General features: G+C 72.6%; 109 protein-coding genes and 1 pseudogene (2 of these 110 cut by a window edge). 41 read left to right on the top strand and 69 right to left on the bottom strand.

Annotated elements, in window-relative coordinates; genetic code table 11:
- The 7 genes from gyrA to dnaA all read right to left on the bottom strand — a co-directional run.
- Positions 1–335, bottom strand: partial view of an intein-containing DNA gyrase subunit A gene (gene gyrA / locus JOF41_RS30590; RefSeq protein WP_209623457.1) — the 5' end (the start) only. Its footprint begins 3,451 nt before the window's first position; only the first 335 of its 3,786 coding nucleotides appear in the window; the start codon lies at positions 333–335; its stop codon lies off the left edge, out of view.
- A 43-nt stretch (positions 336–378) separates the two neighbouring features.
- Positions 379–2,352, bottom strand: coding sequence for a DNA topoisomerase (ATP-hydrolyzing) subunit B (gene gyrB / locus JOF41_RS30585; protein WP_209623456.1), 1,974 nt, complete (start codon positions 2,350–2,352; stop codon positions 379–381).
- A gap of 237 nt (positions 2,353–2,589) precedes the next feature.
- Entirely contained in the window at positions 2,590–3,150 is a 561-nt protein-coding gene (locus JOF41_RS30580) for a DciA family protein (protein ID WP_372448536.1), read from the bottom strand.
- Between the two features lie 61 nt (positions 3,151–3,211).
- A complete protein-coding gene (gene recF, locus JOF41_RS30575) occupies positions 3,212–4,327 on the bottom strand; it encodes a DNA replication/repair protein RecF (protein ID WP_189221539.1) in 1,116 nt (371 codons plus the stop codon).
- A 7-nt stretch (positions 4,328–4,334) separates the two neighbouring features.
- Complete coding sequence (gene gnd / locus JOF41_RS30570) at positions 4,335–5,249, bottom strand: phosphogluconate dehydrogenase (NAD(+)-dependent, decarboxylating) (RefSeq protein ID WP_209623455.1); 915 nt, start codon at positions 5,247–5,249, stop codon at positions 4,335–4,337.
- A gap of 29 nt (positions 5,250–5,278) precedes the next feature.
- A complete protein-coding gene (gene dnaN, locus JOF41_RS30565) occupies positions 5,279–6,415 on the bottom strand; it encodes a DNA polymerase III subunit beta (protein WP_189221541.1) in 1,137 nt (378 codons plus the stop codon).
- Between the two features lie 709 nt (positions 6,416–7,124).
- The gene (gene dnaA, locus JOF41_RS30560; protein WP_209623454.1) at positions 7,125–8,789 is read right to left on the bottom strand and encodes a chromosomal replication initiator protein DnaA; all 1,665 of its coding nucleotides are present in this window, start codon (positions 8,787–8,789) and stop codon (positions 7,125–7,127) included.
- A 350-nt stretch (positions 8,790–9,139) separates the two neighbouring features.
- On the opposite strand from dnaA, the gene rpmH reads away from it, so the two are divergent.
- The 9 genes from rpmH (at position 9,140) to JOF41_RS30515 (ending at position 14,972) form a co-directional block, all read left to right on the top strand.
- A complete protein-coding gene (rpmH, locus tag JOF41_RS30555) occupies positions 9,140–9,283 on the top strand; it encodes a 50S ribosomal protein L34 (protein WP_015105868.1) in 144 nt (47 codons plus the stop codon).
- Between the two features lie 13 nt (positions 9,284–9,296).
- Positions 9,297–9,638: a ribonuclease P protein component gene (rnpA, locus tag JOF41_RS30550; RefSeq protein ID WP_209623453.1), complete on the top strand. Its 342-nt coding sequence runs from the start codon at positions 9,297–9,299 to the stop codon at positions 9,636–9,638.
- Positions 9,635–9,916 carry a membrane protein insertion efficiency factor YidD gene (gene yidD, locus JOF41_RS30545; protein ID WP_209623452.1) on the top strand — a complete coding sequence of 94 codons (282 nt, stop codon included), beginning with the start codon at positions 9,635–9,637 and terminating at the stop codon, positions 9,914–9,916. The genes rnpA and yidD overlap by 4 nt, the downstream gene beginning before the upstream one ends.
- A 3-nt stretch (positions 9,917–9,919) precedes the next feature.
- Positions 9,920–10,942, top strand: a complete 1,023-nt coding sequence (gene yidC / locus JOF41_RS30540) for a membrane protein insertase YidC (protein WP_189221545.1) — start codon at positions 9,920–9,922, stop codon at positions 10,940–10,942.
- 35 nt (positions 10,943–10,977) lie between these two features.
- Entirely contained in the window at positions 10,978–11,523 is a 546-nt protein-coding gene (locus JOF41_RS30535; RefSeq protein WP_209623451.1) for a Jag family protein, read from the top strand.
- A 133-nt stretch (positions 11,524–11,656) separates the two neighbouring features.
- A complete protein-coding gene (locus JOF41_RS30530; RefSeq protein ID WP_189221547.1) occupies positions 11,657–12,115 on the top strand; it encodes an NUDIX hydrolase in 459 nt (152 codons plus the stop codon).
- A gap of 177 nt (positions 12,116–12,292) precedes the next feature.
- Positions 12,293–12,970 (top strand): 16S rRNA (guanine(527)-N(7))-methyltransferase RsmG, encoded by a 678-nt coding sequence (gene rsmG / locus JOF41_RS30525; RefSeq protein ID WP_189221548.1) that lies wholly within the window; start codon positions 12,293–12,295, stop codon positions 12,968–12,970.
- Between the two features lie 116 nt (positions 12,971–13,086).
- A complete protein-coding gene (locus JOF41_RS30520) occupies positions 13,087–14,001 on the top strand; it encodes a ParA family protein (protein WP_307867732.1) in 915 nt (304 codons plus the stop codon).
- Positions 13,998–14,972 carry a ParB/RepB/Spo0J family partition protein gene (locus tag JOF41_RS30515; protein WP_189221549.1) on the top strand — a complete coding sequence of 325 codons (975 nt, stop codon included), beginning with the start codon at positions 13,998–14,000 and terminating at the stop codon, positions 14,970–14,972. The genes JOF41_RS30520 and JOF41_RS30515 overlap by 4 nt, the downstream gene beginning before the upstream one ends.
- An 83-nt stretch (positions 14,973–15,055) precedes the next feature.
- Here JOF41_RS30515 and JOF41_RS30510 read toward each other — a convergent pair whose 3' ends face one another.
- Positions 15,056–16,000: a D-alanine--D-alanine ligase family protein gene (locus tag JOF41_RS30510; RefSeq protein ID WP_189221550.1), complete on the bottom strand. Its 945-nt coding sequence runs from the start codon at positions 15,998–16,000 to the stop codon at positions 15,056–15,058.
- 17 nt (positions 16,001–16,017) lie between these two features.
- Entirely contained in the window at positions 16,018–17,334 is a 1,317-nt protein-coding gene (locus tag JOF41_RS30505) for an aminotransferase-like domain-containing protein (RefSeq protein WP_209623450.1), read from the bottom strand.
- A 140-nt stretch (positions 17,335–17,474) separates the two neighbouring features.
- Between JOF41_RS30505 and JOF41_RS30500 the strand changes: the two genes are divergently transcribed.
- Together JOF41_RS30500 and JOF41_RS30495 are read left to right on the top strand one after the other, a co-directional pair.
- Positions 17,475–18,107, top strand: coding sequence for a GNAT family N-acetyltransferase (locus JOF41_RS30500; protein ID WP_189221552.1), 633 nt, complete (start codon positions 17,475–17,477; stop codon positions 18,105–18,107).
- A 69-nt stretch (positions 18,108–18,176) separates the two neighbouring features.
- A complete protein-coding gene (locus JOF41_RS30495) occupies positions 18,177–18,929 on the top strand; it encodes an ArsR/SmtB family transcription factor (RefSeq protein WP_209623449.1) in 753 nt (250 codons plus the stop codon).
- A gap of 104 nt (positions 18,930–19,033) precedes the next feature.
- Here the strand turns inward: JOF41_RS30495 and JOF41_RS30490 are convergent, their stop codons facing one another.
- The 15 genes from JOF41_RS30490 to JOF41_RS30420 form a co-directional block, all read right to left on the bottom strand.
- Positions 19,034–20,005 carry an aldo/keto reductase gene (locus tag JOF41_RS30490; RefSeq protein WP_209623448.1) on the bottom strand — a complete coding sequence of 324 codons (972 nt, stop codon included), beginning with the start codon at positions 20,003–20,005 and terminating at the stop codon, positions 19,034–19,036.
- A gap of 280 nt (positions 20,006–20,285) precedes the next feature.
- Positions 20,286–20,639 carry a hypothetical protein gene (locus JOF41_RS37470; RefSeq protein WP_244989732.1) on the bottom strand — a complete coding sequence of 118 codons (354 nt, stop codon included), beginning with the start codon at positions 20,637–20,639 and terminating at the stop codon, positions 20,286–20,288.
- Between the two features lie 2 nt (positions 20,640–20,641).
- Positions 20,642–21,100 carry a hypothetical protein gene (locus JOF41_RS30480; protein ID WP_189221556.1) on the bottom strand — a complete coding sequence of 153 codons (459 nt, stop codon included), beginning with the start codon at positions 21,098–21,100 and terminating at the stop codon, positions 20,642–20,644.
- 39 nt (positions 21,101–21,139) lie between these two features.
- Positions 21,140–21,562 carry a hypothetical protein gene (locus JOF41_RS30475; RefSeq protein WP_189221557.1) on the bottom strand — a complete coding sequence of 141 codons (423 nt, stop codon included), beginning with the start codon at positions 21,560–21,562 and terminating at the stop codon, positions 21,140–21,142.
- Entirely contained in the window at positions 21,559–21,738 is a 180-nt protein-coding gene (locus JOF41_RS30470) for a DUF397 domain-containing protein (protein WP_189221558.1), read from the bottom strand. Before JOF41_RS30470 ends, JOF41_RS30475 begins: the two co-directional genes overlap by 4 nt.
- On the bottom strand, positions 21,713–22,603 hold the full coding sequence (locus JOF41_RS30465; RefSeq protein ID WP_209623447.1) for a DUF5753 domain-containing protein: 891 nt from the start codon (positions 22,601–22,603) through the stop codon (positions 21,713–21,715). The genes JOF41_RS30470 and JOF41_RS30465 overlap by 26 nt, the downstream gene beginning before the upstream one ends.
- A gap of 74 nt (positions 22,604–22,677) precedes the next feature.
- On the bottom strand, positions 22,678–23,820 hold the full coding sequence (locus JOF41_RS30460; protein WP_189221560.1) for an N-acetylmuramoyl-L-alanine amidase: 1,143 nt from the start codon (positions 23,818–23,820) through the stop codon (positions 22,678–22,680).
- 181 nt (positions 23,821–24,001) lie between these two features.
- Positions 24,002–24,328 (bottom strand): thioredoxin, encoded by a 327-nt coding sequence (gene trxA, locus JOF41_RS30455; RefSeq protein ID WP_189221561.1) that lies wholly within the window; start codon positions 24,326–24,328, stop codon positions 24,002–24,004.
- Between the two features lie 27 nt (positions 24,329–24,355).
- Positions 24,356–25,348, bottom strand: a complete 993-nt coding sequence (gene trxB, locus JOF41_RS30450; RefSeq protein ID WP_189221562.1) for a thioredoxin-disulfide reductase — start codon at positions 25,346–25,348, stop codon at positions 24,356–24,358.
- 105 nt (positions 25,349–25,453) lie between these two features.
- Entirely contained in the window at positions 25,454–26,221 is a 768-nt protein-coding gene (locus tag JOF41_RS30445; RefSeq protein WP_189221563.1) for an anti-sigma factor family protein, read from the bottom strand.
- The gene (sigM, locus tag JOF41_RS30440) at positions 26,218–26,835 is read right to left on the bottom strand and encodes an RNA polymerase sigma factor SigM (protein ID WP_189221564.1); all 618 of its coding nucleotides are present in this window, start codon (positions 26,833–26,835) and stop codon (positions 26,218–26,220) included. Before sigM ends, JOF41_RS30445 begins: the two co-directional genes overlap by 4 nt.
- Positions 26,836–26,886: 51 nt before the next feature.
- Positions 26,887–28,413 carry a protein kinase family protein gene (locus JOF41_RS30435; RefSeq protein WP_209623446.1) on the bottom strand — a complete coding sequence of 509 codons (1,527 nt, stop codon included), beginning with the start codon at positions 28,411–28,413 and terminating at the stop codon, positions 26,887–26,889.
- Positions 28,414–28,450: 37 nt separating this feature from the next.
- Positions 28,451–30,106 (bottom strand): murein biosynthesis integral membrane protein MurJ, encoded by a 1,656-nt coding sequence (gene murJ, locus JOF41_RS30430; protein ID WP_307867574.1) that lies wholly within the window; start codon positions 30,104–30,106, stop codon positions 28,451–28,453.
- 17 nt (positions 30,107–30,123) lie between these two features.
- Positions 30,124–32,451 carry a DUF6049 family protein gene (locus JOF41_RS30425; RefSeq protein ID WP_209623445.1) on the bottom strand — a complete coding sequence of 776 codons (2,328 nt, stop codon included), beginning with the start codon at positions 32,449–32,451 and terminating at the stop codon, positions 30,124–30,126.
- Positions 32,448–32,972: an NUDIX hydrolase gene (locus tag JOF41_RS30420; protein WP_189221567.1), complete on the bottom strand. Its 525-nt coding sequence runs from the start codon at positions 32,970–32,972 to the stop codon at positions 32,448–32,450. The genes JOF41_RS30425 and JOF41_RS30420 overlap by 4 nt, the downstream gene beginning before the upstream one ends.
- A 91-nt stretch (positions 32,973–33,063) precedes the next feature.
- Between JOF41_RS30420 and JOF41_RS30415 the strand changes: the two genes are divergently transcribed.
- Both JOF41_RS30415 and JOF41_RS30410 read left to right on the top strand, forming a co-directional pair.
- Complete coding sequence (locus JOF41_RS30415) at positions 33,064–34,515, top strand: CCA tRNA nucleotidyltransferase (RefSeq protein ID WP_307867573.1); 1,452 nt, start codon at positions 33,064–33,066, stop codon at positions 34,513–34,515.
- A gap of 87 nt (positions 34,516–34,602) precedes the next feature.
- Positions 34,603–34,863, top strand: a complete 261-nt coding sequence (locus JOF41_RS30410; protein WP_189221568.1) for a response regulator transcription factor — start codon at positions 34,603–34,605, stop codon at positions 34,861–34,863.
- A 149-nt stretch (positions 34,864–35,012) separates the two neighbouring features.
- Here JOF41_RS30410 and JOF41_RS30405 read toward each other — a convergent pair whose 3' ends face one another.
- On the bottom strand, positions 35,013–36,302 hold the full coding sequence (locus tag JOF41_RS30405; RefSeq protein WP_209623444.1) for an MFS transporter: 1,290 nt from the start codon (positions 36,300–36,302) through the stop codon (positions 35,013–35,015).
- A gap of 245 nt (positions 36,303–36,547) precedes the next feature.
- Between JOF41_RS30405 and JOF41_RS30400 the strand changes: the two genes are divergently transcribed.
- A complete protein-coding gene (locus JOF41_RS30400; protein WP_189221570.1) occupies positions 36,548–37,129 on the top strand; it encodes a YqgE/AlgH family protein in 582 nt (193 codons plus the stop codon).
- 130 nt (positions 37,130–37,259) lie between these two features.
- Here the strand turns inward: JOF41_RS30400 and JOF41_RS30395 are convergent, their stop codons facing one another.
- On the bottom strand, positions 37,260–37,658 hold the full coding sequence (locus JOF41_RS30395) for an SdpI family protein (RefSeq protein ID WP_229794988.1): 399 nt from the start codon (positions 37,656–37,658) through the stop codon (positions 37,260–37,262).
- 233 nt (positions 37,659–37,891) lie between these two features.
- Here JOF41_RS30395 and leuS point away from each other — a divergent pair, with 233 nt between their 5' ends.
- Entirely contained in the window at positions 37,892–40,675 is a 2,784-nt protein-coding gene (gene leuS, locus JOF41_RS30390) for a leucine--tRNA ligase (RefSeq protein WP_209623443.1), read from the top strand.
- Here the strand turns inward: leuS and JOF41_RS30385 are convergent.
- Both JOF41_RS30385 and JOF41_RS30380 read right to left on the bottom strand, forming a co-directional pair.
- Positions 40,659–41,144, bottom strand: a complete 486-nt coding sequence (locus JOF41_RS30385) for a hypothetical protein (RefSeq protein WP_209623442.1) — start codon at positions 41,142–41,144, stop codon at positions 40,659–40,661. The two genes, leuS and JOF41_RS30385, sit on opposite strands and share 17 nt — an antisense overlap.
- A 187-nt stretch (positions 41,145–41,331) precedes the next feature.
- Complete coding sequence (locus JOF41_RS30380; protein ID WP_209623441.1) at positions 41,332–41,991, bottom strand: hypothetical protein; 660 nt, start codon at positions 41,989–41,991, stop codon at positions 41,332–41,334.
- A 236-nt stretch (positions 41,992–42,227) separates the two neighbouring features.
- Here JOF41_RS30380 and JOF41_RS30375 point away from each other — a divergent pair, with 236 nt between their 5' ends.
- Positions 42,228–42,626: a hypothetical protein gene (locus JOF41_RS30375; RefSeq protein WP_189221577.1), complete on the top strand. Its 399-nt coding sequence runs from the start codon at positions 42,228–42,230 to the stop codon at positions 42,624–42,626.
- On the opposite strand, the gene JOF41_RS30370 is transcribed toward JOF41_RS30375, so the two are convergent.
- Positions 42,616–43,347, bottom strand: coding sequence for a TetR/AcrR family transcriptional regulator (locus JOF41_RS30370; protein ID WP_189221578.1), 732 nt, complete (start codon positions 43,345–43,347; stop codon positions 42,616–42,618). The two genes, JOF41_RS30375 and JOF41_RS30370, sit on opposite strands and share 11 nt — an antisense overlap.
- 121 nt (positions 43,348–43,468) lie before the next feature.
- On the opposite strand from JOF41_RS30370, the gene JOF41_RS30365 reads away from it, so the two are divergent.
- Positions 43,469–45,571, top strand: coding sequence for an MMPL family transporter (locus JOF41_RS30365; RefSeq protein ID WP_209623440.1), 2,103 nt, complete (start codon positions 43,469–43,471; stop codon positions 45,569–45,571).
- Between the two features lie 195 nt (positions 45,572–45,766).
- Here the strand turns inward: JOF41_RS30365 and JOF41_RS30360 are convergent, their stop codons facing one another.
- Entirely contained in the window at positions 45,767–47,584 is a 1,818-nt protein-coding gene (locus JOF41_RS30360; protein WP_209623439.1) for a DUF2339 domain-containing protein, read from the bottom strand.
- Positions 47,585–47,657: 73 nt separating this feature from the next.
- On the opposite strand from JOF41_RS30360, the gene JOF41_RS30355 reads away from it, so the two are divergent.
- A complete protein-coding gene (locus tag JOF41_RS30355) occupies positions 47,658–48,506 on the top strand; it encodes a ribokinase (RefSeq protein WP_209623438.1) in 849 nt (282 codons plus the stop codon).
- 171 nt (positions 48,507–48,677) lie between these two features.
- Positions 48,678–50,310: pseudogene (gene ptsP / locus JOF41_RS30350) on the top strand (phosphoenolpyruvate--protein phosphotransferase).
- A gap of 206 nt (positions 50,311–50,516) precedes the next feature.
- Here ptsP and JOF41_RS30345 read toward each other — a convergent pair.
- Positions 50,517–51,404 (bottom strand): LysR family transcriptional regulator, encoded by an 888-nt coding sequence (locus tag JOF41_RS30345; RefSeq protein WP_189221582.1) that lies wholly within the window; start codon positions 51,402–51,404, stop codon positions 50,517–50,519.
- A gap of 41 nt (positions 51,405–51,445) precedes the next feature.
- On the opposite strand from JOF41_RS30345, the gene JOF41_RS30340 reads away from it, so the two are divergent.
- Positions 51,446–51,850 carry a hypothetical protein gene (locus tag JOF41_RS30340; RefSeq protein ID WP_209623437.1) on the top strand — a complete coding sequence of 135 codons (405 nt, stop codon included), beginning with the start codon at positions 51,446–51,448 and terminating at the stop codon, positions 51,848–51,850.
- Here the strand turns inward: JOF41_RS30340 and JOF41_RS30335 are convergent.
- Genes JOF41_RS30335 through macS form a run of 6 tightly spaced genes read right to left on the bottom strand, consistent with a single transcriptional unit; the run spans position 51,825 to position 57,964 of the window.
- The gene (locus tag JOF41_RS30335; protein ID WP_189221584.1) at positions 51,825–53,006 is read right to left on the bottom strand and encodes a glycine C-acetyltransferase; all 1,182 of its coding nucleotides are present in this window, start codon (positions 53,004–53,006) and stop codon (positions 51,825–51,827) included. The two genes, JOF41_RS30340 and JOF41_RS30335, sit on opposite strands and share 26 nt — an antisense overlap.
- Complete coding sequence (tdh, locus tag JOF41_RS30330) at positions 53,006–54,040, bottom strand: L-threonine 3-dehydrogenase (RefSeq protein ID WP_209623436.1); 1,035 nt, start codon at positions 54,038–54,040, stop codon at positions 53,006–53,008. The genes JOF41_RS30335 and tdh overlap by 1 nt, the downstream gene beginning before the upstream one ends.
- Before the next feature lie 36 nt (positions 54,041–54,076).
- The gene (locus JOF41_RS30325; protein WP_209623435.1) at positions 54,077–55,540 is read right to left on the bottom strand and encodes an SDR family oxidoreductase; all 1,464 of its coding nucleotides are present in this window, start codon (positions 55,538–55,540) and stop codon (positions 54,077–54,079) included.
- 27 nt (positions 55,541–55,567) lie between these two features.
- Positions 55,568–56,167, bottom strand: coding sequence for a DUF1707 SHOCT-like domain-containing protein (locus JOF41_RS30320; protein ID WP_209623434.1), 600 nt, complete (start codon positions 56,165–56,167; stop codon positions 55,568–55,570).
- Between the two features lie 4 nt (positions 56,168–56,171).
- Positions 56,172–56,825, bottom strand: coding sequence for a response regulator (locus JOF41_RS30315; protein WP_189221587.1), 654 nt, complete (start codon positions 56,823–56,825; stop codon positions 56,172–56,174).
- Positions 56,822–57,964, bottom strand: coding sequence for a MacS family sensor histidine kinase (gene macS, locus JOF41_RS30310; RefSeq protein WP_189221588.1), 1,143 nt, complete (start codon positions 57,962–57,964; stop codon positions 56,822–56,824). Before macS ends, JOF41_RS30315 begins: the two co-directional genes overlap by 4 nt.
- Before the next feature lie 162 nt (positions 57,965–58,126).
- Between macS and JOF41_RS30305 the strand changes: the two genes are divergently transcribed.
- Positions 58,127–59,323, top strand: coding sequence for a diguanylate cyclase (locus JOF41_RS30305; protein ID WP_189221589.1), 1,197 nt, complete (start codon positions 58,127–58,129; stop codon positions 59,321–59,323).
- A gap of 121 nt (positions 59,324–59,444) precedes the next feature.
- On the opposite strand, the gene JOF41_RS30300 is transcribed toward JOF41_RS30305, so the two are convergent.
- Complete coding sequence (locus JOF41_RS30300; RefSeq protein ID WP_372448501.1) at positions 59,445–60,617, bottom strand: AI-2E family transporter; 1,173 nt, start codon at positions 60,615–60,617, stop codon at positions 59,445–59,447.
- A gap of 53 nt (positions 60,618–60,670) precedes the next feature.
- On the opposite strand from JOF41_RS30300, the gene JOF41_RS30295 reads away from it, so the two are divergent.
- From JOF41_RS30295 to JOF41_RS30285, 3 genes are all read left to right on the top strand, one after another.
- A complete protein-coding gene (locus JOF41_RS30295) occupies positions 60,671–62,851 on the top strand; it encodes a translocation/assembly module TamB domain-containing protein (RefSeq protein ID WP_209623433.1) in 2,181 nt (726 codons plus the stop codon).
- Between the two features lie 171 nt (positions 62,852–63,022).
- Positions 63,023–63,868 carry a hypothetical protein gene (locus tag JOF41_RS30290; RefSeq protein ID WP_209623432.1) on the top strand — a complete coding sequence of 282 codons (846 nt, stop codon included), beginning with the start codon at positions 63,023–63,025 and terminating at the stop codon, positions 63,866–63,868.
- A gap of 198 nt (positions 63,869–64,066) precedes the next feature.
- A complete protein-coding gene (locus tag JOF41_RS30285; protein WP_209623431.1) occupies positions 64,067–66,973 on the top strand; it encodes a beta strand repeat-containing protein in 2,907 nt (968 codons plus the stop codon).
- A 56-nt stretch (positions 66,974–67,029) separates the two neighbouring features.
- Here JOF41_RS30285 and JOF41_RS30280 read toward each other — a convergent pair whose 3' ends face one another.
- The 9 genes from JOF41_RS30280 to JOF41_RS30240 form a co-directional block, all read right to left on the bottom strand.
- Positions 67,030–67,833 (bottom strand): GGDEF domain-containing protein, encoded by an 804-nt coding sequence (locus JOF41_RS30280; protein ID WP_209623430.1) that lies wholly within the window; start codon positions 67,831–67,833, stop codon positions 67,030–67,032.
- Positions 67,834–67,899: 66 nt separating this feature from the next.
- Positions 67,900–68,793: an exonuclease domain-containing protein gene (locus JOF41_RS30275; RefSeq protein ID WP_209623429.1), complete on the bottom strand. Its 894-nt coding sequence runs from the start codon at positions 68,791–68,793 to the stop codon at positions 67,900–67,902.
- Between the two features lie 19 nt (positions 68,794–68,812).
- Positions 68,813–69,376: a TetR/AcrR family transcriptional regulator gene (locus JOF41_RS30270; protein WP_209623428.1), complete on the bottom strand. Its 564-nt coding sequence runs from the start codon at positions 69,374–69,376 to the stop codon at positions 68,813–68,815.
- A 68-nt stretch (positions 69,377–69,444) separates the two neighbouring features.
- Positions 69,445–70,806, bottom strand: coding sequence for a replicative DNA helicase (dnaB, locus tag JOF41_RS30265; RefSeq protein ID WP_372448500.1), 1,362 nt, complete (start codon positions 70,804–70,806; stop codon positions 69,445–69,447).
- 430 nt (positions 70,807–71,236) lie between these two features.
- Entirely contained in the window at positions 71,237–71,692 is a 456-nt protein-coding gene (gene rplI / locus JOF41_RS30260) for a 50S ribosomal protein L9 (protein WP_189221597.1), read from the bottom strand.
- 15 nt (positions 71,693–71,707) lie between these two features.
- A complete protein-coding gene (gene rpsR / locus JOF41_RS30255; protein WP_189221598.1) occupies positions 71,708–71,947 on the bottom strand; it encodes a 30S ribosomal protein S18 in 240 nt (79 codons plus the stop codon).
- A gap of 51 nt (positions 71,948–71,998) precedes the next feature.
- A complete protein-coding gene (locus tag JOF41_RS30250; RefSeq protein WP_189221599.1) occupies positions 71,999–72,487 on the bottom strand; it encodes a single-stranded DNA-binding protein in 489 nt (162 codons plus the stop codon).
- 7 nt (positions 72,488–72,494) lie between these two features.
- Entirely contained in the window at positions 72,495–72,791 is a 297-nt protein-coding gene (gene rpsF, locus JOF41_RS30245; RefSeq protein ID WP_189221600.1) for a 30S ribosomal protein S6, read from the bottom strand.
- A 118-nt stretch (positions 72,792–72,909) separates the two neighbouring features.
- Positions 72,910–73,902, bottom strand: a complete 993-nt coding sequence (locus JOF41_RS30240; protein WP_209623427.1) for a hypothetical protein — start codon at positions 73,900–73,902, stop codon at positions 72,910–72,912.
- Positions 73,903–74,076: 174 nt separating this feature from the next.
- Here JOF41_RS30240 and JOF41_RS30235 point away from each other — a divergent pair, with 174 nt between their 5' ends.
- The gene (locus JOF41_RS30235) at positions 74,077–74,847 is read left to right on the top strand and encodes a deoxyribonuclease IV (RefSeq protein WP_189221602.1); all 771 of its coding nucleotides are present in this window, start codon (positions 74,077–74,079) and stop codon (positions 74,845–74,847) included.
- Positions 74,848–74,873: 26 nt separating this feature from the next.
- Positions 74,874–76,241: a glycosyltransferase family 87 protein gene (locus JOF41_RS30230; RefSeq protein ID WP_209624541.1), complete on the top strand. Its 1,368-nt coding sequence runs from the start codon at positions 74,874–74,876 to the stop codon at positions 76,239–76,241.
- A 31-nt stretch (positions 76,242–76,272) separates the two neighbouring features.
- Here JOF41_RS30230 and JOF41_RS30225 read toward each other — a convergent pair whose 3' ends face one another.
- The 3 genes from JOF41_RS30225 to JOF41_RS30215 form a co-directional block, all read right to left on the bottom strand.
- Complete coding sequence (locus JOF41_RS30225; RefSeq protein ID WP_307867571.1) at positions 76,273–77,835, bottom strand: glycosyltransferase family 87 protein; 1,563 nt, start codon at positions 77,833–77,835, stop codon at positions 76,273–76,275.
- Between the two features lie 95 nt (positions 77,836–77,930).
- Entirely contained in the window at positions 77,931–80,774 is a 2,844-nt protein-coding gene (locus JOF41_RS30220) for a transglycosylase domain-containing protein (protein WP_307867570.1), read from the bottom strand.
- 94 nt (positions 80,775–80,868) lie between these two features.
- Positions 80,869–81,273 carry a DUF5318 domain-containing protein gene (locus tag JOF41_RS30215; RefSeq protein ID WP_189221605.1) on the bottom strand — a complete coding sequence of 135 codons (405 nt, stop codon included), beginning with the start codon at positions 81,271–81,273 and terminating at the stop codon, positions 80,869–80,871.
- 162 nt (positions 81,274–81,435) lie between these two features.
- On the opposite strand from JOF41_RS30215, the gene JOF41_RS30210 reads away from it, so the two are divergent.
- Both JOF41_RS30210 and JOF41_RS30205 read left to right on the top strand, forming a co-directional pair.
- Positions 81,436–81,981, top strand: a complete 546-nt coding sequence (locus tag JOF41_RS30210) for a PadR family transcriptional regulator (RefSeq protein ID WP_189221606.1) — start codon at positions 81,436–81,438, stop codon at positions 81,979–81,981.
- Positions 81,982–82,035: 54 nt separating this feature from the next.
- A complete protein-coding gene (locus JOF41_RS30205; RefSeq protein WP_209623424.1) occupies positions 82,036–83,127 on the top strand; it encodes an inositol-3-phosphate synthase in 1,092 nt (363 codons plus the stop codon).
- Positions 83,128–83,181: 54 nt separating this feature from the next.
- On the opposite strand, the gene JOF41_RS30200 is transcribed toward JOF41_RS30205, so the two are convergent.
- Positions 83,182–83,769 (bottom strand): DUF4232 domain-containing protein, encoded by a 588-nt coding sequence (locus tag JOF41_RS30200; protein ID WP_209623423.1) that lies wholly within the window; start codon positions 83,767–83,769, stop codon positions 83,182–83,184.
- A 148-nt stretch (positions 83,770–83,917) separates the two neighbouring features.
- Positions 83,918–84,565: an HAD family hydrolase gene (locus JOF41_RS30195; protein WP_209623422.1), complete on the bottom strand. Its 648-nt coding sequence runs from the start codon at positions 84,563–84,565 to the stop codon at positions 83,918–83,920.
- A 92-nt stretch (positions 84,566–84,657) separates the two neighbouring features.
- On the opposite strand from JOF41_RS30195, the gene JOF41_RS30190 reads away from it, so the two are divergent.
- The 3 genes from JOF41_RS30190 to JOF41_RS30180 all read left to right on the top strand — a co-directional run bounded on the left by JOF41_RS30190 (position 84,658) and on the right by JOF41_RS30180 (position 89,639).
- Positions 84,658–86,667: a PhoX family protein gene (locus JOF41_RS30190; RefSeq protein WP_244989730.1), complete on the top strand. Its 2,010-nt coding sequence runs from the start codon at positions 84,658–84,660 to the stop codon at positions 86,665–86,667.
- A gap of 206 nt (positions 86,668–86,873) precedes the next feature.
- Positions 86,874–88,895: a PhoX family protein gene (locus tag JOF41_RS30185; RefSeq protein ID WP_244992356.1), complete on the top strand. Its 2,022-nt coding sequence runs from the start codon at positions 86,874–86,876 to the stop codon at positions 88,893–88,895.
- 63 nt (positions 88,896–88,958) lie between these two features.
- A complete protein-coding gene (locus tag JOF41_RS30180; protein WP_209623420.1) occupies positions 88,959–89,639 on the top strand; it encodes an SDR family oxidoreductase in 681 nt (226 codons plus the stop codon).
- A 47-nt stretch (positions 89,640–89,686) separates the two neighbouring features.
- Here the strand turns inward: JOF41_RS30180 and tgmC are convergent, their stop codons facing one another.
- The 7 genes from tgmC to JOF41_RS30145 all read right to left on the bottom strand — a co-directional run bounded on the left by tgmC (position 89,687) and on the right by JOF41_RS30145 (position 96,761).
- A complete protein-coding gene (gene tgmC / locus JOF41_RS30175; RefSeq protein WP_209623419.1) occupies positions 89,687–90,895 on the bottom strand; it encodes an ATP-grasp peptide maturase system methyltransferase in 1,209 nt (402 codons plus the stop codon).
- Complete coding sequence (tgmB, locus tag JOF41_RS30170) at positions 90,892–91,848, bottom strand: ATP-grasp ribosomal peptide maturase (RefSeq protein WP_209623418.1); 957 nt, start codon at positions 91,846–91,848, stop codon at positions 90,892–90,894. The genes tgmC and tgmB overlap by 4 nt, the downstream gene beginning before the upstream one ends.
- Positions 91,848–92,177, bottom strand: a complete 330-nt coding sequence (gene tgmA / locus JOF41_RS30165) for a putative ATP-grasp-modified RiPP (RefSeq protein WP_209623417.1) — start codon at positions 92,175–92,177, stop codon at positions 91,848–91,850. The genes tgmB and tgmA overlap by 1 nt, the downstream gene beginning before the upstream one ends.
- A 221-nt stretch (positions 92,178–92,398) precedes the next feature.
- The gene (locus tag JOF41_RS30160) at positions 92,399–93,706 is read right to left on the bottom strand and encodes an amidohydrolase family protein (RefSeq protein ID WP_209623416.1); all 1,308 of its coding nucleotides are present in this window, start codon (positions 93,704–93,706) and stop codon (positions 92,399–92,401) included.
- Positions 93,707–93,733: 27 nt separating this feature from the next.
- Positions 93,734–94,915, bottom strand: a complete 1,182-nt coding sequence (locus JOF41_RS30155) for a sensor histidine kinase (protein ID WP_209623415.1) — start codon at positions 94,913–94,915, stop codon at positions 93,734–93,736.
- Between the two features lie 366 nt (positions 94,916–95,281).
- On the bottom strand, positions 95,282–96,004 hold the full coding sequence (gene trmB / locus JOF41_RS30150; protein ID WP_189221782.1) for a tRNA (guanosine(46)-N7)-methyltransferase TrmB: 723 nt from the start codon (positions 96,002–96,004) through the stop codon (positions 95,282–95,284).
- Positions 96,005–96,170: 166 nt separating this feature from the next.
- Complete coding sequence (locus JOF41_RS30145; RefSeq protein ID WP_209623414.1) at positions 96,171–96,761, bottom strand: hypothetical protein; 591 nt, start codon at positions 96,759–96,761, stop codon at positions 96,171–96,173.
- A gap of 228 nt (positions 96,762–96,989) precedes the next feature.
- Between JOF41_RS30145 and JOF41_RS30140 the strand changes: the two genes are divergently transcribed.
- Positions 96,990–98,195, top strand: coding sequence for a S8 family serine peptidase (locus tag JOF41_RS30140; protein ID WP_307867569.1), 1,206 nt, complete (start codon positions 96,990–96,992; stop codon positions 98,193–98,195).
- Positions 98,196–98,217: 22 nt separating this feature from the next.
- Here the strand turns inward: JOF41_RS30140 and JOF41_RS30135 are convergent, their stop codons facing one another.
- The 4 genes from JOF41_RS30135 to JOF41_RS30120 form a co-directional block, all read right to left on the bottom strand.
- A complete protein-coding gene (locus tag JOF41_RS30135; RefSeq protein ID WP_209623413.1) occupies positions 98,218–99,120 on the bottom strand; it encodes an ABC transporter ATP-binding protein in 903 nt (300 codons plus the stop codon).
- A gap of 167 nt (positions 99,121–99,287) precedes the next feature.
- Entirely contained in the window at positions 99,288–100,049 is a 762-nt protein-coding gene (locus JOF41_RS30130; RefSeq protein ID WP_209623412.1) for a hypothetical protein, read from the bottom strand.
- A 5-nt stretch (positions 100,050–100,054) separates the two neighbouring features.
- On the bottom strand, positions 100,055–100,966 hold the full coding sequence (locus tag JOF41_RS30125; RefSeq protein ID WP_189221620.1) for an ABC transporter ATP-binding protein: 912 nt from the start codon (positions 100,964–100,966) through the stop codon (positions 100,055–100,057).
- Positions 100,967–101,184: 218 nt separating this feature from the next.
- Positions 101,185–101,979, bottom strand: coding sequence for an HAD family hydrolase (locus tag JOF41_RS30120; RefSeq protein WP_209623411.1), 795 nt, complete (start codon positions 101,977–101,979; stop codon positions 101,185–101,187).
- Between the two features lie 50 nt (positions 101,980–102,029).
- On the opposite strand from JOF41_RS30120, the gene JOF41_RS30115 reads away from it, so the two are divergent.
- Positions 102,030–102,599: a TetR/AcrR family transcriptional regulator gene (locus JOF41_RS30115; protein WP_209623410.1), complete on the top strand. Its 570-nt coding sequence runs from the start codon at positions 102,030–102,032 to the stop codon at positions 102,597–102,599.
- Positions 102,599–103,510, top strand: coding sequence for an SDR family oxidoreductase (locus tag JOF41_RS30110; RefSeq protein WP_189221623.1), 912 nt, complete (start codon positions 102,599–102,601; stop codon positions 103,508–103,510). The genes JOF41_RS30115 and JOF41_RS30110 overlap by 1 nt, the downstream gene beginning before the upstream one ends.
- Before the next feature lie 73 nt (positions 103,511–103,583).
- Here the strand turns inward: JOF41_RS30110 and JOF41_RS30105 are convergent, their stop codons facing one another.
- From JOF41_RS30105 to JOF41_RS30095, 3 genes are all read right to left on the bottom strand, one after another.
- Positions 103,584–104,240: a response regulator gene (locus JOF41_RS30105; protein WP_189221784.1), complete on the bottom strand. Its 657-nt coding sequence runs from the start codon at positions 104,238–104,240 to the stop codon at positions 103,584–103,586.
- Between the two features lie 24 nt (positions 104,241–104,264).
- Positions 104,265–105,458: a sensor histidine kinase gene (locus JOF41_RS30100; RefSeq protein ID WP_443705753.1), complete on the bottom strand. Its 1,194-nt coding sequence runs from the start codon at positions 105,456–105,458 to the stop codon at positions 104,265–104,267.
- 83 nt (positions 105,459–105,541) lie between these two features.
- Entirely contained in the window at positions 105,542–105,982 is a 441-nt protein-coding gene (locus JOF41_RS30095) for a hypothetical protein (protein WP_189221624.1), read from the bottom strand.
- A 95-nt stretch (positions 105,983–106,077) separates the two neighbouring features.
- Between JOF41_RS30095 and JOF41_RS30090 the strand changes: the two genes are divergently transcribed.
- The 4 genes from JOF41_RS30090 to JOF41_RS30075 all read left to right on the top strand — a co-directional run bounded on the left by JOF41_RS30090 (position 106,078) and on the right by JOF41_RS30075 (position 110,556).
- Positions 106,078–107,601 (top strand): dynamin family protein, encoded by a 1,524-nt coding sequence (locus JOF41_RS30090; protein WP_209623409.1) that lies wholly within the window; start codon positions 106,078–106,080, stop codon positions 107,599–107,601.
- Entirely contained in the window at positions 107,598–107,966 is a 369-nt protein-coding gene (grpE, locus tag JOF41_RS30085; protein WP_189221626.1) for a nucleotide exchange factor GrpE, read from the top strand. The genes JOF41_RS30090 and grpE overlap by 4 nt, the downstream gene beginning before the upstream one ends.
- Positions 107,963–109,780, top strand: coding sequence for a dynamin family protein (locus tag JOF41_RS30080; RefSeq protein WP_209623408.1), 1,818 nt, complete (start codon positions 107,963–107,965; stop codon positions 109,778–109,780). Before grpE ends, JOF41_RS30080 begins: the two co-directional genes overlap by 4 nt.
- A gap of 83 nt (positions 109,781–109,863) precedes the next feature.
- The gene (locus JOF41_RS30075; RefSeq protein ID WP_209623407.1) at positions 109,864–110,556 is read left to right on the top strand and encodes a DUF6802 family protein; all 693 of its coding nucleotides are present in this window, start codon (positions 109,864–109,866) and stop codon (positions 110,554–110,556) included.
- A 110-nt stretch (positions 110,557–110,666) separates the two neighbouring features.
- On the opposite strand, the gene JOF41_RS30070 is transcribed toward JOF41_RS30075, so the two are convergent.
- Genes JOF41_RS30070 through JOF41_RS30060 form a run of 3 tightly spaced genes read right to left on the bottom strand, consistent with a single transcriptional unit; the run spans position 110,667 to position 111,920 of the window.
- Positions 110,667–110,849 carry a DUF397 domain-containing protein gene (locus JOF41_RS30070; RefSeq protein ID WP_209623406.1) on the bottom strand — a complete coding sequence of 61 codons (183 nt, stop codon included), beginning with the start codon at positions 110,847–110,849 and terminating at the stop codon, positions 110,667–110,669.
- Between the two features lie 10 nt (positions 110,850–110,859).
- Positions 110,860–111,042, bottom strand: a complete 183-nt coding sequence (locus tag JOF41_RS30065; protein WP_209623405.1) for a DUF397 domain-containing protein — start codon at positions 111,040–111,042, stop codon at positions 110,860–110,862.
- Positions 111,039–111,920 (bottom strand): helix-turn-helix domain-containing protein, encoded by an 882-nt coding sequence (locus JOF41_RS30060; RefSeq protein ID WP_244989729.1) that lies wholly within the window; start codon positions 111,918–111,920, stop codon positions 111,039–111,041. Before JOF41_RS30060 ends, JOF41_RS30065 begins: the two co-directional genes overlap by 4 nt.
- An 87-nt stretch (positions 111,921–112,007) precedes the next feature.
- Here JOF41_RS30060 and JOF41_RS30055 point away from each other — a divergent pair, with 87 nt between their 5' ends.
- From JOF41_RS30055 to JOF41_RS30045, 3 genes are all read left to right on the top strand, one after another.
- Entirely contained in the window at positions 112,008–112,235 is a 228-nt protein-coding gene (locus JOF41_RS30055) for a hypothetical protein (RefSeq protein WP_209623404.1), read from the top strand.
- Between the two features lie 146 nt (positions 112,236–112,381).
- Positions 112,382–112,789: a VOC family protein gene (locus JOF41_RS30050; protein ID WP_189221635.1), complete on the top strand. Its 408-nt coding sequence runs from the start codon at positions 112,382–112,384 to the stop codon at positions 112,787–112,789.
- 371 nt (positions 112,790–113,160) lie between these two features.
- On the top strand, positions 113,161–113,289 hold the 5' portion of the coding sequence (locus tag JOF41_RS30045; protein WP_209623403.1) for a phosphoenolpyruvate carboxykinase (GTP). It continues 1,686 nt past the right edge of the window; the window shows 129 of its 1,815 coding nt (coding positions 1–129); its start codon is at positions 113,161–113,163; the stop codon falls past the right edge of the window.

The raw sequence follows: 113,289 nt of genomic DNA, 5'->3' as shown, positions 1-113,289 counted from the left end.
CCGTCGATCAGCGGGTAGCGCATCGCCCACGGCTGGGCCAGCCGCACGAGGGCGTCGTAGATCGCCGAGTCGCCGTGCGGGTGGTAGTTGCCCATCACGTCGCCGACCACGCGGGCGCACTTGTTGTAGCTGCGTTCGGGGCGGAAGCCGGAGTCGAACATCGAGTACAGCACGCGGATGTGCACCGGCTTGAGGCCGTCGCGGACGTCGGGCAGCGCGCGGCCCACGATCACGCTCATGGCGTAGTCGATGTAGGAGCGCTGCATCTCGTGCTGGATGTCGACCGGCTCGGTGCGGTCGCCGCCGCCCCCTGGGGGCAGGGTCGTCTCGGTCACTGTTCTTCTTTCCTTCTGGGCGGCTGCTCGGGGAGGGCGGTGCTCACACGTCCAGGAAGCGGACGTCCTTGGCGTTGCGGGTGATGAACGAGCGCCGGGCTTCGACGTCTTCGCCCATCAGGACGCTGAACAGCTCGTCGGCGGTGGCCGCGTCGTCCATGGTCACCTGGAGCAGGACCCGGTTGGCGGGGTCCATGGTGGTCTCCCACAGCTCGTCGGCGTTCATCTCGCCGAGGCCCTTGTAGCGCTGGATGTTGTCGTCCTTGCCGATGCGCTTGCCCGCGGCGAGCCCGCGTTCGATGAGGCCGTCGCGCTCGCGGTCGGAGTAGGCGTACTCGGGTTCGGCGCGCTGCCACTTGATCTTGTAGAGGGGTGGCTGGGCGATGTAGACGTGGCCGTGCTCGATGAGCGGGCGCATGAAGCGGAAGAGCAGGGTGAGCAGCAGGGTGCGGATGTGCTGGCCGTCGACGTCGGCGTCGGCCATGAGCACGATCTTGTGGTAGCGCAGCTTGCTGAGGTCGAAGTCCTCGTGGATGCCGGTGCCCAGGGCCGTGATGAGGGACTGGACCTCGTTGTTCTTGAGGACGCGGTCGATGCGCGCCTTCTCCACGTTGATGATCTTGCCGCGGATGGGCAGGATCGCCTGGAACAGCGAGTCGCGGCCCTCCTTGGCGGAGCCGCCCGCGGAGTCGCCCTCCACGACGTAGATCTCGCACTCCTCCGGGTTGGTGGAGCGGCAGTCCTTGAGCTTGCCGGGCAGGCCGCCGATCTCCAGGGCGCCCTTGCGGCGGACCAGTTCGCGGGCCTTGCGGGCGGCGATGCGGGCCTGGGCGGAGGAGACCGCCTTGGTGACGATGGTCTTGGCCTCGTTGGGGTGGCGCTCGAACCAGTCGGCGAGGTGCTCGTTGGTGGACTTCTGGACGAAGGACTTGGCCTCGCTGTTGCCCAGCTTGGTCTTGGTCTGGCCTTCGAACTGGGGTTCCTTGAGCTTGACCGAGATGATCGCGGCCAGGCCCTCGCGGATGTCGTCGCCGGTGAGGTTGGAGTCCTTCTCCTTGAGCAGCTTCTTGTCGCGGGCGTACTCGTTGACCACGCGGGTCAGCGCGGCGCGGAAGCCCTCCTCGTGGGTGCCGCCCTCGTGGGTGTTGATGGTGTTGGCGAAGGTGTAGACCGAGGGGGTGTAGCCGGTGTTCCACTGCATGGCGACCTCGACTTCGAGGTCCTCGCCCTTGGCCTCGAAGTAGATGACCTTCTGGTGGACGGCTTCGCGCGTGTGGTTGATGTGGCGGACGAAGTCCTCCAGGCCGTTGGGGTAGTGGAAGGTGCGCTCGCGCACCCGCGCCACGTGCCCCTCGGCGTCGGCCTCGTCGCCCTCGGCCTCGTCCACCCGCTCGTCGCGCAGGACGATGGTCAGCCCCTTGTTGAGGAAGGCCATCTCCTGGAGCCTGCGGGAGATCGTCTCGATGTTGTACTCGGTGGTCTCGAAGATCTGGGGGTCGGCCCAGAAGGTGATGGTGGTGCCGGTGTCGCCGGTCGGGGCGCCCTTGCGCAGCTCGTGCGCGGGCTTGGACGCCTCGAAGCGCTGGTTCCACGTGAAACCCTGGCGCTTGACCTCGACGTCGACGGCGGTGGACAGCGCGTTGACCACGGAGATGCCCACGCCGTGCAGGCCGCCGGAGACCGCGTAGGAGTCGCTGTCGAACTTGCCGCCCGCGTGCAGGGTGGTGAGCACGACCTCCAGGGTGGGTCGCTGCTCCACGGGGTGGATGTCGATGGGGATGCCGCGACCGTCGTCGACCACCCGGACGCCGCCGTTGGCCAGCAGGGTCACCTCGACCATGGTGGCGTAGCCCGCCATCGCCTCGTCAACGGAGTTGTCCACGACCTCCTGGATGAGGTGGTGCAGACCCCGCTCGCCGGTGGAGCCGATGTACATGCCGGGGCGCTTGCGAACCGCCTCCAGGCCCTCCAGGACGGTGATCGAAGACGCGCTGTATTCATTCTTCTTGGCTGCCACGGGCCTGGTGTCTCCTCAGACTGAAGCGACAGGGACGCCGTCACGTGCGACGACGGTGTAACGCTGCCCTTCGATTCTACTGGGCAGCACCGACAGAAGCGCATCGAGGACAGCCCTGATTCGCTCGCAGAGCGCCCGAATCGGAAGCGGTCGAGTGCGGACCGCTGGTCGGGGGCTCGGAATCGGCTCACGCGCGCTCACCGCGCCACAGGATCGACGCTGCGGCACCGGCGGAGCTCACCCGTAGGTGTCGCGTGGTCCGCGTCCCGGAACGTGCCTGGGGCCGTAGCGCCAGCTGGGGGCGGCGGGGCCCTGCACCTTGAGCCTGGTCACGACGCCGTCGCCGACGCCCGCGGCGATCCGCTTGAGCAGCTCGCGCTGCAGCAGCCGCAGCTGGGTGGCCCAGGCCGTGGAGTCGGCCTGGACGGTCAGCTCGCCGCCTTCGAAGGCGACCGGCCGGGCGTGCTCGGCGACGTCCTCGCCGACCAGCTTGGCCCAGCGGCCGAACACCTGTCCGCCCGCCAGCCGCTCGGCCCAGCCCCGGTCGGCGGCCAGGCGCGAGGCCAGCCGTCCCAGCGGTTGCGGGTCGCGGTCGTCGGGGCCGGGGCCGGACCAGCCGCGCCTGCGCCTGCGCCCGGCGACGCCCTTGGCGGTGCCGCGGCGGACCCGCCCGCCGCGCTGCTGGGCCGAGGCGCGGGCCGCTTCCAGCGCGGCGCGGGCGAGGTCGGAACCGCGCAAACCGCCCTCGGCGGGGTCCGCGCCTGTGGATGCGGGCGCTTGCGGGGCCGAGTTATCCACACCATCCACAGGGTTGTCCCCAGGTGTGCCGCCTGTCACACCCGATTGGGGTAGTCGGTCATCAGGCACGGCGCACCTCCCCGTCCCGGACTTCGAACCGCACACCCACCAGCTCCTCCGGCACGTCCTCCGCGACCGCCGCGGTGATCAGCACCTGCTCGGCGGCGCTCGCGACCTTCGCCAGCTGCCGCCTGCGCCCCCGGTCCAGCTCGGCGAACACGTCGTCGAGCACCAGCACCGGCTCGCCGCCCTCGGCGCGCAGCAGCTCGTAGCCGCCCAGCCGCAGCGCGAGCGCGAACGACCAGGACTCGCCGTGGCTGGCGTAGCCCTTCGCGGGCAGCTCCCCCAGGAACAGCTCCAGGTCGTCGCGGTGCGGCCCGACCAGGCACACCCCGCGCTCGATCTCCTGCCTGCGCAGCCTGCCCAGCTCGGCCAGCAGCGCCTCCTCCAGCGCCTGCCGGTCGGGCGTGCCGGGGAACGCCTCGCCCAGGCTGGACCGGTAGGAGATGCGGGCGGGCCGCGACTCCGGCGCCACCTCGGCGTAGGCCGCCGCCACGTGCGGGGCCAGGTCGGCCACCAGCGCCAGCCGCGCGGCCAGCAGCTCCGCGCCGTGCCTTGCCAGGTGGCCGTCCCACACGTCCAGCGTGCCCAGCTCCGCCGACCGCGCCGAGCGCACCGTCTTCAGCAGCGCGCCGCGCTGCTTGAGCACCCGCTCGTAGTCCGCGCGCACCCCGGCGAAGCGCGGCGCGCGGGTGGTGACCACCTCGTCGAGGAACCGGCGGCGCTCGCCGGGGTCGCCGCGCACCAGCGCCAGGTCCTCCGGCGCGAACAGCACGGTGCGCAGGATGCCCAGCACGTCGCGCGGGCGCGGCACCGGGCCGCGGTTGACCCGCGCCCGGTTCGCCCTGCCCGCGGTGATCTCCAGCTCGACCAGCAGCTCGCGCCCCTCGTTGACCACCGCGGCGCGCACCACCGCGCGGGACGCGCCGTGCCGGATCAGCGGCGCGTCCGTGGCCACCCGGTGCGAGCCGAGGGTGGCCACGTAGCCCAGCGCCTCGACCAGGTTGGTCTTGCCCTGGCCGTTGCGCCCGACCAGGACGCTCACCCCCGGCTCGAAGGCCAGGTCCGCGTGCTCCCACGAGCGGAAATCCGCGACCTGCAGGTGCCGGACGTACAACGCGGGCTCAGCCCTGGGTGCTGCCGGACCCCGAGGAGGGCCCGGCGGCCTGCACGGCGTGCCCGCCGAACTGGTTGCGCAGAGCCGCGACGGCGCGCATCGCGGGCGAGTCCTCCTGCCGCGAGGCGAACCGGGCGAACAGCGCCGCGGAGATCACCGGCGCGGGCACCGCGTGCTTGATCGCCTCCTCGACGGTCCACCGGCCCTCGCCGGAGTCCTCGACGTGGCCGCGCAGGTCGTCCAGCTCCGGGTCGGACTCCAGCGCGCGCACCAGCAGGTCCAGCAGCCAGGACCGGACGACCGTGCCGCGCTGCCACGCCTTGATGGTGGCGGGCACGTCCTCCACGATGTCGGAGGCCTCCAGCAGCTCGAAGCCCTCGGCGTAGGCCTGCATCAGGCCGTACTCGATGCCGTTGTGCACCATCTTGGCGAAGTGGCCCGCGCCGACCCGGCCCGCGTGCGCGAAGCCCTCCTCGCGGGGGCCCTCCGGGCGCAGCGCGTCGAAGATCGGCATGGCCCGCTCGACCAGCTCGGGCTCGCCGCCGACCATCAGCCCGTAGCCGTTCTCCAGGCCCCACACGCCGCCGGACACGCCGCAGTCGAGGTAGCCGATGCCCTTGGCGCCCAGCGCCTCGGCGTTGCGGGTGTCGTCGGTGAAGCGGGAGTTGCCGCCGTCGATGACCAGGTCGCCGGGCGAGAGCAGCTCGCCCAGCTCGGCGATGGTCTGCCGGGTGATCTCACCGGCGGGCACCATCACCCACACCACGCGCGGCGCGTCCAGCTTGCCCACCATGTCGGCGAGCGAGTCCGCGTCGGTCACTTCGGGATTGCGGTCGTAGCCGACCACCTCGTGCCCCGCGCGGCGGATCCGCTCGCGCATGTTGAAGCCCATCTTGCCGAGGCCGACGAGTCCGAGCTGCACGGTCTTGTTCTCCCTGTCGGGTTGGTGGATCAGCCGGGCAGGCGCACGGGCATCAGCAGGTACAGGTAGCCCGGCGCCACCTCACCATCCTCGTTCACCGGCTTGAGCAGTGCCGGACGGCTGGGTGTGGTGAACGACAAGTGCGCCCTGGGGGTGCGCACCGCCTGCAGACCCTCCAGCAGGTAGGTCGGGTTGAACGCGATGGTCACCGGGTCGCCGGTGTAGTCCACCGGCAGCTCCTCCTCCGCGCTGCCCTCGTCGTCGCCGCCCGCGGACAGCCGCAGCGCGGTGTCGACGAACTCCAGCCGCACCTGGGTGCCGCGCTCGGCCACCAGCGACACCCGCTTGATCGCCTGCACCAGGGAGTCGACCCCGATGATCGCGGCCGCGGAGTGCTCGCTGGGCAGCAGCTGGCGGTACTTGGGGAAGTCCGCGTCCAGCAGCCGGGTGGTGGTGCGGCGGCCGGTGCCGGACAGGCCGAGCAGCCCGTCGTTGGCGGCCAGCGACAGCTCGACCTTCGCGCCGGACGCGCCGAGGGTCTTGGCGGCGTCGTTGAGGGTGCGCGCCGGGACCAGCACGGCGACCTCGCCCAGCGACTCGTCGGGCTGCCACGGGAACTCGCGCATGGCCAGCCGGAACCGGTCGGTGGCCACCAGGGTCAGCTTGCCATCGCCGATCTCCAGCCGGACGCCGGTCAGCATCGGCAGCGTGTCGTCCTTGCCCGCGGCGACCGCGACCTGGGCGACCGCCTCGCCGAAGACCTCGCCGGGCAGCTCGCCCGCCAGCTGCGGCATCGACGGCAGCGCCGGGTAGTCCTCCACCGGCATGGTCGGCAGGCTGAACCGGGCGCTGCCGCAGGTGATGGTCATCCGCGCGCCGTCGACCGCGATCTCCACCGGGTGGTTGGGCAGCGCCTTGGTGATGTCGGCGAGCAGCCGCCCGGACACCAGCGCCCGACCCCCGTCGGCGATGGTGGCGGGCACGCCGCACTGGGCGGACACCTCGTAGTCGAAGCCGGAGACGGTCAGCGCCTCGCCGGACCCGTCCTCCGCCCCGGCATCGAGCAGGACTCCACCGAGCACCGGGACCGGCGGCCTGGACGGCAGGCTGCGCGCGACCCAGGCGACGGCGTCGGCCAAGCCGTCGCGCTCGACGCGGATCTTCATGGGGCGTCCTTTCCTGAAGTCGGCATGACCGGCAACAGCGGGCGTTGCGGTGGGGGTGGGAGCCGTTGGCCTCGCCGGGTCGTCGCGACCTCCGGCTCGGGGGCTCCACCGTAGAGCTTCCCTCGGCCGCTCGTCACCTCGGGGCCGTTGCCCGGGGCGGACCCCCGGAGCCCGCTTGTCCCCGGGAACCGCCCCCGCCTGTTTTTTCTTTGTTCATCTCTTCAAGGGAAGACAACAGCAACAGCAGTAAGGGCTGTGGATTGTGTGGACAACCGGCGTTGTGCCTGGTAGTCGCCCACTTGGAGGTGTGGACGAACACGGGGGGTTGCCCGGGGACAGATCGGCTGCCCCGGGGAGAACTGCCGGGCTGCTCCGTTCGGTCCACAGGACGGCCGAGTTGTCCCCGGGTTCATCCCCGGGTGTTGGCCGACCTGTCCCCGGGTGCTGCACAGGGTGATCGTGGCCCGGATCTCCCCAAAACGGAGTTGTCCACAGGCCAGGAGGCGGTTCGTGGCCTGGAGTTCACCCATCCGGGCACCCCGACGACCGGGTACCCGGTGATCCACTTCCCCAATCCCGGCCGCCGCGGAGCCGTCCGCCCCGGGGTCGGCGGCCCCTGGAACGACGAAGGGCGCCTGCCCGCGTCGCCCCGGGTGGCGGGGCGAGCACCGGCAGGCGCCCTTCACGGACGCCGAGGCGGTTCGGTCTTCTACAGGGTGTGGCGCGCGCGCTGCTTGATGCGGGAGGTCAGCTCCTGCACCTGGTCGTAGATGCGCCTGCGCTCGGCCATCTCCTTGCGGATCTTCTTGTCCGCGTACATGACGGTGGTGTGGTCGCGGCCGCCGAAGGTCTGCCCGATCTTGGGCAGCGACAGGTCGGTCAGCTCCCGGCACAGGTACATGGAGATCTGCCGCGCCTGGGCCAGCACCTTGGTCTTGCCCGGCCCGCACAGGTCGTCGATGCTCACCCCGAAGAACTCGGCGGTGACCGCCATGATCGTCGGCGCGGTGATCTCCGGCGCGTGCGAGTCCGGGATCAGGTCGCGCAGCACTATCTCGGCCAGCTGCACGTCCACCGGCTGCCGGTTCAGCGACGCGAACGCGGTCACCCGGATCAGCGCGCCCTCCAGCTCGCGGATGTTGCGCTCGATGCGGGCGGCGATGAACTCCAGCACCTCGGCGGGCGCGGCCAGCCGGTCCTGCGCGGCCTTCTTGCGCAGGATGGCGATGCGGGTCTCCAGCTCGGGCGGCTGGATGTCGGTGATCAGGCCCCACTCGAACCGGGTGCGCAGCCGGTCCTCCAGGGTCTCCAGCCGCTTGGGCGGCCGGTCGGAGGACACCACGATCTGCTTGTTGGAGTTGTGCAGCGTGTTGAACGTGTGGAAGAACTCCTCCTGCGTGCCTTCCTTGCCCTCCAGGAACTGGATGTCGTCGACGAGCAGCACGTCGATGTCCCGGTAGCGGCGCTGGAAGGCGACCTTGCGGTCGTCGCGCAGGGAGTTGATGAAGTCGTTGGTGAACTCCTCGGTCGACACGTAGCGCACCCGCATGCCGGGGAACAGGCGCTGGGCGTAGTGCCCGACCGCGTGCAGCAGGTGCGTCTTGCCCAGCCCGGACTCGCCCCAGATGAACAGGGGGTTGTACGCGCGGGCGGGCGCCTCGGCCACGGCGACCGCCGCGGCGTGGGCGAACCGGTTGGACGCGCCGATGACGAAGGTGTCGAAGTTGTACTTCTCGTTGAGCCGGGTCTGCGAGGAGGCGGGGTTGGCGGGCCGGGTGAACGGGGTGCCGTTGGGCGACTTGGCGCCGCCGTAGGTGGGCCAGATGTCCTGGACGGTGGCCAGCGCCTCGCGCTCCTCGTCCACCTCGTCGCCGTCGGACTCGCCCTCGCCCTCCGCCTCGGACGAGCCGGGGACACCCGCGCCGGGCACCCCGTGGCCCGCCATCACCGGACCGCCCATGCCGGGGCCGCTCATCCCGTGACCGCTCATGCCGTGCCCCGGCATGCCGGGACCTGCCATGCCGGGACCTGCCATGCCGGGACCGGGCGGGACCGGGGGCTGCGCCACCTGCGGCACCTGCAGCGGCGTGGTCGGCGGGCCGCCGACCGGCTCCGGCGAGTCGACCTTCACCGCCAGCGACACCGCGCGGCCCAGCCTGCGCGACAGCGCGGCGGTGATCGGCTCGCGCAGCGCCCGCTCGATCGCCTCCTTGGCGAAGTCGCTGGGCGCGGCCAGCAGGGCGGTGCCGTCGAGCAGGCCGATCGGCCTGGTCACCCGCATCCACGCGCGCTGCTGGGGGGACAGGGTGCTGGCGGCCAGCTCCTGCACCACCTGCTCCCACACGAGACCCAAGTCGGTCTGGTGGTCGGACACCTCCGCGCTCCCCTCCCCTCGGCTGACCCCGTGGTCTCCCCCGGGGGAAATCCACGACGTGGACACGGAGGATAGAGGCATCCACAGAGTTATCCACAACTGTGCACTAATGCGGGCGGTCGTGACGCGGCGGTCCACAGGCCGCCGCCGCTGCTCGCGCGGGGTGCTCGCGCGGGGCCGGACGTGCTGGCGCGCGTCGTGTGACCACCCCGATTTGAGCGGGCGGCACCCGGGTGCGTACCCTCGTGGAGTCCCTCGCTTGCGCGAGGCGCGTTTGGTGCGCCCACAACCGCAGTTCGGCCTGGGACGACCACAGACCTGCTTCGCAGTTAAGCACCGGGAGTCCGACCGTGAGCAAGGGTAAGCGCACTTTCCAGCCCAACAACCGCCGCCGTGCCAAGACGCACGGTTTCCGGCTGCGGATGCGTACCCGTGCCGGTCGCGCCATCCTGGCCGCGCGCCGCAGCAAGGGCCGCCAGCAGCTGTCCGCCTGATCGCCGCAGGTCCGTGCTACCCGCGGCCGCCCGGCTGACCCGCAGCCAGGACTTCGGCCTGGTGGTCCGCCGGGGCCGCCGGGCAGGCAGGCCCCGGTTGGTCGTGCACGTCCTGACATCGGCGCAGCCCACCTTGGACACCACCAAGGTGGGCTTCGTCGTGAGCAAGGCAGTGGGCAACTCCGTCGTCCGGCACCGGGTGACCCGCCGTCTGCGGCACCTGGTGCGCGACCGGCTCGACGCGCTGCCCGCGGGCACGTCCCTGGTGGTGCGCGCGCTGCCCCCCGCCGCGCGGGCGGACAGCGCCGAGCTGGCCCAGGACCTCGACGCCGCCTTGCGCAGGCTGCTGAGATGACCACCACGCCCCGGAGAGCCGCGGGCACCGGCCCGGTGACCAAGGCGCTGCTGCTGCCGATCCGGTTCTACCGCCGGTTCATCTCCCCCGCGCTGCCCCCCACCTGCCGCTTCCACCCGACCTGCAGCGCCTACGCGGTGGAGGCGCTGACCGTCCACGGTCCCCTGCGCGGCTCCTGGCTCACCTTGCGCAGGCTGAGCCGCTGCGGACCCTGGCACCCTGGTGGCCTGGACCCCGTTCCTCCGCGCCGGGTCCCCGACCTTCCTGCCGAGGAGTAGCTAGTGCTCAACTTCATCTACTACCCGGTGTCCTTCATCCTGTGGTGTTGGCACTGGGTGTTCGGCCACATCTTCGGCGAGTCGAGCGGGTTCGCCTGGGCCCTGGCCGTGGTCTTCCTGGTCTTCACGCTGCGCGCCCTGCTGTTCAAGCCGTTCGTCGGCCAGGTCCGCTCCATGCGCAAGATGCAGGAGTTCGCGCCCGAGCTGCAGAAGATCAAGAAGAAGTACGCCAACGACCGCCAGCGCCAGGCCCAGGAGATGCAGAAGCTCCAGGCCGAGCACGGGGTGAACCCGCTGGGCGGCTGCCTGCCGATGCTGGTGCAGATCCCGGTGTTCATCGGCCTGTTCCACGTGCTGCGCTCGTTCAAGCCCGGCTGGGGCGAGGTCTACTTCTTCGACGCCAAGGGCGTGGAGTCGTTCGTCAACGCCAAGCTGTTCGGCGCGAACCTGTCGACGTTCATCACCATGCCCGCCGACCAGCTCCAGCAGTTCGCCACCTCGCGCAACGCGGTGCTGTTCGTCGCCATCCCCCTGATGATCGTGGCCAGCATCGCCACGCACTTCACCGCGCGGCACTCGGTGGGCCGCCAGACGCAGGCCGCTGCGGACAACCCGCAGACCGCGATCATGAACAAGCTGACGCTCTACATCTTCCCGCTGGGCGTGCTGGTCGGCGGCTTCTTCTTCCCGATCGCGATCCTGCTCTACTGGCTGAGCAACAACGCGTGGACGCTGGGCCAGCAGTACGTGGTCTACCACCGCATCGACCGCGAGGAAGAGGCCAAGAAGGTCGCCGCGACGACCCAGCGCCAGGCGCTGGCGCCCAAGCCCGGCCAGAAGCCCGCGCCGAAGACGGCGCAGAAGAAGCGGCCCGCCGCCACCGGCCAGCCCTCCGCCGAGGACGCCAAGCCCGCCGCCACCGAGGACACCGGGGCGAGCGCGAACGGCAAGCCGTCCACCGAGGTTCCCGGTCTGAGCCCAGACCGATCCCCTGGCAAGAAGCAGGGCAACAAGAAGCGCCGCTGACCACCTGGGCGCTGCTGCCCTGGAGAGGAGACATCGTGTCGGAGACGTTGCAGGCGGCCGACGTGGACGCGCCGGAGGCTCCCGAGGAAGCCGCCGAGACCCGCTCGGGCAGCTCGGAGGACCTGCTCGTCCAGGAGGGCGACATCGCGGGCGACTACCTGGAGCGGCTGCTCGACCTGCTCGACTACGACGGTGACATCGACCTGGACGTCGAGGCCGGTCGCGCGATCGTGAGCATCGACGGCGGCGACGACCTGGAGAAGCTGGTCGGCCCGAGGGGCACCGTCCTGGAGTCGCTGCAGGAGCTGACCAGGCTCGCCGTGCAGCAGGAGACGGGCGTGCGCAGCAGGCTCATGCTGGACATCGCGGGCTGGCGGGCGGGTCGCCGGGCCGAGCTGGCCGAGCTGGGCCGCACCACCGCGCAGAAGGTGCTGGCCACCGGTGAGAAGGTGCGGCTGCACCCGATGACGCCGTTCGAGCGCAAGGTCGTGCACGACGCCGTGGCCGCGGTCGACGGCGTGCACAGCGAGAGCGAGGGCGAGGAGCCGCAGCGCCGGGTCGTGGTGCTGCCCAAGCCCTGAGGTGTTGTCGCGGCGGCGGCCCCGGTTCCCCAGCGGAACCGGGGCCGCCGCTTTTTCGCCGTCCGAGGCCCGCGATCGACTCGGCGACGCTCGGCTCTTCCCCTGCCCCTGTTTCACGTGAAACGGTCCGAGCATGAGTGAGCTCAACCGGAAGTTCCGCGTCGCCGCCTACGCCGTCGTGATCGACGACGGCCGCCTCCTGCTGTCGCGGTGGATCGGCGCGGACCGGCCGAGGTGGATCCTGCCGGGCGGCGGGCTGGAGCACGGCGAGGACCCGTACGACGCGGTGATCCGCGAGGTGTTCGAGGAGACCGGCTACCACGTCGAGGTGGACCGGCTGCTGGGGATGCAGAACGTGCACGGGCCGGTGGCCATCAAGGGCGTCGACACGGACTACCACCGGCTGCGCATCCTCTACGAGGCGCGGGTGGTCGGCGGCGAGCTGACCCACGAGGTGGGCGGTTCGACCGACCAGGCGGCGTGGTTCCCGCTCGACGAGGTGCCCGCGCTGGACCGCGTCGAGTCGGTCGACGTCGGGTTGGAACTCCTCCGGACCCGCCCGCTGGACGGTCGGGCCGCCCGTTTCACGTGAAACACGGTGGATCTCCGCACGGCGTTTGGCGTGTCGCGGGGGTGATCCGCCATAGTGGTGCGGGCACCTCTTCGAGGCCGCGATCGCGGGACGCTCACCGTCCCGGCGGACGCCCACCCCACCCACCGGCCGCCGTGCGCGCCGTGTGGTTTCACGTGGAACATCACGGACGGAGACATGGCCGCAGATGTGGAAGCCCGCGCGGAGCGGGTCTTCGGTGACCACCTGGATCGCGCGGTCGCCTTCGCGGGACTCCTCACCGAGCACGGCGTCGAGCGCGGGCTCATCGGTCCGCGCGAGGTGGACCGGCTCTGGGAACGGCACCTGCTGAACTCCGCGGTCGTCGCGGAAGTGCTCCCCCAGGGCGCGCGGGTGGTCGACGTGGGCTCCGGCGCGGGCCTGCCGGGCGTCCCGCTGGCGATCGCGCGACCGGACCTCCGGCTGACGCTGCTGGAGCCGATGGCTCGCCGGGTGGCGTGGCTGACCGAGGTGGTCGACGCGCTCGGCCTGTCGGTCGAGGTGGTCCGGGGCCGCGCCGAGGAGGGGCCGGTGCTGGAGCGGCTGTCCGGCAGCGACGCCGTGACCGCCCGCGCGGTGGCGCCGCTGGAGCGGCTGGCCCGGTGGTGCCTGCCGCTGCTGCGACCCGGCGGCGTGCTGGTGGCTCTCAAGGGCGAGAGCGCGGAGGAGGAACTGCGGCGTGACGCGGAGGCGGTGCGCCGGGCCGGGGGCACCCGGTCGCGGGTGACCTCCTGCGGTGACGACGTGCTCGAAGTGCCGACGACCGTCGTGCTGGTGGAGCGCGACGAGCCCGCGAGCCACCGCGGCGGCGGGCAGCGCAGAAGGAAGGATCGGTGAACGTGTACCCCGACCCGCTGCAACCGGTGTTCCGCGAGGCCGGTGTTCCACGTGAAACCGACCCGAGGACCGAAGGCGGGGGTGGGCAGGCAGACGTGCTCCACCCGTTGAACAACGTGAACACGGCAACCAACGTGGACCCGGCAGGAGACAGCACCGTGTGGACCCCGATCGCGGAGGAAGCAGCTCGCGCTACCCGCGTCCTGCACCCCGACTCCCACCAACTCCCCAAGCCCGCTCGTCGCCGGGTCTTCACGGTCGCCAACCAGAAGGGCGGCGTCGGCAAGACCACGAGCACGGTGAACCTGGCCGCGGCGCTGGCGATCCACGGGCTCAAGGTGCTCGTGATCGACCTCGACCCGCAGGGCAACGCCAGCACCGCCCTCGCCGTCGAGCACCGCTCGGGCACGCCCTCGGTGTACGAGGTGCTGATCGGTGAGCTGTCGGTGGCCGAGGCGGCCCAGGTCAGCAACCAGTCCCCCAACCTCTACTGCGTGCCCGCGACGATCGACCTGGCGGGCGCGGAGATCGAGCTGGTGTCGATGGTGGCCCGCGAGTCGCGGCTGAAGGAGGCGCTCAGCCCCGAGGCGCTGGACCCGATCCAGCCGGACTACGTGTTCATCGACTGCCCGCCGTCGCTCGGCCTGCTGACCGTCAACGCGATGGTCGCCGCGCAGGAGGTGCTCATCCCGATCCAGTGCGAGTACTACGCGCTGGAGGGCCTGGGGCAGCTGCTGCGCAACATCGAGCTGGTGCAGGCGCACCTGAACCCCCACCTCAACGTCTCCACCATCCTGCTGACGATGTACGACGGCCGCACCAAGCTGGCCGACCAGGTGACCAGCGAGGTGCGCGGCCACTTCGGCGACACCGTGCTCAAGACGGTCATCCCCCGCAGCGTGAAGGTGTCCGAGGCCCCTGGTTACGGTCAGACGGTGCTCACCTACGACCCCGGTTCGCGGGGCGCGATGAGCTACCTCGACGCGGCACGTGAGATCGCCGAGTACGGCGCGGAGATGAGGTCGGCATGACGGAGCAGCGCAAGGGTGGCCTGGGTCGTGGGCTCGCGGCCCTGATCCCCAGCGGTCCCCCGCCGGGGGCACCGGCTCCGGTGCGCGCGGTGCCCAACGGCACCGCCGCCGCCCCTGCGCCTCCCGCTCCGGCGAGCGGGGAGGTGGCCGGCGCGGTGTACCGGGAGCTGCCGGTCACCTCGATCAGGACCAACCCGAAGCAGCCGAGGCAGGTCTTCGACGAGGAGGCGCTGCGCGAGCTGGAGCACTCCATCCGCGAGTTCGGCCTGATGCAGCCGATCGTGGTGCGGGAGGTCGGGCGGGACTCCTACGAGCTGGTGATGGGCGAGCGGCGGTGGCGCGCCACCCAGCTCGCCGGGCTGAAGACGATCCCGGCGATCGTCCGCAGGACCGCCGACGACGTGATGCTGCGGGACGCCCTGCTGGAGAACATCCACCGCGTCCAGCTCAACCCGCTGGAGGAGGCGGCGGCCTACCAGCAGCTGCTCCAGGAGTTCGGGGTCACCCACGAGGAGCTGGCGGACCGGATCGGCCGCAGCAGGCCGGTGGTCACCAACACCATCCGGCTGCTCAAGCTCCCCCTCCCCGTGCAGCGGCGGGTGGCGGCGGGCGTGCTGTCGGCGGGGCACGCACGCGCGTTGCTCGGTCTGGACGACCCCGGTGTGCAGGAGGAGCTGGCGACCCGGATCGTCGCGGAGGGCATGTCGGTCCGGGCGACCGAGGAGGCGGTGACGCTGGCGAAGGGCGCCGAGCCCGCGAAGGCGAAGCAGGCGCGTCGCAAGCCGATCCAAGCGCCGGGGTTGCAGGATCTGGCCGAGCGGCTGTCGGACAGCTTCGACACCCGCGTGAAGGTCGAGCTCGGGCAGCGCAAGGGGCGGATCGTGGTCGAGTTCGGCTCCGTGGACGATCTTGAGCGGATCGTCCAGCTCATGTCGCCGGAAGCGGCAAATCGGACACAAGATCCTCGCTAGGGATCACCCCAGGGACTTATGTCACGGTGATGATTACGGCCCGCACCGATTTCGGTGCGGGCCGTAATTGTCGATAAAGCTGCTTATCGGGAGACCGCGCGCTCGACCAACCCGGCGTAGATCTCCCCCAGCGAACCGCCCGCCGCCTCGACCGCCATCGGCAGCAACGAGGTCTCGGTCAACCCCGGCGAGACGTTCACCTCCAGGAAGTGCACCGTGCCGTCCGGAGCCACCACCGCGTCGGTGCGCGACACGTCCCGCAACCCGAGCAGCCGGTGCGCCGCCACCGCCAGCTCCCCCACCGCCTGCGCCGACTTCTCGTCCAACCGCGCGGGCGCGTGGAAGTCGGTCAGCCCGGCGGTGTAGCGGGCCGTGTAGTCGTAGACGCCGCTCTCCGGCACGATCTCCACCGGCGGCAGCGCCCGAGGCCCGTCCGGGCCGTCGACGACCGCCACGGCCACCTCCACGCCCTCGACGTACCGCTCGGCCAGCACCGTGTCGCCGTAGGCCAGGCAGCCCACCATCGCCGCCGGCAGCTCGGCGGCGTCGCGCACCACCCTGGCCCCCAGCGCCGAGCCACCCTGGTCCGGCTTGAGCATCAGCGGCAGCCCCAGCCGCTCCACCATCGCGTCCAGCACCGGCTGCGCGCCCAGCTCCCGGAACGTCGCGTGCGGCAGCGCCACCCACTCCGGGGTGGCCAGCCCGGCGCGGGACAGCTCCGCCTTGGCCGTCGGCTTGTCCCACGCCCGGCGGCAGGCCCGCGAGTCGGTGCCCACGAACGGCACGTCCAGCAGCTCCAGGATGGTCTGCACGGACCCGTTCTCGCCCTCGCCGCCGTGCAGCGCCACCACCACGGCGTCCGGCCGGTGCTCCTTGAGCCGGGTGAGCAGGTTCGCGTCGGCGTCCCACTCCTCCACGACCAGGCCGGTCGAACGCAGCGCGGCGGAGAGCCTGCGGCCGGACCGCAGGCTCACCTCCCGCTCGTGCGACAGGCCACCGGACAGCACAGCGACCCAGCGGTCAGCCACTTCCCTCTCCCTGGATGTCAGGCGGTGTCGGGCGAGGGGTTCTGCGGTCCGGAGACGGCGCGGCCCACCGTGGGGCCGAACGTCTCGTGCAGTTCCATCTCGTCCTTGATGACGTTCGCGAGCCGTCGGACACCCTCGCGGATGCGCTCCGGCGTCGGGTAGCAGTACGAGATGCGCAGCTGGCGGCTGCCGAGGCCGTCGGAGTAGAAGCCGGTGCCCGAGGCGTAGGCCACCCGCTGGGTGATCGCGCGCGGCAGCATCGCCTTGGTGTCCACGCCTTCCGGCACGGTGACCCACACGTAGAACCCGCCTTCGGGCTTGTTCCACGTGGAACCAACCGGCATGTGCTGCTCCAGCGCCGAGATCGCCGCGTCGCGCCGGTCCCGGTACGCCTCGCGGTAGGTCTTGATCTGGCCCTTCCAGTCGTGCGTGGCCAGGTAGCGCGACACGACCATCTGGTTCAGCGTGGGCGGGCACAGCGTGGCCGACTCGGCGGCCAGCACCAGCTTCTCGCGCACCGCGTGCGGGGCCAGCACCCAGCCCACCCGCAGGCCCGCCGCGAAGGTCTTGGAGAACGAGCCCAGGTAGACCACGTTGTCCGGGTCGGTCGAGCGCAGCGCCGGGTAGGTCTGGCCGTCGAACCCGAGCAGGCCGTACGGGTTGTCCTCCACCACCAGGATGCCGTGCGCCCGGCAGATCTCCAGCACCTCGGCCCGCCGCTGGACCGCCAGCGTCACGCCCGCCGGGTTGTGGAAGTTCGGGATCGTGTAGAGGAACTTGATCCGCCGCCCGGCGCGCTCCACCGCGGCGATGGCCTCCCGCAGCGCCTCGGGCACCAGCCCGTCGGCGTCCATGCCCACGTGCACCACCTGGGCCTGGTAGGCGGCGAACGAGCCCAGCGCGCCCACGTACGAGGGGCCCTCGGCGAGCACCACGTCACCGGGGTCGCAGAAGATCCGGGTGACCATGTCCAGGCCCATCTGGGAGCCCACGGTCACCACCACGTCGTCCGGGTGGCCGTGGATGCCCTCCAGGGCCATCACCTCGCAGATCTGCTCGCGCAGCTCGGGCACGCCGTGCGCGGAGCCGTACTGCAGCGCGACCAGGCCGTCGGTGGCGATCAGGTCGCCGATCTCGGCGCTGAGCGACTCCAGCGGCAGCGCGGCCAGGTGCGGCATCCCGCCCGCCAGCGACACCACCTCGGGGCGGCTCGCCACCGCGAACAGCGCCCGGATCTCCGATGCCGTCATGCCCGCCGTGCGTGCCGCGTAACGGCGCAGGTGCGGGTCGAGGCTGCGGGCGCCCTGCTTGGCGGGCTGTCCGGGTGCGTTCATGGGGCACTCCGTGGGATCGTGCCGAGGATTCGGTCCCGGCCGAGTGTAACCGCCGTCCCGTTAGGGGCATTCGGCTTCCGGGTGGGGGTCACATCCGCCTATCCTCGTAGGGGCTTGGGTGTCGGGTACGGGAGGTCGGAGTGTCGCGACGCGTTGTGGGCGTCACTCTGGACAACCTGGAGCACCTGTCCAAGCACAGCCGGACCTGTGTCTTCTGGGAACTGGCGCCGCACCTCAAGGAGCAGGCCGAGGAGTTCGGCGACACCGAGTTCGAGAAGGAAGCCTGGGTTTCCAGCGTGCTGCTGGAGTGGGGCTCCTGCGGGCGCATCATCTACTGCGACGGGATTCCCGCCGGGTCGGTGTTCTACGCGCCGCCCGCCGCGGTGCCCCGCTCGCTGGCCTTCCCCACCTCCCCGGTCAGCCCGGACGCCGTGCTGATGACCGGCCTGGAGGTGCTGCCGGAGTTCCGCGGTGGCGGCCTGGGCCGGGTGCTGGTGCAGACCGTGGCCAAGGACCTGACCCGGCGCGGCGTGAAGGCGATCGAGGCGTTCGGCGAGAACCAGCCCGACCCGGACAAGCCCAGCTGCGTCACCCCCGCCGACTTCCTGCTCCAGGTGGGCTTCAAGACCGTGCGGCCGCACCCCCGCTGGCCCCGGCTGCGGCTGGAGCTGCGCAGCGCGTCGTCCTGGAAGGAAGACGTCGAGGCGGCGCTGGAGCGCCTGCTCAACAGCGTCACGGTGTCCACCGCGGAACCGAGCTTCCGCCCCGCGTAATCAGCGTTCTGACCTGCGAGTTCTTCCGCACGCGTTGACATGCAGGTAAATGCCTGCATATTGTTCGGCGTGGACGAGGTGTTCAAAGCACTGGCCGACCGGACCCGCAGGCACCTGCTGGACCGGCTGCACGAGCAGAACGGGCAGACCCTGGGCGAGCTGTGCGCCCGCCTGGGCATGACCCGGCAGTCCGCCACCCAGCACCTGGCCGTGCTGGAAGCGGCGAACCTGATCAGCACCACCCGCCGTGGGCGGGAGAAGCTGCACTACCTCAACCCCGTGCCGCTCCACGAGATCCAGGAGCGGTGGATCGACAAGTTCGAGCGCCCCAGGTTGCGGGCGCTCAGCGCGGTCAAACGACGAGCGGAGGACGCGGTGAAGCGGGAGTTCGTGTACGTCACCTACATCGAGAGCACGCCCGAGCGGGTCTGGGAGGCGCTGACGGACCCGGAGCTGACCGCGGCCTACTGGGGGCACAGCAACGTGTCGGACTGGCAGGTGGGCTCGTCGTGGTCGCACCGGCGGACGGACGGCTCGGGCGTGGACGACATCGTGGGCACGGTCGTGGAGAGCGACCCGCCGCGCCGCCTGGTGACCACCTGGGAGGACCGGGACGACGCCTCCCGCACGTCCACCGTGACCTTCGCGATCGACCCGCACGGGGCGACCGTGCGGCTCACCGTGACCCACGTCGACCTGGCCGACGAGCAGGACCACCGGGACGTCGCCGAGGGCTGGCCCGCCGTGCTGTCCAACCTAAAGTCGCTGCTGGAGACCGGCCACGTGCTGCCCACCACCCCGTGGGAGCCGGTAGCGGGGTGACCGGTCGGGCCGCACCGCCACTCGCGAGTTCGGTGCCGTGATGGGAAATGCGGCACTCTGCGCCCGGATGCCAGCCCGCGGCGTGCGTGGTGGCCGGTCTTCCCTCAGCGGTCGATGGCGGCCATGTTGTCCGCGTCGTAGCGCTCGCCGGAGGCCGGGGGCAGGTTGTTCAGGCGGGCGAGGTGGTCGGCGGTGAGCTCGATGCGGTCGGCGGCGGCGTTCTCCTCCAGCCTGGCGACTCGCTTGGTGCCGGGGATGGGGGCGATGTCGTCGCCCTGGGCGAGCAGCCAGGCCAGGGCGACCTGGGCGGGCGTGGCGCCGATCTCGGCGGCGACGGCCCGGACCTCGTCGACGATGCGCAGGTTGCGCTCCAGGTTGCCGTCGGCGAAGCGGTGGTTGGTGCGGCGCCAGTCGTCGGCGTCGAGATCGTTCAGGGAGCGGATGTCGCCGGTCAGGAAGCCGCGGCCGAGCGGGGAGTACGGCACGAAGCCGATGCCCAGTTCGCGCAGGGCGGGCAGGACCTCGACCTCCGGGTCGCGGGTCCACAGCGAGTACTCGGACTGGACCGCGGTGATCGGGTGCACGGCGTGAGCGCGGCGGATCGTGGCGGGGCCTGCCTCCGACAGGCCGATGTGCCGGATCTTGCCCTCGGCGACCAGGTCGGCCAGCGCCCCCGCGACCTCCTCGATGGGCGTGCCGGGGTCCACCCGGTGCTGGTAGTAGAGGTCGAGGTAGTCGGTGCGCAGGCGCTTCAGCGATCCCTCCACGGCCAGGCGGATGTTGGCCGGGGTGCTGTCCGGGGCCGAGCCACCGGTGTGCGAGATCAGTCCGAACTTGGTCGCCAGCACGACCTCGTCCCGGTGCCCCCGCACGGCCCGGCCGACCAGCTCCTCGTTGATGAAGGGGCCGTACCCCTCAGCGGTGTCGATGTGGGTGACCCCGAGGTCCAGGGCGCGGTGGATCGTGCGGACCGACTCGTCGTCGAACCGGCCTGCGCCGCTGTAGAACGCCGACATCCCCATGGCTCCCAGGCCGATGCGCGAGACCGTGAGGCCGCCGAGCGAAGTGGTCTTCATGGCGCGGACTTCCTTCCCATAGTTCAGTACCGATCGGTGCATAACTGTACCACGTCAAGACCGATCGGTACTGAATTGTGGTCGGCGTGAAACCGCTGGTCGGCGTAGACCTGCACCGAGAGGTGCGCTTGTAGTACGGGTGACTCCCGAGAGGCGGGCTGCCCGTGTTGAAGGCGGGAGTGCCGGTTGACCGCCGAGTACCAGATCGCGATCTCGGGCACCGTGGCAGGCGGGGCGATCCTGTCCGTGCACCACCCCGTGGGAGCCAGTAATGGGGTGACTAGTCGGTGCCCTTCGGGTGCGCCGTATCCGCCAGCACTACCCGGACAACGCGCCGATCAGCATCAGGGCAGTACCAGACCCGACCTCCGGCAGTCACCTCGTACTGCCACTGCTCCAGCAGTTCGCCGCCGACCACGGCGGTGGCGAACTTCCCCTTGAGCCTGTGCTGGCGCGAGGGATTCTCCGGGTTCGTCGGCCGCTCGGTGAGCACGATCCAGGCTTCCCGGGTGTTCGCCTGGGCGGTGCGGCAGAGCTCTTCCCACCCCTTGGCCGCATCCGATGTGGCGAACCGGGCATCCCAACCGTCCGGTGATGGGGGCGGCGCGACGCGATCACCTCGTTTCGGCGACATGCTCAGCCCTCCGCAGGGGCGGGAACCGGACCGAAGTCACCGGTTACCGGCTCGGAGAGCTTCGCGGCGAGCGCCGGGTTGGCGTGGATGGCCGCAGTGCTGCGCCACTCCCTGATCACCTGAGCCAGGAGCGACCACTCACCAAGTTCCGCGGAAGCCTGGAACGCTCGCGCGAAGTCCGCGATGAACTGCGGCTTCTCGTCCTCGGGAAGCACATCGACCCAGGGAAACTCGTCCAGCAGCGCGTTCGCGGCCACGTCATGAGGCAGGTGGGCCAGTACGTTGCGCAACGCGCGCGCCGCTGCCACCGAGCCCTCCGAGGCGGACCGCACGCGATCTTCCCTGGTCAACAGCAGTGCTGCGCCATCGCGTCGCCGAACTCGCACGTCACCCTGGTCGGCCAGGGCGGCCACGCTCTTGGGATCGCGTTGGAGCTCGCTCCACTGCACCTCGGTGGTCATGCGCCAATTCTGAACTTTTTCAGAACTGGTGACAAGCGGTCAGTACCGCTCGACCTCGCAGTTCTCCAGGGTGCCCGCCTGGAACAGCTCCAGGACCTCCTCGCTGACCACCAGCTCGCCCTGCTCGGTCACCCCGACGTCGTCCACCCCGGCCTGCCCGGTCACGTCCAGCCAGCGGAACGTGGGCACCGCGCGGCCCTCCAGCAGCTCCTGCGCCTCGTCGGTGACCGTCACGGTGGCCTGGCGGACGCGGAAGCCGTCCAGGCCGCCCTCGACCAGCTCGGTGGCCAGTTCCTCGCTCACCAGGAACACCGGGAAGGACGTCACCAGGTCGTCGCCCAGCCACTCGGTGATCTCGAAGTGCACCGACTCCACGCGGGGCGGGCTGGCCGCGGCGTCCAGCACGGTGCCGTCGACCAGCTCCCCCGCCACCTCGGGTTCGAGGCGGAAGAACGCGCTCACCGGGCCAGCCCGGTGAGGAAGAGCCGCCAGTTGACAGCGGGGAAGCCCAGCACCGGACCGCTGGTGTTCTTGGAGTCCCGGACGACCACGCCCAGGGTGGTGGGAGCCACCTCGACGCAGTCCGTGTTGGCCCCTCCGCTGTAGCTGCTCTTACGCCAGAGCAGAGCCTCGGTCATCGCGGTCCTCTCCACCGTCGTACACGTCCGCCCAGTGGGCGAACACCGACCGCGATTGTTCCGCATCCAGCGCGAGGCGGGCGAGGACGTCCCGCTTGTGCTGGAAGAGCTTGATGGACGGTCCGTCTTCGCTGAACAAGGTGGCCACATCGCTCTCGGTGTAGGCGACCGGCTTCAACCGCTCGGCGAAGGTCATCAGGTTGAACCCGTGGGTCAGCGCCGGGTGACCGGTGCCCTGCGGGATCACTCGCAGGGTCAGCTTGCGCCAGTCGCACATGAACAACAGCCGCATCATCTGGTCGTGCATGATCCGGCGACCGCCGATGGCGTTCCGCAGGGCGTTCTCGTGGAGGTAGAAGACCGCGTCGGGCGCATCAGGGCCGGTCAGGACCTGCTGGCGGTTCAACCGGAGGGCGACCTGCTGGTCCAGTTCCTCGGGAGGGAGGTCGCCGCAGCCGAGGACCGCGCGGGCGTACGCCTCGGTCTGGAGCAGGCCGGGGATGAGCGCGGGTTCGTACTTGCACATGGTGGCCGCGATCCGCTCGTGCATGGTCAGCGACAGCAGGCTGTCCGGACCGATGCCGTCGTGCGGGCGGACGTAGTGGCCCAGGTCCCGCTCCTGGCTGAGCCTGCGGATGCGCTCGCGGGTGGTCGCGTCAACCCCCAGCGCTCCCAGCAGGGAGCCCAGGTCCAGGTCGTTGGTCCCCCGCTTGCCGTGCTCCAGCCTGCTCAGCTTGCCCGCGGACCACCCGAGCGCGGCCGACAGCCGCTCAGCCCGCAGATTCGCCCGCCTGCGCACCCTGCGCAGCTCCTCGCCCAGCTCCCTGGAGCGCACCGTGGTCTCGCCCGGATCCCGCTGTCCCATGCCGGGCGACGTTAGCCGCCCGGCACCGCCCGGTCAGGTCGCCGGGCGGAGGATCACTCGTCGGGGTCGGCGGATCAGCGGGCCTGCCCGGTGGCCAACTCGTGGCGCACCAGGTCGTCCAGGGTGAACGTGCCGGTGGGCTGGTCGTCCTTGCCCAGCAGGTACAGCCGCTTGACCGCGACCAGGATGCCCTCGGCCACCACGTCCCGGAACGACGGGTTGACCAGGCGCTGCCGGTCACCGGGGTTGGTCAGGTAGCCGACCTCCACGCGCACCGCCGTGCAGCGGGTCATCCGCAGCATGTCCCACGTCTTGGGGTGGGTGCGGCAGTCCAGCATCCCGGTGCGCGCCACCAGCTCGCGCTGGATGAACCCGGCCAGCGCCTCGCCGACGGTGGACGAGGTGCCGTTGCCGGTGCCGAAGTGGAAGCTGGCCACGCCGGAGGCGACCGGGGACGGGTTGGCGTCGGTGTGCAGCGACAGGATCAGGTCGGCGCCCGCCTCGTTGGCGAAGCGGGCCCGCTCGCTCTCGTCCGGGCAGTTGCGCGGGCCTCGGGTGAGCAGGGCCTCCATGCCGGTGGCGGCCATCTTGCCCTCCAGCAGCCGCGCCAGGTCCAGCATCAGGTCGGCCTCGGACACCCCGTCCACGACCACACCGCGGTCCTGGCCGCCGTGGCCGGGGTCGATGATGATGCGCTTGCCGGCCAGCCTCGGCCCGGCCCTGCGCACGCGCTCCTGCTCGCGCAGGAACACCGGCCTGCCGCCGCGCACCTTGGGCTGGAGCTGGCGCAGCGCCCGCACGGTGTCCGGGCCGCACATGCCGTCCACGATCAGGCCGTAGTCGCGCTGGAAGCTGCGCAGCGCCTGCTCGGTCTGCTGGCCGAACTCGCCGTTGGCGCGGCCCGCGTCGTAGCCCAGCTCCAGCAGCCGCTCCTGCAGGGCGAACACGTCGTCGCCGGTGACCGGCTGGGACATCAGGAACGCCAGCGGGCGGTCACCCAACCGGTAGGTCGCGTCGCGCAGGGCCCGGTAGGTCGCGGGCCCGACGAGACCGTCGGTGATGAGTCCCCGCTGCTGCTGGAAGGCCCGCACCGCGTGTTCCACCGACAGGTCGAACACCTGTGACGGGTGCGGGTCGGACAGCAGGCCCAGCTTGGTCAGGGTGGCCCTGACCTCGGCGACTTCTGGGCCGACATCCCCGCGGCGGAGTAGCAGCATTCACCCCTACCTCACTACGGCGCCGACGGAGGGCCGACGCGGAACATGACGCCTTATTGTGCCTTGCGGCCCGGCGCGCCCCACGCTGGGCTACTGGCGGTGGTTACCCACCCACGAACAGGTGACCCGCCCGCCTTGGTGGAAGACGGACGGGTCACCCGAGTGGTTGCACGCTCCGGGGTCAGAGCACCTCGGAGAGGTCGTTGAGCAGCGCGGCCTTCGGCTTGGCGCCGACGATCTGCTTCACCGGGCGGCCACCCTGGAACAGGATCATGGTGGGCACCGACATGATCTGGTAGTCCCGCGCGATCGACGGGTTGGCGTCGATGTCCAGCTTGGCGACGGTGATCTTCTCCGCGTGCTCGGCGGCGATCTCCTCCAGCACCGGGGCGACCATCTTGCACGGACCGCACCACGTCGCCCAGAAGTCGACGAGCACCGGCTTCTCGCTGGTCAGAACGTCGTCGGCGAAGGTCTTGTCGGTCACGACCACGGTGGAGCCTGCCATTGTTCTCTCTCCTCTTGGGGGGTGGGGTCAGCCGGTGGTGACGGGCTCGCTGTACCCGCCGCCGACGTGCTCGGCCGTGATGGCCGCCGCGGACTCGCCGTGCTCGGCCAGCCAGCGCTCCGCGTCGATCGCGGCGGAGCAGCCGGAGCCCGCGGCGGTGATGGCCTGCCGGTAGGTGTGGTCCACCAGGTCACCGGCGGCGAAGACGCCGTCCAGGTTGGTGAACGTGCTGCGCCCCTTGGTCTTCACGTAGCCCTCGTCGTCCACCTCGACCTGGCCGCGCACCAGCTCGCTGCGCGGGTCGTGGCCGATGGCGACGAAGAACCCGGTGAACGGGTGCTCGGAGACCTCGCCGGTGCGCGTGTCGCGGACCTTCAGGCCGGACACCGCCCCGTCGCCGAGCACCTCGACGACCTCGGCGTTGAGCAGCCACTTGATCTTGTCGTTGGCCTGGGCGCGCTCCAGCATGATCCGCGAGGCGCGGAAGTCCTCGCGCCGGTGGATGATGGTGACCGAGCGGGCGAAGCGGGTGAGGAAGGTCGCCTCCTCCATCGCCGAGTCGCCGCCGCCGACCACCGCGATGTCCTGGTCGCGGAAGAAGAAGCCGTCGCAGGTGGCGCAGGCCGACACGCCGCGGCCGAGCAGCTCCTGCTCGCCGGGCACGTTGAGGTAGCGGGCCGCCGCGCCCATCGCCAGCACCACGGCCTTGGCCGCGTAGCGGGTGCCGTTGGCGGTGACGTACTTGACCTCGCCCTCCAGCTCGACCGACTCCACGTCCTCCGCGCGCAGCTCCGCCCCGAAGCGCTTGGCCTGCTCGCGCATCTGCTCCATCAGGTCGGGGCCCATGATGCCCTCGCGGAAGCCGGGGTAGTTCTCGACCTCGGTGGTGGTCATCAGCGCACCGCCGTACTGCGAGCCCTCGAACACCAGGGGGTTCAGCTGCGCGCGAGCGGCGTAGACCGCCGCGGTGTACCCCGCGGGCCCTGACCCCACGACGATCAGGTTCCGAACGTCCGACACCCTCGACCTCCGTTAGTCGCGACGGGCCGGGAGTACCCGGCCTGCACTGTGCTCCAACGGATCGTAGGGTCAGGGCATTCCCCGGCCCTCGGGTGAGGCGGGCTACTAGTTGGGGCCGACGGGGCTGTCCGCGAGCACCCCGTCGGGGTTGTCCGGGCCGCAGGTCGCCGGGTCGAGCACCACGATGCGGAACTGGCCCTTGGTGCCCGCGCCGCGGGGCAGCACGGCCATCACGGCGGGCTTGTCGTCCAGCGTGATGGGGCTGACCCCGATGGGCTTGGCGGCGACGATGTTCGCGCCCCGCAGGCACCCGGCCAGCTTCTCCTGGTTCTCCAGGGGGCCGTAGTTCTGGGCCTTGAGCACGTCGCCCAGCACCGGGCCGAAGTCGTTGCCCCTGACCGCGAGCGGCTTGTCCGCCGAGGCGCCCGTGCTGGGCGTCGTCGCGGGCGGCTGGGCCTGCTGACCGCCCTCCCCGCCCCCGCCGTTCGGGATGACCATGACGGCGAGGCCCACGGCCGCCGCGGCGGCGGTGAGCAGGCCCGCGCCCCAGCCGAGGCGCTTGCGGCGGCGCGCGGCCAGGTCGACCACCGGGGCCACCGGCTGCCCGGTCGGCTGGGGCGCGCTTCGCCGGGCCTCCTCGGCCAGCGCGGCGTCGATGCGGCTGGCAACGTTGTCAGGCATCCGCAGTGGGGGCAGGTCGCGCAGGTCCTGCACGGTGGCGTCGAGCGCGGCCAGCACCTCCTTGGCCTCCGGGTCGGCCTCGACCAGCGGGCGCAGCTCCGCCTCTTCGCGGGGGTCCAGCAGACCGGCGTGGAGGTCGGCCAGCAGGTCGACGGACCACGGCGGCCCTGAGCGCCGCGCATTGCCGGTCATCGTTCCTCCCACTGACGTTGCTGACGCACATTCACACCATCAGCTGGGACGTTCGCACTTGCACTCCGGTTCCGGAGGTGCCCCAGAACTTTGGCCAGCTTGGCCCGCCCGCGCGCGCACCGGCTCTTCACCGTGCCCTCGGCGATGCCCAGCATCCGGGCCGTCTCGGCCACCGAGTAGCCCTCGACGTCGACCAGCACGATGGGGGCGCGCTGCTCCTCCGGCAGCTCGTTCAGCGCGGCCTGGACCACCAGGTGCGTCTCCCGCTCGGCCATCGCGTCGCGCGGCGCGACCGGCTCGCCGGGGCCCGCCTCCGGCAGCGGGACTGTGGGCCGTGTTTGTCTTCTGCGCATCCGGTCCAGGCACGCGTTGACCACGATCCGGTGCAGCCAGGTGGTGACCTGCGACTCGGCCCGGAAGTTCGCCGCGGCGCGGAAGGCCGAGATGAACGCCTCCTGCAGCGCGTCGGCCGCCTCCTCCGGATCGCGCAGCGTGCGCAGCGCCACCGCCCACATCCGGTCCCGGTGGCGGCGCACCAACTCGGCGAAGGCGTGCGGGTCGCCCGCGGCGTGCGCCGCGATGAGGTCTGCGTCCGAGCTGGCTGCGGCGGTCACGCGCAGAGCGTATCGGCAGGCCCCGACAATTCCGATCTCACCCGATCGGCCTCAGGACTCCCCCGCGCGGGTGTAGACCAGCTCGGCGATCTCCGACTTGTTCTCCCGCCCGCCGCCCGCCAGCTTGGTGATCCACACCAGCACGTGCTGGCTTGGCGGGTAGTCGCCGAGCTGGACCTGCGTCTGCCCGGCGGACAGGGTGGCCGTGGCGAGCACCTGCGTCTGCTCCACCGGCGCGTCGTTGGCCGCCGCGGTGCGGATCTCCACGACCGTGCCCTCGCTGGGCGAGGTGACCGTCACCGAGGCCAGCTTCACCGGCTCGGCGAACGAGGCCATCAGCCCGATGCCCGGCTTGAGCGCCGGGAGGGGCTGCAGGTAGCTGTCGGTCTGCCAGGACGTGGTCGGGTTGTTGTCCACCGCCCGGTTGGCCCGGTTGGCGTTGTCCGGCCGGTTGGTCACGTCGTAGACGCCCACCGCGGCGGGCTGCACCGGACCCAGCGGGGTCGGCTCGGCCGCCTGCTCGCCGCGCCCCGGCTGCTCGGACTGGCCGACCACCACGGTCGGGCCGCCGCCCTTGCTGGGCTCGTCGCTGAAGAAGCTCACGATCTGCACGCCCAGCCACACCACCACCGCCAGCGTGGCCAGCGCCAGCACCGCGACGCTGATCATCAGCTTGCGCCGGTGCTCCTTGCCGCGCGCGGGCCGCTGCGTGGTCCACACCACGCCGTCGTCGGTGTCGTCGGGCACCGGCTTGATCAGCGCGGTCTGCGCCTCGGACTCGGCGATCTGCTCCAGCACCTGCAGGATCGCCGCGCTGGTCCGGATGCCGCCGACGCCCGCGTCCTCCAGCGACCGCACCGCCACCGACGACAGCTCGTGCGGCACCTGCGGGTGCAGCGCGCTGGGCGCGATCACCGAGCCGTCCGGGCCGGTCGGTGCCGCGGGCACCTCCGGCGGGCCGCCCGGCAGCGCCCAGCGGCCGGTCAGCAGCAGGTACAGCAGCGCGCCGAGGCCCTTGACGTCGTCGCGGGCGATGGCGTCGGGCCGGGGACCGGGGAAGGCCAGCCGCAGCCTGCCGTCCGGGGTGACCCGCACGCGCTGCGGGTGGTCCGCGCCGAGCACCAGGCCCGCGTGGTGGGCGCCCTCGATGGCCGCGCCCAGCGGCTCCAGCAGCCGGGTCGTCGAGCCCGCGGGCAGCGGGCCGTCGGCCAGCAGGTCCACCAGGTCGCTGCCCTGGGTCCACTCGGCCACGACCATGCCGAGGATGCCCTCGCCGAGCTTGACGCCCGCGCCGGGGGTGAGCACGTCGATCACCCGCGCCACGCCGGGGTGGGTGAAGCTGGAGGCGTGCATGGCCCGCTCGGCGGTGCGCTTGGCCCGCGCCACCGCGGCGTGGTCGGCCGGGCTGCCGACCAGCACGGTCAGCGCCACGTCCCGGTTGAGCTGCCCGTCCCGCGCGCGCCACAGCTCCGCGTCGCACCGCCGGTCCACGCCGGAGCGGGCCAGCAGGCGGTAGCGGCCGTCACCGATCACCCCGCCGGGGACCAGCGAGGTGTTCTGGACGGGGCCGCCGTTCACGCGTCCGAGCGTACGGGACGGGCCCAGCGGACCGCGTTCACCGACGCCTCACCAGGCGGAGCACCTTGTCCAGCGCGGGGGTCACCTCGGGCACCCGGAACAGCGCCAGGAGCGCGAAGCTCAGCGGCAGGCCCACCGCGGTCTGCACCACGACCTCCACCCACGCCTTGGCCACCGGGGCCTCCAGCCCCAGCACCCGCACCAGCAGCCAGGCCAGCCCGGTCGCCGCCGCGAACGCGATGGCCGAGGCGACGACGGTCAGGCACACCGTCCACGCGGTGTACCCCGTGCGCAGCCTGCCCAACCTGATCCGCAGCCACAGCTGCCCGACCAGGGCGCCGACCACGAAGCTCAGCGACATCGCGATCGACACGCCCACCGCGAGCTTGTCCGGCGGGGAGATCTCCAGGAACACGTAGAGCAGGGCGATCCGCACCGCCACGATGACGGCCTGGATGAGCGTGGGCGTGCGGGCGTCCTTGAGCGCGTAGAACACGCGCAGCTGCAGCAGCGTGATCGCGTAGGGCACCAGGCCGAACGCGGACAGCGCCAGCGCCGCGCCCATCCGCTCGCCGCCCTCCAGCCCGGAGGCGCCGTGCGAGAACACCGCGATGCCGATGGCCACGCCGGACACCGTCAGCAGCGCGCTGAACGGCATCAGCAGGATCGACGACATCCGGTTGCCCAGCGACAGGTCGCCGACCAGGGCGTCGACGTCGTTGGCCGCCGCGGCCCGGCTCATCTTCGGCATCAGCGCGGTCAGCAGCGACACGCCCAGCACGCCGTAGGGCACCTGGGCGACCAGCCACTGGTAGTTGTAGGCGGTCAGCGCGCCCTCGCCGTTGAGCGCGACGCGGGTCAGCACGATCATGCTGACGAACCCGAGCGCCACGTACAGCAGCACCCAGAAGGCCAGCCCGCCGAACTCGGCCAGCCTGCGGTCCCAGCCCCACCGCCAGCGGAACCGGATGCCGGAGCGGCGCATCGCGGGCAGCATCACGGTGGCCTGCACGGCCACGCCCAGCATCGTGCCGATGCCCAGGACCAGCAGCTTCGGCTCGCCCATCCGCACCGGGTCGAGGCTGATCTCGCCGGGCACCAGCCAGTACACGCCCAGCGTGAGGATGACCACCACGTTGTTGAGCACCGGCGCCCAGGTGGGCAGGCCGAACACGCCCTTGGTGTTGAGGATCGCGCCCAGCAGCGCGGACAGGCCGTAGAACACGATGCCCGGCAGCACCAGGTAGGCGAACGCGGTGACCAGCGCCGGGTTGGCCTGGTCCGCGTCGCCGGTGAACAGGCCGGTCAGCAGCGGCGCGCACAGCACCGCCACGACCGTGCCCGCGCCCAGCAGCACCGCCGACATGGTGATCAGCCACTGCGCGTAGGACTCGCCGCCGTCGCCGTCCTCCTTCTCGGCGCGCACCAGCAGCGGGATCGCCACGCTGGTCAGCACGCCGCCCAGGAGCAGCTCGTTGATCATCGTGGGCAGCGTGGTGGCGGCCTGGTAGGAGTCGTTGAGCGTGCCCGAGCCGATGATGGTGATCAGCAGCAGCTTGGACAGCAGCCCGGAGACCCGGCTGACGATGGTGGCGATGGCCATCGAGCCGCTGGCGCGGGCCAGCGACTGGGGTTTCGGCTGCGCCCCGCCGGTCGCCGGGGTGCTCCCCAGGCCGGTCACGGGTGTGGTCACTTGGGTGGTCGCGTCGCTCAACTCGTGCTCGACTTCTCCGGCGCGGGGGCGGCGGTCTCCTCGGCGGGGCTGTGGAGGGGTTCGGGGGCGGGGTCCTCGGCCAGGTCGTTCCGCTGGGCGGGCGCGGCCGCGGCCTCCGCCGCCTTGGCCGCGCGCACGCGGCGGTAGATCCGCCGCGCCGACAGCAGCACCAGCAGCGCGCCCGCCAGAGCGGTGATGACCACGGTTATGGTCCCGTACGCGGAGGATGAAACCTCCAACCGGGCCCGATCGCCCAATTCGACGCCCGAGGGCGTGGCGAGCTTCACGTGCACGCTGAAGCGGCCCGACCGCAGCACCTCCACCGGCACGCTGATCAACCGGTCGCCGCGCGCGGGCAGCACCTGGTCGGCCAGCTGCTTGACCTCGATGCCGGGGGTGTCCTCCACCACGATGCGCACGGTGACCCGCACGTCCAGCCGGTTCTTGACGGTCACCGGGATGGGGCTGTCGCCGGAGCCGAGCAGGATCGGGCTGCCCGGCTCGGTCACCGTGACCTGGCTGCGCAGCCCGTCGATGCGGTCGCGGGCCAGCGCCAGCGCCGCGCGCGCGCCCTGCGCGTCGCCGCGCCACGCGCCGGACACCGCGCGCAGCAGCCCCAGCCGCAGCGGGTCGACCAGGTCCTCGGGCGCGGCCGAACCGGCGTCCTCCTGGCTCATCGCGCCCGCCACGTCCTGCAGCTCCAGCCACGACTGGCCCACCGACGCGACCACCTCGGGGGTGACCTCCCGCGCGCCCGCCTCCACCGGGTAGCTCAGCGCCGCGGTCTGCTCCGGGGGCGTGCCGCCGACCAGGCCCTCCAGCCCGGTCGGGGCGGCGAACTGGCCCGCCACCAGCGCCTCGGCCGTCTCCAGGAACGCGCCGACCTCGCCGGTCGGGGCGTTCCAGCGGCGCGGCGGGGCGATCACCACGTTCTGCCCGGTGCCCTGGAAGGCCGCCCGGTAGGTCAGCGCTGCCAGCGCGTTCTGCACCGACACCGGCAGCGCCTCGGTCGGCGTGGCCACCCCGCCCAGCACCTGGGCGGGCGAACCGCCGTGCAGCGCGTCGGAGACCATCGCGTCGATGCGCACCGCGGTCACCGCGCGGTCGCCGCCGACCAGCACCGGGCCCGCGCCCGGCGTGCCCGCCACCGCGGACTGGTCGAGCACCAGCGAGGTCACCCCGTGAGCGGTCAGGTCGGCCAGCGTGCCCTGGTCGACCACGCCGTCCTCGGGCCACACCAGCTTCGGCAGCGGCTGCACCTCCAGCAGCTCCTGCACGAGCCCGGCGCCCGCGACGGCCAGCCCGCCCAGGTCGCCCCGGCCCGCGCGGGACAGCGCGACCAGGTCGGCGTCCGCGTCCGGCAGCGCCACCACGCAGCGGCCCGCGACCAGCCTGCGCAGCAGGTCCAGCCACAGCTCGGCGTCGCGCTGGCCCGCGCCCGCGCCCCGCCCGCGCACCTGGTAGCCCTCGGTCATCGCGGCCACGGTGCGCAGCAGGTCCGGGTCCACCGCCACGCACACGGCGGGCGCCAGCGGGCTGTCCAGCGCCGCCTCGTAGCCCTTGAGCAGGCCGTAGAGCCTGCCGCCCAGGGCCAGCGAGGACGCCAGCTCGTCGTCGACCAGCTCGGTGCCGCCCCCGGCGGCCACCTGGACCAGCTTCGGCTCGTCGGCCAGCGGCCACAGCAGGGTCAGCTTGGCCTGGTTGCCGGAGGGGCCCTGGACCGCGCCGCCGGGCACCGACAGCACCGGCAGCAGCGTGCTCAGCGCGGCCAGCCGGGCCCGGCCGCCGTACTCGGGCACGCCGTTGATGTTGGCCAGGATCGGGTAGATGCCCGGCTGCTCGATCTCCAGCGACGACCGCTCGCCGCCGCGCAGCGGCACGGTGAGGCTGAACGGCGCGCTCTGGCCCTGCGGCAGCTCCTCCACGATCCGGGTGAACTGCGGCTGCACCACCTCGGCGTCGGCGGGCTCGCGCAGCGCGGAGCGCACCTGCTCCTCGGTGCGCAGCGCGTCGCCGCGCTCCAGCCGCAGCTCGATGTCGGTGACGTCGCGGTCGCCGACGTTGACCACCTTGCCCCGCACGGTGACCGAGGCGGGGCCGTCGGAGGTGATCACCCTGGGGGTGAGCTCCTCCACGTCCAGCCGCAGCAGCTGCTGCGGCTGCTGGCCGGGCTGGCTGGACAGCGCCCTGGTCGCCCAGATCTGGGTGGCGGGCGCGGGCTTGATCGGCAGTCGCCCGCCGTCGGCGGGCGTCGCGGGCGCGCTGGCCGCCCCCGCGACGAGCAGGGTCGAAGCCGCCGCGAGCGCGGCCAGCAGCCGTTTCACGCCGACTCCGCTCCATCCAGGTCCAGGCCGAACTCGGCGAGCAGTTCGGCGGCTCGGCGCACCAGTCGGCGCTCGTCCGCGTAGGCGAGCCGCTCGTCCAGTTCGCCAAGGGGCACCCACGCCACCTCGGTGACCTCCACGTCTTCGTCGGAAAGCTCGCCGCCCAGCGCTTCGAGGATGAAGTGGTGGACGGTCTTGTGCACCCTGCGGTCCTCGGCGACGAACCAGTAGTCGATCGAGCCGAGCGGGCGCAGGACCCTGCTATGAATACCGGTCTCCTCGGCGACCTCGCGCACCGCGGTCTGCTCGGCCGTCTCACCAGCCTCGATGTGGCCCTTGGGCAGCGACCACAACAACCGGCCCCGCCGGTCCAGCCGCCCGATGAGCGCCGCGGCGCGGCGCACCGGGTCCAGCACCAGGCCGCCCGCCGAGGTCTCGTCCACGGTCTTGAGCCGACGGCCCCGGCGCCGGTTCCGGCGCCTCGGCTTGGGAGCGCCGGAGCGACCGGACGACTGGGGCATGGTCCTGATGGTAGTGCGGCAGGCGGACGCGGGCGGCCACGTGATCAATCCGGTCGGTGACCGACCGGCGCGCCCTATACCCTGGCTCCCCGTGTCTGGGTCCAACCTGTCCGCCACGCAGGAGAACGCCGTGGTCGAGTTGCTGAGCGCCTTCCCCGTGGCCGACGAGCTGGCCGACCGCTTCGCCGCGGCCGGGCACCGCCTGTACCTGGTCGGGGGCAGCGTCCGGGACGCGCTGCTCGGCAGACTGGCCGGTGACCTGGACTTCACCACCGACGCCCGGCCGCCGCAGATCCTGCGGCTGCTGTCGGGGTGGGCGGACGCGGTGTGGGACACCGGCATCGCGTTCGGCACGGTCGGCGCGACCAAGCGCGGGCAGACCGTGGAGATCACCACCTTCCGCGCGGACGACTACGACGGGGTGACCCGCAACCCCGAGGTGACCTTCGGCGACACCGTCGAGGGTGACCTGGTGCGGCGCGACTTCACCGTCAACGCGATGGCGTTCGACCTGGTGCAGCGGGTGCTGGTGGACCCGACCGGTGGCCGTGCGGCGCTGGCGGCGGGGGTGCTGGACACGCCCGCCACCCCCGCGCAGTCCTTCGGCGACGACCCGCTGCGGATGCTGCGCGCCACCCGGTTCGTCTCCCAGCTGGGCCTGCGGCCCGCGCCCAGGGTCGTCGAGGCGATGACCGCGATGGCGGGCGAGCTGGAGCGGATCACCCCGGAGCGGGTGCAGGCCGAGCTGTCCAAGCTGCTGTGCGGGGAGCACCCGAGGGCGGGCGTCGAGCTGATGGTGAGCACCGGGCTGGCCGACGTGGTACTGCCCGAGCTGCCCGCGATGAAGCTGGAGATCGACGAGCACCACCAGCACAAGGACGTGTTCCACCACTCGCTGGTGGTGCTGGAGCAGGCGATCGACCTGGAGGACCGGGAGTCCTCGCCGGACCTGGTGCTGCGGCTGGCCGCGCTGCTGCACGACGTGGGCAAGCCGGAGACCCGGCGCTTCGAGCCGGGCGGCGGGGTCTCGTTCCACCATCACGAGGTGGTCGGCGCGAAGCTGGTGCGCAAGCGCTTGCGCGCGCTGCGGTACGCCAAGGACGTGGTCGAGGATGTCAGCCAGCTCGTGTACCTGCACCTGCGGTTCCACGGCTACGGCACGGGCGAGTGGACGGACTCGGCGGTGCGCCGGTACGCCACCGACGCCGGACCGCTGCTGAGCAGGCTGCACAAGCTGGTGCGGGCCGACTGCACCACCCGCAACAAGCGCAAGGCCAACGCGCTGCAGCGCACCTACGACGACCTGGAGCGCCGCATCGAGCGGCTGGCCGCCGAGGAGGACCTCAAGCGCGTGCGGCCGGACCTGGACGGCAACGAGATCATGCGGCTGCTCGGCCTGCCGCCCGGCCCGCAGGTGGGCAAGGCGTGGAAGTTCCTCAAGGAGCTGCGGCTGGACCGCGGCCCCCTCGACTACGACGAGGCGGTGGCCGAGCTGCTGGCCTGGGCCAGGTCGGAGGGAATCGAGCCGCCGACTACCCATTAGTACTCATTCCGGCGAAACATTGGCCAAGTGACAGCCCGTTGCGAGACCATGACTGTGCGCTTCGACAAGCACACTGGGGGTGGTGTCGTGAACGCTTGGGGATTGTCCACCGGGGGAGCCGCTCAGGCGCAGGACTTGGCGGTGCTCAACGAACAGCAGCGCGCGGTGCTCAGGTGCCTGGCCAGGGGGTTGGCCGACCACGAGATCGCGAGGGTGCTGGCCATCAGCGTCCGCCAGGTCGGGTACGAGGTCGCGGAGATCCTGCGGGCGCTGAACCTGCGGGACCGGATCGCCGCCGTGGTCTTCGCGCACGAGGCGGGCATGATCAAACTGCCGCTGCCGCGTTGAACTGCCGCTGCTCCGCAGACGGCGGCTCGGCCGCCCGGAAGTCGGCCCATCGGCACGCGTTTCGCGGAAAATCGAAGAGCGTGATTTTCCGCGAAAGGCATCCCGACAGGCCGACGCGGCCTCGCGTGGGGGTGGGTGCCTCGTGTGGGTTACCTGCGGTTGAGGATCAGGAGGTAGCAGACCACGCCGAGCAGGTAGACCGCCGCCGCGGTCAGGACCAGGCCGGGTGACCGGCCGTCCGCGGGCACGAAGGCCGCGGCGGCGGACACGGCGGCCACCTGGGTGACGTTGAACAGCGTGTCGTACAGGGCGAAGACCCGGCCGCGAACCCCGTCGCCGACATCGCCCTGCACGGCCGCGTCCGCGCACAGCTTCACCACCTGGCCCGCGAAGGTCAGCGGGAACGCCGCCACCAGCACGGTCGGCAGCAGCATCGGCAGGCCAAGGCCCAGCTGCGTGGCGGCGGCCAGCGCCAGCGCGCCCACCACCGCGCCGCGCCTGCCCAGCAGGTCGACCAGGCGGTCGGTGACCAGCCCGGCCAGCAGGATGCCAGCGCCGCCGGACACCGCCACCTCGCCCAACCCGGCCAAGCCCGCCTTGAACGGGCCCGCGTCGGTGAACGAGTGGCGCATCAGCAGCAGCGTGACCAGCAGGGACGCCGCGAACGCGGCGCGGTGGGCGAGCAGCGCCACCAGCGTGGCGGCCACGCGGGGAGCGCGCCAGGCGGCCCGCGCGCCGTCCAGCAGACCCAGCGCCACGGCGATCACCGTGCGACTGGGCTCGTCCACCTCGTCCGGCCCCAGCGCGCCCGCCGCGAACCGCGCCGCCAGCGCGGCGGCCAGCAGCGAGCCGACCACGGCGCACGCGGTGGTCCACGACGACCCGCCGTCGCCCTCGCCGAACAGCTCCCGCAACCCGACCGCGCAGCCCGCGCCCGCCACCGAGGTCAGCGCGCCCAGCGTGGTGACGAACGCGTTGGCCTCGACGAGGTGGTCCTCCGCCACGACGTGCGGCAGCGACGCCGACAACCCGCACGCGGCGAACCGGCTCACCCCGGTGACGGCCAGCGCGGCGGCGTAGAGCGGGAGACCCGCCATGCCCAGCCCGACGGCCGCGGCGGTCAGCAGGACGAACCCCGCACGGGTGAGGTTCGCCACCACCAGCACCCGCCTGCGATCCCACCGGTCCAGCAGCGCCCCGGCGAACGGTCCCACCACCGAGTAGGGCAGCAGCAGCACGGCGAAGCCCGCCGCGATGGCCGCCGGGTCGGCGTGCCGCTCGGGGTTGAACAGCACCGCCCCGGCCAGGCCCGCCTGGAACAGGCCGTCACCCCACTGGGCCGCCAACCGCGAGGCCAGCAGCCCGCGGAAGTCGGCCCCGGCCAGCAGCTTCCGGACCCCCAGGTGGTGCCGTACCGGGGTGGTGCCGGCGCTTGTCACCCTCCGAGGGTATGCCCGGTTCGGACGGTGCAGAGGGCGAAGGCCGGACCCCGGTGGGGGTCCGGCCTCCGCTGGTCGGATGCCCGGTCGCCTCTCGGCGCCATGCGCCGCGCGGCTCCAGCCGGACGGTATTCCGCGCGGGCGGTTTCTAGTGAGCCCGGGGGACACGAAGCACCCGACCACCTGTGCAACGACCGGGCTACCTCGGTTGTTCCACGCGGGGTGTGCCGAGTTCTTCTGAGATCATGGAGGGCGTGCGACCAGATGCCGAAGTCGAACCGGGTTCCCTGCTGGTTGCGGCACCGAGCCTGACCGACTCGAACTTCCGCCGCACGGTGGTCTACGTCATCGACCACCGGGGGGCGGGCACCCTGGGCGTGGTGCTCAACCGGCCCAGCGAGGTCGCCGTGCACGACGTGCTGCCCAACTGGGGACCGCACGTGACCCGGCCGCAGGCGGTCTACATCGGCGGACCGGTGGAGCAGAAGACCGCGCTGTGCCTGGCCGCGCTGCGCACCGGCGAGGACCACACCCGGCTGGACGGGGTGGTCGGCGTGCACGGGCCGGTGGCGCTGGTCGACCTGGACGGCGACCCGGAGGAGCTGCTGCCCAAGGTGCGCGGGCTGCGGGTGTTCGCGGGCTACGCGGGGTGGAGCGAGGGCCAGCTGGCGGGCGAGATCGAGCGCGAGGACTGGATCGTGGTGCCCGGCCTGCCCGACGACGTGCTCGCCCCGGCCAACGTGGACCTGTGGGGCCGCGTGCTGCGCAGGCAGGGGATGCCCACCGCGCTGCTGGCCACCTTCCCCTCCGACGTCAAGCGCAACTGACCAAGGCGTCGGCAAGTACTACCCGAGGGCCGCTTCAGGGCCGGTAACTACTACCCGTGGTACGCGAGCACGCGCCTCGGGTAGTAGTTACCGGCCCCGGGACGAGGCTCGGGTAGTACTTGCAGGCGGGTCAGGCGCGGCTGAGGACGCCGCAGGCGCCCGCGCAGGCGCACGTCGAGCAGCCCGACTTCTCCGGCTCGGGCAGCGCCTCGGCGGCGCGGTGCCCCTGCACCCCGCCCGCCACCGCGATGGCCACCGCGCCGACCAGGCCGACCAGGCCCACCACCACGGCGGTCGCCGGGTTGACCAGCACGGCCGCGCCCGCCAGCAGCGCGACCAGGCCCGCCACCAGGTTCGGCACCCCGGCCACCCGGTTGGCCAGCGCGAAGGTCTCGTCGTCGCGCAGCGACGCGGCGGTGCGCACCCCGACGAAGCGGTTGCGCCGCAGCTGGCCGCGCACGCCCAGGACGCCGATCGCCACGAGCGCGACGCCCACCAGCACCAGCACCACAAGCAGCACGATGTTCACGTTGACGAGGGTAGGCGCGGCCGGGCTGTGACGTGGCACCAGCCCCCGTGGCGGTTCACCCGGTGACCGGCGTTTGCGCCGCGCTGCTACCGTGGACGCCATGAGCACGGCTCGCCTGCTCCTTATGTAGCCGCGCGGACCTCGTCACGAAGGTCGGCGCGGCAACCCCTCACGCCCCACGGGCTGGGGGGTTTCGTCATGTCAGGGGCAGGATCGATGGAGAGGGACTCCCGATGAGCACCGAAGCGGCGGCCGAGACGCCCGCCTTCCGCTACACCGCCGAGCTGGCGGGCGAGATCGAGCAGCGGTGGCAGCAGCGCTGGGAGGAGCGCGGCACGTTCCACGCGCCCAACCCGGTCGGCCCGCTCCAGGGCGACGTGCCCGCGGACAAGCTGTTCGTGCAGGACATGTTCCCCTACCCGTCCGGCGCGGGCCTGCACGTCGGGCACCCGCTGGGGTTCATCGGCACCGACGTCTACGCCCGGTACCACCGGATGAACGGGCGCAACGTGCTGCACACGATGGGCTTCGACGCCTTCGGCCTGCCCGCCGAGCAGTACGCCGTGCAGACCGGCCAGCACCCCCGCAAGACCACCGAGGACAACATCCAGACCTACCTGCGGCAGATCCGCAGGCTGGGCCTGGGCCACGACGAGCGGCGCCGGATCTCCACCATCGACCCGGACTACTACAAGTGGACCCAGTGGATCTTCCTGCAGATCTTCAACTCCTGGTACGACCGGGAAGCCCGCCGCGCCCGGCCGATCGCCGAGCTGGAGCGGCAGTTCGCCTCGGGTGAGCGGGCCACCCCCGACGGGCGGCCGTGGGCCGAGCTGACCGGCGCCGAGCGGCAGAAGGTGCTGGGCGGGTACCGGCTGGCCTACCTGTCCGAGGCGCCGGTCAACTGGTGCCCCGGCCTGGGCACGGTGCTGGCCAACGAGGAGGTCACCGCCGACGGCCGCAGCGAGCGCGGCAACTTCCCGGTGTTCCGGCGCAACCTGCGCCAGTGGATGATGCGGATCACCGCCTACGCCGACCGGCTGGTCGACGACCTGGACCGGCTGGACTGGCCGGAGAAGGTCAAGTCCATGCAGCGCAACTGGATCGGCCGCTCGCACGGCGCCCGCGTCCGGTTCGACGTGGGCGGCCGGGACGTCGAGGTCTTCACCACCCGCCCGGACACCCTGTTCGGGGCCACCTACCTGGTGCTGGCCCCCGAGCACCCGCTGGTGGACGAGATCGTCGCGCCCGAGCGGGCCGAGGCCATCGCCGCCTACCGCCGCGAGGTCTCCCGCAAGTCCGACCTGGACCGGCAGGAGAACAAGGACAAGACCGGCGTCTTCACCGGCGCGCACGCGGTCAACCCGGTCAACGGCCGGGAGATCCCGGTCTACGTGGCCGACTACGTGCTGATGGGCTACGGCACCGGCGCGATCATGGCGGTGCCCGGCCAGGACCAGCGCGACTGGGACTTCGCGGTCAAGTTCGACCTGCCGATCATCCGCACCGTGCGGCCGCCGGAGGACTTCGACGGCGAGGCGTACACCGGCACCGGACCGGCCATCAACAGCGGTTTCCTGGACGGCCTCGAGGTCGACGAGGCCAAGCGGACGATCATCGCCTGGCTGGAGGAGCACGGCCGGGGCGAGGGCACCGTGCAGTACAAGCTGCGCGACTGGCTGTTCTCCCGGCAGCGCTACTGGGGCGAGCCGTTCCCCATCGTCTACGACGAGGACGGCACGCCGATCGCGCTGCCCGAGTCGGCGCTGCCGGTCGAGCTGCCCGACGTGGACGACTACTCGCCGCGCACCTTCGACCCGGAGGACGCCAACTCCGAGCCGTCGCCGCCGCTGTCCCGCGCGGGCGACTGGGTCGAGGTCGAGCTGGACCTGGGCGACGGCCGCAAGAAGTACCGGCGCGAGACCAACACCATGCCCAACTGGGCCGGCTCGTGCTGGTACCAGCTGCGCTACGTGGACCCGACCGAGCCGGACCGGTTCGTCAACGCCGACAACGAGCGGTACTGGCTGGGCCCGCGCACGCAGGACCACGGCGCGGACGACCCCGGCGGCGTCGACCTGTACATCGGTGGCGTCGAGCACGCGGTGCTGCACCTGCTGTACGCGCGGTTCTGGCAGAAGGTGCTGTTCGACCTGGGCCACGTGTCCGGTGACGAGCCGTACCGCAGGCTGTACAACCAGGGCTACATCGAGGCCTACGCCTACACCGACGCGCGCGGCGCCTACGTGCCCGCCGAGCAGGTGGAGGAGCGTGACGGCAAGTACTTCTTCGACGGCGAAGAGGTGCGGCGCGAGTACGGCAAGATGGGCAAGAGCCTGAAGAACGTCGTCACGCCGGACGAGATGTGCGCCAACTACGGCGCCGACACCTTCCGCGTGTACGAGATGTCGATGGGCCCCATGGACGTCTCGCGGCCGTGGGCGACCAAGGACGTCGTGGGCGCGCAGCGGTTCCTGCAGCGGCTGTGGCGCAACCTGGTCGACGAGACCACCGGCGAGTCGCGCGTCACCGACGAGCAGCCGTCGGAGGAGGCGCTGCGCCTGCTGCACAAGACGATCGCGGGCGTGCACGAGGACTACGCCAACCTGCGCTACAACACCGCGGTCGCCAAGCTGATCGAGCTGAACAACCACGTGACCAAGCACTTCAGCGCGGTCGGCGCGCCGCGCGCGCTGGCCGAGCCGATGGTGTCGATGCTGGCCCCGCTGGCCCCGCACGTGGCCGAGGAGCTGTGGGCCAAGCTGGGCCACGGCACCTCGCTGGCGCACGGCCCGTTCCCCACCGCCGACGAGAAGTACCTGGTCGAGGACACCCTGGAGTACCCGATCCAGGTCAACGGCAAGGTCAAGGCCCGCGTGGTGGTGCCCGCGTCGGCGACCAAGGAGGAGGTCGAGGCGGCGGCGCTGGCCGAGGAGAAGGTGGCCGAGCTGCTGGGCGGCGGCACGCCGCGCAAGGTCATCGTGGTGCCCGGCCGCCTGGTCAACGTGGTGCTGTGAACGTCCGCCGGGGTGGGCCCGAGCCCACCCCGGCGGGTGTCCCGCCGGCGATCATCTCGCGGAACGCGGCGAACCCGGCGCTGGACACGGTGCCGTAGGCGCCTCCGCTCACCGCGACGACTTGGATCGTCACGTTGTCCCGTGCGCCCATGTCCAGTTGTTGCTTCGCGCGCCTCTCGGCCGCTGCCCGGTTCTCCCAGCCCTTACGACGCCGCGCGTTGAACTCCAGAGCGGCTTCGGCGATGGCCGAGGCGTACGCGCCGATTTGGAGCAGTCCTGGAATCGCGATGTAAGCGATGATTCGCTCGCGTTTCGCCAGTCCTTCCTCACGGCAGAAGGCGACGTACTTCGTGGGCAGGTCGGGCGCGTGTTCGGTTCGCGCGGCGGGTTTCCTCACGGCATCCCACAGCCGTTCGGCCTTGCGCCGCTCCTCGTCGGTGGCCCCGTAGAGCCTGAGCAGGGCGACCACGCATCGCCTTGCGCAAGGTCCACTCCACCGTCATGCGCGCCACCCTGGCCACTCCGCGTCATCCGATAAACCGCTCGATCGATAAATATCGATGCACACGTGTGGACGGCTACTGTGCGGCAACCAAGAATCCCGAGGAGCGGAGCAATGGAGGACTTCGACGCCAATGACCCGCTGGTCGTCCGGGTCACCTCGTAGGGCGTGGCAGTCCGGCGGCGGCCTCGGCCAGGGCGTCGAGCAGGCCGGCGTCGACGTGGCCGGTCAGCGCTTCGGTCTCGGCGACGGTCATGGTGCTGCCGCTGACCCTCGACCCGTAGTGGGCGGCGGTGAAGCGGATGTCGGCCAAGCCGAGCAGGCCACTGCCCAGCGGCTTGATGTCGCCGCTGCCGTACTCGTCCATGACGTCCCGGAACCGCCGGGTCTGGCTGCCGTTGGCGAAGCCGACCCAGACCACCGAGACCACGGCGGTGTCGCCCGCCCCGTCGCCGACCGCGAAGACCAGGCGGTCCAGCGACCGGCACGGGGTGCGGGCGAGGAACTCGCGCACCCGGCCCCACGAGCTGGTCAGGCACTCCGCGTCCTGCCTGGCGAACCGCCTGGTGACCTTCAGGCCGAGGCGGCTCACGGCGCGGTCGGCGGCGCTGTCGGCGTCGTGCGCGGACTTCCGGTTGTCGGCCTTGCTGTTGCTGTTCGTCCGAGGGGTCAACTCGCCGAGCTGGCTCAGCACCGCGTCGCCACCGACGCCCGCCGCCGCGGCGAGCGCGACCACGACTCCGGCGAGCACCGCTCCGCCTCCGGTCCCGCCCTTGTCCGAGCCGCCGCCAGGACCGCCGATCCTGCGTCCCATTCCCGCCCCCGATCCCGTGTTGTGTGTTCATGCAACAAGATGCGGATCGGCCGTACAGCGAATAATTGCGGACAACCGCGCCCGGATCGGGTGACCGGTTCCGATGCGTTCGCGCAACGCTTTTCAGTTTTACCCCGACTTCGCTTCGCGAAGCGATTGATCATCACCCGTCGGGACAGTGCGGAGTGCGCTATCCGCGCAATACAGTGCACCGGGTGGAGCGAGATGAAGTGGTCGTGTTCGCACTGGTGAGCAAGGTGGCCAGTGATTGCCGACGGGTCATCGACCGGTTGCTGGACGAGAAGAACCCGCGCAGCACCACGGACTACACCCAACCGCTCACCGCCTGGATGCGCGACCTGGGCCTGCTCATGGCGCACAGCGGCGCCGAACTCGTGGCCTGGGCCGATGACACCGGTCCGGCGAGCACCGTGGTGGTCCCGGCTCCGCCGGAGGTGCCGAGGCTTTTCGCGATCGTGCAGGACGCCGCGGTCGTCGCCTGGGGGCTGCAGTTCGCCGAATCGGCTCACGTGGTCGCCGGCGGTCACCAGTTGTCCACGCGCAGCGCGGAAACGGCGCTGCGTTACTTCGACGACGGTGAAACCGATCCCGCCGTGGTCTGGATCAAGCGGTGACGCCCATTTCGCCGATCATCTGGGTCAGCATGAGGTCGAACATCGGTTCGGGATTGGACACCGCGAACGGGAACCGCCCGAAGACCTCCAGGGCCACGTGCCCGTACAGCCGCACCCAGGATTGCAGGATGTGGTGGATAGCCCCCAGGTGCAGCACCGACTCGTCCACCCGGCCGCCCTTGTCGGCCACCGCGGCGATGAGGATCTGCTGGTAGTAGCGCAGGTCGTCGTGCAGCTCGGCGGGCACGTCGGCGGCGTGCGGGGCCGGGGCAGGGTCGCTGGCCACCAGCTTCGCCGCGACTTCGAGGAACACGCGGCCGAACTGCTCGTCCACCCGGCCGCCGCCCGCCGCGCAGGGCACCGTGGTGTCGGTGGAGGCGAACACCAGCGCGAACTCCTGCGGGTGCGCCAGCGCCCACCGGCGGAACTCCCGGCACACGGCGAACACCTGGGCGGGGGCGGGCGCGTCGGGCAGCTCGGTCAGCGCGGCGGACAGCTCGGCGTCGAGGTCCCGGCAGATGTCCTCGCACAGGTGGTTGAGCAGGTCCTCGCGGGAGTCGTAGTACCGGTACAGGGCGGGGGCGGTGATGCCGAGCTCACGGGCGATCGCACGTAGCGTCACCGCGTCGCGCCCGTGTGCCACGAGCAGGGCGCGTGCTTGTCGCCTGATGTCGCGCTCGGTCTCCGCGCGGACTTTCTCCCGGCGCGTGGCCTCGGTCATATTCACCCCTTCGTGTTGTCGGCGGTGCTCCCCGTAGGTACCTTCGGCGCGAACTTAGTGAACGGTGTTTACCGAGTTGGCGCCGGTCGCGCAACGGTAACCCACCGACCGAGGAGGACGTGTGTTCGCGAAGTGGGGTTCCCTGGCGTATCGCCGCAGATGGGTGGTGCTGATCGCGACCGCCCTGCTGGCGGTGGCGGGCGGCGTGTGGGGCCTCGGCGTCTTCGACAAGCTCAGCCAGGGCGGCTACGAAGCGCCCAGCAGCGAGGCGGCGCGGGCCAACCAGGTCGCCCAGGACGCCTTCGGCCGCCAGGACGGTGACGTCCTCGTCGTCTACGGCACCGGCGACCAGGCCAAGCTCGGGGAGATCACCCAGCGGCTGGGGCAGTTGCCCGACGACGCGGTGCTGCGGGTCGTGCCGCCGGTGCCCGCGCCCGGCGGCGACAAGGCGCTGACCGTGATCACGCTGCGCTCCGGCGACTCGAACGAGCAGATCAAGCAGTACGAGCGGATCGCCGACCAGCTCGACGTGCCCGGCGTGGACGAGCAGGTCGGCGGCCTGGTGCCCACCCAGAAGGCGATCAGCGACATGTCCGCCTCGGACCTGACCAAGGCCGAGGCCGTCTCGCTGCCGATCGTGCTGGTCCTGCTGGTGGCCATCTTCGGCGGGCTGGTCGCCGCCTCGCTGCCGGTGGTGGTCGGCGGCCTGGCGATCATGGGCTCGCTGGGCGTGCTGCACGCCGTCTCCTACGCCGCCGACGTCAACTCCTTCGCGGTCAACGTCGCCAGCCTGCTCGGCCTGGGCATGGCCATCGACTACGGCCTGTTCATGGTCGGCCGGTTCCGCGAGGAGCTGGCCGCCGGGCGCGGCACGGCCGACGCGGTGCTCAGGACCGTCTCCTCGGCGGGCCGCACGGTGGCGTTCTCGGCGACCCTGCTGGTCATCGCGCTGGCCGGGCTGCTGCTGTTCCCGCAGGGCTTCCTCAAGTCGCTCAGCTACGGCGGCATGTCCGCGGTCGCCATCGCCGCGCTGGTCTCGCTGACCCTGCTGCCCGCGCTGCTCGGCGTGCTCGGCCACCGCGTCGACAAGCTGGCCGTGCCGTGGCGCAAGCGCGCCCCCCGCGAGGACGGCTGGCGCAGGCTCGCCGCCCGCGTGATGAAGCGACCGGTGCTGTTCGCGCTGCCGATCGTCGCGGTGCTGGTGGCGCTGGGCGCGCCGTTCCTCGGCGTGAAGTTCGGCGAGGTCACCGAGAAGGTGCTGCCCGAGGGCAACTCCGCGCGCGTGGCCGCCGAGACGGTGAACCGGGACTTCCCCCAGCTGTCCACCAGCGGGCTGAAGATCGTGCTCACCGGCGACCCCGACCCGGCCGAGGTGCAGCGGTTCGCCGCGCGCGTGGGCGAGGTGCCCGGCGTGGGCCAGGCGCAGGTCGCCGCCGAGCCGAAGGACGGCGTGTGGCTGCTCAACGCGGGGCTGGACCAGGACGCGCTCAGCGACGAGTCCAAGCGGGCGCTCAAGGACGTGCGGGCGCTCGACGCCCCCGGTGACGAGCTGCTGGTCGGCGGCAGCACGGCGATGGTCTCCGACGGCCTCGACGCCATCCAGGACCGGCTGCCGCTGATGGTCGGCCTGCTGGTGGGCGCCACGTTCGTGCTGATGTTCCTGGCGTTCGGCTCGATCCTGTTGCCGATCAAGGCCGTGGTGATGAGCGCGCTGAGCCTGTCCGCCACCTTCGGCGTGCTGGTGTGGGTGTTCCAGGAGGGCCACGGCGCGTCGCTGCTGGGCGTGACGCCCGCGCCGCTGGAGTCCGGCATCGTGGTGCTGATGGCGGCCGTGGTGTTCGGCCTGTCCACCGACTACGAGGTCTTCCTGCTCTCCCGCATGGTCGAGGCGCGCGGTCGCGGCGCGTCCACCGAGGAGGCGGTGAGCATCGGCCTTGCCAAGACCGGCCGGGTGATCACCGCCGCCGCGCTGCTGCTGATCGTGGTGACCGGCGCGTTCGCGTTCTCGCAGATCACCATGATGCGGTTCGTCGGCGTCGGCATGATCCTGGCGCTGGCGCTGGACGCCACGGTGGTGCGGATGCTGCTGGTGCCCGCGGTGCTCAAGCTGCTCGACGGCGCGGCCTGGTGGGCGCCCGGCCCGCTGCGCCGCATCCAGCAGCGGGTGGCGATCCACGAAGGCGAGTCCGTGGAGGACGAGCGCGCGCCCGCGACGGTGGGCTGACCGCGCTCGGTGCTGTTCTGCCGCCCGCGACGGCGGAGCGGGCGGCAGGCAGCGGTGCGCCCGGCGCCGGTCGCTCGGGGGGCGAAACGACCGACGCCGGACTCCAGCCGGTGCTCAGCACCGGTGGCCCTGCCCCGACCTACTGAGACTTAACACCAAGGGTGGCGCAGAGGGGGCCGTTTTCGCTCCGGACTGCTACGAATTCGCTGAAATTCGTCGCGTTGCCACCAGCTTGGCGTAACGGGTGCCCGCCGTGAGTAGTACCAGGCCGGCCCCGAGGAACGCCAGCACGCGGGCGAATCCGCTCAGCGCGGCCAGGTCGAACAGCAGCAGCTTCATCACGGCGGCTCCCACCAGCACCAATCCGCAGGCCCGCAGCGCGGGCACGTCGATGCCGCGGACCAGCAGCACCAGGGCGGCCACCGCCCAGGAAATCGTCACGATCGTGTGACCGAAGAGGAAGCCGGTCACCGTCCGCGACACCAGCAGCGTCGAGCACAGCACCACCCCGGCCACCGCGTACAGCCCGACCACGCCGACGCCGATCCAGGCGACCAGCCGGTCGCCGAGGTCGTCCAGCACCCCGACCGCCGTCGCCGCCCACGCCACCACCACCGCGGTCACCAGCAGCACCAGCCCGGCGAGCAGGCCCGCCACCAGGACTTCGGTCGTGGGGGCGGTGAACCGCCACGGCTCCAGCAGCAGGTTCAGCGGCAGCGCGTCGCCCAGCACCAGCACGCCGCCGACCCCGCCCAGCGCCACCGCGCCGACCAGCGGGCCGCGCGAGCGCAGCCGGGTCGCCAGGAACGCCAGCAGCGCCGCCTCGGCCAGCACCGCCGCCGCGCGCGTGCTGCCCTCCAGCGCCGTGGCCGTGGCCTGGAACAGCGCCAGCACGCCGACCCCGCCCGCCGCGGCGGTGAACGCCGAGGGCAGCCTGCCCCGGCCCAACGCCCACACCGCCAGCACCGGCACCGCCGCGCCAGCGGCCACCACGGCCGACTGCGGCCGGTCCAGCAGCACGCTGACCAGCAGCGCGGGCGCCGGGGCGCCGACCAGCAGGCCGATCGCGGTCCGGTCGGCCGGGCGGAACCGGGCGGTGAGCGCCGCGCCCGCCACGCCGACGACGGCGGCCACCAGCGCCACCACGTTGACCGTCCACAGGTCCTCCCCCGGCACCGCCGCCAGGACCGCCACCAGCGGCGGGACACCCGCCACCACCGCCAGCGGCGGCCAGTCGCGCTTGAGGTGCACCGGGGCCGCGGCGACCTTGAGCACCAGCAGGAACGCCACCAGCAGCAGGGTGAAGCCCTCGGTGAGCACCGGCGCGCACACCGCGCAGGCGGCCACCACGCCGATCGCGAACGTCGCCGAGTCCCAGCGCATCGCCAGCAGCAGGCCCGCGCCCGCCACCAGCAGACCCGCCACCAGGCCGCCGACCGGCGGCAGGTAGCCGTAGATCGAGGTGATCGCGACGACGTCCAGGTACAGCACCGCGAACCCGGTCGCGGCCAGGGCGAACGCGCCGGTCCGCGAGGTCGGCGAGCGGTGCAGCCGCACCCCCACCGCGATCAGCGCGACGCCCAGCAGCGCTCCGCCGACCACCCTGGGCACCGGTCCGAGGTAGCCCCGCTGCACGGCCAGGACCAGCAGCATCACCACGCCGAGCGTGGTGATCGCGCCGCCGACCCAGGCCAGCAGCCTGCTGCCCGCGCCGTCCCGGCTCAGCCGCTCGAACAGGCTCGGGGCCGGGGTGCGCGTCGGGGGCGGCCACGGGGAGTCGTGGGACCGCTGCGGGGCCCAGCGCACCTCTGGGGGCGCGGGGGCCGGTTGCCACCCGGCCGCGCGCGGCGGCTCGGGCTCCGGGCGCTGGTCGGCCTCGGCGGGCGCGGGCGCGGCGCTCGCGGCGACCCTGGCGGCGCTTTCCCGGCGCAGCTCCTCGCCCAGTGCGGCGAGGCGGCGGGACATCCGGCCGATCTCGTCGGCCAGGCTGGTGAGCGGGTCCGATCCGGTCATGGGACCAGGGTCGCCGCGCGGAGGCGGTCGCGAATCCGTACCTCTACTCATCCCGGCCGGCAGAGTGCGGAGGATGACCTCGGTTCTGGTGCTCGGGTCGGCCAACGCCGACCTCGTCGTCTCGGTTCCGCGCAGGCCCGCCGGTGGCGAGACGGTCCTCGGCGGCGACACCGCCGTGCTGCCCGGCGGCAAGGGGGCGAACACCGCGGTGGCCGCCGCGCGGGTGGGCGGCTCGGTGTCGTTCCTCGGCGCGGTCGGGCCGGACCAGTACGGCGAGCTGCTGCGCTCGTCGCTGGAGTCGGCGGGCGTGCGCACTGAGCTGCTGCGCACCTCGTCGCGGCCGACCGGCATCGCCTACATCACCGTGACGCCCGACGGGGAGAACTCCATCGTCGTCGCGCCGGGGGCGAACTCCGACGTGGTGGTGCCCGAGCTGCCGTGGGAGTCCTTCGCGGTGCTGGTCTGCTCGCTGGAGGTGCCGGTCGACGTGGTGGAGGGGGCGGTCCGCGCGGCCGCCGAGCGCGGGGTGCGGCCGGTGCTGAACCTGTCGCCGGTCACCGAGGTCGCCCCGGACGTGCTGGCCCTGCTGGACCCGCTGGTGGTCAACGAGCACGAGGCCGCCTCGCTGGCGGGCACCCTGCCGGGCCTGCTCGACCTCGGTCCGAAGTCGGCGGTGGTCACCCTGGGCGCGCGCGGCGCGGCGGTGGTGACACCGGAAGGCGTCACGGAGGTGCCCGCGCCGGAGGTGGAGGTCGTGGACACCACCGGGGCCGGTGACGCCTTCGCGGGCGCACTGGCCACCCGCCTCGCCGAAGGCGACCTCCTGCCCGCCGCGGCCGCCTTCGCCACCCGGGTCGCCGCCACCTCCGTCACCAAACCCGGCGCGCAACCGTCCTACCCCACCCCCTCCGACCTCCGGTGACCCCCAACCACCCCCCCAACCACCACGCGAGGCCGCGTCGGCCTGTCGGCATGCCTTTCGGAAAAATCACGCCCTTCGATTTTTCCGAAACGCGTGCCGATGGGCCGACTTCCAGGCGGCCGAGCCCGCCGCGCCGGAGGCGCGGCAATCCAAGGGAGTATGGTCTAGACCATGTCGAGCACGCGGCTGAGCGGTGTCGGTGTCAGTTCGGGCCGGGCGTCCGGCCCCGTGGTGCGGGTCGCCGAGCCGCTGGGGGAACCCCCGACCACGCCCGCGCCCGCCGATCCCCCGGCCGAGGCCGCGCGCATCCGGCCCGCCGCCGAGGTCGTGGCCGAGCGGCTGCGGCAGCGCGCCGCCGCGGTGAGCGGCGACGCCAAGGCCGTGCTGGAGACCACCGCTGCCATGGCCGCCGACCCGGCGCTGCTGGGGCAGGCCGAGAAGCTGGTCACCGACGAGTCGCTGCCCGCCGCCCGTGCTGTGCACCAGGCCGCCGCCGGGTTCATCGCGGCGCTGGAGGCCGCAGGCGGGTACATGGCCGAGCGGGCGGGCGACGTGCGCGACGTGCGCGACCGCCTGGTCGCCGAGCTGCTGGGCGTGCCCGCGCCGGGCGTGCCGGACCTGACCGGGCCCAGCGTGCTGGTCGCCCGCGACCTGGCCCCGGCCGACACCGCGGGCCTGGACCCGGCCACCGTGCTGGCACTGGTCACCGAGGAGGGCGGACCCACCTCGCACACCGCGATCCTGGCCCGCTCGCTGGGCATCCCCGCCGTGGTGGCCTGCCGGGGTGTGCTCGCCGCCGAGGCCGACGCGCTGCTGGTGGACGGCGACACCGGCGTGGTCGAGGTCTCCGACGGCACGGTCCGCGCCGCGCACGTGACGGGCAAGGCCGAGTGGAACGGCGTCGGCGTGCTGCGCGACGGGCTGCGGGTGAAGGTGCTGGGCAACGTCGGCTCGCCCGCCGACGCGGTGGCCGCCGCGGCCGGTGGCGCGGAGGGCGTGGGGCTGTCGCACCGAGTTCTGCTTCCTGTCCGCCGCCGACGAGCCGTCGGTGGACGAGCAGCGCGCGGCGTACGCGGCGGTGCTGGCCCCGTTCGCGGGCAAGCCAGTCGTGGTGCGGACCCTGGACGCGGGCGCGGACAAGCCGCTGCCCTTCCTCAACCCCGACCCGGAGCCCAACCCGGCGTTGGGCGTGCGCGGCCTGCGGGTCGCCTTCGACCGGCCGGACGTGCTGGAGCGGCAGCTCCAGGCGATCGCGCTGGCGGCGGCGGACAGCGGCGCGGAGGTGTCGGTGATGGCCCCGATGGTGGCCACCGCCGCCGAGGCGGCCTGGTTCGCCGAGCGGGCGCGGGCGGCGGGCATCGCCCGCGCGGGGGTGATGGTCGAGATCCCGGCCGCCGCGCTGGCCGCTCGGGAGATCCTGGAAGTGGTGGACTTCGTCTCCATCGGCACCAACGACCTGGCGCAGTACACGTTCGCGGCGGACCGCCAGGTCGGCGCGGTCGCGGCGCTGAACGACCCGTGGCAGCCCGCGCTGCTGCGGCTGATCGCGCAGGTCGGCGAGGCGGGCACGGCGGCGGGCAAGCCGGTCGGCGTGTGCGGCGAGGCGGCGGCCGACCCGCTGCTGGCCTGCGTCCTCATCGGCCTGGGCGTGACCAGCCTGTCGATGAACCACACCGCGCTCGCGGGCGTCGGCGCGAAGCTCGCCGCCACCAGCTTCGACCTGTGCCAGCTCGCCGCCCGCGGCGCCCTGGCCGCCCCCGACCCCGCCTCCGCCAAACTCGCCGCCCGAGCTGTGTTGAATTGACCCGGCTTCGCCGGGTCGGCGAGGCCGCCTGGGAGTCGGCCCATCGGGACGCGTTTCGGAAAAATCGAAGAGCGTGATTTTTCCGAAAGGCATCCCGACAGGCCGACGCGGCCTCGCGTGGTGCCCACCGGGCCACCCACCTGCCGTCGGGGTCACCTGATTGCGCGAGTCGCGCGTTCGGGCACCGCGAGTCGCGCGTTCGGGGGTCAGGTGGGCTGGTGGGCCGCGCAGCGCACCAGCTCGTCGCGGACCAGCTTGACCAGCGGGTGGTCCTCGCTGCCCCGGCGCACCGCCGCGAACACCCGGCGCAGCGGGGCCTGGCCGCGCACCGGCTGGCCGGGCAGGGCGTTGCGCGGGGCCAGCGCCACGCCCGCGCCCGCCCGGACCAGCGCGCCGATGGCCCGGAAGTCGTCCGAGGTGTGCCGCACGCGCGGGGCGAAACCGGCCTGCCCGCACACCAGCTCCACCACGTCGCGCACCGGGTTGCCGGGCAGCGGCGCGACCCAGTCCTCGTCGGCCAGCGCGCCCAGGTCCACCTCCGCCGCCCCGGCCAGCGGGTGCTCCGGCGGCAGCACCACGTCGAAGGGCTCGGTGTAGAGCGGGAAGCGGGTCAGCCTGCGGTCGTCGGCGCGCGGCGCGGCCCGGTGCTCCTCGGTGATGGCCAGGTCGATCTCGCCGTCCAGCAGCAGCGGCACGCTGGCGTGGCCCTCGGCGTCGCGGACCCGGATGGCCACGCCGGGCGCGGTGGTGCGCAGCGCGGCCACCGCCGGGGCGACCACCTGGGTGATCGCCGACGCGAAGCTGGCCACCTCCACCCGCCCGGTCTTGCCGCCCGCGAACGCCGCCAGGCCCGCCTGCGCCCGCTCCAGCTCGGCGGCCACCGCGTTGGCGTGCCCCACCAGCAGCTCCCCCGCGGCGGTCAGCGCGACCCGTCTGCCCCGGCGGCGCAGCAGCTCCTGGCCCGCCTCCGACTCCAGCGCCGCGAGCTGCTGCGACACCGCGGACGGGGTCAGGTGCAGCGCGCGGGCGGCGGCGGTCACCGTGCCGTGGTCGGCGAGCGCGCTGAGCACGCGCAGTCGCCTGGGGTCGATCACCCGTCCATCCTCGCCCGCGTCGCGTTTGAGCGCCGTCGCGGGTGACCGATTCCCCCTGCGTGACGATCAGCGGCAGGGTGGTCAAGATCGCGGTGGCCGGGGTGTTCGCGCTGGTGGTGTTCGGTGTCGTGGTGCCGAGCGTGCGCGCGGGCGGGTGGGCGGTCAGCGGCACCGCCGTCTCGTCCGCGCTGCTCGCGGTGGTGCTGGTGGCGGCCCTGCTGGGCACCGTGGACGAGCACCGCCCGCGCATCAGCGGGCGGCGCTCCTGGCTGGCGCTCGGCGCGGTGTGCGCGGCCGGGGCGGTGGCCGGGATCGGGTCAGCCCTGCTGGAGCGGACCACCGGCCAGGTCTGGCCGCGCTACGCGGTGCTGGCGCTGCTCGTCGTGCTGCTCGTCGTGCACTTCCTGCACGGGCGCGGGGTCACATCCGGTCGCGCGCGGCGATGAAGGCGTCCACCGCGCGGTTGACGTCGTCGGTGGAGTGCGCCGCCGACATCTGGGTGCGGATGCGCGCCTTGCCGTGCGGCACCACCGGGTAGGAGAACCCGATCACGTAGACGCCCTGCTCCAGCAGCAGGTCCGCCATCCGCGACGCCTCCGCCGCGTCGCCGATCATCACCGGGATGATCGGGTGCTCGCCGGGCAGCAGGTCGAAGCCCGCCTCGGTCATCCGGGACCGGAACAGCGCGGTGTTCTCGCGCAGCCGGGTCAGCAGCTCGCCCGAGGAGCTGAGCAGGTCCAGCGCCGCGACGGCGGCGGCGGTGATCGACGGGGCCAGCGAGTTGGAGAACAGGTAGGGCCGGGACCGCTGGCGCAGCATCTCCACGATCTCCGCCCGGCCGGAGGTGTAGCCGCCGCTGGCGCCGCCCAGCGCCTTGCCCAGGGTACCGGTGACGATGTCGACCCGGTCCTGCACGCCGAACAGCTCGGGCGTGCCGCGCCCCTGCGGGCCGACGAAGCCGACCGCGTGCGAGTCGTCGACCATGACCAGCGCGTCGTACTTCTCGGCGAGGTCGCAGATCTCGTCCAGCGGCGCGAGGTAGCCGTCCATGGAGAACACGCCGTCGGTGGCGATCAGCCGGTAGCGGGCGTCGGCGGCGTCCTTGAGCTGCTGCTCCAGGTCGGCCATGTTCCGGTTGCGGTAGCGGAACCGGCGGGCCTTGGACAGCCGCACGCCGTCGATGATCGAGGCGTGGTTCAGCTCGTCGGAGATGATCGCGTCCTGCGCGCCGAGCAGCGTCTCGAACAGGCCGCCGTTGGCGTCGAAGCACGAGCTGTAGAGGATGGTGTCCTCGGTGCCGAGGAACCGCGACAGCCGCGCTTCCAGCTCCTTGTGCGGCTCCTGCGTGCCGCAGATGAACCGCACCGAGGCCATGCCGAAGCCCCACCGGTCCAGCGCGTCGTGCGCGGCCTTGACCAGCGCCGGGTGGTCGGCCAGGCCCAGGTAGTTGTTGGCGCAGAAGTTCAGCACCTCGGTCGGCGAGGTGGCCACCCGCACCGCGGAGTTCTGCGGGCTGCCGATCACCCGCTCGGCCTTGTACAGGCCCGCCGCGCGGATCTCCGCCAGCCCGGTCCGCAAGTCCTCCCGCATCGCGCCGTACATCAGGCAGCTCCCGTCCAGTCGAGGATGACCTTGCCGCACTTGCCCTCGCGCGCGGTGGCGAAGGCGCGTTCGAACTCGGTGCAGTGGTACCGGTGGGTGATCACCGGCGCCAGGTCGAGGCCGCGTTGCAGCAGCACCGACATGGAGTACCAGGTCTCGAACATCTCCCGGCCGTAGACGCCCTTGATGTGCAGCATCTTGAGCACGACGCTGCTCCAGTCCACCGGGAACTCGACGGCGGGCAGGCCCAGCATGGCGATGCGCCCGCCGTGGGACATGTTGTCGATCATCTCGCGCAGCGCGGAGGGCTGCCCGGACATCTCCATGCCCACGTCGAAGCCCTCGGTCATGCCCAGCTCGGCCTGCGCGTCGGCGACGGTGCGCGCCGAGACGTCCAGCGCCAGGTCGACGCCGACCTTGCGGGCCAGGTCCAGCCGGTGCTCGTTGACGTCGGTGATCACCACGTTGCGCGCGCCCGCGTGCTTGGCCACCGCGGCGGCCATGACGCCGATCGGGCCCGCGCCGGTGATCAGCACGTCCTCGCCGATGACGGGGAAGGACAGCGCGGTGTGCACGGCGTTGCCGAACGGGTCGAAGATGGCGGCCACGTCCAGGTCCACCGGGGTGCGGTGCACCCAGGCGTTCTGCTCGGGCAGCACCGCGTACTCGGCGAACGCGCCGTCGCGCTGCACGCCCAGGCCCAGGGTGTGCGCGCACAGGTGGCGGCGGCCCGCCTTGCAGTTGCGGCACGTGCCGCAGACCAGGTGGCCCTCGCCGCTGACCAGGTCGCCGACCCGCACGCCGGTCACGGCGGGGCCGGTCTCGACGACCTCGCCGACGAACTCGTGGCCCAGCACCAGCGGCGCGCGGACCGTGCGCGCCGCCCACTCGTCCCACGAGTCGATGTGCAGGTCGGTGCCGCAGATCCCGGTGCGCAGCACCCGGACCAGCACGTCACCGGGGCCGGGGGTGGGGTCGGGCACCTCGGTCAGCGCCAGTCCCGGCCCGGCGGAAGCCTTGACCAGTGCCTTCATGGCGGCAGTGTGCGCCCGCCGCACTTGTGCGGTCCATCAGGACTTTCTGAACTCACTTGTAAGCTCCGCTTCACTGGTGATGTTGCGGACCATGCCGCCGAACACCACGCCGTGGAACGGCCACACCAGCCACCAGTACAGGTGACCGGCCAGGCCGCGCGGCACGAACACCGCCCGCTGGCGGTAGACCGACCCGCCGTCCCCGCCCGGCGCCACCCGCAGCTCCAGCCACGCCAGGCCGGGCACGCGCATCTCCGCGCGCAGCCGCAGCAGCCGCCCGCGCTCCACCTCCTCCACCCGCCACCAGTCCAGCGCCTCGCCCACGTGCAGCCTGCGCGGATCGCGCCTGCCCCGGCGCAGCCCCACCCCGCCCACCAGCCGGTCCAGCCACCCGCGCACCGCCCAGGCGGGCGGGAACGAGTACCAGCCGCGGTCGCCGCCGATGCCCTCCACGACCTCCCACAGCCGCTCCGGGGCCGCCGCGCTGCGCCGCTCCCGCACGTCGACGTAGGACGAGCCGCCCGACCAGGCCGGGTCGCTGGGCAGCGGGTCCGACGGCGCGCCCGGCACCGACGCGCCGGACCAGCGGGTCTCCACCTCGGCGTCGCGGACCCTGGCCAGCGCCAGCGCCACCGCCTCGTCGTAGCCGGTCAGCGGACCGGGCAGGTGCTCGTCCACGTCGTGCTCGCGGCACACCACCTCGTGCACCAGCGACTCGATCAGCGGCACGGCGATCGACCGGGGCACGGGCGTCACCAGGTTCACCCAGTGGGCGGACAGCCGGGGGGTGAGCAGCGGCACCGGCAGCACTCGGCGCGGGCGCAGGCCCGCCACCCGCGCGTACCGCAGCATCATCTCCAGGTAGGTCAGCACCTCCGGGCCGCCGATGTCGAAGGTCCGGTTCACCCGCGCGGGCAGCTCCACCGCCTCGACCAGGTAGCGCAGCACGTCCCGCACGGCGATCGGCTGCACCCGGTTGCGCACCCAGCGGGGCGTGACCATCACCGGCAGCCGCTCGGTCAGGTACCGCAGCATCTCGAAGCTGGCCGACCCGGAGCCGATCACCACCGCGGCCTGGAGCACCACCGCGGGCACCGACGAGGCCAGGAACACCTCGCCGACCTCCTTGCGCGAGGCCAGGTGCGGCGACAGCGCGGCCCCCGGCGGGTGCAGCCCGCCCAGGTAGACGATCCGCCGCACGCCCGCGGCCTCGGCGGCCCGCGCGGTGTTCACCGCACCGCGCCGGTCGGCGACGGCGAAGTCGGCCTGGTGCAGCGAGTGCACCAGGTAGTGCACCACGTCCACGTCGCGCGCGGCGGCGTCGAGCGACGCGCGGTCGAGCACGTCGCCCCGCACCACCTCGACCTCACCGGCCCACGGCACGTCGCGCAGCTTGGCGGGGTCGCGGACCAGGCAGCGGACCCGGTGGCCCGCCGCGATCAGCCGGGGGACCAGCCGACCTCCGAGGTAGCCGGTCGCACCGGTGACGAGGCAGCGCACCCCACGATCCTGGGCGCGCGGCGGCGATCACGCACGGCGGAAGCCGAACCGCTGCTTCTTGGTGCGGATCTCCAGCGAGCCGGCGCGCACCGACCCGCGCACCACGAAGTGCGGGCTGCCCCCCACCCCGGTGCCCAGCTTGTCCGTCACCACGCTGCCCATCGTGGCCTCCACCTCGTCGGCGTCCACGGTCGCGCCCTCGGGCAGCACCAGCTGCACCATCCCGCCCGCGACGTCGAGCTCGACGTCCACCACTGGGTGCGGGATGTCGGCCTCGCGGAAGTCCAGCGCCGTGGTGCCCATCCGGTTGCGCACCACCAGCGACCGGGGCACCGACCAGCGGCCCTTGCGGCTGACCGAGGACATCGTGGTCTTCAGCTCGGTCCGCTCGCGCGGCGCCACCGAGGGCCCGGCCGCCTGGTCGCCGTGCACCACGCCGGGCAGGTCGAGCAGCACGGAGTTCAGCTCGCCGCGGGTGCGCGAGGCCAGCGCCGTGTCGGTGCGCTCGGTGAACTCGTCCAGCGTGATCAGGCCGCGGCCGATGGCCTTCTGCAGCAGTCCCACCACGTGCTCGCGCTCCGCGTCGGACACCCTCAGGTCCTTGGGGTCCACGGCCGGTCCTTCCATGTCTTCAGCCCTCCGGGTCGACGTCGAGACCGTGCTCGATCGCGTACCGCGCCAGCTCGACGCGGTTGTGCAGCTGCAACTTGCGCAGCGTGGACTGCACGTGGTTCTCCACGGTGCGGTGCGAGATCACCAGCCGGGTGGCGATCTGCCTGGCGGTCAGCCCCTTGGCCACCAGCCGCAGCACCTCGGTCTCCCGCTCGGTCAGCTGCGGCTTGTCCCGCTCGTCCGGGGCCGCCGCCATCCGCCGGTACTCGCCCAGCACCAGCCCCGCCAGGCCCGCGGTGAACACCGCGTCCCCCGAGGCGGTCCGGTTGACCGCCGCCACCAGCTCCTCGCAGGAGGCGGACTTGACCAGGTAGCCGGAGGCGCCCGCCTTCACCGCCTCCAGCACGTCGTCGTGCTCGCCGCTGGCCGAGAGCACCAGCACCCGCGTGCCGGACAGCTCGGCGGTGATCAGCCGGGTCGCGTCGACCCCGGACTGCTCGCCCAGGTTGAGGTCCATCAGCACCACCGCCGGGCGCACGGCGCGGGCGATGCGCACCGCGGAGGGCGCGTCACCGGCCGTGGCGACCACGTCGAAACCGCGCTCGCTCAGGTCGCGCGCCACGCCATCGCGCCACAGCGGGTGGTCGTCGACCACCATCACGGACACGCTCATCGGTAGACCCGCACCTCCCACTCGGTGCCCTCCCCCGGCCCCGTCTGGAGCTCCAGGGTGCCACGCAGCGCCTCCACGCGGCCCCGGATCGACTTCGCGATGCCCATCCGGCCCTCGGCCTCGGCCACCGCGATCCGCCCCGGCGGGATGCCGGGGCCGTCGTCGCGCACGCTGAGCACGACCTCCTCGCCCAGGTCCTCCAGCAGCACCCACGCCTTGGCGTCGGGCCCGGCGTGCCGCTCCACGTTCGACAGCGCCTCGCGCACCACGGCGGCCAGCTCGGTCACCGTCGTCGCGGGCAGCATGACCCTGGTCGCGGGCGTGGCCACCTGCACGCGGGGCGTGGCCAGCAGCTGCAGCGCCGGCCGCAGGTCGGCGTCGCCGTCCACGGTGGACTCGCTGGGCGCGGCGGCGACCAGCGACCGCAGCGCCACCTCCTGCTCGCCCGCCAGCCTGGCCAGCTCGGCGGCCTCCCCGCCCAGCTCCACGCCGCGCTTGCGGACCCTGGCCAGCACCTGGAGCACGCCGTCGTGGATGGACCTGGCCAGCCGCTCGCGCTCCGCGGTCGCCGCCTCGGCGCGCAGCGCCCGCGCCAGCCGCACCGCCGAGCGGCGCGCGGTGGTCGACACCATGCCCACGACGAACCCGGCGCCCGCCAGCAGCACCACGTCGCGGACCAGGTCCACGCTGAGCGCGCCCCGGTTGAGGTAGGTGCCGAGGCCGACGGCGAACCCGGCCAGCCCGCCCGCCACCTGCCCGCCCAGCGCCCCCGCCGCCACTGCGGGCACCGACGCCCAGATGGTGGTGATCAGCGGGACGTTGTACAGGAACTGCGCCGGGGTCATGATCAGCGGCGACAGCGACATCAGGCCGCACGCCACCACCAGGTCGGCGACGACCACCCACGGCCGCCTGCCCGCGCGCCTGCTGTAGGCCTGGACGGTGAACACCGACCAGGCGGCCATCACCGCGATCACCGCCCAGGCCAGCCACGGCCGCTGGTAGCCGGAGCTGTGCACCGCCGCGTTACCCAGGGCGAAGAGAAACGTCACTATCCGTAGTGCTACCGTCCCTCGCCAGAGGTGCGCGACCGGGTCTTCCGCCACCGGCGGACCCGCTGCGGCTGCCTGTGCGTGCACGATGGACCCCCTCCGGAGGTCATCTTGCCTTGCCGAGGTGGTCCAGCTAACCCCCAGGTGGCGGTCTGTTCCCGTTCCGATGCCTGTGCAAGGCTGGCCGAGTCCGGCGCTCGCCGCAGGGGGTGGCGGCACCGGACTTCCCGTGGTGGGGGGTGGGCGAGGGTGCGCGACTGGCCGCTCTGGAGGCTCAAGCGCTCCGCCCTGGCCTACTGGCTGCTCGTCGACGCCGCGGCGCTCGCGCTGGTCGTCTACGTCATCGCCACGTCACCTCGGCCCGACCCGGAGCAGATCGGCCGGTTCGCCGCCATCGCGGGCACCGCGGGCGCGGTCGTCATCGGCAGCTCCATCTACAGCCACCGGATGGGCGAGACCTCCCGCAACCCGTGGGCGGCGCACCTGAGCTACCTGGCCGCGGGCGCCGTGGCGCTGCCGTGCAACCTGCTGGTCCTGCTGCTGTTCGGGCCCGCCCTGCACGGCGTGCTGAGCCAGCGGCCGGAGTCGCACCGCTGGCTGTTCACCCTGTCCGCCACCGCGCTGTCGGTGTTCGGCGCCCGGTTCGCCATCGGCTGGACCGAACCAGCGGCCGAGCTGCCGCAGCTGGTCGTGGGCGCGGTGGCGCTGCTGGTGGCGCGGGCGGTGCTGATCGCGCTGGGCCTGCGGCTGCGCAACCCGAGCGCCCCCGGCGGCGAGGTCGTCGGCGAGCCGATCGACGCGGTGCTCGGCGTGGTCGCGGTGAGCATCGGCGGCCTGATGGGCTCCGCCGCGCTGGGCGACCCGGCGCACGCACTGCTGGCCGGGCCGCCGATGGCGCTGCTGGAACGCGCCGCGCAGCTGCCGCAGTGGCGCCGCTCCGCGCAGCGCGACGCCAAGACCGGCCTGGCCAACGCGGCGCACTGGGACGCCCGAGCCCGCTACGAGCTGTCCAAGGCCCGCCCCGCGCAGCGGCCGATGGCCGTGATGCTGCTGGACCTGGACCACTTCAAGCGGGTCAACGACGAGGTCGGGCACCTGGCGGGGGACGCCGCGCTGAGCGCGGTCGCCCTGCTGCTGAGCACCACCACGCGGCGCGGCGACCTGGTGGGCCGGTTCGGCGGCGAGGAGTTCGTGGTGCTGCTGCCCGACGCCGAACCCGCCGTGGCCAGGTCGGTGGCGCAGCGGGTCCGGCAGGCGGTGCAGGAACTGGCCGTGCCGACGGTGCGCACCGACGGCAGCGAGCACCTGCTGACCGGGCTGACCGTGAGCATCGGCGTGGCCACCACCGAGCGGTTCGGCTACGAGCTGCCGGACCTGCTGGTGGCCGCCGACTCCGCCCTGCTCGCCGCCAAGGGCTGCGGCCGCAACCTCGTAGAAATGGCTTGATCCCGCTCAAGCCTTCGCGAGCCGCGCGTTCGGACACCACGAACCGAGCGTTCGGGACACCCGGGTAGTACTTACCGGCCCTCGCGCGCACCTCGGGTAGTACTTGCAGACGCGGTTGGGGTCAGCCGCCGACCTCGTCGTCCACGCGCTCCCCCGCGGCCTTGTCCGTCGGTCCGGTCTCCTGCGGCTCGTGCACGTCCACCTGCTGCGGCGCCACGTGCCGGTCCGACTCCGACAGCAGCGACCGGATGCCCGAGTTCAGCACCGCCAGCAGCGGCACCGACAGCAGCGCCCCGGCGATCCCGCTGACCACCAGCCCGGCGGTGATCGCCAGCACCACCGCCAGCGGGTGCAGCTTCACCGCCCGCCCCAGCAGCAGCGGCTGCAGCACGTGGCTCTCCAGCTGCATCACACCGATCAGGATCGCCAGCACGACCAGCGCCGCCACCGGGCCGTTGGCCACCAGCGCCACCAGCACCGCCACCGCGCCGGTGATCACCGCGCCGATGATCGGGATGAACGCGCCCAGGAACACCAGCGCGGACAGCGGCACCACCAGCGGCACGCCCACGATCCACAGCCCGATGCCCACGCCGACCGCGTCCACCACGGCCACCGCCGCGGTCGCCCGCACGTAGCTGACCAGCGAGGCGAACCCGCGCCGCCCGGCCACGTCGGCCCGGTCGCGCACGTCGGCGGGCACCACCCGGATCAGGAACCGCCAGATCCCGTCGCCGTCGTGCAGGAAGAAGATGAGCGTGAACAGGGCCAGCAGGATGCCGGTCATCAGCTCGCCCACGGTCGCCGCCGTGGTGAGCGCGCCCGAGGTGATGTCGCTCTGGTTCTCCTTGACCGTCTCCACCGCCCGGTCGAGGTACTGCTGCAGCTGCACGTCGCTCAGGTGCAGCGGCCCGTCCCGCAACCAGTCGCGGATGGTGTCCAGGCTGGCGCTGACCTGGCTCTGCAGCTCCGGCAGGCCCTTGGAGAACTCGGTGATCACGAAGGTGAGCACGCCGCCGACCACGGCCAGCCCCGCCACCAGCACGAACCCGGTGGCCAGCCCGCGCGGCACGCCGACCCTGCTCAACTGGGACACCGCGGGGGACAGCAGCGCGGCCAGCAGCAGCGCGACGCCGGTGGGGATGACGATCGTGGCGAGGAACCCGACCACCTGCGCCACCACGTACAGCGCGGCGACCACCGCCACGAAGCGCCAGCTCAGCGCGGCGCTGACGCGCAGCAGCGCGGGCACCCGGTCGCCGGGGCGCGAGTCCGGTCCAGTCACACCGATCACGGTATCCCGCCGAGCGCTGGTCAACACCGGTGTCGGGATGATCGGATCGAACGGTGCCCGATCTCACGTCCGCAGAACAGCGGGTCCGCGATGCCTTCGTCACCGGTGCGCGCGTGGTGTTCGGACCGGGGACGGCCAAGCGCGACCGCACGGTGCGCGGCGAGGTGCTGACCGCGCTGCTGACCGGGCCCGCGCCCGCCGGGCTGCCCGCGCTGCGGCTGGTCGGCGCGCACGTCGTGGGCCTGCTCCGGCTGGAGGGCGCGCGCGTGCGGCACGTGGTGGACCTGCGGGACTGCGTCTTCGAGCAGCCGCCGGACCTGCGCATGGCCCGGTTGACCGGGTTGCGGCTGCGCGGCTGCCGGATGCCCGGCCTGCGCGGGCGCAACCTGCGGGTGGGCAGCGACCTGGTGCTGGAGGCCGGGTTCACCAGCGACGGCGTGGTGGACCTGACCGACGCGGCGGTGCGCGGCACGGTCCGGTTGGCCGGGGCGGTGCTGCGCGGCGGCGACCACGCGCTGCTGGCCGCGCGCATCCGGGTGTCCGGCTCGATGCAGGCCATCGCCCTGCGCGCGACGGGTGAGGTGCGGCTGCGCGGCGCGAACTTCGGCGGCAACGTCCACCTGGGCGGCGCGCGCCTGATCAACCCCGGTCAGGACGCCCTGGAGGCCACGGGCGTGCAGGTCGCGGGCACGCTGTTCTGCGACGCCGAGGGCGGCCGGTTCACCGCCGAGGGCCGGGTGCTGCTGCCCGGTGCGCGGGTCGGCGGCGACGTGGTGTTCTCCGGCGCGCGGCTGCGGTCCAGCGCGGTGGACCGGCCGGTGCTGGTCATCCCGCGAGGCACCGCCGACGAGGCCGCGTCACTGGTGGCCGACCGCGTCCGGGTGGACGGCAACGTGGAGCTGGACGACGGGTTCACCGCCTCCGGCACGGTGCGGCTGCCCGGCGCCGAGGTCGGCGGCTACCTGCGGCTGTCCGGCGCGGTCATCGGCAGGCCGGAGGCGCTGGAGGTGCTGGACCGCGCCGACGAGCACATCCCGGTGGCGCTGCACGCCGACGGCATGGTGGTGCGCGGGGACCTGGAGGCGCGCGGCGCGGTCGACGGCGGTTTCCGAGGTGACGGCGCGCGGGAGTCGGCGCTGCGCGTCTACGGGCAGGTGCGGCTGGTCGACGCGCACGTGCGCGGCAGCGCGAGCCTGTCCGGCGTGCGGCTGCACGGCCCCGGCATCGACGTGCTGTTCGCCGACCGGCTGCGGGTGGGCGGCACGCTGTTCCTGCGCGAGCTGCGCGCCGAGGGCTCGCTGCGGCTGCAGAACGCCGAGATCGGCTCGACCCTGGACTGCGCCGGCGCGGTGCTGGAGCGGCCCCGGCGCAGGCCGGACGGCTCGGTGAAGCCGTCGCTGGACGCGCGGGTCGCCACGGTCGGCAAGGACCTGCTGTGCGACGACGGGTTCCACGCGGCGGGCGGGGTGCGCGTGCGGCTGGCCGAGGTGGGCAAGATGGCGAACTTCGCGGGCGCGAGGCTGGGCGGTCCGGCCGGCGACATCGCGCTCAACGCCTACGGCCTGACCGTCCCGCAGCTGGTGCTGCGGCTGGGCGAGGACCGGGTGCCCGAGGGGCGCGTGCTGCTGACCAGGGCGCGGGCGACGGCGGTGTACGACGGCCCCGGCCTGTGGGCGGCGACCGGCGGGGTGGCCGTGGAGGACTTCACCTTCACCTCGATCGACTCGACGCCCCCGGTGGACGTGGGCACCCGGCTGCGCTGGCTGCGCCGGGTGCAGCCGGACTTCGCGCCCGGCCCGTACGAGCAGCTGGCCGCGGTCTACCGGGACGGCGGCGAGGAGGAGCTGGCCCAGCGCGTGCAGCTGGAGAAGCAGCACCGGCGCTACTCGGAGCTGGGCTGGGCGGGCCGGGTGTGGGGCTTCCTGCAGCGCTGGACGGTCGGCTACGGCTACCGGCCGTGGCTGGCCATCGCCTGGCTGACCGCGTTCTGGCTGGTGGGGTCGCTGTGGTTCGCGGGCCACGAGATGACGCGGCTCAACGAGGACGAGGTGCCGGTGTGGAACCCGTGGCTGCTGTCGGTGGACCTGCTGGTGCCGATCGTGGACCTGGGTCACGACGGCAAGTGGCGGTTCACCGGTGCTTCGCAGTGGATCTCCAGCACCCTGATCGCCGTGGGCTGGATCCTCGCCTCGACGGCGGCGGCCGGGGCGGCGCGCGTGCTCAAGCGGATCTGACCACTGTGAGTGATATTCGCGAACGGTGCGTGTTCATCACACGATCCGGCGAACTCGGCTCCGTGGACGTGCGATCGGCCCGTCGGTGCCGGCAGGCTCTCGGCGTCGGCTTGATCACCGAGGTCTTCCAGCCGGCGGATCCCAGCACTTCTCCAGGTGGAGGTACCAGCGGTGTCGACCGGCGACCAGCGAGCGGGAACGGGGGCGAGCCGCGTCCGGCGGCTGCTCACCCGTGCCGCGCTGGTGGCCGGTGGCGCGCTGGCGGGCAGCGCCGTCGTCTGGGCGCTGTCCGCGGCCCCGGCCTCCGCGCAGGTCGCCGAGGAGGGTGACGCGCTGACCTCGGCGCTGACCTCGGCGACCGAGCGCACCCCGCTGACCGGGGCGGTCGCCCCGGTGGTGGAGCCGGTGACCGGGGCGGTGGCCGACCTGGACGCCACCCTGCGCGCGCCGAGCGAGCTGGCCCGCGAGGCGGCCCCGGCCGACCTGGGCCAGGTGGCGCACGACATCGGCGGCACCGTGGGCCAGATGGGCACGCTGTTCCAGCCCGAGCCGGAGCGGCCCGCCGTGGCCGCGGTCCTCCCCCAGGTCGACGTGGTCGGCCGCACGGCCACCGTGTCCGCCCCGTCCCTCGCGCCGACTCAGGCCACCGCGCACCCCGCTCCCGTCGCGGAGCTCCCGGTGCCCGAGGTCCCCGAGTTCGCGGGCACGTTCCACGAGCTGAGCAAGACCTGGCCCGCCCTGTCGGCCCAGCACCTGCCGGTGCTGGCCGCCGAGGAGCACCCCACCCTGCCCGGCGACCCGTCCCGCGTCCCGTCGATGCCGTTCGCGCCCCCCGCGAGCGCACCGGCGCACTGCTCCTGCGGTGGCGACGGCTCCGGGTCCGCAGGCGGCGGCAGCGCGTCCTTCGCGAGCGCGTCCGCCCACCGCACCGCTTCCGCCACCGGCCGGGCCGCGCTGCCCGGCGACGAGCGGAACACCGTGACACCCGGCAAGCAGCCCGGCATCACCCCTGACTGATCCCCGCGCGCGGTCCGCGGCGGCCCTCCGGCCGCCCCGGTAGTCGACCGACGCGCGGTTCGTCGCGCTCTCAACCGGTCGCCGCGCTCCGCACCGCCCTCAGAACCGCCCTCAGATCCGGGTGGTCGCCGTCCCGACGCCTGCCGCGTCCGACCGCCCGCCCACCACCTCCCGCAAGGGACATCGGAAGGAGAACCCATGCAGACCTGGGCCAAGCGCGGTATCCAGTCCGCACTTGTCACTGGTGGTTTGCTGATGCTCGGCACGGGCATCGCCTCAGCCCAGGAGAACGTCAACCCCGACGCCTCCCCCTCGCCGCTGGACGCACGGGTCAAGATCCCCGTGGACGTCGCGCACAACAACGTGGGCACCCCGCACGGCAACCGGGACCTGCCGGAGTTCCACCGCGAGATCGGCACCGAGCAGCTCGCCGGAGCCGTCCCGGCCCCGGTCAACCCGCTGCTGCGCGGGGCGCGGGAGCGCCTGGGCGCCACGGGGGTGCACCGCGTCACCCGAGGCAACACCGTCGACAGCGACATCGTGGTCCCGGTCAGCGCCTGCGGCAACGCCATCGCGGCGGGCGGCGACGCCTACGCCGAGGGCCGCTGCGCCAGGACCGACGCCAGCACCGGCGCCATCACCACCGACGGCTCGCGCGGCTCGCTCGCCGGCAACGTCACCTCGCTGTCCGCCGCGGTCCCCGTGCAGGCGGGCGGCAACGCGGTCAGCGGCGTCGGCAACGCCGAGTCGCGCGCCGTGATGGAGCAGCAGGCCGCCGCGGGCGGCGACATCACCACCTCCGGCCGGGACAGCTCGCTGTCGGGCAACGTGGTGGCGGGCCAGTGGGCCGTGCCGGTGCAGTTCACCGACAACGCGGTCGCGGGCGCGGGCAACGCCCGCGCCGACTCCTACGCCGCCGGCTACGCGGTCACCCCCGGCTCGCTCAAGACCGACGGCGACGGCAGCTCGGTCGGCGGCAACGCGCTGGGCGTCCCGCTGGCCCCGATCGTGGCGGTCAACGGCAACGGCCTGTCCGGCGCGGGCAACGCCGACGTGGCGGGCGGGCACCACGCCAGGGCCGAGGCGGGCACCACGCGCAGCGGCATCCACGGCATCCCCACCTGGCTGGGCACCAGCGGCGAGAAGGGCACCCTCGCGGGCAACGCGCTGCAGCCGCAGCTGGCCGGACCGGTGGTGGCCAGCGACAACGCCACCTCCGCGCTGGGCAACTCCGACGTCCGCTCGGGCACCTCCAACCACTCCAGGGCCGGTGGCTTCACCAGCACCAGCGGCCAGGGCTCGACCCTGTCGGGCAACCTGGGCGACGCGCCGGTCGCGCTGCCGGTCTCCGGCGGCGGCAACGCCCTGTCCGGCCTGGGCAACACCACCGCGGGCCACACCAACGACTCCAGGGCCACCGCGGGCGGCGGCACGTTCACCAACGGCGACGGCTCGGTGCTGTCCTCCAACACCGCCACCACCCCGCCCGCGACCGCGGTCGACCTGTGCGGCAACGGCGTGTCCGGCGGCGGCCTGGCGGTCGGGGGCTGCGAGAACACCGTCAGCTCCGAGGCGGGCGGCTACAACGCCAGCCGGGGCAACGACAGCGTGGTGTCGGGCAACATCGGCCAGGTCCCGCTGGCCACGCCGGTCGAGGGCTTCGGCAACGGCCTCACCGCCGTCGGCCAGGCCGACGGCAGCACCACCGAGCACAAGCTGGTCCGCTCGGGCGACACGCCCAACAGCAAGGACGACGACGGCACCATCTCCAGCAACGTCGTCTCCGCGCCGACCGCGCTGGGCGCGCAGGGCTTTGGCAACGCGGGCGCCCTGGTCGGCAACCCCACCTCGGACACCGGCGGCAGCACCGTGGTCAAGGCGGGCGGCTCGCCCGAGGCGACCGGCAAGCACGGCTCCCTGTCCGGCAACATCCTGCACGTGCCCACGTCGAACCCGGCGCAGAAGTTCGGCAGCACGGCGGTGGCCGTCGGCAACGGCTCGACCGACACCGACAACAAGCTGTTCTCCACCGCGGGCGGCAAGGCCACCTCCACCGGTGACGAGGGCTCGCTGGCTGGCAACGTCCTCTCGCTGCCCGCCGCGACCTCGCCGCAGGTCTTCGGCACCGCGCTGGGCGCGGGCAGCAACGTGGAGAGCGACACCTCCAACAACTTCCGCTCGGTGGCGGGCGACGACGTGACCACCTCCGGTGACCGGGGCTCGTGGTCGGGCAACGGGCTGACCGCGCAGTCCGCCCTGCCGCTGCAGGTCTTCGGCGACACCGCCACCGTGGCGGGCAACGGCAAGTCCAGGGCGCTGAACTGGTCCGACGTGATCTCCGGCGGGGACCACCGCACCTCGGCCCAGGACGCCTCGATGTCGGGCAACCTGCTCAGCCTGCCGCTCAACGCCCAGCCGGGCGCGTTCGGCGACGCGGTCGCGGTGGCGGGGCTGGCCGACAGCCGGACCGCCAACGCCAGCTACGCCCAGTCGGGCGGCCGCACCAGCACCGAGGGCTCCGGCGCGGGGACCGCGCAGGACACCGAGCTGCCGGTCGAGAAGGTGGCGCGCGTCTACGACGTGCCGGTGGACGTGCTGGGCACCGCCAGCACCCAGGTGCTGGACGACAACCTCCAGCGCACCGGTGAGGACGACGAGCACGGCAACGGCTCGAAGGGGCTGCTGGGCATCGACCTGCCGGTCGGCGTGGACAGCCTGATGGGCGTCACCGAGCTGCCCCGGCTGACCCGGTTGACCAGGCTGGACCGGATTCCGCTGGCCACCGTGGACGGGCTGGCGGACCGGCCCTTCGCGGGCACCCTGCCCCTGGGCGCCCTGCCGGTGGGCGCTCTGCCGGTCGGTGCCCTGCCGGTGGGCGCCCACCAGCGCAGCGTGCCGACCCTGCCGGTCGCGGCCCCGGTCGCGCTGCCGCTGGTGCTGCCGGTGCCCGGCGTGGCCCAGCCGCGCTCCGCGGTCCCGGCCATGCCCGCCCTGCCCGAGGCTTCGCTGAGCGACCTCAACGTCAGCCCGCTGGACCTGGCCGGGGGCAGGCAGCTGCCCGCCCTGAGCGCCCTGGACGCCACCAGCATCCTGCCGCGCCTCTGACGCGCCGCATCCGCGAGGCCCCCGGCGTCCGCGCCGGGGGCCTCGCCCGTTCCGGATCAGCCGCGCAACCGGTCCGCCACGTGCGCGACCACCGCGTCCACCGGAGCTTCGCCGTCGCTGGTCACCCAGCAGACCCGCACCTCCGGCCGCAGCCACCCGTCCGCGACCCGCACCGCGGGCCCGGCCAGCGCCCGCACCCGCTCCGCGATCGCCGCGCCGCTGCCGTCCGGGTGCTCGGCGACCACGGCGAACTCGTCACCGCCGTAGCGGGCCACGGTGTGGTCCGGGCGCAGCCCTTGGCGCAGCCGCCCGGCCAGCGCGCGCAGCAGCTCGTCGCCCCGCTCGAACCCGTGCTCCCGGTTGACCCCGGCCAGCCGGTGCACGTCGAGCAGCACCAGCGACACCAGGGTGCCGTGGGTGCGGGCCCTGGTCAGCGACTGCTCCAGCCGGTCGAGCAGCAGCGCCCGGCCGGGCAGCCCGGTCAGCGGGTCGACCAGGCCCGCCGAGGGCGGCGGCACCGGAGAAGCGGCGGGCCGCAGCAGCACCAGCAGCCGGGGCTGCCCACCCACGACCACCGGGTGGTACTCGGCCCACAGCCGGGTGTGCGGCAGCACCATCGGCACGGTCAGCGCCGCCCCGGTCCGCAGCACCTGCGCGGCCAGCTCCGCGCAGCTGGGCAGCGGCGCGCCCGAGTCGTCACTGGCGGCGGGGCAGTGCGCGCCCGCCAGCTCGGGCAGCCGCAGCAGGTCGGCGGCCAGTCGGTTGCCCGCCAGCACCGCGCCCCCCTGGTCCTGGAGCAGCACGCCCACCGGAAGCGCGGCTACCAGGTCGTCCCAGGAACTCGTCTGCACGGTGCGCATAGGACTCGGGCCTTCCGCCGGCGGCAACCCCGTCCGTCACAACCCTTCTCGCCGGTCCATCGCTTTTCAATAGACCTGGGACCACCCGGACCGGTGATCTTTCCCGGCCGCGAGCAACCCCAGCATCGCGGCGAAGTCCTCCTCGGACACGATCGGCACCCGGTAGGCGCGGGCCCGTCGCGCCTTGCCCGACAACGTCCACGGGTCCGCCGCCACCAGCACGCGCGTCGCCTTCGTGACGTACCCGCGGTTGACCCGCAGCCCCGCCGCGCACGCCCGCCGCTCCCACACCTCGCGCGGGTCGGCCATCTGCCCGGTGAACACCACCAGGTCACCGCGGCTCAACGCGACCGGCTCCGGACGCGGACGCGGCGGCGCGGACCCCCGCCGCACCTCCGCCACCGCGTCACCCGGCACGACCGGCCACACCGCCGCCGCGACCCGGTCCAGCAGCTCCGGCCACCGACCACCCGCGCGCAGGTATCCCGCGAACAGCTCCGCTGTGGCCCGCGCGTCGTGCAACGCCGAGTGCGCCTCCGCCAACACCACACCCGCCGCCTCGCAGCACGCCCGCAGCGAACGCCCGACCCCCGGCAGGAAGTCCGCCGCCAACCGCATCGTGCACAACCCGACCAGCGGCACGTCCACCCCCAGCCGCGCGAACTCCGCCGCCAGGAACCGCGCGTCGAACGCCAGGTTGTGCGCCACCACCACCCGCCCGGCCAACAACCCCGCCAACGTCCGCGCGACCTGCGCGAACGTCGGCGCGTGCCACACGTCGGCGGCGCTGATCCGGTGCACGCGCCCCGGCCCGAGATCGCGGCCGGGGTTCAGCAGCGTGCACCACTCGCCGGTGACCGCACCGCCCTCGTCCAGGTGCACCACGGCCACCTCGACCACCCGGTCCGCGCGGCCAGCGGCGAACCCGGTCGTCTCCACGTCGACCACGGCGTATCCCACAACCGGCGGACCTTACCCATCACGGCCCGCCGCGCAGCGACCGCAGCACCAGCTCCACCAGCGTGTCGGCGAACGAGTCGCACAGCGGCGCGGAGCGCAGCAGCCACCGCTGGTACACCGGCCCCAGCAGCAGCTCCGCCGCCGCCACCACGTCCAGGTCGGCGGAGATCTCCCCGAGCAGCTGCGCCCGCCGCAACCGCTCCTCCACCGCCAACCGCCGCGGCGCCATCAGCAGCGCCAGCAGGTCCGCCCGCTCCTCGTGCACCAGCAGCCTGCACACCTGGTCGAACCGCCGCTGCGTCACCTCGTCGATCGCGTCCGCCACCGCCCGCCGCAGGTCGTCGGCCAGCGCCGAGGGCCGCGGCGGCTCCCGCCCGCCCGGCTCGAACTCCAGGAACGCCTCGAACAGCAGCGCGCCCTTCGACGGCCACCAGCGGTAGATCGTCTGCTTGCCCACCCCGGCCCGCGCGGCCACCGCCTCGATGGTCAGCCCCGCGTGGCCGAGCGCCTCCACCAGCTCCAACGCCGCTGCCAAGGTCGCCCGCCTCGACTGCTCGCTGCGCCGCGCCGCGTCGGGTGGCATCCGACGATGGTAGAACCGCGGCGGCCCCGCGCGACCGCATTCCGCGAGAGAGGCCGATCAGCCCCGGATCAGCCCTGCGCCAGGTCGGCGAACCGGCTGTAGTGCAGCTGGTGCGCCACGGTGATCGTCGCCGTCGGCCCCGCGCGGTGCTTGGCCAGGATCAGGTCCGCCTCACCCGCGCGCGGGTCGTCCCGCTCCCACGCGTCCGGCCGGTTGATCAGGATCACCATGTCCGCGTCCTGCTCCAGCGAACCCGACTCGCGCAGGTCCGACAGCTGCGGGCGCTTGTCCGTGCGCTGCTCGGGACCTCGGTTCAGCTGGCTGATCGCGATCACCGGGATCTCCAGCTCCTTCGCGATCAGCTTCAGGTTCCGGGAGAACTCCGAGACCTCCTGCTGCCGCGACTCGCTGCGCTTGCCCGACGACATCAGCTGCAGGTAGTCCACCACCAGCAGCCGCAGGTCGTGCCGCTGCTTGAGCCGCCGCGCCTTGGCCCGGATCTCCATCATGGTCAGGTTCGGCGAGTCGTCCACGAACAGCGGCGCCTCGCTGATCTCGCTCATCCGCCGCGCCAGCCGGGTCCAGTCGTCGTCGCTCATCCGACCGCTGCGCATGTCGCCCAGCCGGATGCGCGCCTCGGCGGAGAGCATCCGCATCACGATCTCCGTGCGGCTCATCTCCAGCGAGAAGATCGCGCTGGTCAGACCGTGCTTCACCGAGCACGACCTGGCGAAGTCCAGTCCCAGCGTTGACTTGCCCACGCCGGGCCGGGCCGCGACGATGATCATCTGGCCGGGGTGCAGGCCGTTGGTCAGCTCGTCCAGGTCGGCGAAGCCGGTCGGGATGCCCAGGGAGGACCCGCCGCGCGAGGCGATGGCGTCGATCTCGTCCATGGTGGGCTGGAGCAGGTCCTCCAGCGCCACGTAGTCCTCGGTGGTGCGCCGCTCGGTGACCTCGTAGATGGCGGCTTGGGCGCGGTCGACGACCTCGTCGACGTCGGCGCCCTCGGCGCCGTTGTAGCCGAGCTGGACGATGCGGGTGCCCGCTTCCACCAGGCGTCGCAGGACGGCTTTCTCGGCGACGATCTCGGCGTAGTAGCTGGCGTTGGCCGCCGTGGGCACGGTGGCGATGAGGGTGTGCAGGTAGGGGGCGCCGCCGACGCGCAGCAGCTCGCCGCGGCGTTCGAGCTCGGCGGAGACGGTGATCGGGTCGGCGGGTTCGCCCCGGCCGTAGAGGTCGAGGATGCAGTCGTAGACCGCCTGGTGGGCGGGGCGGTAGAAGTCGTTGGGGGAGAGCACCTCGACGACGTCGGCGATGGCGTCCTTGCTCAGCAGCATGCCGCCGAGCACGGACTGCTCGGCGGCGAGGTCCTGCGGGGGCTGTCGTTCGAAGCCGGGCTCGGCCATCCCCCGGTCGTCCACCAGCGCCACGCGAACTCACCCCAATCGAATCGTGCCGCTGTTTCTACCCCGTCCCACCGACAATTCCCGCGTGCCACGCGGCCGGTGGCTCAGCGACAGCCGGACGCTAGAGCCCTCCGTGCGGGGCAGGCAAACCAGCCTGAGGACAGACCTGTGGATAGCTTGGGGATGGTTGTGGGGAGCTGACCACAGGGGTCGCGGATCTTGTGGACAACCTGGGGACAACTAGCCCCGTGGCGAAAGTTTTCGCAGCTCAGTGGCTGTGGATAACTTGTGGAGAAACTCGTTCGCCACACCTCGGCGTGTCGCGTGTTACTGCGATCGCGGCGTGTCGCGGTCGAGGTGTAACACGAGTTGTCCACAGGGTCGGCGGACGGCGGGCACGCGAAAGCGCCGCCCACCGAAATCGGTGGGCGGCGCTCCCGGTGCCTTGACGGACTCAGCCCGCGGCCGAGACCTCCACGGCCAGCGCGACGGTGACCTCCGGGTGCAGCCGGACGTTCACCGAGTGCTTGCCGAGGGTCTTGATGTGACCCGCCAGCTCGATCGAGCGCTTGTCCAGCGTCGGGCCGCCCGCGGCGCGGACGGCGGAGACCACGTCGGAGGTGGTGACCGAGCCGAACAGCTTCTTCGAGCCCGCGGCGGCCTTGGCCTTCAGCGTCACCGAGCCCAGGTTCTCCAGCGAGGCCCTGACCTCCTTGGCGTGGTCCAGGTCGCGGATGCGGCGGGTCTCCTGCGCGCGGCGGATGACCTCGACCTGCTTGGCCGCGCCCTTGGTGGCCACGATGGCCAGGCCGCGGGGCAGCAGGTAGTTGCGGCCGTAGCCGTCCTTGACCTCGACGACGTCGCCGGGGCCACCGAGGCCGCTGACGTCAGCGGTGAGGATGAGCTTCACGGTTGTCCCCCCTTGTCAGCGAGCGGTCGAGGTGTAGGGCAGCAGCGCCATCTCGCGCGCGTTCTTCACCGCGACGGCCACGTCGCGCTGGTGCTGGCTGCAGTTGCCGGTCACCCGGCGGGCGCGGATCTTGCCCCGGTCCGAGATGTACTTCCGGAGCAGGGTGGTGTCCTTGTAGTCGATCGCGTTCGCGTTGCGGTCCTTGCAGAACGCGCAGACCTTCTTCTTGGGCTTGCGCACAGGCGGCTTGGCCATGTGTGGACTCCTGGATGAAGCGGTGTGTGTCTGGGTGACCGGTGCGAGGTCTTAGAAGGGGGGCTCGTCGGCGAAGCCGCCGGACCCGGCAGGCGGGGCGGAGCCCCACGGGTCGTCGGCGGGCGCGCTCGGACGGGAGGGCTGGCCGCCGCCGAAGCCGCCGCCGCCGTCTCCCCGGCTCACCTTGTTGACCTTCGCGGTCGCGTAGCGCAGCGAGGGGCCGATCTCGTCGACCTCCAGCTCCACGACGGTGCGCTTCTCGCCTTCCTTCGTCTCGAAGGAGCGCTGGCGCAGCCGCCCGGTGACGAGCACGCGCGAACCGCGGGTGAGCGACTCGGCCACGTTCTCCGCGACCTGCCGCCACACGTTGCACCGCAGGAACAGCGCCTCCCCGTCCTTCCACTCGCCGCTCTGGCGGTCGAAGGTCCGGGGCGTGGAGGCGACCGTGAAGCTCGCCACCGCGGCGCCGGACTGGGTGAAGCGCAGCTCGGGATCGGCGGTCAGGTTCCCGACCACCGTGATCGTCGTCTCGCCAGCCATGCCGGGCTCAGGCCTTGGCGGTTTCCCGGCGCAGGACCTTGGTCCTGAGCACCGTCTCCTGCAGGCCCAGCTGGCGGTCCAGCTCCTTCACCGCGTCGGGGGTCGCGGTCAGGTCGAGCACCGCGTAGATCCCCTCGCTGTTCTTCTTGATCTCGAAGCTCAGCCTGCGCTTGCCCCACACCTCGACCTTCTCCACGTTGCCACCGCTGGTGCGGATGACGTTGAGGAACGTGTCGAGCGAGGGCGCGACGGTGCGCTCGTCGAGACTGGGGTCCAGGATGACCATCACTTCGTAATGACGCATGAAGACCACTCACCTCCTGTGGACTCGCGGCCACGGGCTCTCCGTGGCAGGAGGGTCGTCGCGTCAGCAACCCGACAAGGGTACAGGGCGCACCCCGGAGGGACGAAAACCCCAGCTCTCAGGCGGTGGCGCGGCGCAGCACCCAGGTGCGGACCAGCGCGCCGGTGACGCACGCCAGCAGCAGCACGGCCAGCAGGACGGGGGCGGCCACGCCGCCCGCGCCCGAGCCGGGCAGCGCCTGGGCGCGACCGGCGGTCCGCACGCCGTCGGCTTCGCCGGGCAGGCCGGAGCCGGGCGTGTAGCCGGGCACCTGGCCGCCGTAGCGGACGCCGGGCGAGGGCGAGTACTGGCCGGGCATGGCGAAGGGCAGCGAGCCGTAGCTGAACAGCGGCAGCCTGCCGGAGTTCACCCCCGAGCCCTGTCCCGTCGTGCCGTACAGCGGCAGCTCCAGCGGGCCGACGCCGCCGACCGGGGCGACCGTGCCGGTGGCGGGGCCGGGCGGGCTCGCGGCGGGGGTGCCGGGCGGGGTGCCGCCGGGCTGTTCGGCGGCGGGCGGGGTGCCGGGCGCGGGCTGGCCGCCCGGCACGCCGGGCAGTTGGCCGGTGGCCCGCTGGGAGGCGTCGGCCAGCGCCTTCGAGCCCTCCTGGACGGTGCCCGCGGCGGTGTTGACGGCCTGCGCGGTGATGCCGCAGAGCTTGCTCAGCTCGGCGTGCACGCCGCTGGTCAGCGCGCCGATGACCGGTCCCAGCAGCGGCAGCTCGGCCAGCTCGGCGTTGACCCGCTCGGCGATCTGGCCGCCGGTGATCACGCCGGAGCCGGTGGGGACCGCGCCGACGGGGATGGGCGGCAAGGCGGTGAAGGTGGCGCGCAGCGGGTCGGCCAGCGGCGGGCCGAGCAGCGGCACCGCCCGGACCGCGTGCACCACCGGGTCGACCACGGCGGCGGGGCTGAGCGAGATCGGGGTGCCCGGCGCGCCCTGGACGGTCGTCGCGCAGCTGCCCACCACCACGGGTTCCGCGGCGGCGGCCGACCCCGCCCCGCCGATCGACAGCCCTCCGACCGACAGCACCGCGGCCGCCGCGCCTGCCACCCGTGCCCAGCGGGTCCGCATGTCCTGCCTCCTGCCCCGGCGACACCACTACCTACTCCCAAGTAACGAGCGTAGGTCCTGGTGGTGACGCGCGCCATAGGCCCGCCCCGGCGGATGTGGCGGCGGATGTCGTAGCAGCTGTCGTAGCAGCGGTGCCCGTCCGGGTGTTCCCCGCGCCGACTACCCTCCATGGTCATGCGCATCGGGGCCCACGTCCGCGACGACGACCCGCTCGGCGCCGCGGCGGCCCGCGGGGCCGAGGTCGTCCAGTTCTTCCTCTCCGAACCCCAGGGCTGGAAGGCCCCCGCGCCGCACCCGCAGGCCGAGCGGCTGCGGGACAGCGACTTGACCGTGTTCGTGCACGCCCCCTACGTCATCAACGTCGCCTCGCTGAACAACCGCGTCCGCATCCCGTCCCGCAAGGCGGTGGCGCAGCAGGCCCAGGCCGCCGCCGAGGTCGGCGCGCGGGGCCTGGTCGTGCACGGCGGCCACGTCGCCAAGGGCGAGGACGTCGCCGAGGGCATCGCCAACTGGCGCAAGCTGTTCGAGCGCCAGGCCGAGCAGGGCGGCTTCGGAGTCCCGATCCTGATCGAGAACACCGCGGGCGGCGAGAACGCGGTGGCGCGGCGGTTCGACGTGCTGGGCAGGCTGTGGGACGCGGTGGGCGAGTTCGGCGCGGGCTTCTGCCTGGACACCTGCCACGCGTTCGCCGCCGGTGAGGACCTGGTCGACGTGGTGGACCGGGTCAAGGCCCTCACCGGCCGGATCGACCTGGTGCACCTGAACAACTCCCGCGACGCCTTCGGCTCCTCCCGCGACCGGCACGCGGGCGTCCGGTCCGGCACGATCGACCCCGACCAGCTGGTGGCCGTGTGCGCCGCGGCGGGCTGCCCGGTGCTGGTGGAGACACCGGACGAGGGCCAGGCCGCGGACATCGCCTACCTGCGCGAGCGCCTGGGCCGGTGACCGTGGCGCGGGAGGTGGTGGCCGCGATGCCCCGACGCGGGCGTGCCGGGGAGCGCTCGCGCCGGTTCGGCCGGGCCGCGCTGGCCGCGCTGGTCCTGCTGTGCGGGCTGACCCTGCTGGCGGGCTTCGCCAACAAGGACCGCTGCACCGGACCAGGGTTCGACCAGTGGGGCCGCAGCCAGCCCGACTACGAGCGGCGCAACAAGGAAGAGGTCTGCTACTCCGACATCCAGCACCTCTGGATCGGCCGCGACGTCGACCGCCACGTCTTCCCCTACGTCCACGGCGGCATCAACAGCAAGGGCGTGCTGGTCGGCGGCACGGTCGAGTACCCGGTGCTGACCGGCCTGCTGATCTGGGCGGGCGCGGTGTTCGCCCACAACGACGCGGGTTTCCTGCTGTTCTCCGCGCTGCTGATGGCCCCGTTCGGGCTGGCCACCGCGTGGCTGCTGGGCAAGCTGACCCGGTGGCGGGCGCTGCTGTGGGCGATCGGCCCGCCGATGGTGCTCTACGCCTTCCACAACTGGGACCTGCCGGTGGTGTTCTGCGCGGTGGCCGCGGTCTACGTGGTGCACCGCGGCTGGGGCCGCCGGGGCGCGGACCGCCCGCTGCTGACCCGCGCCATCGTGGCCTCGGTGCTACTGGGCGTCGGGTTCGCGTTCAAGCTCTACCCGGCGATCTTCGTGCTGCCGCTGGCCCTGTACGTGCTGACCGCCGACCCGCGCAAGGGCTACGACTACGCGGGCGCGCTGAAGGTGGCGCTGGCGTCGATCGTGACCGTGGTGCTGATCAACCTGCCGTTCGCGGTGATCGGCCTGGAGGGCTGGAAGGCGTCGTTCGCGTTCCAGCAGATGCGCCGGGTGGACATCACCACCAACTCCATCTGGTACTGGTCCATGCGCCCGTTCATGGCCGACGACACCATGCAGTCGGTGGTGGGCCTGCTCTCGCCGGTGTGCATGGTGCTGTCGTTCCTGCTGGCGTGCTGGCTGGGCTGGCAGCGCTACCAGCGCGAGGGCGTCTACCCGTGGATCCCGGTGTCGGCGGCGATGCTGTGCGGGTTCCTGCTGCTGCACAAGGTCCACTCGCCGCAGTACACGCTGTGGCTGGTGCCCATGTTCGTGCTGCTGCGCATCCCGCTGGGCTGGGCGTTCGCCTACTTCGCCGCGGACTTGGCGATGGGCATCGGCATCTTCCGGTGGTTCTTCGCGATCGAGTACGGCGGCCCCTCGGGCATCTACGACGGGTTCTCCGCGCAGGCCGTGGTGATCGGCGTGTGGGGCAGGGCGGCGCTGCTGGTGGCGCTGTTCGTGGTGTTCCTGCGGGCCGAGGTGGTGCCGTTCGCCGAACGGGTCGGGCGGCGCGTCCCGCTCACCGCGCCGCGCGCCGCCTGACACCCGCCCCGACCAGGGACGGCCGACCCGCTCAGCCGACCGGCTCGGCCACCCGCCGCGCGCCCCGGCCCAGCCGCAGCACCCGGCGGTCCGGGGCGCCGTCGAACACCCCGCCCGCCGGGTCGTCGTCCCCGGCCAGCCGCACCAGGTCCCGCGAGGGCCGGTAGATCTCCCGCACCACCAGCACGCACAGCGCGATCACCGCCACGTCGCGCAGCAGCACCGCGCCGAGGAACCAGTCGATCGGCAGGCCCTTGTTGTCCACGCCCAGGTAGAACATCATCCGCGGCACCCACACCAGCGCGTCCACCGCCATCCACGCCAGCAGCGGCTTCCAGCGCGGCAGCGCCAGCACCGCCAGGGGGACCAGCCACAGCGAGTACTGCGGGCTCCACACCTTGTTCGTCAGCAGGAACGCCGCCACCACCAGGAAACCCAGCTGCGCGAACCGGGGCCTGCGCGGCGCGGACAGCGTTACCACGCCGATCGCCGCGCAGCAGACCAGGAACAGCGCCGCGCTGACCGTGTTGAGCACCTCGGGCGCCTGGCCGGGCGCCAGTCCGGGGTCGAAGCCCTGCCAGCCGGTCCACTGGGCCAGCACGTTGTACAGCGAGTCCGGGTCCACGCCGCGCTCGGTGTTGAGCCGGAAGAACTCCCGCCAGCCCTCCGGGTACAGCAGCGCGATCGGCGCGTTCACCGCCGCCCACGTCAGCAGCGTCGCGAAGACCGTGGACAGGCCCTGCCGCAGCTTGTCGGACCGCCAGCACAGCAGCAGCAGCGGGCCGAGCAGGAACAGCGGGTACAGCTTGGCCGCGCCGCCCAGGCCGAGCAGCACGCCGGCCAGCACGGGCTTGCGCCGCGCCCACGCCAGCAGGCCGGCGGTGGCGAACGCGGTGGCGAGCGTGTCGAAGTTGGTGAAGGCGTGCACGACCACCAGCGGCGACACGGCCACCAGCACGGCGTCCCACGGCCTGCGCCGGGAGATCCGCAGCGTGCCCCACGCGGTCACCAGCCAGGCCAGCGCCAGCCACACCGCGGTGATGTCGAAGTAGACGATCACCGTCATCGGCGAGGGCAGCCAGCCCGACTCGGCCAGCTCCGTCCAGCCCTGCGCCATGCGCGCGTTGACCCACTGGAAGAGGCCGGTGAGCACCGGGTACTCCATGTACCGCACGTGCTCGGTGGGCTTGCCCTGGTCGTCGATCCAGGAGGTCTTGTAGGGGAAGGTGTCCGGCTTGTCCAACCGCTCGGCGGTGTAGAGCGGGACGGTGTCGGAGTAGCACATGGCGGTGAACTGGCGGCTGCCCCGCCAGTCCAGCTGCACCACGCCGTTGGCGTCGACGTACTGCTGGACGCACGGGGACTTCTGCAGCCACGCCAGCGACAGCGTCACCAGCGCCAGCAGCAGCACCACCCGCAGCGGTGTCCAGAACCACTGCCGCCCCACCGCGGCGTGCTTGCCCAGCGGGCCGCCCACCAGCCTGCTGGCGCCGCGCACGAGCGGCTCGGTCCACGTGGGGTGGACGCGCTCGCCCGGGGTGAGCGAATCGGTGTCGTCGGCGTCCGCCTGCGGGCTCTGCGAAGGGCTAACCACCCGCCGGATGCTACGGGTACCGGCCCACGGCCCGTGTGAGAAGTCGACGCCCGCGCAAGCGGAAGGGCCCGGCGCTGGTGCGCCGGGCCCTTCGCTCATCTGGTCGGATCGCTGATGGGATCGGGTCGTTCACCGCCGCTGGAGGGGGGCGGGTCGGACGTGCAGAGCACGCCGCACGGCCTGCCACCGCCGGGCCTGGTGGGGCTGCTCGGGGACGACGACGACTCCGGGACGGACGGAGCCGTGGGGATCGAGGGTCGGTCCCTGTCCTCCTTGCGGTCGTCCTCCTTCTTCGGCGTCGAGGTCGGCGCGGAGCTGACGACCTTCCTCGGGTTCTCGAACTGGCCCAGCGGCTTGGCCTTGGGGAAGGTCTCCTTCGGGCTGTTCGCCAGCGCCTTGTCCATGAACTTCTGCCAGATCTTGCCGGGCAGGCCGCTGCCGAAGATCGCGTTGCCCCTGGCGTCCTGCAGCGCCACGTTGCCCTCGTTGCGGCCCATCCACACCGCCGCCGACAGCGACGGGGTGTAGCCCACCATCCACGCCTTCGAGTTCTGCGAGGCGTTGTCGGGCAGTTCGTGGGTGCCGGTCTTGCCCGCGCACTCGCGCCCGCCCGCGCAGCCGATCTTGGACGAGGTGGGGATCACCTTGAGCGCCTCGGTCACGTTGTCCGCGATGTCCCGGCTCTTCTGCGGGTCGGGGTCGAACGCGGGCCGCTCGACCACCGGCGGCTGGACGAGCACGTCGCCTTCGGCGTCGGTGATCTTGGTGATGAAGAACGGCTCGCGGTAGACGCCGCGGGCGGCGAACGTGGCGTAGGCGGAGGCCATGTCGAACGGCCGCACCTGCGCGTCGTCACCACCCAGGGAGATACCCACGTTGGGCCTGCCGCCGTTCTCGCCGACCAGGAGCTTGCGCTCCTTGCCCTCGATGATCACCGACTCGGGGATGCCCGCCTGGTGCGCCGCGTCGGCGACCGCCTGGGCACCGGTGTCGTTGAGCACCATGTCGTAGAACACGGTGTTCAGCGACAGCCGCATGGCCTCGCGGATCGGGCACTCCTTGCCGCATGAGTTGTTCGGGTCCGTCGCGTTGCGGATGGGGTCCTTGAGGCCGGGGAACGTGCGCGGCGAGGTGCCGTCGTAGGTCGAGCCAAGGCCCTTGCCCATCTTGAGCGCGGCCACCAGGTCGAACGGCTTGAACGAGGAGCCCGCCTCCTGGATGGTGCCCTTGGCGTAGTCGATGCCGTTGCCGTCCTTGCCCGCCCAGTAGGCGCGCACCGCGCCGGTGTTCGGGTCGATGGCGGTCAGCGAGTACTTCAGCTCCTCGGGCTGGTTGGCCATGATCTCGTTGACCGCCTCGTCGGCGGCCTTCTGCATCGCCGGGTCGATGGTGGTGTGCACCACCGCGCCGCGCTTCTGCGCCACGTTGCGCGGCACGTTGTGCTTGGCCATCTCCTGCTCGATCTGGTTCTGCACGTGCGCGAGCGGGCCCTCCAGCGCGAACTGCTGCACGTCGGCCAGCGGCTTGATCGTCGGGAAGGTCTGCGAGTCGCGGTAGGCCTGGTCGATCATCTTGTGCTCGACCATCTGGCCCATCACGTACTCCCAGCGCTCCTTGGTGTACGCCTCGTCCTCGGAGCGGCCGGGGTTCTGGATCATGCCCGCGAGCAGCGCGGCCTCGGACGGGGTCAGCTCGGCCAGCTGCTTGCCGTAGTACATCTCCGCGGCGGTCTTGATGCCGTAGGCGGAGCGGCCGAAGTAGATGGTGTTGAGGTAGGCGGTCAGGATCTCCGGCTTGCCCTGCTGCTTGGACATCTTGTACGCCTTGACGATCTCGTTGAACTTGCGGGTCAACGTGAGGTCGTCTTCTTCGGTCGCCTGCTTGATGTACTGCTGGGTCAGGCCCGAGCCGCCGCTGTCCCGGTCGGTCAGCTGGTACCAGCCCGCGCGGGCGATGGCCTTGATGTCGAAACCGGGGTTGGTCATGAACGTCGGGTCCTCGGCCGCGAAGACCGCGTTCTTGACCGTGTCCGGCAGCTCCTCGTACTTGACCAGGCTGCGGTTCGCGCCGTGCGGGGCGATCTTGGTCATCTCCGAGCCGTCGGAGTACAGCACCGTGATCGCCTTGCCCTGCTGGGCGGCGACCTGTTCGGGGATCGGGACGTCGACGATCTGGTAGGCGATGGCGAAGGCGACCAGCGGGCTGAGCACCATCAGCCCGAGCACCACGTAGGAGACGCGCCGCACGCGCCGCCAGATCTTCTTGCGGCGCAAGGCACGTGCCTCCTCGTCGGTCAGCTCCTCGTCGTCGTACTCGTCCTCGTCGTCGTAGTACGCCTCGATGACCTCTTCGTCCGGCTCGCGGTGGGTGAGCAGCTGGGGCTCGCGCTCCGCGACCGGCGGCTGCACCGGGGCCAGCAGGTCGGTCGGCTCATCGGCGGGCCTGCGCTCGGGACCGGGGCCGCCGGGACGGCGCGGACCGCCCGGACCACCGGCCGGGGGCCGTCCGCCGGGGGGCACCGGACCGGCCGGGCCGGGACGGCGCGCACCGCCGGGAGGCGTGGCGGGCCGCTGCGGGCCGGGGCCACCCTGGGCAGGGCCGCCCTGGCCCGCCTGGGGACCGCCGGGGGCGGGGCCGCCGGGCGGTGGTGGCGGCGGACCCGCCTGCCCGCGCGGCGGCTGGCCGGGACCACCCAGGGGCGGCTGGCCCTGCGGGATGCCGCGCGGGGGCGTGCCCCCGCCCTGCGGACGCGCGAAACCGCCGGGCGGCGTGCCCTGGCGCGGCGGCTGCGGTCGTGCGAAGCCGCCGGGCGGGGTGCTCGGACGCTCCGGCTGATCCTGGGCGCCGTAGCGCGGTGGCTGCGCACCGCCGTCCGGGTCCTCCCCGGTCGGCCACTGCGGCTCCCCGCCACGGTGCCTGTCGTCATGCTGGTCGTTCACGAAAAGGCCTCCCAGACCGGCGCGCGGCAGCGCGCGGTTCGGTGGTCGTACGTCGCCGTCGCTCGGGCGCGCGGCGCCCGCGGTGGGAGCCCGTTCACTCCGCCGCGGTCCTCCTGCGCGGCTTGTGGGCATCCAAGTCGCGCGTACCCAGGACGTATGACTGCACCAGGTGGTTCCAACTACATGTGCGGCAAACCTCTACGACGTAGACGTTGAACTCTTCGAAGAGGTTGGCCATGCGCGTGAGCTCTTCGGCGGTGCGCGCGGACCCGGCCGCGTGCTTGAGCTCGTCGCCGTACACCCAGGACACCAGGGTGAGCGGCTCCTTGCGGCACACCGGGCAGGTCACATCGCTCGGTTCACCGTGGAACTTCGCAGCTCGCAGCAGGTACGGGCTGGCGTCGCACACCTCCATGGTGCCCACCCGGCCCGAGTAGACCTCCGCCAGCAGCGCACGGCGCTGCAGCGCGTAGTCCACCACCTGGCGTTGGGTCGGCACGGGACCAGAGTACGGGGCGCTCCAACCCCTTCGGTCGGCCGTTCAGTCCAGTGGCGTTTCTCACGGCACCGAGTGTGGCCCACGGCACACGCTCAGCGAGCGCAGATGTATCGCCTCGATATACTCGACACACCCATCGGAGCCCAGGGTTGGAGGTGACCCGTGCTGGAGTTCGCGGTCCTGGGCCTGCTGCACGAGGCGCCCATGCACGGCTACGAGCTGCGCAAGAGGCTGCACGAGCTGCTCGGAGCGTTCCGCGCCTTCTCCTACGGGACGCTGTACCCCACGCTGCGCCGCCTGCAACGCGGCGGGCTCATCGTGGAGGAGACCCCCGAGGACGACGCGGCGCGGTGGGGCCGCCGCGCGCGGAAGGTCTACAAGCTGACCGCCGAGGGCAAGGAGCGGTTCGCCGAACTGCTGTCCGACGCGGGCCCGCAGACCTGGGACGACGACTCGTTCGGCGTGCACCTGGCGTTCTTCTCCCGCACCCCCGCCGAGATCAGGATGCGCATCCTGGAGGGCCGCAGGCGCCGGGTCGAGGAGCGCCGCGAGGGCCTGCGCACGTCGTTATCGGCCACCAGCGAGCGGATCGACCGCTACACCCGCGAGCTGCACCGGCTCGGCCTGGAGAGCACCGAGCGCGAGGTGCGGTGGCTCAACGAGCTGATCGCCCACGAGCAGGCCGAGCAGCGCGAGCGGGACGACTAGCAAGTTTCGCCCACTGAGCTGGGCACTGACGGAGAACAAGAAGGAGGACTCGGCATGGGCGACAACCGCCGCACCGTTCGAGTGGCCATTGTCGGGGTCGGCAACTGCGCGGCGTCGCTGGTGCAGGGTGTCCACTACTACCGCGATGCCGACCCGGGCAGCAGGGTGCCAGGGTTGATGCACGTGCAGTTCGGCGACTACCACGTCCGCGACGTGGAGTTCGTGGCCGCGTTCGACGTCGACGCGAAGAAGGTGGGCCAGGACCTGGCGGCGGCCATCACGGCCAGCGAGAACAACACCATCAAGATCGCCGACGTGCCGCCGCTGGGCGTCACCGTGCAGCGCGGGCACACCCTCGACGGCCTCGGCCGGTTCTACCGGGAGACCATCGAGGAGTCCGACGAGAAGCCGGTGGACGTGGTCCAGGCGCTGCGCGACGCCGAGGTGGACGTGCTGGTGTCCTACCTGCCGGTGGGCTCCGAGGAGGCCGACCGCTTCTACGCGCAGTGCGCCATCGACGCGGGCGTGGCCTTCGTCAACGCGCTGCCGGTGTTCATCGCCTCCGACCCGGAGTGGGCCGAGAAGTTCCGCGCGGCGGGCGTGCCGATCGTCGGCGACGACATCAAGTCCCAGGTGGGCGCGACCATCACGCACCGCGTGCTGGCCAAGCTGTTCGAGGACCGGGGCGTCCAGCTCGACCGCACCATGCAGCTCAACGTGGGCGGCAACATGGACTTCCTGAACATGAAGGAGCTGGAGCGCCTGGAGTCCAAGAAGGTCTCCAAGACCCAGGCGGTCACCTCCCAGGTCGACCGCGACCTGGGCAAGCGCAACGTCCACATCGGCCCGTCGGACTACGTGGCGTGGCTGGACGACCGCAAGTGGGCCTACGTGCGGCTGGAGGGCCGGGCGTTCGGCGACGTGCCGCTGAACCTGGAGTACAAGCTGGAGGTGTGGGACTCGCCGAACTCGGCGGGCATCATCATCGACGCGGTGCGCGCCGCGAAGATCGCCCTCGACCGGGGCATCGGCGGCCCGATCCTGTCCGCCTCCTCGTACTTCATGAAGTCCCCGCCGGAGCAGTACTCGGACTCCGAGGCGCACGCGGCGGTGGAGGCGTTCATCCGCGGCGACGTGGAGCGCTGACCCCCTTCGACGACCGCCCCCGCACCCGGCTGTCCGGGTGCGGGGGCGTCGTCGTCACATGGCGCTGAGCGGGCCGATGTAGGTGCCGGGGTGGGTCGCGGCGTCCTGCTTGAGCACCGGCCCGGCCGTCCAGGGCAGTTCCTGGGTCTGGGTGGTGTCGGGCGGGGTGACCACCAGCGTCCGCACGGCCCAGCCCGTCTCGGGCGCCTCGGGCAGGAAGGTCAGCTTGCTCATCGCCCGCCCGTCCGGCGGCAGGGTCAGCGACGCGGGCGCCTGGTGCTGGCGGACGAGGTCCCAGGAGGTGCCGTCGGCCCCGTCCAGGCGCACGCCGGGGAAGCCCGCCACCGAGCACTCCCGGCCGCCGCGGTTGGTGAACACCACCCGCACGTGCAGGCTGCCGCTGTCCTGGGCCACCTCGGGGGCCGAGACCTCCAGGTTCGTGCACCGAGGTGGCTTGGCGGAGGCGGTGGTGCCGGTGGTCGCTCCCGCGGCCGTCGTCCCGGTGGTCGTCGTGGTGGTTCCCGTCGTGCCCGGTCCCGCAGCCCCCCGCACCTCCCCGGAGCAGCCCGCCAGCGTGCCCGCCGCCACCAGCGCGACCACCGCCGCCACTCCCCGACCGCCCCGCGTGCCGTCGATGCCCATCCTCGTCCTCTCCACCCGATCCGGTGCTGCCCGGAGATTAGGCGTTGATCACGTCCCACCTCGCCCGAACGGGTGAGGACGGAGGAAGTTCGGGCACCCGTTCCTGCCCGGAGGGCACCGGCCGTCCGGGCACCGCGCGGGTGGCGGGTCAGCCACTCGACCGGGCGAGCGCCTGCGGCAGGTCGGCCAAGCGGGCCAGGACGGTGGTCCGGCCCAGCACCTCGGGGTCCGGCGGGAAGTGCGGGTTGGGCACCGCGTAAACCGCCATCCCCGCCGCCAGCGCCGAGCGCAGCCCGTTGGTCGAGTCCTCCACGGCGGCGCAGCCCGCGGCGTCCACCCCCAGCCGCCGGGCGGCCAGCAGGTACACGTCCGGGGCGGGCTTGCCCGCGCCCGCCTCCTCGCTGGACAGCGCCACCGGCACCACCTCGGCCAACCCGGTCGAGTCCAGGAACGACCGGATCAGCACCGGCGGCGAGGAGCTGGCGATGGCCACCGGCCACCGCGCCGCCACCGCCCGCACCACCTCCACCGCGTCGGGCAGCACCGGCGGGCCCGCCTCGTACCGGCGCGCCATCTCCTCGACCACCCCACCGGCGACCTCGTCCGGCGTCAACCGCACGCCGACCTCGTCGACCAGGTAGGCCGCCCACTCGGGCGTGCTCATGCCCTGCATCGCCCGCGTCGACTCGGGCCGCCACGCGCCGCCGTGCGCCGCGGCGAAGGCCCGGCGCACCTCGTCCCACACCCGCTCCGAGTCCACCAGCACGCCGTCGAGGTCGAACACCACCGCATCCACGAGGAAGACCGTAGTGGGCGCGGTGGGTTAACAACCGGTCACCGCCGGCTTACCGTCGATTGGTTACCGATCGACCGCAGGAGGCGTTCGAGTTGGCCGTCCACCTTCCCCTGCTCGCCAACCACTCTCCCGGTCGCGCGGCGGTGACCTGCCGGTACCGCTGCGGCGACGCGTGCTTCCACGCCGTTCCCAACACCTCCGCCAACCCCTACTTCGGCGACCTGCTCAGCAGGCGCGCCGCGCTCACGGCGGGCGTCGTGGCCGCCATCGGCGCGGCGGTGGGCCTGCCGGGGAGCACCGCCCGTGCCGGAACGGTCCCGCGCGGCCTGGACTTCACCCCGGTGCGGCCCAACACCCTCGACCAGGTGACCGTGCCCGACGGCTACCGCCAGGCGGTGGTGATCCGGTGGGGCGACCCGCTGTTCCCGGACGCCCCCGCGTTCGACTTCGACCACCAGAGCGCCGCCGCCCAGGCCCGCCAGTTCGGCTACAACTGCGACTTCGCCGCGCTGCTGCCGCTGGACCCGCTGGGGCTGGCCAACCTGCTGGTGACCAACCACGAGTACACCACCGAGGAGTTCATGTTCCGCGGGTACGACGCGGAGAACCCCACCGAGGAACAGGTCCGCGTCTCGTGGGCGGCGCACGGGATGAGCGTCCTGCTGGTCACGCGGACCCCCTCCTCGGGCAGGCTGACGCCGCGGTTCTCCCGCCACAACCGCCGCATCACCCTGCACACGCCGTTCGAGGTGCGCGGCCCGGCGGCGGGCTCGAAGTACCTCAAGACCTCCGCCGACCCGACCGGCACCAGGGTGCTGGGCACGGTGAACAACTGCGCGGGCGGCGTGACCCCGTGGGGCACCGTGCTGTCCGGCGAGGAGAACTTCAACCAGTACTTCGCCAACGCCGACGCGCTCGCCGACCCCCGGCTCAGCCGCTACGGCGTCACCGGCACGGCCAGCGAGCGCAAGTGGGAGCGCTTCGACGAGCGCTTCGACCTCACCAAGGAGCCCAACGAGGTCAACCGCTTCGGGTGGGTCGTGGAACTCGACCCGCACGACCCGACCTCCACGCCGGTCAAGCACACCGCGCTGGGGCGCTTCAAGCACGAGTGCGCCAACGTCCGCGTCGCCGACGACGGCCGCGTGGTCGCCTACTCCGGCGACGACGAGCGCTTCGAGTACATCTACAAGTTCATCTCCAAGGGCAAGGTCCGCAAGGGCGACAGCAAGGCCGCCCGCAGGCACAACATGACGCTGCTGGACGACGGCACGCTCTACGTCGCCAAGTTCACCGGCGACAGCCCGCCCGAGGAGATCGACGGCACCGGGAAGCTGCCCGCCGACGGCCGGTTCGGCGGCTCCGGCGAGTGGATCCCCCTCGCGTCGGGCACCAAGTCGTTCGTGCCCGGCTTCACCGCCGAGGAGGTCTACGTCTTCACGCGCCTGGCCGCCGACGCCGCGGGCGCGACCAAGATGGACCGCCCCGAGGACATCCAGACCCACCCGCGCACCGGCGTCGTCTACTGCGCGCTGAGCAACAACGTCGACCGCGGCCTGGCGGGCAAGGAGGGCCCGACCGAGGCCAACCCCAGGGTGGACAACCGGCACGGCCAGGTGCTGGAGCTGACCGAGCGCGGCGGCGACCCGCGCGCCCTGACCTTCGCCTGGGGCCTGCTGCTGGTGTGCGGCGACCCGGAGTCGCCGGACACCTACTTCGCGGGCTTCGACAAGTCGCGGGTCTCGCCGATCTCCAGCCCGGACAACCTGGCCTTCGACCGGCACGGCAACCTGTGGATCTCCACCGACTCCGAGGGCAAGCTCGCCGGCTACAACGACGGCCTGCTCGCGCTGCCGGTGGAGGGTCCGGAACGCGGCCACCTCAAGGCGTTCCTGACCGTGCCGCGCGGCGCGGAGACCTGCGGCCCGGTGATCGGCGAGAAGGTCGTCACGGTGTGCGTGCAGCACCCCGGCGAGGTCGACGGCGCGTCAGCGGACAACCCGGCTTCGCACTGGCCCGACGGCGGGGACAGCCAACCCAGGCCCGCCGTGGTGGCCGTCTGGCGGGAGGAAGGCGGGAAGTTGCGCGACATCGGCGGCTGACACGCACTGTGACCAGGCGGTTCCGCTCGGAGAAGGCCAGAGCTGTTCGTCCCGCGTTCACCTCCGTGTCCACTGGGCGAGGAATTGCCGACCTACGGTCGCCCGGTTCCCACTGAGCGATCTCGGAGGTCCGCGTGTCCTCATCCACCGAGCGGGGCCGTCGCCTGCTGCCCCTGCTGCCCAACCACCCGCTCGGGCGGTCGGCGATGACCTGCAAGTACCGCTGCGGCGACGCCTGCGCGCACGAGGCCCCCAACACCTCCGCCAACCCCTACTTCGGCGACGTCGTGAGCGAGGTCGTGCGCCGCCGCGGCCTGCTCAAGGCGGGCGCGGTGCTCGCGGTGGCCGGTGCGGGCGCGTCGCTGGGGGCGGGCGCGGCCGTGGCCAAGCCGGGCGGGCGCCCGGAAGTCGACGCCGACGCCGACCTCGGCGGCGGGCGCAGGCGCGACGGGCTCAACTTCACCGCCGTCGCGCCGAACCAGCTCGACGAGGTGGTCGTGCCCGAGGGCTACCAGCAGGCCGTGGTGATGCGCTGGGGCGACCCGGTGCTGCCCGGCGCGCCCGCGTTCGACTTCGACCGCCAGACCGCCGCCGCGCAGGCCAAGCAGTTCGGCTACAACAACGACTTCTGCGGGCTGGTGCCGCTGCCCGGCTGGAACCGGTGGCTCATGGTCAGCAACCACGAGTACACCACCGAGGACGCCCAGTTCCTGGGCTGGGACGAGAACAACCCCACCAGGGAGCAGGTCGAGATCGGCTGGGCCGCGCACGGCATGTCCGTGGTGCTGGTCGAGCGCGACCACCGCAGCGGCAAGCTGGAGGCCAAGGTGGACCGGCGGTACAACCGCCGCATCACCGCCACCACGCCGTTCAAGATCACCGGGCCCGCCGCGGGCTCGAAGTACCTCAAGACCTCCGCCGACCCGACCGGCACCACGGTGCTGGGCACGCTCAACAACTGCGCGGGCGGCGTGACCCCGTGGGGCACCGTGCTGTCCGGCGAGGAGAACTACAACCAGTACTTCGCCAACGGCGCCTCGGTGACCGACAAGGTGACCAAGGACCGGCTGGCCCGCTACGGCATGGCCTCGGGCACCACCACCACCCGCAAGTGGGAGCGCTTCGACAAGCGCTTCGACCTGGCGCAGGAGCCCAACGAGGCCAACCGGTTCGGCTGGGTCGTCGAGGTCGACCCGCTGGACCCCACCTCCACGCCGGTCAAGCACACCGCGCTGGGGCGCTTCAAGCACGAGGGCGCCAACGTGATCATCGCCCGCGACGGCCGCGTGGTCGCGTACATGGGCGACGACGAGCGCTTCGACTACATGTACAAGTTCGTCTCCGACGAGAAGTACAAGCCGGGCAACAGCAAGCACGCCCGCGAGCACAACAAGAAGCTGCTGGACAAGGGGACGCTCTACGTCGCCCAGTTCACCGGCGACACCCCGGCGGCCGAGGTCGACGGCACCGGCAAGCTGCCCGCCGACGGCGAGTTCGACGGCACCGGCAAGTGGATCCCCCTCGCGTCGGGCACCAAGTCGTTCGTGCCCGGCTTCACCGCCGAGGAGGTCTACGTCTTCACGCGCCTGGCCGCCGACGTCGTGGGCGCGACCAAGATGGACCGGCCCGAGGACGTCGAGCCCAACCCGCGCAACCGCCGGGTGTACGCGGCGCTGACCAACAACACCGACCGCGGCAAGGCGGACAAGGAAGGCGCCACCGAGCCGAACCCGCGGGTGCGCAACAAGCACGGCCACGTGCTGGAGCTGGAGGAGCGGCGCGGCGACAACACCGCGCTGGAGTTCTCCTGGAAGCTGCTGCTGGTCTGCGGCGACCCGGCCGCCCCGGACACCTACTTCGGCGGCTACGACAAGTCGCAGGTCTCGCCGATCTCCTGCCCGGACAACCTCGCCTTCGACTCGCAGGGCAACCTGTGGATCTCCACCGACGGCAACGCGCTGGGCTCCAACGACGGCCTGTTCGCGGTGCCGGTGGAGGGCCGCTACCGGGGCCGGGTCAAGCAGTTCCTGACCGTGCCGCGCGGCGCGGAGACCTGCGGCCCGTGGATCGAGGACGACTTCGTCCTGGTGTCGGTGCAGCACCCCGGCGAGATCGACGGCGCGTCGGCGGCCAACCCGCTGTCGCACTGGCCCGACGGCGGCGCCAGCCAGCCCCGGCCCTCGGTCGTCATGTCGTGGAAGAAGGACAAGGGCCGCATCTGCGGCTGACCCCCGAGGTCCGCAGGTGCCCTGGGGGCGCCTGCGGACCTCGTCCGTCCTAGGGTGCTGGACATGACCAACCGGCCCGTCGCCCTCGTCACCGGCGCGTCCCGCGGCATCGGCGCCGCCGTGGCCCGCGCCCTCGCCCCGACCCACGACCTGCTGCTGGGCGGTCGCGACGAGGCGGCGCTGCGGGAGGTGGCCGCCGAGCTGCCCGGCGCGCGGCCGTGGGCGGTGGAGCTGACCGACAGCGCCGCCGTGGCCGAGGCGGTCGCCGGGCTCGACCGCCTCGACGTGCTGGTGCACAGCGCGGGCATCGCCGACCTCGGCCCGCTGGCCGAGGCGACCGCCGACGTGTGGCGGCGCACCATGGAGGTCAACGTCGTCGCGGTCGCCGAGCTGACCCGGCTGGCCCTGCCGCTGCTGCGGGCCGCGCGCGGCCAGGTGGTGCTGCTCAACTCCGGCGCGGGCCTGCGCGCCAACCCGAACTGGGGCGTCTACGCCGCGAGCAAGTTCGCCCTGCGCGCGTTCGGCGACGCGCTGCGCGCCGAGGAGCCCGAGCTGCGGGTCACCTCCGTCCACCCCGGACGCACCGACACCGACATGCAGCGCGGCGTCCGCGCCCAGGAGAACGGCGACTACCAGGCCGAGCGGTACCTGCGCGCCGAGTCCGTGGCGCGGGCCGTGACCACCGCCGTCCTCGCCACCGACGACGCCCACGTCACCGAGGTCGTCATCCGCCCCCGCGCCTGACCGCGCCTGCAAGTACTACCCGCCCACCCCGACCGGGCCGTTAACTACTACCCGTGGTGGTGGCGCGGGTAGTAGTCGAACGCTCGGCGGTGGGGCTCGGGTAGTACTTGCTGACGCGTCTCGGCCGCCACCCACACGTTGCCGGGCTCGTCCAGCCACACCCGGTGGCGGCCGTCCGGGGTGACCGTCAAGCCGAGGCGGTCCCAGTTCGGCCTGCCGAAGCCCCGCCACGCCCGGTGGGTCTCCTCGACGGCGTCCCAGAGCCGCACCGGCCCGCCCTGCCGCACCTCGCGCTCGCCGTTCCCGTCCGGCTGCGTCCCGACCGCCGACCACGAGCCGTCGGGCGTGCCGAACACGGCCCACTCCGGCCCCCGACCGGTGGCGCCGCGGTACCCGAACGCGACCTCGCCCGGCATCCGCGCCTGCGCGAGGAACCACGGCACGAGCGACGACCACGGCGTCGGCTCCAGGCGGGTCGACGAGCGGCTGCCCGTGCTCAGGTCCTCGACCACCCTGGCGGTCTCCGGTGCGCGGTCGGCGTCGCGCATCGCCATGAACCCGGCCCACCGGGGCAGGAACCGCCCTTCGAGCCGGTCGGCGTGCCGCACCAGCAGCACGAGGTTGCCCGCGTGCGTGCTCGGCTTGACGTCGACGAGCACCAACCCGCCCTCCCGCACCTGCTCGGCCCACGCCCAGGGCACGGCGCGCAGGGAGCAGGTGGCGATGATCCGGTCGAACGGGGCGTGCTCCGGCAACCCCCCGGCCCCGTGCGCCACCGCCAGGGTCGGGGCCAGCCCCAACCCGGCCAGCCGATCGCGGGCCGCGTCGACCAGCGCGGCGCCGATGTCGACGGAGAACACCCGTTCGCCGCCCAGCCGGTGCGACAGCAGCGCGGCGTTGTAGCCGGTCCCCGTGCCGATCTCCAGCACCCGGTGCTCGTCGCGCACGTCGAGCGCTTCGAGCATCCGCACCATGAGACCCGGCTTGGTCGACGACGAGACCGTGACGCGGTCACCGTCCGCGGTGGTGGCGAGGGCGGTGACCAGCGGCTCGTCGCGGTAGACCGCGGTGAGCCACCCGTCGTCCTCCGCGCTGGTCTCCGACCACCGCCCGTCCTGCCGCTGGACGTAGAACCGCGGCACGAACACGTGGCGCGGGATCGCCTCGACAGCGGCCCGCCACTCGGGCGACCGCAGCACCCCCTCGGCCGCCAGTTCATCGGCGAGCCCGCGCGCCAGCCCACGCCACCCGGTCATGCGGCGGCCCCGCTCCTCAACAGGTCGGCGAGCGCCTCGGTGATCGGTGCCCCGATCTCGTCCTCGATCCACCCGTACTGGCCGCCCGCGTTGCACTCGAGGAACACCCACTCGCCATCCGGTCGGATGACGAAGTCGAACGCCCCGTAGGCCAGCCCCAGCGCGCCGCAGTACTCGCGCACACCGGTCGCGACGTCGATCGGCGGATCGAGTCGCTCATACCGCAAGGCGCCGTAGTCACTGCGCCAGTCGAGGCGGCTCTCGGCGGACTGCGCGTGGATCGCCGCCGCGAACAGCCGGTTCCCGACCACGATCACCCGAGCCTCGTACGACTTGGGTATCCAGCGCTGGAACTGGTGCGCGCTGACCTCGACCCCGCGCAAGTCGGCCAGGTCGACCTCGTCGAGCCGGTGGGTGAGAGCGACTTTCCGCCCGCCTCCCTCGCTGATGGCGGGTGCGCCGAACGCTTTCGCGACCGTTTCACCATCCTCGGCGAAACGTCGCACCGCAGCCTGCTCGTTGGTCACCAGCGTGTCGGCGACCGCGAGCCCGCACCGCGCCGCGGTGACCAGTTGCACCGGCTTGTACGAGGCGTCGGCGTTCCGCGAGGGGTGGTTGACCCACGCCACCGGCAGGGACGCGAGCACACCGCCGAGCCCGAGCCTGGTCTCGGTCATGGCCCAGTGCCGTTCAGTCGGCGACAACGCGGTGGGAAAGGTGAACGCGCCGGGGTTGCGGTACCAGATCGACCGCAGCCCCTCCAGCGCGATCACCCTGCCGCCTGCGGACAGCGTTCCGGTCCATCGCCCGTCCCGCAATCGGGCGGCGACACTGGCCCGCTGAGGGAACCAGGCCGTGTCGACCCTGGCGACGGGCACGTCCCGGCCTTCCAACGCCCTGACCACGCGATCGGCGGTGAAGTCCAGTTCGGACGCCAGGACGAGGACGGTCATCAGTCGTTGATCCAGTCCTCGGAGCTGGGCGGGTCCTCGCCGTCCGTGCTCGCCGTGGTGTTCGCGGTCGGGTCGCCCGCACGCGAGCTGCCGATCAGCGGTACGCCCGCTTCGTTGACGGCCTTCTGCTGCGCGGGGTCGTAGCTCCACCGCGGCAGCACACGGCCCGTGCTCACCGGAAGCGCCCGGCGGAGCCCCCACGGCCGAACACCGTCGGGCGAGGGCGTGTCGTCCGGCCTGGGCTCGAAGCTGGACCCGCTGAGGGCGAATCGCGCGCTGACCGGCGCGAGCGGACTGGCACCCGGCAGGCCGATCGCTGCTGCGGTCATGCGCTTCCCTCCGCCGTGTCGACTCCCGTGTCCCGATCAGGTTCGCGCCTGTGCGGGATTACCGCGATCCCCCGAAAGGTGAACACAGCGCGCCGGGAGCCCCGCGCCTGCAAGTACTACCCGCCCACCCCGACCGGGCCGTTAACCACTACCCGTGGTGGTGGCGCGGGTAGTAGTTGAACGCTCGGCGGTGGGGCTCGGGTAGTACTTGCAGGCGCGGGTCAGGCGCGCAGGCGCTGGGAGACGGCGCGGACGCCCGCCTGGGCCTCGTGGCGGTCGACGCGGGTCGGCTCGCCCGCCGCGACCACCTGCTCGCCCGCCACCCACACGTCGCTGACCCGGCGGGTGCCCGACGCCCACACCAGGTTCGCCAGCACCTGCTCGTCCGGCGCGTCCAGCCCGGTGGCGAACGCCGGGTCGTCCACGTCCACGTGCACCACGTCGCCCCAGCGGCCCGCCTCCAGCGCGCCCAGGTCGTCGCGGCCCAGCGCCGCCGCGCCGCCCCTGGTGGCCAGCAGCAGGGCGTCGGCGGCGCGCATCGCGGTGGCGTCCAGCGAGGTGACGCGGGCCAGCAGGGCGGCCAGCCTGGCCTCCTCGAACAGGTCCAGGTCGTCGTTGCTGGCGGGCCCGTCGGTGCCGAGGCCGACCGGCACGCCCGCGTCCAGGTAGCCGCGCAGCGGCGCGATGCCCGAGGCGAGCTTGGTGTTGGAGCCGGGGCAGTGCGCCACGCCCACCCGGTGCCTGGCGTAGATGGCGACGTCCTCCGGCGACAGGTGCACCGAGTGCGCGGACAGCACCCGCCCGCCCAGCACGCCCGCCTGCTCCAGCAGTCGCGGCACCGAGCCGTGGGACTCGCGCTGGGCCACGTCCTCCTCCGGCGACTCGGCCACGTGGATCTGCACCAGCGCGCCGCGGTCGCGGGCCTCGCCCGCCACCGCGCCCAGCGCCTCCGGGGAGAGGATGTAGGCCGAGTGCGGGCCGTAGCTCAGCTCGATCCGCTCGTGCGGGCCGAACCGCAGGCCGTCGGCGTCTATCCACCGGGTGATCTCGTCGGTCATCGGCCGCCACGCCATGCCCGGCAGGTCCATGATCGCCGCGCCGAACAGCACCCGCGACCCGGCCTTGAGCACCGCGTCGACCAGCTGCTCGCCGTGGAAGTACATCTCGGCGCTGGTGGTGACGCCGTTGCGGAGCATCTCCACCGCGCCCAGCAGCATCCCCGCGCCGACGTCCTCGGCGGTCATCCGCGCCTCGGCGGGCCACATGGCCTCGCGCAGCCAGCGCAGCAGCGGCAGGTCGCCGCCGAGACCGCGCAGCACCACCATCGGGCTGTGCGCGTGGGCGTTGACCAGGCCGGGCAGCAGGATGCCGGTCAGTCGGCGGACCTCGCCCGCGAACGGCGGCGCGTCGGCCTCCGCGCCGACGAAGGCGATGCGGCCGTCATCGTCCACGTCCACCACGGCGTCGCGCAGGACGGTGCAGGACGGATCGCAGGGCAGGACCACGGGGGCGTGCAGGCGCAGCGACATGACCATGATCCTGCCGCACCCGGCGCGCTACCCGCGCGCCTCGGTCAGCGGCAGCTCCGCGCGCACCCGCCAGCCGCCGGACTCGCGCGGCCCCGCGTCGAACCGCCCGCCGAGCAGCTCCACCCGCTCGCGCATGCCGACCAGGCCGAACCCGCCCGAGCCGCCGACGGGCGCGCTGCGCGGACCGCGGCCGTCGTCGGTCACCAGCACGTGCACGGTGCCTTCGCGGGTGGACACCTCGACCTCCACCCGTGACACGCCTTCGGCGTGCTTGCGCGTGTTCGTCAGCGACTCCTGCACCAGCCGCAGCACCGAGCGGGCCAGCGACGGCGGCACCTCGTCGGGCAGCTCCACGGTGACCCGCGCGGGCTGACCGGACTGCTCCACCACCTTCCGCACGTCCTCGGCCAGGTCGCTGGTGGCGGCCGGGGCGCCCGCGCCGTCGCCGCGCAGCGTGCCGACCAGCCTGCGCATCGCGGTCAGCGCCTCGTTGCCGCTGTGCACGATCACCGGCAGCACCTCCTGGGCCGCGCCGGGGACCGCCTGCGCGGCCTGGGCGTGCACCACGATGCCGGTGACGTAGTGCGCCACCACGTCGTGCAGCTCGCGGGCCAGCGCGATGCGCTCGGCGTGCTGCGCGGCGGCGATCTCGGCCTGCACGGCGGTGGACCGCTCGCGGTCGCGGGAGCGGAAGTACAGGCCGGTGCCGACGGAGAGCACCAGCAGCACCGCCGCGCCGATGGCCATCCCCCACGGGTCGGGCCCCTCGTACTCGACCTCGTAGCGGCCCGAGATCGCCCGCCAGTAGTCGGGGCGGATCGGCCAGGTCAGCGCCGTGGTGGCGATCAGCAGCAGCACGCAGGCCACGGCGCGCTTGGCGGGGGCCTGCCGCACGGTGATCGCCACGATCGCCATCGCCGCCGCGGTCTCGGACAACGTCAGGCCGCTGACCAGCGGCACCACGGGCGCTTGGCCCGTCACGCGCAGCAGCACCGAGCTCATCAGCACGGTGGCCGCGGCGGCGAGGGCGGCGTCGAGGGGTCTGCGCGGCGCAACCACGGCCAGCCCGCACAGCACGAACGAGCCGGGCAGCTGCCACCAGCTCGCGTCGTCCGAGAACACCTCGCCTGCCAGGAAGAAGGCCAGTGCGCAGGCCAGTGGCCACTGCCTGCGGGTCAACGCGCGCCAGCCCAGGTCGGTGCTCACCACGACTGGTCACCGTAGAACCTCAGGGCTGACTCCGCGTCCCACCCCGGTCGGGTGACCCGTCAACCGGAAGGCTGACCCGAAAGCGTGACGAAATACCCCGCTGGCCGATGCCGGACGACGTTCCGGGGGCGATTCTGGAACAGGGAAGTCGGGGAACGGAGGAAAGCCATGATCGGGGTGGTCGCGACCTGGGTGGGTGCCGTGCTGGGCCTGCTGGTGCTGGTGCTGATGGCGCTGGCGGGCGTGCTGGTCGATTCCCAGCGCTGAGGATCAGCGCCGGGAACTCGCCGCAGGGGGCACTTGCGCGATCTTGTCCGCGCGGGTGCTCGGGGGTTTTGAGGGGGTGCGGGGGAAAAGCGTCGCGGGTCAGTCGCCCCCGCCCGCAGGGGTGACGCGCTCGAAGATGAGGTCGTGGCTGACCCGGTCCTCCTCGACCGCGCGCCGCTCGAACTTGGTGACCGGCCGCCACTCGGGCCGGGGCGCCCAGCCGTCGTGCCGGTTGCGCAGCAGCGGCTCGTCCGAGCAGACCTCCAGCATCTGCTCGGCGTAGGGCTCCCAGTCCGTGGCCAGGTGCAGGGTGCCGCCGGGCCGCAGGCGGGAGGCGAGCAGGGCCACGAACGGCGGCTGGACCAGCCTGCGCTTGTGGTGCTTCTTCTTGGGCCACGGGTCGGGGAAGAAGATCCGCACGCCGTCCAGCGACTCGGGGGCGACGTGCTCGGCGAGCAGGTCCACCGCGTCGCCGCGCAGCACCCGGAGATTCGTCACGCCCAGCGCCTCGGCGCGCATCAGCAGCTGGCCGAGACCGGGCTTGTAGACCTCGACGGCGACGTAGTTCAGCTCCGGCGCGGCGGCGACCAGCTGCGCGGTGGTCTCCCCCATGCCGGAGCCGATCTCCAGCATGACCGGGGCTTCGCGGCCGAACCACCCGGTGAAGTCCAGCGGACCTGGCGGGAGCGCCTTGACCTCGCGGCCCAGGCGCTCCCAGTGCTTGTCCCACGCTCGCTGCTGACCGACCGTCATCCGCTCGCCGCGCTGGACGTAGCTGACCACTGATCGGTGGTGCGGTGGGGTCTGCCTGCTGGACGTCATCACGGGCGAACAGCCTAAGCCCCCGGCAGGCGCGCCAATCACCACGCGAGGCCGCGTCGGCCTGTCGGGGTGCCTTCCACGGCGATCACGCTCTTCGATCGCCGTGGAACGCGTCGCGACGGGCCGACTTCCAGGCGGCCGAGCCGCCCCGGCGGAGCCGGGGCGATCAAGCGATGTTCTCCAGGTCCTCGATCTGCTCGCGCAGCTCGGCGGGGGTGAACTCGATCGGCTGGCGCAGGCCCGGTCCGCGGTGCGCGGGCAGCAGGTCCACCCAGCCGGGGTGGCGGTCGGTGAACTGCACGGTGGTCGGCTCGGCCGGGCCGTAGACGCCGCTCTCGGAGGGCACGAACTCCCAGTAGCCGACCTCGCCCTCGGCCGCCCACGGCACGTAGACCCAACCCGGCCTGCTCAGCAGCAGTTCGGAGACCTCGTCCTCGACCGCGAAGCCCGCGGCGCGGGACGGGAGCTTGCCGCGGTCCAGGGCTCTGAGCCACCACGGCGCCGGGGCGTTCGCGTCCACCGCGCGCACGGCCCGGTACATCGCCAGCACCTGCTGCTCGTCGGCTCGGTGGATCCACGCTCGCCGCGATTCCGCGGGTGCTGCCGCGATGCCGATACCACCCGCGGTCTCGATCGCGTGGGACCACTCCAGCGCCAGCAGTGGCTCTACTCGCACGCCGTGGTCGCGTTGCCGCGGGACCTTCTTCGACCGTGCCGCCGTGCGTCCGGCGTTCAGGTCGGGATCAAGCACCGTCACGGGTTCACCTCCGGGGGTTCCTTGACGGGGTTCCCGAATTCGTGTGCGGTGACACTGCCGCCTCACGATTCGTTACCTTCCATATGACCGATTTCGGGCGCCCTTGTCATGGTCCAGTGGGGGAGTTCACGGGGTCTTAACTCCGCTCTTACTCCATGTGCGTGACGCTGGGACCTCGAAACATGAACGACACGGAATATTTGTGACGTCGGACACAAGGGGTGATGGGTGGCCAGAGCGCTGCTCGTGGCGGTCCTGCTGGCCGTGCTGGTGCCCGGCGCGGCGAGGGCGCAGACGATCGAGGAGCAGCAGTGGCACCTCGGCGAGCTCGGCGTGCACCGGGCGCACGCGCTGAGCCGGGGGGACGGCGTGCTGGTCGCCGTGGTCGACTCCGGGGTGGACGACACGCGGCCGGACCTGGCGGGGCAGCTGCTGCCCGGCACCGGGTTCGGCAGCGCCGCGGGCACCGACGGCACCGAGGACACCGACGGGCACGGCACCGCGATGGCCACGCTGATCGCGGGCCGGGCGGTGGACGGCGGCGCGCTGGGCGTCGCGCCGGGCGCGAAGGTGCTGCCCGTGTCGGTGGGCGCGGACGGGGAGAACTTCACCCTGGATGCGGTCTCGCAGGGCATCCGGTGGGCGGTGGACCGGGGCGCGAAGGTGATCAACCTGTCGCTGACCTCGGTGGCGACGCTGACCCCGGACCTGCTGCGCGCGGTCAACTACGCCTTCGACCACGACGTGGTGGTGGTCGCGGGCACCGGCAACGCGGGCGAGGAGCACGTCGGCGCCCCGGCCAACATCCGCGGCGTGATCGCGGTGTCCGGCACCGTGCCCGGTGGTGGGGTGTGGCCGGATTCCAACACCGGCCCGGAGACCGTGCTCGCCGCGCCCGCGCGGGAGATCGTGACCGCGGTGCCGCTGTCGGTGTCGGACACCGGCTACGCCGCGGTCGACGGCACCAGCGCCGCCACCGCCCTGGTGTCCGGCGCGGCCGCGCTGGTGCGGGCGGCGCACCCGGAGCTGGACGCGGGCAACGTGGTGAACCGGCTGATCATGAGCGCGAAGGACCTGCTGGACCCGGGACGCGACCGGGCCACCGGCTACGGCCTGGTCGACCCGGTGGGCGCGCTGACCGGCGACGTGGCGAGGGTGGAGCGCAACCCGCTGGCACCGCCGCCGCGCACGTCCACCTCCGCCCCGCCCGCTCCGGCCGTCGCGCCCCCGCCGCCGGTGGCCGCCGCACCCGCACTGCCCGACGCGGGCACCCGCGCCGCCGTGGCGCTGGTCGGCCTGCTGCTGGTGGTGCTGGGCGTCCTCGCGGTCTGCGTCCTGCTGGCCCGCGCCTCCCGCCGCCAGCGCCCGGCCCCGCCGCCGGTGACCACCCTGCCCCCGCCCTCCGACGACTTCTGGCGGCCCACCGCGCCCTGACCCCGCCGCGCCCTGACCCGCCTCAGTCGTGGGCCTGGTACTCCACGGACTCCTTGGTCAGCTGCATGAACGCCTCCTCCAGCGAGCCCCGCTGGGGGTTCAGCTCGTGCAGCACGATCCCGTTGGCCGCGGCCAGCTCGCCGATGCGCGCGGCCTCCACCCCGCGCACCACCAGCGCGCCGTCGGCGGGGCTGTCCTCCACCCGCGCCCCGCCCAGCAGCGCGCGCAGCTGGTCGAGCTGCGGCGACCGGACGCGCACGGTGTCCTCGGTGGCGTCCCGGATGAACCGCTCGGTGCTGGTCTGCGCGATCAGCTTGCCCCGGCCGATCACGATCAGCTCCTGCGCGGTCTGCGCCATCTCCGACAGCAGGTGGCTGGACACGAACACGGTGCGGCCCTGCTCGGCCAGGCGGTGCATGAACTGCCTGATCCACAGGATGCCCTCGGGGTCCAGCCCGTTGACCGGCTCGTCGAACAGCAGCACCTCCGGGTCGCCCAGCAGCGCGCCCGCGATGCCCAGCCGCTGGGACATGCCCAGCGAGAAGCCCCCGGCCCGCTTGTGGGCGACCTGGCTCAGCCCGACCATCTCCAGCACCTCGTCCACCCGCCGCGCCGGAATCCGGTTGGACTTGGCCAGCCACCGCAGGTGCGCCCGCGCGGAGCGGTTGGGGTGCACCCACTTGGCGTCCAGCAGCGCGCCGACGGTGCGCAGCGGCTGGTCCAGCTCCGCGTAGCGCTTGCCGTTGACCAGGACCTGCCCCGCCGTGGGGCGGTCCAGGCCGAGGACCATGCGCATGGTGGTGGACTTGCCCGCGCCGTTGGGCCCGAGGAACCCGGTGACCCGACCGGGTCTCACGGTGAACGACAGGTCGTCCACGGCCACGGTCCGGCCGTAGTGCTTGGTGAGCCCGGTCGCCTCGATCACGGTTTTCTCCCGTCCGATCGCCTGGTCCGAACTTGTCCCCCGGTCCGAACTTAACGAGGAAGAGCGCGGGCCACTCCCCGAAAGGTGACCCGCGCTCCTCCTGTCCCCCAGCCCCGGCCGCCGGACCCCGTTTCCGGCGTGGCCGGGCCCACCCCCGGTCCAACCCCTTACGCGTCCCGCCGCTTCACCACCACGAGCGAGATCACGAACATCGCCACCGCGATCGCGACGAAGTACCCGAACGACCCCCACGGGCTCAGCGCGCCCACCGTGGGCGGGCCCGCGTCGGCGGGCATCCCGCCCTGGTCCGGGTCGCCCATGATGAACTTGCTGGCCACGGTGAACGGCATCCACTTCTGGATGTCGTCGCCGATGTTCGGGATGAGCCCGACGACGCTCTCCAGCACCAGCGCGAACACCAGGATGATCGACACCGCGCCCGCGGTCTGCCGCACCAGCGCGCCCACGCCCAGCGCCAGCAGCGCCCCGGCCCCGTACACCAGGCCGACGCCCGCGACGTGCCGCCAGTCGTTGGCCGACTCCAGCGCCAGCTGCGAGGTGTCGCCCGCCAGCAGCCAGCTCAGCCCCCACGAGCCGAACCCGGCGGCCAGGCCGACCAGCACGGCCAGCGCGGTCACCACGGCCGCCTTGGCGACCATCGGCGAGATCCGGTCCGGCACCGCCTGGAAGGTGGCCTTGATGGTGCCGAAGCGGTACTCGGTGGTGACCGCCAGCGCGGCCATCACCATCACCACGTACAGCCCGAAGGTGTGGGCGAACACCGCGCCCAGCACGGGCATCGGGCCCTCGTTCCAGTTGCCCGCGATGATCGCGGTGATGCCCACGGTCAGGCCGAGGGCCAGCAGCATGCACCACCACGGCGAGCGGGTGGAGAACAGCTTGATCCGTTCAACGGCGAGCAGAGTCATCCCGTTCACTTCCCCGTCTCGGCGTGGTACTCCACGGAGTCGCCGGTGAGCTGCATGAAGGCCTCTTCCAGCGAGCCGCGCTGCGGGCTGAGCTCGTGCAGCACCAGGCCGCCGCCCGCGGCCACCTCGCCGACCTGGTCGCTGGTCGCGCCGGAGACGATCAGCACGCCCTCGCCGTCCTCGCGCACGGTGAAGCCCTTGTCGACCAGCATCGCGCCCAGCTTGTCCGCGTGCGGGCTGCGCACCCGCACGGTGTTCTCCGTCGACCGCTCGACGAACTCGGTGGTGGTGCTCTGCGAGATCAGCTTCCCCCGGCCGATCACCACCAGGTCCTGCGCGGTCAGGGCCATCTCCGACAGCAGGTGGCTGGACACCAGCACGGTGCGCCCCTCGGCGGCCAGGCCCTGCATGAACCGCCTGATCCACAGGATGCCCTCGGGGTCCAGCCCGTTGACCGGCTCGTCGAACAGCAGCACCTTCGGGTCGCCCAGCAGCGCGCCCGCGATGCCCAGCCGCTGGGACATGCCCAGGGAGAACCCGCCCGCGCGGCGCTTGGCGACCTTGGTCAGGCCGACCACGTCGAGGACCTCGTCCACCCTGCGCTGCGGGATGCCGTTGGACTTGGCCAGCCACTGCAGGTGCGCCCGTGCGGAGCGGTTGGGGTGCACCCACTTGGCGTCCAGCAGCGCGCCGACGGTGCGCAGCGGCCGGTCCAGCTTGGCGTAGGGCTTGCCGTCGATGAGCACCTTGCCCGCGCTCGGCCGGTCAAGGCCGAGGATCATCCGCATGGTGGTGGACTTGCCCGCGCCGTTGGGCCCGAGGAACCCGGTCACCCGACCCGGTTCCACGGTGAACGACAGGTCGTCCACGGCTACGGTGTTCCCGTAGCGCTTGGTGAGGCCGATCGCCTCGATCATGGTCTCTCCCCTGGCTTGCGATCCCCCGATCTCGGAGAGAACTCTGCCCGGCTCAGGGGGTTGGGCACATCGGTCCGTAGTTGACTCGTCTGTGCTACTTCAGTCTTATCGTCCCCGCTACCACGGTTGCAGCAATCCGTGATCACCCTGAGTCGTCCCCTGGTGATTCCCCCCCCGGTTTCTCAGGGAAGCCCACCCGACGCCCGCGCGGTCGGCGGTCAGGCGCCGAACCAGTGGTCCAGCGCGGTGGCCGCGCCGTCCTCCAGGATGGTGCCGGTGACGGCGTCGGCCGCCTGCTGGACCGTCGCGGGGGCCTGGCCCATGGCCACGCCGTGCGCGGCCCACCGCAGCATCTCCACGTCGTTGTGCCCGTCGCCGATGGCCGCGGTGTCGTCCGCCGCGATCCCCAGCCGCTGCCGCAGCTCCTCCAGCGCCGAGCCCTTGGACACGCCCTGAGGGGCCACGGTCAGCCACGGCTCGGTGTGGTCCAGCGTCCACGTCACGCCGGGCAGCTCCACGTCGGCCATGCGCAGCGCCAGCTCCTCGGGCGTGCGGCCGATCCAGCGGGCGACCAGCCGCGACGTGGGCCGGGCGCGGAACTCGGCGAGGTCGACCTCGCGCACCTCGCCCCACAGGTCGCCGTCGGGGAAGCGGCCCAACGACAGGTTGCCGAAGCCGGTGACCTCGGCCGCGAACACCGCTCCCGGCAGCAGGTCGCGCAGGGTCAGCACGGGCGGTCCGGGGTCGAAGCCGAGCTGCCGCACCACGGCCCGCTCGGCGGTGTCCCACCACACCGCGCCGTTGGAGCACAGCGCCGTGGTGCCGTCCAGGCCGAGGTCCTCGACGATCGGGCGGGTGCCGATGAGGCTGCGGCCGGTGGACAGCACGACGTGCGCGCCGTGCTCGACCGCGCGCCCGATGGCCGCCCGCACGGCCGGGGCCACGTCCTCGCGCCCGACCGGGGTGATGGTGCCGTCGATGTCCAGTGCGACGAGGCGCGGTCTCCAGCTCACCGGGGACAGTCTACTGGCGCACCATTACTGAACCGTGGTTCAATAACGCGGTGGCACGACCGAGGACCATCACCGACGAGCGCCTGCTCGCCGCCGCCGGCGAGGTGATCGGACGCCGGGGTCCGAGCTTCACCCTGGCCGAGGTGGCCGCCGAGGCGGGCGTGTCGGTGGGCACCGTGGCGGGCCGGTTCGGCTCGAAGAACGGCCTGCTCCAGGTGATGACCAGGCAGATGACCGAGCGGGTCGGCGAGCGGATGCGCGAGGCCGCGCGGGGGCTCGAGCCGCTGGCGGGCCTGCGCGCCGGGCTGGTGTCGTGGGTCGACGGGATGACCGACCCGCGGCGCGCGGGCAACCACCTGGCGCAGCTGGGGGTCGACCTGATCGACCCGGAGCTGCGGGCGCTGCTGGGCGAGCTGCACGCGGCGACCGAACGCGCGGTGGCGGACCTGGTGCGCGCGGTGGACCTGCCGCGCGGGCCGTCGCCGGAGCGCGCGGCGCGGGTGCTCACGGGTCTGGTCCACGGGGTGTCGATGGACTGGTCGGTCCGGCCGCGCGGAGCGCTGGTGGACCGGCTGCTGGAGGACGTGGACGCGGTTCTGGACGTGTGGAAGGGGAGTTGATGGGCCCGTTGCAGGGCAAGGTCGCCGCCGTCACCGGGGCGACGAGGGGGGCCGGGCGCGCGATCGCGGTGGAGCTGGGGGCCGCGGGCGCGACGGTGTTCGTCGGGGGCAGGTCCACCAGGGAGGGGTTGTCGCCGATCGGGCGGCCGGAGACCATCGAGGAGACCGCGGAGCTGGTGACCGCGGCCGGTGGCCGCGGCATCCCGGTGAAGTGCGATTTCACCGCGGTGGCGGAGGTGGACGCGTTCCGGGCGCGCATCGAGTCCGAAGTGGACGGACGGCTGGACGTCCTGGTGGACGACGTGTGGGGCGGTGAGCTGGAGGTCGAGTTCAAGCCGTTCTGGGAGGCAGACCTGGACGGCCAGCTGCGGATGTGGCGCAACAGCGTGCAGGCGCACCTGGTCGCCCTGCACCGGTTGCTGCCGCTGGTGATCCGCGAGCCGGGCGGGCTGGTGGTCGAGGTGACCGACGGGGAGGACGACGAGTACCACTCGGGGATGCTGGCCTACGACTCGGTCAAGCTCGCCATCCGCAGGTTCGGCCGGGTGCTGGCCAAGGACGTGGAGCGGTTCGGCACCACCACGGTCGCGGTCACGCCGGGGTTCCTGCGCTCGGAGCAGATGCTGGAGCACTTCGGCGTCACCGAGGAGAACTGGCGCGACGCGATCGCCCGTGACCCGAACTACGCGATGTCGGAGACGCCGCACTACCTCGGCCGCGCGATCGCGGCGCTGGCGGCGGACCCGGACCGGCACCGGTTCACCGGCCGGTCGCTGGCGTCGTGGACGCTGATGCGCGAGTACGGCTTCACCGACCTCGACGGCTCGCGGCCGGACTGGGGCCGCTGGTACGAGGAGGTCGTCAAGCCGGGCGTCGACCCGGCCACCGCCGACGCGGCCCAGTACCGCTGACGTGCGTCTGCAAGTACTACCCGACCCCGGTCGGGTAGTACTTGCAGACGCCCTCAGACGCGGTCAGACGCGGTCAGACGTCGCCGGGGCGGACCAGGCCGGTCTCGTAGGCCAGCACCACGGCCTGCACCCGGTCGCGCAGCTCCAGCTTCGCCAGGATGCGGCCCACGTGCGTCTTCACCGTCGCCTCGGACAGGAACAGCTTGCGCGCGATCTCGGTGTTGGACAGCCCCTTGGCGATCAGCACCAGCACCTCGCGCTCGCGCTCGGTCAGCACGTCCAGCACCGAGGCGTCGCGCAGCTCGCCGCCGCCGTCGCCGAGGAACCGGCTCAGCAGCCGCTTGGTCACCGACGGCGAGACCACCGCGTCGCCGCTGGCCACCGCCCGCAGCGCGGAGACCAGGTCGCCCGGCGGGGTGTCCTTGAGCAGGAACCCGCTGGCCCCGTTGCGCAGCGCGGACAGCGCGTACTCGTCCATGTCGAACGTGGTCATCACCAGCACCTTGCCGGTGCCCGCCTCGGTGATGCGCTTGGTGGCCTCGACGCCGTCGAGCACCGGCATCCGCACGTCCATCAGCACCACGTCGGGGCGCAGCCGCTCGGCCATGTGCACCGCGTCGAGGCCGTCACCGGCCTCGCCGACGACGCTGATGTCCTCCTGGGCGTCGAGCACCATGCGGAAACCCATCCGCATGAGCTCCTGGTCGTCGACGAGCAGCACCTGGATCACGGCGGCCACCCTATGACCCCTTCCCTAGGAAGGCAGCAGCGGCAGCACCGCGCGCACCCGCCACCCGCCACCGGGGTTGGGGCCCGCGTCCAGCTTCCCGCCGAGCACGCCCGCCCGCTCCCGCATCCCGATCAGGCCGTTGCCGCCGGAGATCTCCACCAGGTCGTGCGGCGTGCCGAAGCCGTCGTCGACGACCTCGACGTCCACCCGATCCGGTCCCCTGGCCACCCGCACCACGGCGGACGCGCCGGAGCCCGCGTGCTTGAGCGTGTTGGTCAGCGCCTCCTGCACGATCCGGTACAGCCCCAGCCCAAGGCCGGCGGGCAGGTCGTCCAGCCCGTCGGAGACCTCCAGCCGCACCGGCAATCCGGCCGCGCGCAGGTTCTCGGCCAGCTCGCCGAGGTCCCCCGCGCCGGGCTGGGGCGACCACTGGGTGCCGGAGCGGTCCTCGCTGCGCAGCACGCCCAGCAGCCTGCGCAGCTCGGTCAGCGCCTGGCGGCCGGTGTCGGAGATGGTCCGCATCGCCGCCTCGGCCAGCTGCGGGTTGGACTTGATCGCGTAACTCGCGCCGTCGGCCTGCACCACCATCACGCTCACCGCGTGCGCGACCACGTCGTGCAGCTCGCGGGCGATGCGGGAGCGCTCCTCGCCGACCGCGAGCCGGGCCTGCTGGTCGCGCTCGGTCTCCAGCAGCTTCAGCCGCTGCTCCAGCTCGGAGTGGTAGGCCCGGCGGGCGCCGACGAACTCGCCGAGCGCCCAGCTGAAGCCGAAGATCAGCGCGATGGGGAAGACCAGCAGCACGGCTTCGGCGTGGAGCTGCGGCCCGACCCGCCACGCCACCCACAACAGCGTGCCCAGCGCCAGCCAGATCGCGTAGAGCAGCCCCTGTCTTCGGCCGACGAACGCGACCACCGTGTAGAGCGCCACGGCCAGCGCGAAGTCGGCCATGCGGATCGGCACGCCGGTGGTGAAGTCGCCGTGGGTGAGCAGCTGCAGGACCGCGCCCGCGAGGATGGTGTAGCTGCCGGCCAGCGGGTACTTGCGGCGCACGACGACCGGCGCGATCAGCAGCGCGCCGACCAGGAACAGCGCCGAGGGGCGGACCCGCTCGGTGGTGTAGCTGGTCATCACGCCGATGTCGAAGAGGAGCAGCGCCCCGGCGATCAGGGAGTCCCCGAACACCGGGTGCGCACGCATCCACAGACTCAGCCGCCGCACCGGACCAGGTTAGGTTCGGGCGGCGGCCCCGCGCGTCGAGCCACGGGCTGACCCCCCCTAATCCTCCAGGAGGATGAGGGCGTTCAGCTGATCGTCTTGATCGACAACGGGTCGACCTTGGTCTCCGGCCGGTGGTCGTCCAGGCGCTGCCGCTCCTCGAACTGCCGGTGCTCCTCGGCCATCTCGTCGGCGAGCTGCTGCTGGATCTGCCGGTCGCGGATGCGGCCCAGGATCATCATGGTCACCGCGTGCACCAGCGCCAGCAGCAGCAGGGTCACGCCGAGCTTGACCACCACGTCCTTGACCGGGTCGCCGGTGTTCACCGAGATGATCGACACCAGCGCCAACAGGCCCAGCACGACCAGGTGGAACAGCACGGTGGCCAGGCGCGTCATCGACGCCGCCGCCTCCGGGTCGCCGTACGCCCGGTTCATGTAGCCCTTGCCGCTGTGGTAGATCAGCTGGCCGTCGATCAGCACCAGCACGACACCGAGCAACAAGAACACCGCATAGCTCTGGTCCATCAGTCCGGCTCCCTCCACGCGCTCACCGTGCGGCGGGTACCCGTCACTCACCGTTTCCCAAACCGCACGTCCCCGGCACGTGGCAGGATTCGACCGTGACAGCGCAGGCCCAGCAGCTCGCCGGTCCGCTCTCGGCGGCGGTGGCCTCGCTGTGCGCGAACCTGCAACCCCAGGTCTCCCCGGCCACCGCGGCCGGGTTCCGCGAGGTGCTGCGCAGGCTGTCCGCGCCGCTGCAGGTGGCCGTGGCGGGCCGGATCAAGTCGGGCAAGTCCACTTTGGTCAACGCGCTGATCGGCCGCCGCGTCGCGCCCACGGACGTGGGCGAGTGCACCCGGCTGGTCACCCGGTTCCAGTACGGCACGGTGGACCGGGTCGAGGTGGTGTTCACCGACGGCCGCAAGCAGGTGCTGCCGTTCGACCCGGCGGGCATGATCCCGGCCGACCTTGGCGTGGACATCGCCCGCGTCTCGCACGTCGAGGCTTACCTGACCAACGCGGTGCTGCGCGACCTGACGGTGATCGACACGCCGGGCCTGGGCTCGCTGGACGCGGCGTCGGTGGCCCGCACCGAGGCGCTGCTGGCCGGTGAGCAGGCGCTGGACCCGGTGTCGCGCAACGCGGTCGCGGGTGCGGAGGCCGTGCTGTACGTGGTGACGCAGGGCGTGCGGTCGGACGACCAGCAGGCGCTGGCCGCGTTCACCGCCGCCACCGCCAGCCGCGAAGCCGGGCCGGTCAACGCCATCGCGGTGCTGAACAAGGCCGACACCATCGCCGCGGAGACCGTGGACGGCGCGGACGGCGACACCTGGAAGGCGGCGGTGCTGCTGGCCCAGCGGCAGGCGCGCACCCTCAAGCCCAGGGTGGCCGACGTGCTGCCGGTGATCGGGCTGGTCGCCGAGTCCGCCGAGACCGGCGGCTTCACCTCCGCCGACGCCGACGCGCTGCGCAAGCTGGCGCTGCTGGACGAGGCCACCCGCGACACCATGCTCATGTCGGCGGACCTGTTCGCGGCCTGGGAGTGCGACGTGCCCGCCGGGGTGCGCGCCCGGCTGCTGGAGAAGCTGGACCTGTACGGCATCCGGTGCGCGCTGGAGGCGCTGGACGCGGAGCCGTCGATCACGGCGGGCGCGCTGCGCCGCAAGCTGCTCGACGCCTCGGGCCTGGAAGGCGTGCGCGGCAAGCTCAACGCGGTGTTCCGCTCCCGCGCCGACGGCATCAAGGCCGCCGCCGCGCTGGCGTCGGTGACCGCGCTGGCCGCCGCCTCCGGCGACGCGGCCGAGCGGCAGCGCGTGCACAACGCCATCGAGGTGCTGCTGGCCAAGCCCGAGGCGCACCAGCTGCGGCTGCTGGAGGCGCTGACCCTGGTCGCGTCGGGCGCCGTGGCGATGCCCCCGGACCTGGCCGAGGAGGTGCTGCGGTTCGGCAGCTCCCCGGACCCGGCCGAGCAGCTGGGCCTGCGCGGCAGGCCAACCCAGGAGCTGGTGGCCCACGCGCTGGAGCGGGCGGGGTGGTGGCGCTCCTTCGCGTCGTTCGGCGCCACGCCCGCGCAGAGCCGGGTGGCCCACGTGGTGCACCGGGCGTACTTCCTCATCTGGCAACAACTTCGGGGGCGGCGATGACGCGGGGTGGAACGGAACCGGGCCCGGTGGCGTCGGACACCGGTGTGGAGACCATCGCGGGCGAGCTGCTGGACCAGGCGCTGGCCGAGCGGCGGGCCCTGGTGCAGCTGTGCCTCTACGCGCTGGACCGGGCCCGCAGCTCGGGTGTGGTGGAGCGGCTGGAGGAGGGCCTGGCGGGCATCGGCGTGACCGCGCTGCGCCCGGACGGCGAGCGCTTCGACCCGTCCCGGCACGAGGCGGGCGGCACCGTGCCCACCGAGGACCCGTCGCTGGACGGCGTGGTCGCGGAGACCGAGGTGGTCGGCTTCGCCGACCGGGGCCGGACGCTGCGTGCCCCCGTCGTCACGGTTTACACGGCCAGATGACCCCGCTGCCCCAGGCCGTCCGCCAGACCAGGGAGAAGCTGACCGCGCTGGTCCGCTCGCTGGACCCGGCGGCGGCGTCGTTCGTGGAGACCCGGCGCGGCGGCACGGCGTCGGTGGTGGTGGTCGGGGAGACCAACCGGGGCAAGAGCTCGCTGGTCAACGCGCTGCTGGCGACGCCGGGCCTGTCGCCGGTGGACGCCGAGGTGGCCACCGCCGTGTACCTGGTGTTCCGGCACGGCGAGGACTGGCGGTGCCGCGCCCACTACGCCGGATCGGTGCAGCCGGTGCCGTTCGACCGGGCTGAGCTGGTCAACTGGGTGTCCGCGGCGCACGAGCTGCCCGAGGGCGCGCTGCCGCCCCGCTACGTCGAGGTCGACGCGCCGATCCCGCTGCTGGAACGGCTGTCCGTTGTGGACACACCGGGCGTGGGCGGGCTGGAGGCCGCGCACGGCGAGCTGGCGGCCGAAGCGGCGGCGTCGGCGACCGCGCTGCTGTTCGTGGTCGACGCGTCGGCCCCGTTCACCCGAGGCGAGCTGGACTTCCTGCGCAGCGTCGGCGAGCGCGTGGAGACCGTGGTGTTCGCGCTGGCCAAGGTCGACCAGTACCGGGGGTGGCGGCAGGTGCTGGACGCCGACCGGGCGCTGCTGGCCGAGCACGCGCCCCGGTTCGCGGACGCGGTGTTCCACCCGGTGTCGGCGCGCATGTTCGAGATGGCCGCCAAGGCCCCGAACCCGGACGCGGCGGCGATGCTGCGCGAGCGGTCCGGTGTCGGCGAGCTGCAGACGGCGTTGCAGGAGCTGGTGGTCGGCCGGGCGGCGATGCTGGGCGAGGCGAACTCGCTGCGCGCCCTGGCCACCGTGCTGGACGAGCTGACCGCGCGGCAGGAGGCGGACCAGCGGGCGCTGTCGGCGGGCGAGGAGGAAGCCGAAGCGCTGCGCCACCGCCGCGACGAGCTGAACTCGCAGCGGCGCTCGTCCACCCGCAGTTGGCAGGTGCGGCTGCGCGGCGAGGTGCAGCGGGCGCGCGTGGAGGGCGCGCACGAGGTGGCCCGGCAGATGCGCGACTTGCAGACGTGGTTCCGCTCGGCGATCGACGCGGCCACCCGCGAGACGCTGCCCGGCCTGCCGCAGCAGGTCGACGCGGCGCTGCAGGCGGTGTCCGGGCGGATCAGCGCGGGGCTGGCCGCGCGCTTGGCGAAGGTCGCCGACGCGGCGCTGGCGGACCTGTTCTCCCCCGATGAGCTGGCGGTCATCCGGGGCCAGTTCGCGCGCGGCGCGACACCCCCGGTCCTGCTGCGCCCGCCGGAGCGGCGCGCGCCCACCGCCGAGGACAAGCTGCTGGTGTTCATGGGCGTCTCGGGTGGTCTGGGCGCGGGCAGGCTGGCCGCGCTGCCGCTGGCCGGGCTCGGCGTGGCCGCGCTGAACCCGATCGTCCTGCCGGTCACCGTCGTGCTCGGCCTCGGCGCGGGCTGGTGGATGGCCCGCACCCGCAAGCACGCCGCCGACAAGCAGCACTACAAGCAGTGGCTGTCGGACGCCATCGCCGACGCCCGCTCGACGGTGGACCAGCTCGTGGCCGAACAGCTCATCGAAGCCGAGCAGCAGCTGTCGCTGGCGCTGGACGACGCGCTGGGCAGGCGGGTGGACGCCATCGAGGCGGAGCTGCGCGAGGTGGACAAGGCGCTGCGGATGGGCGCGGGCGAACGCGCCCGCGCGCTGCAGGCGGTGACCAAGCGGATCACCGAGCTGCGCGCGGGCCGCGCGAAGGTGGACGAGCTGCTGACCAGGATCAGGGCGCTGCGCGACCGCGTCTGACGTCGGCGCGTGGTGCTGACAAGGGGAACCGCCGCGGCATACGGTGAGTCTTACCGGTACGCGAGCGGCAGGAGGGTGGCCCGGTGTACATCGACGAGACAGGCGAAGCGGGCGGCGAGCTGAAGGTCACCGTCGAGGACGAGGAGTACACCGCGGAGGCGAGCTACGACCTCGACGGCGACGGCGTGGAGGACAGCGCCGTGGTGGAGACCGACGACGGCGGCCACCTGGCGTTCTCCGACACCGACGGCGACGGCGACGCGGACCTGATGAGCACCTTCGACGCCAAGGGCGACCTGGTCGGCCAGGCCCGGTTCGACGAGGGCTCGGGCGAGTGGGTCGAGGTCGGGCCGTCCGACGACCGGGGCGAGCAGACCAACACCAGCGACGAGCAGGCCGTCGTGGTCAAGACCGAGGACGGTTCCCAGCAGGTCGGCCCGGCGACCGAGGACAGCGACGGCGACGGCCGCGCGGACACCGCCGTGGTGCAGGACGACGAGGGCGACACCTGGCTGTTCACCGACGCCGACGGCGACGGCGTGGCCGACCTGGCCACCGAGATCACCCGGCAGGGCGAGGTCACGGTCACCGAGCACACCGGCGACGGCGAGTGGACCACGGTCGAGCACGGCCAGATCGACTCGGAGGGCAAGTACGTCCCGGACACCAAGACCGGCCTGGACAGCGACGAGGTCTGGTCCGAGGACCGCGTCACCACGGTCTCCGGCGTAGTCCGCATCGACTCCGTAACCGGCCAGTGGATCAGCCCCAACTAACCCCCCTCCCCCCGCGAGTCGAACCCCCAGAACCCCCGAATTCAACGTTCAGGACCCCCGAACTCAACGTTCGCGCACCCCCGAACGCTCGGTTCGGGGGTGCGCGGTCCCTACTTGGCGAGCCCTCCGACGAACTTCGCCCACGCCTCGGCCCTGAAGGTGAAGCTGGGACCGGCGGGATTCTTGGAGTCCCGGACTCCCACGCCCGTGTCAGTGATGCGCACTTCAACGCACCCGTTGCTGCCGCCGGTGCTGTAGCTGCTCTTGAACCAACCGGTGTCGCGCTCAGCCATCATCGACTCCTCACTTGGTGAGCCCTTCGATAAACCCCGTCCACGCCTTGGGCTTGAGGGTGAGGTGGGGGCCGGTGGGGTTCTTGGAGTCCCGGACTCCCACGCCTGCGTCGGTGATGCGCACTTCGACGCAGGCGTTGCTGCCGCCGGAGCTGTAGCTGCTCTTGAACCAACCGGTGTCACGGATCGTCATGCGTCCTCCTGCACCTTGGCGATCAGCAGCGCTCGGGTGTCGGATCGACTCAAGGCCAGCTCACGCACCCGGTTGAAGGTCCGCCGCATCGGTTCGATGTCCTCGGGCTGATCGTAGTACGTGGAAGGACCGTGCAGAACGGGCGCGAAGGTGACCGGAGTGCTCTGAACGAAGTCCAGCACGACCATGCCGCCGCCGAGGGCTGGGTTGTTCACCACAGAGTCGGGGACGATCTGGATGCTCAGGCTCGGGTGGCGTTCCAGCAGTTGGAGCAGGTGCAGGACTTGGCCCCGCATGATCGACTCGTCGCCGATGGTGTGCCGCAAGCTGTCTTCGGTGAAAATCACCCAAATGTGCTTCGGAGTGCTGGCTTCCAGCACGCGGCGTTGGTGTTCGAGCCGGAATTGAACGCGCTCGCTGGTCTCCTCCTCGGAGTCCTCCCAGTAGACGGAATTCGCGACTGCCATGATCGCGCGCACGTAGTCCGGTGACTGCACCAAGCCGGGGATCACACCGCACTCGTACCAGTGGATCTCGCGAGCGGCCGTCTGCAACTCGGCCATGCGCTGGAAGGGTTCCGGCAGGTTGTCGATGTAGCCGCGGCGTGGTTGGCGTCGTCGGGCCGCCGCACCCAGCGCGAGGACCGTCTCCCGCTCCGGCCCTCGCACGCCGTAGAAGTCGAGCAGCTTGGACAGCTCCTCGGCACCGAGCCCGCCCTTGCCGTTCTCGACCTGGCTGAGTCTGCCGCCGGTGCGTCCGATGGCGTCGGCCGCCTCACCTTGCGACCTGTTCGCCTGATTGCGGAGGCGCGTGAGCGCGAGGCCGAGTTGAAGGCGTTCGACGGTCGGCCGCGCTTGGCCCATGGCACTCCACTCCATCGAGCTACTTCTCACATGCGCTCTGAAGTCTAAACTTTGAGAAGTTACGGTCAGTGTTCAGTCATATACAACCAGGTGGAGGTCGCCATGCCGCAGTTGACCAGGAGGGCCGAGAAGCGGGAGTGGTTGATCCGCTGCACCGACCTCGGCGACCGCCCCGGCGTCTGCGCGATCAGCGTCAGCGACGGCACCGTGGAGATCACGGGCCCGGACGGTGACCTGGCCTTCGCCCTGGAACACGACCACATCCTGGAGTTCCGCGCCGCCTTCGACGCGGCCATCGCCCGCGCCGGGGCCGACCTGCACGACCGCTAGAGCGCCTTCACCGGCTGCCTCAGGACCGTCTTGAGCCTGGCCGGCGGGGTGCGGCGGGCGTCGCGGGGGCCACGTCCCGCTGAGGTTCCCGACCGGCGGCATGATCGAGGACGTCGGCTGTCCTGTATGCCGGACACCCTGGCCGCATGATTTCTCTTTCCGCCTACCTGGGCTACCGCGATGCCGAAGCCGCTCTGGACTGGCTGGGCCGGGTCTTCGGGTTCGAGGTGACCATGTCGTTCCCCGACGAGCGGGGTGGTGTCGCGCACGCCGAACTGCGCCTCGGGGACGCCGCCGTGATCGTCTTCTCCGACCACGACGGCTACGAGCGCCCCCCGCGTCGCGGCGAGACCTCCGGGCTCGGGCTCTACCTCGTCGTCGACGACCGGGCCGCTGTCGACGCGATCCACGCGAGGGCGGTCACCGAGGGAGCCGAGGTGATCTGGAAGCCGGAGGCCACCGAGTGGGGCAACTACCGGGTCCGCGTCCTGGACCCGGAGGGCTTCGAGTGGACCTGCGGCACGCACCGCCCCGGCGAGCCGCAGGGCGGCTGAGCGGGCCGAGCGAGCGGGGCGGAATCAGGCATTTCGCCCCGCAGTTCTCCGCGAGCTCTCCGTGGGACCGCTCCCACAATCACCCGGAGATGTGTTCGGGAACGCAGGTTCACCCCCTTGAATTACCCGTCTTAAAACCCGTGTCACACCCAGGTACGGGCGAATCGGGTGCTGAATCGATTCCAGAATCGTTTATGTGAGAGAACCGACAGGATGTCGAGGTGTTGCCCCTCATTAATCGGGATAACCTCCCTCCATCCCTTCACGGCACGCCCTCCACCGGGCGGGCGGAGCCATTCCCGGACGCCGTCGTCCACCCCGGACACCGGCGTCCGCCGTGGACTTGGCGCTCAGCTAGGAGACGAGACGAGATGACGGCAGTGACCATTCCCGGTCTCGACCAGGCCCCCACCGACCACCAGGACCTGCTGTCCTGGGTGCACGAGGTCGCCGAGCTGACCTGCCCGGACCAGGTGGTGTGGGCCGACGGCTCGGCGGAC

It is taken from the genome of Saccharothrix coeruleofusca, assembly GCF_017876325.1.
Taxonomy (GTDB): domain Bacteria; phylum Actinomycetota; class Actinomycetes; order Mycobacteriales; family Pseudonocardiaceae; genus Actinosynnema; species Actinosynnema coeruleofuscum.
Note: the sequence above shows the minus strand (reverse complement) of the source record. Positions and strands in the feature narration are given on the sequence as shown.

What these genes read in the sequence shown, in the direction of transcription:
- dnaN (WP_189221541.1), bottom strand. Translation starts at nt 6,415, where the DNA reads ATGAAGATCCGCGTCGAGCGCGACGGCTTGGCCGACGCCGTCGCCTGG.
- yidD (WP_209623452.1), top strand. Translation starts at nt 9,635, where the DNA reads ATGACCACCACGCCCCGGAGAGCCGCGGGCACCGGCCCGGTGACCAAG.
- JOF41_RS30530 (WP_189221547.1), top strand. Translation starts at nt 11,657, where the DNA reads ATGAGTGAGCTCAACCGGAAGTTCCGCGTCGCCGCCTACGCCGTCGTG.
- rsmG (WP_189221548.1), top strand. Translation starts at nt 12,293, where the DNA reads ATGGCCGCAGATGTGGAAGCCCGCGCGGAGCGGGTCTTCGGTGACCAC.
- JOF41_RS30515 (WP_189221549.1), top strand. Translation starts at nt 13,998, where the DNA reads ATGACGGAGCAGCGCAAGGGTGGCCTGGGTCGTGGGCTCGCGGCCCTG.
- JOF41_RS30505 (WP_209623450.1), bottom strand. Translation starts at nt 17,334, where the DNA reads ATGAACGCACCCGGACAGCCCGCCAAGCAGGGCGCCCGCAGCCTCGAC.
- JOF41_RS30490 (WP_209623448.1), bottom strand. Translation starts at nt 20,005, where the DNA reads ATGAAGACCACTTCGCTCGGCGGCCTCACGGTCTCGCGCATCGGCCTG.
- JOF41_RS37470 (WP_244989732.1), bottom strand. Translation starts at nt 20,639, where the DNA reads ATGTCGCCGAAACGAGGTGATCGCGTCGCGCCGCCCCCATCACCGGAC.
- JOF41_RS30480 (WP_189221556.1), bottom strand. Translation starts at nt 21,100, where the DNA reads ATGACCACCGAGGTGCAGTGGAGCGAGCTCCAACGCGATCCCAAGAGC.
- JOF41_RS30470 (WP_189221558.1), bottom strand. Translation starts at nt 21,738, where the DNA reads ATGACCGAGGCTCTGCTCTGGCGTAAGAGCAGCTACAGCGGAGGGGCC.
- JOF41_RS30465 (WP_209623447.1), bottom strand. Translation starts at nt 22,603, where the DNA reads ATGGGACAGCGGGATCCGGGCGAGACCACGGTGCGCTCCAGGGAGCTG.
- JOF41_RS30460 (WP_189221560.1), bottom strand. Translation starts at nt 23,820, where the DNA reads ATGCTGCTACTCCGCCGCGGGGATGTCGGCCCAGAAGTCGCCGAGGTC.
- trxA (WP_189221561.1), bottom strand. Translation starts at nt 24,328, where the DNA reads ATGGCAGGCTCCACCGTGGTCGTGACCGACAAGACCTTCGCCGACGAC.
- JOF41_RS30445 (WP_189221563.1), bottom strand. Translation starts at nt 26,221, where the DNA reads ATGACCGGCAATGCGCGGCGCTCAGGGCCGCCGTGGTCCGTCGACCTG.
- JOF41_RS30420 (WP_189221567.1), bottom strand. Translation starts at nt 32,972, where the DNA reads ATGCCCCAGTCGTCCGGTCGCTCCGGCGCTCCCAAGCCGAGGCGCCGG.
- JOF41_RS30400 (WP_189221570.1), top strand. Translation starts at nt 36,548, where the DNA reads ATGGAGGGCGTGCGACCAGATGCCGAAGTCGAACCGGGTTCCCTGCTG.
- leuS (WP_209623443.1), top strand. Translation starts at nt 37,892, where the DNA reads ATGAGCACCGAAGCGGCGGCCGAGACGCCCGCCTTCCGCTACACCGCC.
- JOF41_RS30380 (WP_209623441.1), bottom strand. Translation starts at nt 41,991, where the DNA reads ATGGGACGCAGGATCGGCGGTCCTGGCGGCGGCTCGGACAAGGGCGGG.
- JOF41_RS30370 (WP_189221578.1), bottom strand. Translation starts at nt 43,347, where the DNA reads ATGACCGAGGCCACGCGCCGGGAGAAAGTCCGCGCGGAGACCGAGCGC.
- JOF41_RS30360 (WP_209623439.1), bottom strand. Translation starts at nt 47,584, where the DNA reads ATGACCGGATCGGACCCGCTCACCAGCCTGGCCGACGAGATCGGCCGG.
- JOF41_RS30355 (WP_209623438.1), top strand. Translation starts at nt 47,658, where the DNA reads ATGACCTCGGTTCTGGTGCTCGGGTCGGCCAACGCCGACCTCGTCGTC.
- JOF41_RS30335 (WP_189221584.1), bottom strand. Translation starts at nt 53,006, where the DNA reads ATGTACGGCGCGATGCGGGAGGACTTGCGGACCGGGCTGGCGGAGATC.
- tdh (WP_209623436.1), bottom strand. Translation starts at nt 54,040, where the DNA reads ATGAAGGCACTGGTCAAGGCTTCCGCCGGGCCGGGACTGGCGCTGACC.
- JOF41_RS30320 (WP_209623434.1), bottom strand. Translation starts at nt 56,167, where the DNA reads ATGGAAGGACCGGCCGTGGACCCCAAGGACCTGAGGGTGTCCGACGCG.
- JOF41_RS30315 (WP_189221587.1), bottom strand. Translation starts at nt 56,825, where the DNA reads ATGAGCGTGTCCGTGATGGTGGTCGACGACCACCCGCTGTGGCGCGAT.
- JOF41_RS30285 (WP_209623431.1), top strand. Translation starts at nt 64,067, where the DNA reads ATGCAGACCTGGGCCAAGCGCGGTATCCAGTCCGCACTTGTCACTGGT.
- JOF41_RS30280 (WP_209623430.1), bottom strand. Translation starts at nt 67,833, where the DNA reads ATGCGCACCGTGCAGACGAGTTCCTGGGACGACCTGGTAGCCGCGCTT.
- JOF41_RS30270 (WP_209623428.1), bottom strand. Translation starts at nt 69,376, where the DNA reads ATGCCACCCGACGCGGCGCGGCGCAGCGAGCAGTCGAGGCGGGCGACC.
- rpsR (WP_189221598.1), bottom strand. Translation starts at nt 71,947, where the DNA reads ATGGCCAAGCCGCCTGTGCGCAAGCCCAAGAAGAAGGTCTGCGCGTTC.
- JOF41_RS30250 (WP_189221599.1), bottom strand. Translation starts at nt 72,487, where the DNA reads ATGGCTGGCGAGACGACGATCACGGTGGTCGGGAACCTGACCGCCGAT.
- rpsF (WP_189221600.1), bottom strand. Translation starts at nt 72,791, where the DNA reads ATGCGTCATTACGAAGTGATGGTCATCCTGGACCCCAGTCTCGACGAG.
- JOF41_RS30240 (WP_209623427.1), bottom strand. Translation starts at nt 73,902, where the DNA reads ATGCGGACCCGCTGGGCACGGGTGGCAGGCGCGGCGGCCGCGGTGCTG.
- JOF41_RS30235 (WP_189221602.1), top strand. Translation starts at nt 74,077, where the DNA reads ATGCGCATCGGGGCCCACGTCCGCGACGACGACCCGCTCGGCGCCGCG.
- JOF41_RS30230 (WP_209624541.1), top strand. Translation starts at nt 74,874, where the DNA reads ATGCCCCGACGCGGGCGTGCCGGGGAGCGCTCGCGCCGGTTCGGCCGG.
- JOF41_RS30205 (WP_209623424.1), top strand. Translation starts at nt 82,036, where the DNA reads ATGGGCGACAACCGCCGCACCGTTCGAGTGGCCATTGTCGGGGTCGGC.
- JOF41_RS30200 (WP_209623423.1), bottom strand. Translation starts at nt 83,769, where the DNA reads ATGGGCATCGACGGCACGCGGGGCGGTCGGGGAGTGGCGGCGGTGGTC.
- JOF41_RS30185 (WP_244992356.1), top strand. Translation starts at nt 86,874, where the DNA reads ATGACCTGCAAGTACCGCTGCGGCGACGCCTGCGCGCACGAGGCCCCC.
- JOF41_RS30180 (WP_209623420.1), top strand. Translation starts at nt 88,959, where the DNA reads ATGACCAACCGGCCCGTCGCCCTCGTCACCGGCGCGTCCCGCGGCATC.
- tgmC (WP_209623419.1), bottom strand. Translation starts at nt 90,895, where the DNA reads ATGACCGGGTGGCGTGGGCTGGCGCGCGGGCTCGCCGATGAACTGGCG.
- tgmB (WP_209623418.1), bottom strand. Translation starts at nt 91,848, where the DNA reads ATGACCGTCCTCGTCCTGGCGTCCGAACTGGACTTCACCGCCGATCGC.
- tgmA (WP_209623417.1), bottom strand. Translation starts at nt 92,177, where the DNA reads ATGACCGCAGCAGCGATCGGCCTGCCGGGTGCCAGTCCGCTCGCGCCG.
- JOF41_RS30160 (WP_209623416.1), bottom strand. Translation starts at nt 93,706, where the DNA reads ATGTCGCTGCGCCTGCACGCCCCCGTGGTCCTGCCCTGCGATCCGTCC.
- trmB (WP_189221782.1), bottom strand. Translation starts at nt 96,004, where the DNA reads ATGACGTCCAGCAGGCAGACCCCACCGCACCACCGATCAGTGGTCAGC.
- JOF41_RS30130 (WP_209623412.1), bottom strand. Translation starts at nt 100,049, where the DNA reads ATGACTCTGCTCGCCGTTGAACGGATCAAGCTGTTCTCCACCCGCTCG.
- JOF41_RS30125 (WP_189221620.1), bottom strand. Translation starts at nt 100,966, where the DNA reads ATGATCGAGGCGATCGGCCTCACCAAGCGCTACGGGAACACCGTAGCC.
- JOF41_RS30110 (WP_189221623.1), top strand. Translation starts at nt 102,599, where the DNA reads ATGGGCCCGTTGCAGGGCAAGGTCGCCGCCGTCACCGGGGCGACGAGG.
- JOF41_RS30095 (WP_189221624.1), bottom strand. Translation starts at nt 105,982, where the DNA reads ATGGACCAGAGCTATGCGGTGTTCTTGTTGCTCGGTGTCGTGCTGGTG.
- grpE (WP_189221626.1), top strand. Translation starts at nt 107,598, where the DNA reads ATGACGCGGGGTGGAACGGAACCGGGCCCGGTGGCGTCGGACACCGGT.
- JOF41_RS30080 (WP_209623408.1), top strand. Translation starts at nt 107,963, where the DNA reads ATGACCCCGCTGCCCCAGGCCGTCCGCCAGACCAGGGAGAAGCTGACC.
- JOF41_RS30070 (WP_209623406.1), bottom strand. Translation starts at nt 110,849, where the DNA reads ATGGCTGAGCGCGACACCGGTTGGTTCAAGAGCAGCTACAGCACCGGC.
- JOF41_RS30065 (WP_209623405.1), bottom strand. Translation starts at nt 111,042, where the DNA reads ATGACGATCCGTGACACCGGTTGGTTCAAGAGCAGCTACAGCTCCGGC.
- JOF41_RS30060 (WP_244989729.1), bottom strand. Translation starts at nt 111,920, where the DNA reads ATGGAGTGGAGTGCCATGGGCCAAGCGCGGCCGACCGTCGAACGCCTT.
- JOF41_RS30055 (WP_209623404.1), top strand. Translation starts at nt 112,008, where the DNA reads ATGCCGCAGTTGACCAGGAGGGCCGAGAAGCGGGAGTGGTTGATCCGC.
- JOF41_RS30050 (WP_189221635.1), top strand. Translation starts at nt 112,382, where the DNA reads ATGATTTCTCTTTCCGCCTACCTGGGCTACCGCGATGCCGAAGCCGCT.